The 111179-nt window shown below is 71.6% G+C and carries 109 protein-coding genes and 3 pseudogenes (2 of these 112 only partly in view); 54 read left to right on the top strand and 58 right to left on the bottom strand.

Annotated features, from left to right (window positions below; genetic code table 11):
* Positions 1 to 1072, bottom strand: the 5' portion of a protein-coding gene (locus tag D1369_RS03685) for a hypothetical protein (RefSeq protein WP_158680180.1). Its footprint begins 212 nt before the window's first position; the window shows 1072 of its 1284 coding nt (coding positions 1–1072); the start codon lies at positions 1070 to 1072; its stop codon lies beyond the left edge, outside the window.
* A 429-nt stretch (positions 1073 to 1501) separates the two neighbouring features.
* On the opposite strand from D1369_RS03685, the gene D1369_RS03690 reads away from it, so the two are divergent.
* Positions 1502 to 1675, top strand: a complete 174-nt coding sequence (locus D1369_RS03690) for an STAS domain-containing protein (RefSeq protein WP_007386490.1) — start codon at positions 1502 to 1504, stop codon at positions 1673 to 1675.
* A 50-nt stretch (positions 1676 to 1725) separates the two neighbouring features.
* On the opposite strand, the gene D1369_RS03695 is transcribed toward D1369_RS03690, so the two are convergent.
* The 3 genes from D1369_RS03695 to D1369_RS03715 form a co-directional block, all read right to left on the bottom strand.
* On the bottom strand, positions 1726 to 2094 hold the full coding sequence (locus D1369_RS03695) for an STAS domain-containing protein (protein WP_007386489.1): 369 nt from the start codon (positions 2092 to 2094) through the stop codon (positions 1726 to 1728).
* Positions 2091 to 3515, bottom strand: a complete 1425-nt coding sequence (locus D1369_RS03700; protein WP_240436049.1) for a SpoIIE family protein phosphatase — start codon at positions 3513 to 3515, stop codon at positions 2091 to 2093. The genes D1369_RS03695 and D1369_RS03700 overlap by 4 nt, the downstream gene beginning before the upstream one ends.
* 1567 nt (positions 3516 to 5082) lie before the next feature.
* Positions 5083 to 6048, bottom strand: a complete 966-nt coding sequence (locus D1369_RS03715) for a pirin family protein (protein ID WP_007386487.1) — start codon at positions 6046 to 6048, stop codon at positions 5083 to 5085.
* A 135-nt stretch (positions 6049 to 6183) separates the two neighbouring features.
* Here D1369_RS03715 and D1369_RS03720 point away from each other — a divergent pair, with 135 nt between their 5' ends.
* The gene (locus tag D1369_RS03720) at positions 6184 to 6666 is read left to right on the top strand and encodes a MarR family transcriptional regulator (RefSeq protein ID WP_007386486.1); all 483 of its coding nucleotides are present in this window, start codon (positions 6184 to 6186) and stop codon (positions 6664 to 6666) included.
* The gene (locus D1369_RS03725) at positions 6663 to 7121 is read left to right on the top strand and encodes a MarR family winged helix-turn-helix transcriptional regulator (protein WP_007386485.1); all 459 of its coding nucleotides are present in this window, start codon (positions 6663 to 6665) and stop codon (positions 7119 to 7121) included. Before D1369_RS03720 ends, D1369_RS03725 begins: the two co-directional genes overlap by 4 nt.
* Positions 7122 to 7139: 18 nt before the next feature.
* Here D1369_RS03725 and D1369_RS03730 read toward each other — a convergent pair whose 3' ends face one another.
* A complete protein-coding gene (locus D1369_RS03730) occupies positions 7140 to 8537 on the bottom strand; it encodes a PepSY-associated TM helix domain-containing protein (protein WP_118082254.1) in 1398 nt (465 codons plus the stop codon).
* Positions 8538 to 8655: 118 nt separating this feature from the next.
* Here D1369_RS03730 and D1369_RS03735 point away from each other — a divergent pair, with 118 nt between their 5' ends.
* Positions 8656 to 9312 (top strand): peptide deformylase, encoded by a 657-nt coding sequence (locus D1369_RS03735; protein ID WP_007386483.1) that lies wholly within the window; start codon positions 8656 to 8658, stop codon positions 9310 to 9312.
* On the opposite strand, the gene D1369_RS03740 is transcribed toward D1369_RS03735, so the two are convergent.
* On the bottom strand, positions 9309 to 10748 hold the full coding sequence (locus tag D1369_RS03740) for an NAD(P)/FAD-dependent oxidoreductase (RefSeq protein WP_007386482.1): 1440 nt from the start codon (positions 10746 to 10748) through the stop codon (positions 9309 to 9311). The two genes, D1369_RS03735 and D1369_RS03740, sit on opposite strands and share 4 nt — an antisense overlap.
* A 144-nt stretch (positions 10749 to 10892) precedes the next feature.
* On the opposite strand from D1369_RS03740, the gene trxA reads away from it, so the two are divergent.
* Positions 10893 to 11279 (top strand): thioredoxin, encoded by a 387-nt coding sequence (trxA, locus tag D1369_RS03745; protein WP_007386481.1) that lies wholly within the window; start codon positions 10893 to 10895, stop codon positions 11277 to 11279.
* 3 nt (positions 11280 to 11282) lie between these two features.
* On the opposite strand, the gene D1369_RS03750 is transcribed toward trxA, so the two are convergent.
* From D1369_RS03750 to D1369_RS03765, 4 genes are read right to left on the bottom strand one after another with little or no spacing between them, the layout of a single operon-like run.
* Positions 11283 to 12719 (bottom strand): benzaldehyde dehydrogenase, encoded by a 1437-nt coding sequence (locus D1369_RS03750; protein WP_118082255.1) that lies wholly within the window; start codon positions 12717 to 12719, stop codon positions 11283 to 11285.
* A gap of 30 nt (positions 12720 to 12749) precedes the next feature.
* Positions 12750 to 13928: a 4-hydroxybenzoate 3-monooxygenase gene (locus tag D1369_RS03755; protein ID WP_037902260.1), complete on the bottom strand. Its 1179-nt coding sequence runs from the start codon at positions 13926 to 13928 to the stop codon at positions 12750 to 12752.
* 16 nt (positions 13929 to 13944) lie between these two features.
* Positions 13945 to 14985, bottom strand: a complete 1041-nt coding sequence (locus D1369_RS03760) for a LacI family DNA-binding transcriptional regulator (RefSeq protein WP_118082256.1) — start codon at positions 14983 to 14985, stop codon at positions 13945 to 13947.
* A gap of 47 nt (positions 14986 to 15032) precedes the next feature.
* Positions 15033 to 15713 (bottom strand): TetR/AcrR family transcriptional regulator, encoded by a 681-nt coding sequence (locus D1369_RS03765; RefSeq protein ID WP_007386479.1) that lies wholly within the window; start codon positions 15711 to 15713, stop codon positions 15033 to 15035.
* A 101-nt stretch (positions 15714 to 15814) separates the two neighbouring features.
* On the opposite strand from D1369_RS03765, the gene D1369_RS03770 reads away from it, so the two are divergent.
* The gene (locus tag D1369_RS03770) at positions 15815 to 16378 is read left to right on the top strand and encodes an NAD(P)H-dependent oxidoreductase (RefSeq protein ID WP_007386478.1); all 564 of its coding nucleotides are present in this window, start codon (positions 15815 to 15817) and stop codon (positions 16376 to 16378) included.
* 138 nt (positions 16379 to 16516) lie between these two features.
* Here the strand turns inward: D1369_RS03770 and D1369_RS03775 are convergent, their stop codons facing one another.
* Complete coding sequence (locus D1369_RS03775) at positions 16517 to 17422, bottom strand: LysR family transcriptional regulator (RefSeq protein ID WP_118083115.1); 906 nt, start codon at positions 17420 to 17422, stop codon at positions 16517 to 16519.
* A gap of 117 nt (positions 17423 to 17539) precedes the next feature.
* Here D1369_RS03775 and D1369_RS03780 point away from each other — a divergent pair, with 117 nt between their 5' ends.
* The gene (locus tag D1369_RS03780; RefSeq protein ID WP_037902259.1) at positions 17540 to 17746 is read left to right on the top strand and encodes a hypothetical protein; all 207 of its coding nucleotides are present in this window, start codon (positions 17540 to 17542) and stop codon (positions 17744 to 17746) included.
* Here the strand turns inward: D1369_RS03780 and D1369_RS03785 are convergent.
* From D1369_RS03785 to D1369_RS03795, 3 genes are all read right to left on the bottom strand, one after another.
* Positions 17743 to 18624 carry an LLM class F420-dependent oxidoreductase gene (locus tag D1369_RS03785; RefSeq protein WP_007386477.1) on the bottom strand — a complete coding sequence of 294 codons (882 nt, stop codon included), beginning with the start codon at positions 18622 to 18624 and terminating at the stop codon, positions 17743 to 17745. The genes D1369_RS03780 and D1369_RS03785 overlap by 4 nt on opposite strands.
* 101 nt (positions 18625 to 18725) lie before the next feature.
* Entirely contained in the window at positions 18726 to 19694 is a 969-nt protein-coding gene (locus tag D1369_RS03790; RefSeq protein ID WP_007386476.1) for a TerC/Alx family metal homeostasis membrane protein, read from the bottom strand.
* A gap of 266 nt (positions 19695 to 19960) precedes the next feature.
* Positions 19961 to 20314, bottom strand: a complete 354-nt coding sequence (locus tag D1369_RS03795; protein WP_007386475.1) for a hypothetical protein — start codon at positions 20312 to 20314, stop codon at positions 19961 to 19963.
* 145 nt (positions 20315 to 20459) lie between these two features.
* Between D1369_RS03795 and D1369_RS03800 the strand changes: the two genes are divergently transcribed.
* Both D1369_RS03800 and D1369_RS03805 read left to right on the top strand, forming a co-directional pair.
* Positions 20460 to 20918 carry a MarR family transcriptional regulator gene (locus D1369_RS03800; RefSeq protein ID WP_007386474.1) on the top strand — a complete coding sequence of 153 codons (459 nt, stop codon included), beginning with the start codon at positions 20460 to 20462 and terminating at the stop codon, positions 20916 to 20918.
* Positions 20919 to 21131: 213 nt separating this feature from the next.
* The gene (locus tag D1369_RS03805) at positions 21132 to 22325 is read left to right on the top strand and encodes a CaiB/BaiF CoA-transferase family protein (RefSeq protein WP_007386473.1); all 1194 of its coding nucleotides are present in this window, start codon (positions 21132 to 21134) and stop codon (positions 22323 to 22325) included.
* A 54-nt stretch (positions 22326 to 22379) separates the two neighbouring features.
* On the opposite strand, the gene D1369_RS03810 is transcribed toward D1369_RS03805, so the two are convergent.
* Entirely contained in the window at positions 22380 to 23087 is a 708-nt protein-coding gene (locus D1369_RS03810; protein ID WP_007386472.1) for an SDR family oxidoreductase, read from the bottom strand.
* A gap of 103 nt (positions 23088 to 23190) precedes the next feature.
* Here D1369_RS03810 and D1369_RS03815 point away from each other — a divergent pair, with 103 nt between their 5' ends.
* Positions 23191 to 24036 (top strand): helix-turn-helix transcriptional regulator, encoded by an 846-nt coding sequence (locus tag D1369_RS03815; protein ID WP_007386471.1) that lies wholly within the window; start codon positions 23191 to 23193, stop codon positions 24034 to 24036.
* A gap of 300 nt (positions 24037 to 24336) precedes the next feature.
* On the top strand, positions 24337 to 25035 hold the full coding sequence (locus D1369_RS03820) for a response regulator transcription factor (protein ID WP_007386470.1): 699 nt from the start codon (positions 24337 to 24339) through the stop codon (positions 25033 to 25035).
* 28 nt (positions 25036 to 25063) lie between these two features.
* Here D1369_RS03820 and D1369_RS03825 read toward each other — a convergent pair whose 3' ends face one another.
* From D1369_RS03825 to D1369_RS03850, 6 genes are all read right to left on the bottom strand, one after another.
* Entirely contained in the window at positions 25064 to 26170 is a 1107-nt protein-coding gene (locus D1369_RS03825) for an FAD-dependent oxidoreductase (protein ID WP_007386469.1), read from the bottom strand.
* Between the two features lie 165 nt (positions 26171 to 26335).
* Positions 26336 to 26743: a DUF3224 domain-containing protein gene (locus D1369_RS03830; protein ID WP_037902257.1), complete on the bottom strand. Its 408-nt coding sequence runs from the start codon at positions 26741 to 26743 to the stop codon at positions 26336 to 26338.
* Positions 26744 to 26792: 49 nt separating this feature from the next.
* Positions 26793 to 27707 carry a YceI family protein gene (locus D1369_RS03835; protein ID WP_007386467.1) on the bottom strand — a complete coding sequence of 305 codons (915 nt, stop codon included), beginning with the start codon at positions 27705 to 27707 and terminating at the stop codon, positions 26793 to 26795.
* Positions 27708 to 27750: 43 nt separating this feature from the next.
* Positions 27751 to 28818: a maleylacetate reductase gene (locus D1369_RS03840; RefSeq protein ID WP_118082257.1), complete on the bottom strand. Its 1068-nt coding sequence runs from the start codon at positions 28816 to 28818 to the stop codon at positions 27751 to 27753.
* On the bottom strand, positions 28815 to 29684 hold the full coding sequence (locus tag D1369_RS03845) for an intradiol ring-cleavage dioxygenase (RefSeq protein WP_037902254.1): 870 nt from the start codon (positions 29682 to 29684) through the stop codon (positions 28815 to 28817). The genes D1369_RS03840 and D1369_RS03845 overlap by 4 nt, the downstream gene beginning before the upstream one ends.
* A 51-nt stretch (positions 29685 to 29735) precedes the next feature.
* Positions 29736 to 31475 (bottom strand): FAD-dependent monooxygenase, encoded by a 1740-nt coding sequence (locus D1369_RS03850; protein WP_118082258.1) that lies wholly within the window; start codon positions 31473 to 31475, stop codon positions 29736 to 29738.
* A gap of 259 nt (positions 31476 to 31734) precedes the next feature.
* On the opposite strand from D1369_RS03850, the gene D1369_RS03855 reads away from it, so the two are divergent.
* The 3 genes from D1369_RS03855 to D1369_RS03865 all read left to right on the top strand — a co-directional run bounded on the left by D1369_RS03855 (position 31735) and on the right by D1369_RS03865 (position 36059).
* Entirely contained in the window at positions 31735 to 33447 is a 1713-nt protein-coding gene (locus D1369_RS03855; RefSeq protein ID WP_118082259.1) for a helix-turn-helix domain-containing protein, read from the top strand.
* A 228-nt stretch (positions 33448 to 33675) separates the two neighbouring features.
* On the top strand, positions 33676 to 34797 hold the full coding sequence (locus D1369_RS03860) for a PP2C family protein-serine/threonine phosphatase (protein ID WP_118082260.1): 1122 nt from the start codon (positions 33676 to 33678) through the stop codon (positions 34795 to 34797).
* Between the two features lie 344 nt (positions 34798 to 35141).
* A complete protein-coding gene (locus tag D1369_RS03865) occupies positions 35142 to 36059 on the top strand; it encodes an RNA polymerase sigma-70 factor (protein WP_118083116.1) in 918 nt (305 codons plus the stop codon).
* A 133-nt stretch (positions 36060 to 36192) separates the two neighbouring features.
* On the opposite strand, the gene D1369_RS03870 is transcribed toward D1369_RS03865, so the two are convergent.
* Positions 36193 to 36933, bottom strand: a complete 741-nt coding sequence (locus D1369_RS03870) for an NAD(P)H-binding protein (RefSeq protein ID WP_007386460.1) — start codon at positions 36931 to 36933, stop codon at positions 36193 to 36195.
* A 234-nt stretch (positions 36934 to 37167) separates the two neighbouring features.
* On the opposite strand from D1369_RS03870, the gene D1369_RS03875 reads away from it, so the two are divergent.
* The 7 genes from D1369_RS03875 (at position 37168) to D1369_RS03905 (ending at position 43365) form a co-directional block, all read left to right on the top strand.
* Entirely contained in the window at positions 37168 to 39222 is a 2055-nt protein-coding gene (locus D1369_RS03875) for a nitrate- and nitrite sensing domain-containing protein (protein WP_037902246.1), read from the top strand.
* A 135-nt stretch (positions 39223 to 39357) separates the two neighbouring features.
* A complete protein-coding gene (locus tag D1369_RS03880; RefSeq protein ID WP_007386458.1) occupies positions 39358 to 40344 on the top strand; it encodes an aldo/keto reductase in 987 nt (328 codons plus the stop codon).
* Between the two features lie 59 nt (positions 40345 to 40403).
* Positions 40404 to 40898 carry a MarR family transcriptional regulator gene (locus D1369_RS03885; protein WP_037903953.1) on the top strand — a complete coding sequence of 165 codons (495 nt, stop codon included), beginning with the start codon at positions 40404 to 40406 and terminating at the stop codon, positions 40896 to 40898.
* Positions 40899 to 41023: 125 nt separating this feature from the next.
* Positions 41024 to 41635 (top strand): DsbA family protein, encoded by a 612-nt coding sequence (locus D1369_RS03890; RefSeq protein ID WP_007386456.1) that lies wholly within the window; start codon positions 41024 to 41026, stop codon positions 41633 to 41635.
* 36 nt (positions 41636 to 41671) lie between these two features.
* Positions 41672 to 42478 (top strand): MBL fold metallo-hydrolase, encoded by an 807-nt coding sequence (locus D1369_RS03895; protein ID WP_007386455.1) that lies wholly within the window; start codon positions 41672 to 41674, stop codon positions 42476 to 42478.
* A 2-nt stretch (positions 42479 to 42480) separates the two neighbouring features.
* Complete coding sequence (locus D1369_RS03900; RefSeq protein ID WP_007386454.1) at positions 42481 to 42891, top strand: nuclear transport factor 2 family protein; 411 nt, start codon at positions 42481 to 42483, stop codon at positions 42889 to 42891.
* 117 nt (positions 42892 to 43008) lie between these two features.
* The gene (locus tag D1369_RS03905; protein WP_037902239.1) at positions 43009 to 43365 is read left to right on the top strand and encodes a VOC family protein; all 357 of its coding nucleotides are present in this window, start codon (positions 43009 to 43011) and stop codon (positions 43363 to 43365) included.
* Positions 43366 to 43540: 175 nt separating this feature from the next.
* Here the strand turns inward: D1369_RS03905 and D1369_RS03910 are convergent, their stop codons facing one another.
* The 9 genes and pseudogenes from D1369_RS03910 to D1369_RS03955 all read right to left on the bottom strand — a co-directional run bounded on the left by D1369_RS03910 (position 43541) and on the right by D1369_RS03955 (position 54397).
* Positions 43541 to 43972, bottom strand: coding sequence for a tetratricopeptide repeat protein (locus tag D1369_RS03910; RefSeq protein WP_037902237.1), 432 nt, complete (start codon positions 43970 to 43972; stop codon positions 43541 to 43543).
* A gap of 64 nt (positions 43973 to 44036) precedes the next feature.
* Positions 44037 to 45143 carry an LLM class flavin-dependent oxidoreductase gene (locus tag D1369_RS03915; RefSeq protein WP_007386451.1) on the bottom strand — a complete coding sequence of 369 codons (1107 nt, stop codon included), beginning with the start codon at positions 45141 to 45143 and terminating at the stop codon, positions 44037 to 44039.
* Positions 45144 to 45343: 200 nt separating this feature from the next.
* A pseudogene (locus tag D1369_RS03920) lies at positions 45344 to 45504 on the bottom strand (two-component sensor histidine kinase); the annotation flags it as partial.
* Positions 45505 to 45633: 129 nt separating this feature from the next.
* Entirely contained in the window at positions 45634 to 46101 is a 468-nt protein-coding gene (locus tag D1369_RS03925) for a helix-turn-helix domain-containing protein (RefSeq protein WP_007386450.1), read from the bottom strand.
* 64 nt (positions 46102 to 46165) lie between these two features.
* Positions 46166 to 47599 (bottom strand): GH1 family beta-glucosidase, encoded by a 1434-nt coding sequence (locus D1369_RS03930; RefSeq protein WP_007386449.1) that lies wholly within the window; start codon positions 47597 to 47599, stop codon positions 46166 to 46168.
* A 518-nt stretch (positions 47600 to 48117) separates the two neighbouring features.
* Complete coding sequence (locus D1369_RS03935) at positions 48118 to 49134, bottom strand: LacI family DNA-binding transcriptional regulator (RefSeq protein WP_007386448.1); 1017 nt, start codon at positions 49132 to 49134, stop codon at positions 48118 to 48120.
* Between the two features lie 322 nt (positions 49135 to 49456).
* Positions 49457 to 51115, bottom strand: coding sequence for an NAD-dependent malic enzyme (locus tag D1369_RS03945; protein WP_007386446.1), 1659 nt, complete (start codon positions 51113 to 51115; stop codon positions 49457 to 49459).
* Between the two features lie 94 nt (positions 51116 to 51209).
* On the bottom strand, positions 51210 to 52862 hold the full coding sequence (locus D1369_RS03950) for an amidohydrolase (protein ID WP_037902234.1): 1653 nt from the start codon (positions 52860 to 52862) through the stop codon (positions 51210 to 51212).
* 20 nt (positions 52863 to 52882) lie between these two features.
* Positions 52883 to 54397: an APC family permease gene (locus tag D1369_RS03955; protein ID WP_007386444.1), complete on the bottom strand. Its 1515-nt coding sequence runs from the start codon at positions 54395 to 54397 to the stop codon at positions 52883 to 52885.
* Between the two features lie 142 nt (positions 54398 to 54539).
* Here D1369_RS03955 and D1369_RS03960 point away from each other — a divergent pair, with 142 nt between their 5' ends.
* Together D1369_RS03960 and D1369_RS03965 are read left to right on the top strand one after the other, a co-directional pair.
* Positions 54540 to 55262 (top strand): TetR/AcrR family transcriptional regulator, encoded by a 723-nt coding sequence (locus tag D1369_RS03960; RefSeq protein WP_118082261.1) that lies wholly within the window; start codon positions 54540 to 54542, stop codon positions 55260 to 55262.
* Positions 55263 to 55355: 93 nt separating this feature from the next.
* Positions 55356 to 56558 carry a hypothetical protein gene (locus D1369_RS03965; protein ID WP_037902232.1) on the top strand — a complete coding sequence of 401 codons (1203 nt, stop codon included), beginning with the start codon at positions 55356 to 55358 and terminating at the stop codon, positions 56556 to 56558.
* A gap of 407 nt (positions 56559 to 56965) precedes the next feature.
* Here D1369_RS03965 and D1369_RS03970 read toward each other — a convergent pair whose 3' ends face one another.
* The 5 genes and pseudogenes from D1369_RS03970 to pgm form a co-directional block, all read right to left on the bottom strand.
* Positions 56966 to 57739 (bottom strand): hypothetical protein, encoded by a 774-nt coding sequence (locus tag D1369_RS03970; protein ID WP_237557700.1) that lies wholly within the window; start codon positions 57737 to 57739, stop codon positions 56966 to 56968.
* 38 nt (positions 57740 to 57777) lie between these two features.
* Entirely contained in the window at positions 57778 to 58908 is a 1131-nt protein-coding gene (locus tag D1369_RS03975) for an SGNH/GDSL hydrolase family protein (RefSeq protein WP_007386440.1), read from the bottom strand.
* Between the two features lie 222 nt (positions 58909 to 59130).
* Positions 59131 to 59292, bottom strand: a pseudogene (locus D1369_RS03980) (VOC family protein); the annotation flags it as partial.
* A 51-nt stretch (positions 59293 to 59343) separates the two neighbouring features.
* The gene (locus D1369_RS03985) at positions 59344 to 60243 is read right to left on the bottom strand and encodes an amidohydrolase family protein (protein ID WP_007386438.1); all 900 of its coding nucleotides are present in this window, start codon (positions 60241 to 60243) and stop codon (positions 59344 to 59346) included.
* 6 nt (positions 60244 to 60249) lie between these two features.
* Complete coding sequence (gene pgm, locus D1369_RS03990) at positions 60250 to 61890, bottom strand: phosphoglucomutase (alpha-D-glucose-1,6-bisphosphate-dependent) (protein WP_007386437.1); 1641 nt, start codon at positions 61888 to 61890, stop codon at positions 60250 to 60252.
* 439 nt (positions 61891 to 62329) lie between these two features.
* On the opposite strand from pgm, the gene D1369_RS03995 reads away from it, so the two are divergent.
* Positions 62330 to 62608 carry a hypothetical protein gene (locus tag D1369_RS03995; RefSeq protein ID WP_007386436.1) on the top strand — a complete coding sequence of 93 codons (279 nt, stop codon included), beginning with the start codon at positions 62330 to 62332 and terminating at the stop codon, positions 62606 to 62608.
* A gap of 40 nt (positions 62609 to 62648) precedes the next feature.
* On the opposite strand, the gene D1369_RS04000 is transcribed toward D1369_RS03995, so the two are convergent.
* Both D1369_RS04000 and D1369_RS04010 read right to left on the bottom strand, forming a co-directional pair.
* Positions 62649 to 63962 carry an MFS transporter gene (locus tag D1369_RS04000; RefSeq protein ID WP_007386435.1) on the bottom strand — a complete coding sequence of 438 codons (1314 nt, stop codon included), beginning with the start codon at positions 63960 to 63962 and terminating at the stop codon, positions 62649 to 62651.
* A gap of 184 nt (positions 63963 to 64146) precedes the next feature.
* A complete protein-coding gene (locus D1369_RS04010) occupies positions 64147 to 64629 on the bottom strand; it encodes an ATP-binding protein (protein ID WP_007386433.1) in 483 nt (160 codons plus the stop codon).
* A gap of 161 nt (positions 64630 to 64790) precedes the next feature.
* Between D1369_RS04010 and D1369_RS04015 the strand changes: the two genes are divergently transcribed.
* A complete protein-coding gene (locus tag D1369_RS04015; RefSeq protein WP_007386432.1) occupies positions 64791 to 65165 on the top strand; it encodes an STAS domain-containing protein in 375 nt (124 codons plus the stop codon).
* A gap of 61 nt (positions 65166 to 65226) precedes the next feature.
* Here D1369_RS04015 and D1369_RS04020 read toward each other — a convergent pair whose 3' ends face one another.
* On the bottom strand, positions 65227 to 66405 hold the full coding sequence (locus D1369_RS04020) for a PP2C family protein-serine/threonine phosphatase (RefSeq protein ID WP_037902231.1): 1179 nt from the start codon (positions 66403 to 66405) through the stop codon (positions 65227 to 65229).
* Between the two features lie 158 nt (positions 66406 to 66563).
* Here D1369_RS04020 and D1369_RS04025 point away from each other — a divergent pair, with 158 nt between their 5' ends.
* The 7 genes from D1369_RS04025 (at position 66564) to D1369_RS04055 (ending at position 73304) form a co-directional block, all read left to right on the top strand.
* Positions 66564 to 67325: a hypothetical protein gene (locus D1369_RS04025; RefSeq protein WP_007386430.1), complete on the top strand. Its 762-nt coding sequence runs from the start codon at positions 66564 to 66566 to the stop codon at positions 67323 to 67325.
* 196 nt (positions 67326 to 67521) lie between these two features.
* Positions 67522 to 67722: a hypothetical protein gene (locus D1369_RS04030; RefSeq protein ID WP_007386429.1), complete on the top strand. Its 201-nt coding sequence runs from the start codon at positions 67522 to 67524 to the stop codon at positions 67720 to 67722.
* A 211-nt stretch (positions 67723 to 67933) separates the two neighbouring features.
* A complete protein-coding gene (locus D1369_RS04035; RefSeq protein WP_007386428.1) occupies positions 67934 to 68863 on the top strand; it encodes an ATP-binding cassette domain-containing protein in 930 nt (309 codons plus the stop codon).
* On the top strand, positions 68863 to 69744 hold the full coding sequence (locus tag D1369_RS04040) for an ABC transporter permease (RefSeq protein ID WP_007386427.1): 882 nt from the start codon (positions 68863 to 68865) through the stop codon (positions 69742 to 69744). The genes D1369_RS04035 and D1369_RS04040 overlap by 1 nt, the downstream gene beginning before the upstream one ends.
* 282 nt (positions 69745 to 70026) lie before the next feature.
* Positions 70027 to 71448, top strand: a complete 1422-nt coding sequence (locus D1369_RS04045; protein ID WP_118082262.1) for an amidase — start codon at positions 70027 to 70029, stop codon at positions 71446 to 71448.
* A gap of 25 nt (positions 71449 to 71473) precedes the next feature.
* Positions 71474 to 71692 carry a hypothetical protein gene (locus D1369_RS04050; RefSeq protein WP_237557699.1) on the top strand — a complete coding sequence of 73 codons (219 nt, stop codon included), beginning with the start codon at positions 71474 to 71476 and terminating at the stop codon, positions 71690 to 71692.
* A gap of 133 nt (positions 71693 to 71825) precedes the next feature.
* Positions 71826 to 73304, top strand: a complete 1479-nt coding sequence (locus D1369_RS04055; protein WP_118082263.1) for a flotillin family protein — start codon at positions 71826 to 71828, stop codon at positions 73302 to 73304.
* Positions 73305 to 73433: 129 nt separating this feature from the next.
* Here the strand turns inward: D1369_RS04055 and D1369_RS04060 are convergent, their stop codons facing one another.
* Positions 73434 to 73625, bottom strand: a complete 192-nt coding sequence (locus tag D1369_RS04060) for a hypothetical protein (protein ID WP_050789806.1) — start codon at positions 73623 to 73625, stop codon at positions 73434 to 73436.
* 71 nt (positions 73626 to 73696) lie between these two features.
* On the opposite strand from D1369_RS04060, the gene D1369_RS04065 reads away from it, so the two are divergent.
* On the top strand, positions 73697 to 74143 hold the full coding sequence (locus D1369_RS04065) for a type II toxin-antitoxin system PemK/MazF family toxin (protein ID WP_007386420.1): 447 nt from the start codon (positions 73697 to 73699) through the stop codon (positions 74141 to 74143).
* Between the two features lie 3 nt (positions 74144 to 74146).
* Here the strand turns inward: D1369_RS04065 and D1369_RS04070 are convergent, their stop codons facing one another.
* Entirely contained in the window at positions 74147 to 74977 is an 831-nt protein-coding gene (locus tag D1369_RS04070) for a TIGR02452 family protein (protein WP_037902228.1), read from the bottom strand.
* Between the two features lie 288 nt (positions 74978 to 75265).
* Between D1369_RS04070 and egtA the strand changes: the two genes are divergently transcribed.
* Genes egtA through egtD form a run of 4 tightly spaced genes read left to right on the top strand, consistent with a single transcriptional unit; the run spans position 75266 to position 79630 of the window.
* Positions 75266 to 76570, top strand: a complete 1305-nt coding sequence (gene egtA, locus D1369_RS04075; protein ID WP_007386418.1) for an ergothioneine biosynthesis glutamate--cysteine ligase EgtA — start codon at positions 75266 to 75268, stop codon at positions 76568 to 76570.
* Positions 76567 to 77898: an ergothioneine biosynthesis protein EgtB gene (egtB, locus tag D1369_RS04080; protein ID WP_007386417.1), complete on the top strand. Its 1332-nt coding sequence runs from the start codon at positions 76567 to 76569 to the stop codon at positions 77896 to 77898. Before egtA ends, egtB begins: the two co-directional genes overlap by 4 nt.
* Positions 77898 to 78671, top strand: coding sequence for an ergothioneine biosynthesis protein EgtC (gene egtC / locus D1369_RS04085; RefSeq protein ID WP_007386416.1), 774 nt, complete (start codon positions 77898 to 77900; stop codon positions 78669 to 78671). The genes egtB and egtC overlap by 1 nt, the downstream gene beginning before the upstream one ends.
* On the top strand, positions 78668 to 79630 hold the full coding sequence (egtD, locus tag D1369_RS04090) for an L-histidine N(alpha)-methyltransferase (protein ID WP_007386415.1): 963 nt from the start codon (positions 78668 to 78670) through the stop codon (positions 79628 to 79630). Before egtC ends, egtD begins: the two co-directional genes overlap by 4 nt.
* A 39-nt stretch (positions 79631 to 79669) precedes the next feature.
* Here egtD and D1369_RS04095 read toward each other — a convergent pair whose 3' ends face one another.
* Complete coding sequence (locus D1369_RS04095; RefSeq protein WP_007386414.1) at positions 79670 to 80866, bottom strand: MalY/PatB family protein; 1197 nt, start codon at positions 80864 to 80866, stop codon at positions 79670 to 79672.
* 68 nt (positions 80867 to 80934) lie between these two features.
* Here D1369_RS04095 and D1369_RS04100 point away from each other — a divergent pair, with 68 nt between their 5' ends.
* Positions 80935 to 81150 carry a dodecin gene (locus D1369_RS04100; RefSeq protein ID WP_037902226.1) on the top strand — a complete coding sequence of 72 codons (216 nt, stop codon included), beginning with the start codon at positions 80935 to 80937 and terminating at the stop codon, positions 81148 to 81150.
* A gap of 6 nt (positions 81151 to 81156) precedes the next feature.
* On the opposite strand, the gene D1369_RS04105 is transcribed toward D1369_RS04100, so the two are convergent.
* A complete protein-coding gene (locus D1369_RS04105; RefSeq protein WP_007386412.1) occupies positions 81157 to 81648 on the bottom strand; it encodes an HAD family acid phosphatase in 492 nt (163 codons plus the stop codon).
* A 110-nt stretch (positions 81649 to 81758) separates the two neighbouring features.
* Here D1369_RS04105 and D1369_RS04110 point away from each other — a divergent pair, with 110 nt between their 5' ends.
* The 3 genes and pseudogenes from D1369_RS04110 to D1369_RS43400 form a co-directional block, all read left to right on the top strand.
* Positions 81759 to 82169, top strand: a complete 411-nt coding sequence (locus tag D1369_RS04110; protein ID WP_007386411.1) for a (2Fe-2S) ferredoxin domain-containing protein — start codon at positions 81759 to 81761, stop codon at positions 82167 to 82169.
* A gap of 72 nt (positions 82170 to 82241) precedes the next feature.
* Positions 82242 to 82412 (top strand): 50S ribosomal protein L32, encoded by a 171-nt coding sequence (gene rpmF, locus D1369_RS04115; protein ID WP_007386410.1) that lies wholly within the window; start codon positions 82242 to 82244, stop codon positions 82410 to 82412.
* Between the two features lie 13 nt (positions 82413 to 82425).
* Positions 82426 to 82530 (top strand): annotated as a pseudogene (locus D1369_RS43400) (GTP-binding protein); the annotation flags it as partial.
* A gap of 162 nt (positions 82531 to 82692) precedes the next feature.
* Here the strand turns inward: D1369_RS43400 and D1369_RS04125 are convergent.
* Positions 82693 to 83553 (bottom strand): nucleotidyltransferase domain-containing protein, encoded by an 861-nt coding sequence (locus tag D1369_RS04125; protein WP_007386408.1) that lies wholly within the window; start codon positions 83551 to 83553, stop codon positions 82693 to 82695.
* Here D1369_RS04125 and D1369_RS04130 point away from each other — a divergent pair.
* Positions 83462 to 84460, top strand: a complete 999-nt coding sequence (locus D1369_RS04130; protein WP_007386407.1) for an LLM class flavin-dependent oxidoreductase — start codon at positions 83462 to 83464, stop codon at positions 84458 to 84460. The genes D1369_RS04125 and D1369_RS04130 overlap by 92 nt on opposite strands.
* A 10-nt stretch (positions 84461 to 84470) precedes the next feature.
* On the top strand, positions 84471 to 86819 hold the full coding sequence (locus D1369_RS04135) for an excinuclease ABC subunit UvrA (protein WP_118082264.1): 2349 nt from the start codon (positions 84471 to 84473) through the stop codon (positions 86817 to 86819).
* Positions 86820 to 86842: 23 nt separating this feature from the next.
* Here D1369_RS04135 and D1369_RS04140 read toward each other — a convergent pair whose 3' ends face one another.
* The 5 genes from D1369_RS04140 to D1369_RS04160 all read right to left on the bottom strand — a co-directional run bounded on the left by D1369_RS04140 (position 86843) and on the right by D1369_RS04160 (position 92076).
* Positions 86843 to 87646 (bottom strand): lysophospholipid acyltransferase family protein, encoded by an 804-nt coding sequence (locus D1369_RS04140; protein ID WP_118082265.1) that lies wholly within the window; start codon positions 87644 to 87646, stop codon positions 86843 to 86845.
* Entirely contained in the window at positions 87646 to 88416 is a 771-nt protein-coding gene (locus D1369_RS04145; protein WP_007386404.1) for a GNAT family N-acyltransferase, read from the bottom strand. The genes D1369_RS04140 and D1369_RS04145 overlap by 1 nt, the downstream gene beginning before the upstream one ends.
* Positions 88417 to 88673: 257 nt before the next feature.
* Positions 88674 to 89423 carry a succinate dehydrogenase/fumarate reductase iron-sulfur subunit gene (locus D1369_RS04150; protein WP_007386403.1) on the bottom strand — a complete coding sequence of 250 codons (750 nt, stop codon included), beginning with the start codon at positions 89421 to 89423 and terminating at the stop codon, positions 88674 to 88676.
* The gene (locus tag D1369_RS04155; protein ID WP_007386402.1) at positions 89420 to 91366 is read right to left on the bottom strand and encodes a fumarate reductase/succinate dehydrogenase flavoprotein subunit; all 1947 of its coding nucleotides are present in this window, start codon (positions 91364 to 91366) and stop codon (positions 89420 to 89422) included. Before D1369_RS04155 ends, D1369_RS04150 begins: the two co-directional genes overlap by 4 nt.
* A 2-nt stretch (positions 91367 to 91368) precedes the next feature.
* Positions 91369 to 92076, bottom strand: coding sequence for a succinate dehydrogenase (locus D1369_RS04160; RefSeq protein ID WP_007386401.1), 708 nt, complete (start codon positions 92074 to 92076; stop codon positions 91369 to 91371).
* Positions 92077 to 92160: 84 nt separating this feature from the next.
* Between D1369_RS04160 and D1369_RS04165 the strand changes: the two genes are divergently transcribed.
* Positions 92161 to 93048: a LysR substrate-binding domain-containing protein gene (locus D1369_RS04165; RefSeq protein WP_007386400.1), complete on the top strand. Its 888-nt coding sequence runs from the start codon at positions 92161 to 92163 to the stop codon at positions 93046 to 93048.
* A 42-nt stretch (positions 93049 to 93090) separates the two neighbouring features.
* Positions 93091 to 94323, top strand: a complete 1233-nt coding sequence (locus tag D1369_RS04170; RefSeq protein ID WP_007386399.1) for a PQQ-binding-like beta-propeller repeat protein — start codon at positions 93091 to 93093, stop codon at positions 94321 to 94323.
* 12 nt (positions 94324 to 94335) lie between these two features.
* On the opposite strand, the gene D1369_RS04175 is transcribed toward D1369_RS04170, so the two are convergent.
* The 3 genes from D1369_RS04175 to D1369_RS04185 all read right to left on the bottom strand — a co-directional run bounded on the left by D1369_RS04175 (position 94336) and on the right by D1369_RS04185 (position 98550).
* On the bottom strand, positions 94336 to 96480 hold the full coding sequence (locus tag D1369_RS04175; protein WP_007386398.1) for an EAL domain-containing protein: 2145 nt from the start codon (positions 96478 to 96480) through the stop codon (positions 94336 to 94338).
* On the bottom strand, positions 96477 to 97298 hold the full coding sequence (locus tag D1369_RS04180; RefSeq protein WP_007386397.1) for an SAM-dependent methyltransferase: 822 nt from the start codon (positions 97296 to 97298) through the stop codon (positions 96477 to 96479). The genes D1369_RS04175 and D1369_RS04180 overlap by 4 nt, the downstream gene beginning before the upstream one ends.
* A gap of 283 nt (positions 97299 to 97581) precedes the next feature.
* Positions 97582 to 98550, bottom strand: a complete 969-nt coding sequence (locus tag D1369_RS04185) for an SCO0930 family lipoprotein (protein WP_007386396.1) — start codon at positions 98548 to 98550, stop codon at positions 97582 to 97584.
* A gap of 798 nt (positions 98551 to 99348) precedes the next feature.
* Here D1369_RS04185 and D1369_RS44495 point away from each other — a divergent pair.
* The 3 genes from D1369_RS44495 (at position 99349) to D1369_RS04200 (ending at position 101010) form a co-directional block, all read left to right on the top strand.
* Positions 99349 to 99480 (top strand): hypothetical protein, encoded by a 132-nt coding sequence (locus tag D1369_RS44495; RefSeq protein ID WP_020116935.1) that lies wholly within the window; start codon positions 99349 to 99351, stop codon positions 99478 to 99480.
* A 21-nt stretch (positions 99481 to 99501) separates the two neighbouring features.
* Positions 99502 to 100266 (top strand): DUF4239 domain-containing protein, encoded by a 765-nt coding sequence (locus D1369_RS04195; RefSeq protein WP_118082267.1) that lies wholly within the window; start codon positions 99502 to 99504, stop codon positions 100264 to 100266.
* Positions 100267 to 100476: 210 nt separating this feature from the next.
* On the top strand, positions 100477 to 101010 hold the full coding sequence (locus tag D1369_RS04200; RefSeq protein ID WP_007386394.1) for a hypothetical protein: 534 nt from the start codon (positions 100477 to 100479) through the stop codon (positions 101008 to 101010).
* Between the two features lie 80 nt (positions 101011 to 101090).
* Here D1369_RS04200 and D1369_RS04205 read toward each other — a convergent pair whose 3' ends face one another.
* Positions 101091 to 101582, bottom strand: coding sequence for a membrane protein (locus D1369_RS04205; RefSeq protein ID WP_037902222.1), 492 nt, complete (start codon positions 101580 to 101582; stop codon positions 101091 to 101093).
* Between the two features lie 333 nt (positions 101583 to 101915).
* Here D1369_RS04205 and D1369_RS04210 point away from each other — a divergent pair, with 333 nt between their 5' ends.
* Positions 101916 to 102587, top strand: a complete 672-nt coding sequence (locus D1369_RS04210) for a class F sortase (protein WP_007386392.1) — start codon at positions 101916 to 101918, stop codon at positions 102585 to 102587.
* Positions 102588 to 102617: 30 nt separating this feature from the next.
* Here the strand turns inward: D1369_RS04210 and D1369_RS04215 are convergent, their stop codons facing one another.
* Positions 102618 to 103487 (bottom strand): polysaccharide deacetylase family protein, encoded by an 870-nt coding sequence (locus D1369_RS04215; protein WP_118082268.1) that lies wholly within the window; start codon positions 103485 to 103487, stop codon positions 102618 to 102620.
* Positions 103488 to 103805: 318 nt separating this feature from the next.
* Here D1369_RS04215 and D1369_RS04220 point away from each other — a divergent pair, with 318 nt between their 5' ends.
* Positions 103806 to 104267 (top strand): universal stress protein, encoded by a 462-nt coding sequence (locus D1369_RS04220; protein ID WP_007386389.1) that lies wholly within the window; start codon positions 103806 to 103808, stop codon positions 104265 to 104267.
* A gap of 72 nt (positions 104268 to 104339) precedes the next feature.
* Here D1369_RS04220 and D1369_RS04225 read toward each other — a convergent pair whose 3' ends face one another.
* Positions 104340 to 105167, bottom strand: coding sequence for an alpha/beta hydrolase (locus D1369_RS04225; protein WP_037902218.1), 828 nt, complete (start codon positions 105165 to 105167; stop codon positions 104340 to 104342).
* Between the two features lie 57 nt (positions 105168 to 105224).
* Here D1369_RS04225 and D1369_RS04230 point away from each other — a divergent pair, with 57 nt between their 5' ends.
* A complete protein-coding gene (locus D1369_RS04230; RefSeq protein WP_007386387.1) occupies positions 105225 to 105701 on the top strand; it encodes a MarR family transcriptional regulator in 477 nt (158 codons plus the stop codon).
* A 12-nt stretch (positions 105702 to 105713) separates the two neighbouring features.
* Here D1369_RS04230 and D1369_RS04235 read toward each other — a convergent pair whose 3' ends face one another.
* Positions 105714 to 106862, bottom strand: a complete 1149-nt coding sequence (locus D1369_RS04235; RefSeq protein ID WP_007386386.1) for a CapA family protein — start codon at positions 106860 to 106862, stop codon at positions 105714 to 105716.
* A gap of 199 nt (positions 106863 to 107061) precedes the next feature.
* Here D1369_RS04235 and D1369_RS04240 point away from each other — a divergent pair, with 199 nt between their 5' ends.
* The 3 genes from D1369_RS04240 to D1369_RS04250 all read left to right on the top strand — a co-directional run bounded on the left by D1369_RS04240 (position 107062) and on the right by D1369_RS04250 (position 109063).
* Positions 107062 to 107607, top strand: coding sequence for a sigma-70 family RNA polymerase sigma factor (locus D1369_RS04240; protein WP_037903937.1), 546 nt, complete (start codon positions 107062 to 107064; stop codon positions 107605 to 107607).
* Positions 107608 to 107743: 136 nt separating this feature from the next.
* Complete coding sequence (locus tag D1369_RS04245) at positions 107744 to 108259, top strand: hypothetical protein (RefSeq protein WP_007386384.1); 516 nt, start codon at positions 107744 to 107746, stop codon at positions 108257 to 108259.
* A gap of 150 nt (positions 108260 to 108409) precedes the next feature.
* Positions 108410 to 109063, top strand: a complete 654-nt coding sequence (locus D1369_RS04250; RefSeq protein ID WP_007386383.1) for a zf-HC2 domain-containing protein — start codon at positions 108410 to 108412, stop codon at positions 109061 to 109063.
* Positions 109064 to 109073: 10 nt separating this feature from the next.
* Here D1369_RS04250 and D1369_RS04255 read toward each other — a convergent pair whose 3' ends face one another.
* Together D1369_RS04255 and D1369_RS04260 are read right to left on the bottom strand one after the other, a co-directional pair.
* On the bottom strand, positions 109074 to 109937 hold the full coding sequence (locus tag D1369_RS04255) for a DNA-formamidopyrimidine glycosylase family protein (RefSeq protein WP_007386382.1): 864 nt from the start codon (positions 109935 to 109937) through the stop codon (positions 109074 to 109076).
* Positions 109938 to 109973: 36 nt separating this feature from the next.
* Positions 109974 to 111179: the 3' portion of a SpoIIE family protein phosphatase gene (locus tag D1369_RS04260; RefSeq protein WP_118082269.1), read on the bottom strand. The gene runs 900 nt beyond the window's last position; only the last 1206 of its 2106 coding nucleotides appear in the window; the start codon falls outside the window, past its right edge; its stop codon occupies positions 109974 to 109976.

Consider the following 111179-nt stretch of genomic DNA (forward strand, 5'->3'; position numbering starts at 1 on the left):
CGAACCACCACTGGCGGGAGTCGTTGTAGTTGCACGGGGTGAAGGCGACGTTGTAGCTGGTGTTGGTCAGGCACCTGCTGCCCTGGCCGATCAGGTAGCCGACGGCGCCGTCGCTGTTGATGTGCGGGGTCTCGGCGACGTCCCAGTTGTAGTACGGGCTGTTGTAGTTGCCCGAGTAAAGGTCGTCGTGCACGTCACGGCCGGAGGCGTGGGAGGGGATGCGGAACTGCACTCCGTCGGCGATCGGCTGGCCGCGCTTCTCGGCGATGACCGGCTCGATCGAACCGCCGCCGGAGTAGGCGATCGGGAAGGCGCCGAAGTTGTGGCCCATGACGTAGTTCAGCGCGCTCTGGACACTGCCGACCATGTTCGGGCCCGCGCTGCCGATGCGGGCGCCGACGGACTTCAGGGCCTGCCCGGCGCTCTTCAGGGTGGCGCGGACGCCCTTGCCGACGTAGGACTCGTCCAGCTTGTCGAGGCCGGAGAAGGTCAGCATGGAGACGGTCGCGTCGAAGAAGGCGCCGCCGACGCTCTTCCAGTTGAGGTAGCCGTCGGTCAGGTACTGGAAGGCCAGCGCGCCGACGAACCCGCCGACGAAGGACGCGAACCGCACGCCCCACTTGCAGCCGACCGGGCCGGTGAGCGAGCAGATCAGCGTGGAGCCGAGGATGGTGATGACCGCGTCCGCGGCGATCTCCACCGCCCGCGCCGACAGGTAGGACCACTTGGCCTGGGTCCCCTTGTGCAGCTTGCCCGTGCAGTCGGTGACGGCCTCCTGCTTCTTGGAGGCGAGGACCGCCACCTGGTGCGCGGTGAGCGCGTAAGAGGTGGCGGAGACCGTGGCGGAGCCGGAGTCGTGGGCCGCGCTCTGGACGACGGGCCCGTTCGCCACCGGCCGTGCCTGTGTGCGGTAGGCGGCCTCGACCGCGTCGACCGTCCCCTCGCAGAGTTGCGTGACCGAGGTGGACGTCTTCCTGGCCGCGTCGGACAGGCGGCTGCCGAAGGAGGCGTCGAGGAGGGTGGCGGCCAGGGCGGTGACGAGCACCGTGATGATGAGTGTGCGTATCGGCACCCGTTGAAGCGGACGCCCGGTGAACCAGGTCAGCACGAATAAGCTCCTTATGGATGCTTTGTCCGGATCGGGAACGCGGCGGTGTGTGCGGGTGCCGCCCGAGGAAACGTCCCTGCCGGGACCGGCGCACTGGGGGCGCCGGATCACCGGGTGGGGACGGAACACTCCCGATCCTGAGGTGCCCGACGTTGTTGCTCAATCCCCCTTCCGGGGCTGGCAACAACGCCGTGACCTGGGGAGACGCCGGACCCCGCGGGTCCGGTCCGCGACACCCTCGCGGCCCGGTCGGCGGGAGCGGGACGCGGTACGCGGTACGCGGTACGCGGCTGACCGCATGGTTGGCTCCTGGAGGTTGCACGGGAGCCGGCCCATGGGTGACGACGGCCCTCAGACCCCGCCAGAACTCCCGTCTAGGTCAACGCACCCTGCATGGACTCCACCGGCATCAACATCTTCGTCGCCGCCCACCGCACCCTCACCGAGGCCGGCGGCTGGATACGTCTGGCCGCACCCACCGAAGCCGTGATGCGCACCCTGCAGATCGTCGGCGTCGACGCAGTGATCGACTGCCGTGAAACCCTCCGCCAAGCACTCGGCGGCTGACCGATCTCCCGTGCCGGCCATGCGCTGACCACTCCTGCGAGCGAGGGGTTTCAGGCGGTGGTGCGGTTGCCTTGGCGTGCGGCGAGCGCGGCGTCGGCGCTGGAGTAGGCGGGCAGGAAGGTGTCCATCCCGGTGACGCTGAGCAGGCGGCCCAGCCGGTCGGGGATGGCCGCCAGGGTCAGGGAGCCGCCGGCGTCCTTGGCGCAGCGCCAGATGCCGACGAGGGCGCCCAGTCCTGAGGAGTCGCAGAAGGTGACGCCTGAGAGGTCGGCGAGCAGGTCAGGGTGGCCGTTCGCGATGAGTTCCAGGGCGCGGGCCCGTACGGCGGGTGCGGCGGCGATGTCGAACTCGCCGGACAGGGCGATCACAGCCAGGGCACCGTCGGTGTGCGGGACGTCGATGTGGAATGCGTCGGTCATGGGCGTGGGTTCTCCTGCCCGACGGAGACGTCGGCGGTCGGGGCGGCAGCGCTGTGGGCGGTGGTGGTGATGCCTGCGGGAGCAGCATCGGGGGTGGGGACGGACAGGGCCAGCAGGGCCACGTCGTCGCGTTCGGTGTCGGGGAGAGTGTCCAGGAGCGCGACGGTGTCGTCGATCAGGGCGCCGGCACTGACCGGCGCCGGCCGTCGGGCCAGGAAGTCGGTCAGGCCCGTGTCGGCGAGCATGTCACCGTCGGCGGTGCGGGCCTCGGTCAGCCCGTCGGTGTACAGCAGCAGTCCCTCGCCGGGTGCCAGGTGCAGGGTGCGTGAGGCGAAGGCGGCTTCGGCGAACGCGCCGACCAGCATGCCGCCCTTGGCGCGGGCCGCCTCCACCCGCACGCCGCCGCCCTCGACGGGGCTGAGGTGGTAGGCGGGCGGGTGACCGCCGGTGGCCAGGGTGACCGTGAAACCGCCGTCCCGGGCCGGATCGAGCAGGCCGAAGACGGCGGTGCAAAAGCGGGTACCGACCGCCGCGTCCAGCAACAGCGCGGTGTTCAGGGCCTTGAGCGCAGCCGTGGGGTCCGCGTCGACGAGAGCTGCGGCCCGCAGCGTGTAGCGGGTCAGTGAGGTGATCGAGGCGGCTTCGGCGCCCTTGCCGCACACATCGCCCAGGAAGAACGCCCACCGGCCCCCGCCCACGGGGAAGACGTCGTAGAAGTCACCGCCCACTTCCTGCGGGGAGGCGGTCTTGTAATGGCAGGCCAGCTCCAGGCCCGGTACCGCGGGCAGTGCCGGGGGCACCAGGGTGCGCTGCAGGGTGGAGGCGAACGCGGCGATGGCCGCCTTGTCCCGCTCGGCACGCTGGCGGGCCTCTTCCTCCGCCTGGCGCTTCTCCTGCTCGACCTTGCGGCGCTCCTGCTCGGCGCGTACCGCGTTCAGTGCCGACAGCCGCAGCTCAAGCTGGTCACGCACTACCGCGGCCAGGTCTGTGAGGGTGGAGGCATCGGCCTCGCTGATCTCGCGGGGGCGGGTGTCGAGGATGTTGACCGTGCCCAGGCGGTGCCCGTCGGCGGTGATGATCGGAGCGGCGGCGTAGAACCGTACCCCCATCGGGCCGGCGACCAGCGGGTTGGAGCAGGCGACCGGATCCAGCAGAGTGTCCGGGATGACGGTGGTGTCATCGGTGAGCACCGCCGAGGCACACAGGCCCGGATCGCGGCCGATCTCGCTGACGCCTTCCAGGCCGTGCGCGGCCTTGAACCAGATCCGGTCCTCGTCAACGATCGTCACCGTCGCCACCGGCACCTCGAACAACCGTGCCGCCAGCGCCGCGACTCTGTCGTAGGCGCCGTCCGGCGGAGTGTCGAGAATGTCGTAACGGCGCACCGCCGCCATCCGCGCCGCCTCGACCGGCGCGGCCACAGGCCGGCTCGGTGCTATCACAGGCGGACTCGCTTGCTCCGGCATGTTCCTCGTCTCGTCATCCCCCCCAGGAGGCACCGACCAGACAGCCAGCACCCCAGAACCCTACCGAACACAGCCGGCGCACCCTTTCCGACGACGAGCTTCGTAGTGCGCACCGGCATCGTGGACGGCCGTCAACCCACCGACCGCAACCGGGCGCAGTGATCGGCGAAAAGGCGAACCCGACTGCCTTCGTGGTCCGGACCACAAGCTCACCGACCTGAACACAAAACTCCGACGGGACGTTGCCCCAGGCCAGGTCGACCAGGTCTGCCGCCGCGAGGACCTGGCGGACCTGGTCGCCGCCGGCACCCCGCTAGGACCGGAGCAGGACGCCGCGCGCCTCGGTATGCGCAGAGTTGAGTTCGATTGGATGGCGCGGCTCGGTTGGATCCGCTCGCCGCAGTCGATCGAGGTCCGCTTCGGCGTCTCTCGGGTGCGGGGCCGTCGACGGAACTGCCCATGCACGGTGAGCACGGTGGTGCCGTCGTCGGTCTCCGGCAGCCCGTCCAGCGCCCCGCCTATGAGCGGCGTACATCTGGTGCGGAAGCCGACCGGGGCCGGGGATGCCTTGGTCGTGGTACATCCGGCGCAGGTCCGATAGGTGACGGCTTGCCACCGGTGCCGGTCGAGGGTCCGACATGAAGAGCACAATCAGACCGCGCCGTCAGGGTGCGGTGATCCGGCGCTGTCGCTCGCAGGGGCGTCTTCGTCCGGGGCTGCTGGACGAGGGAAGAAGAGATCCTCGAGCGCGTCTGCAGCGAAGAGAAAGGCCATCATCCCGACCGGTAGAAGCAGGGTAAGCAGAATCACAGAACCTCCCGGCAGGTCGGTCTGTGGGCTTCGTGGCCCGGCTCTCAGGATGAGCCCGAATGGTGGAACGCGCACAGTGGGGCCGGGGGCAGCCGATTCGGCGGGTCCGGGTGAGGGCGGCAGGCGCGCGGTGCTGCGCGCCTGTCCCGCAACCGACTCGGCAGGCTCGGTGCGCGAGCCGCAGCTTGATGCCTCGGCTGGCCGAGCAGGAACGCGGCCGACGCAGCCGCTCCGTCAGGCCGGAGTAGACCGGCCAGCTCGGCATCGGCGCCAAACGTCCCCCGCCCAGAGCCACGACGGCGACCGAACCGGACGCTACCAGCGCCTGTGACAGACAGCGGTGACACCGGAAACGTGTGGGATCTCCACAAGGCGGCAGCGTGAGCGGCGCTACCGTTCCGCAGCACAGACTCGACCGCCACCCAGGGCAGCATTGGTCCGGACACCACCGAACCTGCAAACCCCCACGCAAGCGCTGAAGCTGGGAAGAGGGCCTTTCATCCCACCCTGACGAGGCGTCAGCAAAGTCAGCATTAGGTCAGCAAGAGTCCTGCCACAGCCGCCCAAAGACAGCCACACTGCGGAATCGCCAACCGCACCGACCTGAGCCAGCCAGCTGTTCGGACGCCTTCCGGCAGGCAGGCAGAAGCCAGTAGGAATTGCCCGGCCGACTGCCCATCAGCAGCCACCGACGCTGACGCGTTTCCGCAGGTCAGCGCACCCTTCCTCGCGGTTTCAACGACACCGGCGGCAGTTCCGGTGCGGGCAGGGGGGCACCGTCGTACCCCTTCACCTCCCCGAACCGGGAGCCTTCCATCCAGTCCTGACGCGCCTGCTCGATCTCCTCCTGGGAGCGCCCGATCCAGTTCCAGAACATGATCAGCTCCTCCTCGAACGGCTCGCCGCCCAGGAGCATCAGGCCCGCGTCCGACTCGGCGCGCAGCGGGAGTTCGGTGCGGCCGCAGCCGAGGTAGAGCATCGAGCCGGGCAGCACCGGCACCCCGTCCACGTGGGCCTCGCCGGACATGGACAGGACCGCGTACTCGAAGTCCGGTTCCAGCGGCAGGCGTACGTCCGTGCCGCGGGCGAGGCTCAGGTCGGCGCCGACGATCGGGGTGTACGTCGTTCCGGGTGAGCGTGCGCCGTCGAGTTCGCCCAGGATGAGCGTGGCCGTCAGACCCGGGGCCGTGATCTGCGGCAGCCCGCTGTGGTGCTCGAAGTGCGGGTCGGTGTGGCGGTCCCCGTCCGGGAGCGCGACCCAGAGCTGGGCGCCGTGCAGGAACCGGGCGTGCGGCTTCGGGCTCTCCTCGGAGTGGCTGATCGCGCGGCCGGAGGTCATCAGGCCCAGTTCCCGGGGGCGGATGGTCTGGAGGCTGCCGGTGGAGTCGCGGTGCAGCACCTCGCCCTGGTGCAGCCAGCTCACCGTCTGCAGGCCCATGTGCGGATGCGGGGGCACCTGCATGCCCGGCTCGTCGGCGATGTCGTCGGGGCCGTAGTGATCGACGAAGCACCAGGCGCCGACCATACGGCGGCCCAGGTTGGGCAGCAGCCGGCGCACCTCGCTGGACTCGCCCAGCTTCACGCGGCGGGGGCTGAGGAGTTCGCGCACGGGTTCCGCCACCACGAAGCCGCGGCCGCCGCACAGGGCGGGAACCGCCTGGCGATCAAGATTGCTCATGACGCCCAACCTAGCCCCGTGGGGCGTTTCCCGTCAGTCCGTCCCACCTGGCTCCGCGCCAGGTGCCCCCGGTCGCTCCCCGGCTGCCGGCGAAAATAGTAGCCATGGACATAGTAGCCATGTACCGTATCGAGCATGAGTACGGCATCCGAGGGCGCGACGCCCGGTTTCCTGGTCTGGCGACTGTCGATGAAGTGGCGGGTCGCGGTCGATCGCGCGGTGGCGCCGCTCGGCCTGACGCACGCCCAGTACTCGCTGGTGGCCTCGCTGTACGGCATGCGGCACGGCGGCGAACGCCCCAGCCAGCGACGTCTCGCCGACCGGACCGGCCTCGAACCGCTCTACGTCTCCAAGCTGGCGCGCTCCCTGGAGAGCGCCGGGCTCCTGGAGCGCGCTCGCGACCCGCGCGACCCGCGCGCGGTGCAACTGGCGCTCACCGAGGAGGGCCGCGAGCGGACCCGGCAGGCCATCGAGGTCGTCCAGGGGCTCCTGGAGCAACTGCTGGCACCCCTCGGCGGCCTGGACAGCGCACGCACGCGGGAGTTCCAGCGTGAGCTGACGACCCTGCTCGACGCACCTCTCGACCCGACGAACGAGAACCTCAAGGAGCAGTCATGACCACCACCCCTCCCGTCCTCACCCCCCGCGTCCTGGCCCTGGCCCACTACGCCGCCCGCGCACTCCTCGAGAACGTCCTGGCCCGCCACGGCGTGACCTTCCAGCAGTCCGTCACGCTGCGCCTGGCCGCCGTGGCGGAGGGACCGGTCGCGCGTGACCACATCGTCGAGGACGTGGTCGGCGCGCTGAAGATCGACCTGGCGCAGGCGCACTCCGTGGTCGACGAACTGGTCGCCAAGGGACTGGTGGCTCCCCAGGGGCCGTTCCAGGGGTCGTCCCAGCTGCGGATCACGGACGCAGGCCGCGAGCTGTTCGAGACGACCTCCGCCGAGACCGCCCCCATCAGCGCCCGGGTCTACGCCGGCATCCCGGCCGAGGACCTCGCGGTGGCCGGACGCGTGCTGAGCCTCATCACCGAGCGGGCCGACGCGGAGCTCGCCGCCCTGGCCAAGTAGCGAGACAGCACGTAGGTCTCAGGTCGCCGCCACGCCCTTCTTGCCCCGCCGGTGCGCGATCTCGCCGAGGATCACGTCGGCGACGACGAAGCCGGCCAGCGGAATGCCGAGCAGCGGCACGAAGTAGCCGAGGACGGCGACGACCACCACACCGGGCACCAGGATCTGCGGCGGGACCTGCTGCCAGGCGCCGCGCGGGATCGGCCGGCCGAAGGCGGAGCCCCGGCCGCGCTGCCACCACATGCGGTAGCCCCACACGATCAGCAGGACCAGCGAGAGCGCGAGCAGCATCAGGGCGATCTGGTTGACCAGCCCGAAGAGGACACCGGTGTGCAGGTCGATGCCCCAGCGGGTCAGCTTGGCGAGCAGCGGGTAGTCCGCGAACCGCAGCGTGTCGGTGACCTCGCCGTTGGCCGGGTCGACGGCGACCGAGTCCTGCTTCTCGGGCCAGCTGCGCTGCACCTGCCGTACGACATAGGCCGACGACGCGTCGGCGGGCGGCACGATCTCGACGGGGTCGCCGAGGCCTTCGGCGCGGGCCGCGGCCAGCACCTTGTCGAGGCCGACGCCGTGCTCGGCGCCCCCGGCCGAGGCGGACGCGCCGTGGCCCGAGTGGTCGCCGCCCGCGGCCGCGGAGACCGAGGGCGTGGACTGGCCGAGCGAGGTGCGCAGTTCGTCGATGTTGGCGCCGGCGTACGTCGACCAGGTCAGCCCGGTGGCCGACAGGAAGAAGAACCCGGCGGCCGCCCAGACGCCGACGCTGCCGTGCAGGCCCAGGGTGCGACGGCGCCCGCTGGTGCCGCGGACCTTGCGCAGGGCGCGGCGGCGGGAGAACCACAGCACGATGCCGCCGCCCGCGATCACCCACAGCCAGCTGGCGGCGAACTCGCTGTAGAGGCGGCCGTTCTCGCCGAGGTGCAGGTCGCGGTGGAACTCGTCGATCCAGGTCCGCAGCGGCAGCGCGCCGGTCGAGCCGTACTGCTCCAGCGCGCCGCGGACCTTCCCGGTGTACGGGTCGACGAACACGGCGAGGGTGTGGTTCGGGTCGACTCCCTTCACGCCGGACAGCAGCACCCGGGTCGTCGCGTCGGCCGCGGGCGAGGGGCGTATCGCCGAGACCGTGCCCTCGGGGTGCGCCTTGCGGGCGGCGTCCACCTGGTCGGATATGGGCAGCTTGCTGTCGCCTACGGCGGCGACGGTCATCTCGTGCCGGTAGACGATCTTCTCGGCCTGGAAGGCGCCGGCGTACAGGAACCCGGTGACGGCGGCGACCAGGAGAAAGGGCGCCACGAACACACCGGCGTAGAAGTGCAGACGCAGCACGAGCGGGCGCAGCGGGGCCCATCTGCTGCGGGCCGGCGCCGGGGCGGCCGGTTGCGGGACCTCGTCCTTGGTGGTCGAGGGGGCGATGGACATCGGCGGCTTCTCCGAGGGCTGGGGACGGGGGCGGTCCAGTAGTCGGAGGGAGGGGGCGCCGAGTTCCCGGGCTCCCAAGTGACCTGTATCACAAGGCACTCCGTGGCATCCTGGCGCGATGGCAACTCCGAGTCACCGCAAGCCCCTTGCCGAACTGGTCGAGGAACTCCTCACCACGGACGGCCCGCTGCCGATCGTCGCGGCCGGCGATCCGGTACTGCGCCAAGGCATCGAGCATTACGACGGCCACCTGGACGGCGCCCTGCTTTCCCGCTTCGTCGAGGCCCTCCGCGTCACGATGCACGCGGCGCCCGGTGTGGGGCTCGCCGCCCCTCAGGTGGGGGTTCCCCTGCGGATCGCGGTGATCGAGGACCCCGCGCCGGTACCGGAGGAGATCCGGCTGGCGCGCGGACGCGTCCCGCAGCCGTTCCGCGTGCTGGTCAATCCGTCGTACGCGCCCGTCGGTACCCCACGGGCCGCGTTCTTCGAGGGATGTCTGAGCGTGCCGGGGTGGCAGGCCGTGGTGGCGCGGCCCGCCGAGGTCCGGCTGACGTGCGAGGACGAGAACGGCCGCGCGGTCGACGAGGTGTTCAGCGGCTGGCCCGCGCGGATCGTGCAGCACGAGACGGACCACCTCGACGGCGTGCTCTACCTCGACCGGGCCGAAGTTCGCTCACTGTCCTCCACCCAGGCGATGGCCGAGCGCTGGACGCAGCCGACGCCGGAGCTGGCGGCCGCGTCCCTCGGCTTCGAACTGCCTCAGGCGTCCCTCTAGTTGTCCCGGTAGGCCTCCAGCAGCCGCAGCCACACCTCGCTGATCGTCGGGTACGCCGGGACCGCGTGCCACAGCCTGCTGATCGGGACCTGGCCCGCGACCGCGACCGTCGCGGAGTGGATCAGTTCACCGACTCCGGGTCCGACGAAGGTGACACCGAGCAGGATCTCGCGTTCCAGGTCGACGACCATGCGGGCGCGGCCGCGGTAGCCGTCGCCGTAGAGGCCGGCGCCCGACACCGAAGCGAGGTCGTAGTCGACCGCGCGCACCCGGTGGCCCGCCTGTTCGGCCTCCGCCAGGGAGAGGCCCACGGCGGCGGCCTCCGGGTCGGTGAAGACGACCTGGGGCACGGCGTCGTGGTCGGCGGTCGCGGCGTGGGCGCCCCACGGGTCCGCCTGCACCGGGGCTCCCGAGGCGCGGGCGGAGATGGCGGCGCCGGCGATGCGGGCCTGGTACTTGCCCTGGTGGGTGAGGAGTGCGCGGTGGTTGACGTCGCCGACCGCGTAGAGCCAGTCGCTGCCGGTCACACGGAGGCTGTCGTCGACCTCCAGCCAGCTGCCGGGCTCCCGGCCGATGGTGTCCAGGCCGATGTCGTCGGTGTGCGGGGCGCGCCCGGTGGCGAAGAGGATCTCGTCGGCCTCGATGCGGTCACCGGTGCCGGTGACGACCACGACCGTGCCGTTCTCCCGGGTGACCGACTCGACCGAGGTGCCGGTGCGGACGCTGACGCCCGCCTCGGTGAGCGCCTCGGCGACGAGTTCGCCCGCGAACGGCTCCATGCGGTTGAGCAGGCTCTTCCCGCGGACCAGGAGCGTCACCTGTGAGCCGAGGGCCTGCCAGGCGGTGGCCATCTCGGTGGCGACCACTCCCCCGCCGACCACGACGAGGCGTCCGGGTGCCGCCTTGGCGCTGGTGGCCTCGCGGCTGGTCCAGGGCCTGACCTCGTCGAGGCCCGGCAGGTCGGGCAGCACGGCCCGGGTGCCGGTGCACACGGCCACGGCGTGCCGGGCGGTCAGTACCTTCTGTGTGCCGTCGGGGGCGGTCACCGTGACCGTGCGCTCCCCGCTGAGACGGCCGTGGCCGCGGTGAATCTCGGCGCCGATGCTCTCCAGCCAGCCGACCTGGCCGTCGTCCTTCCAGTCCGAGGCCCAGTAGTCCCGGCGTGCGAGGACCGCGGCCGCGTCGAGGGGGCCCTGCACCGCGGCGCTCAGTCCGGGCAGGCGGCGCGCGTCCGCCTGGGCGATCACCGGCCGCAGCAGGGCCTTGCTGGGCATACAGGCCCAGTAGGAACACTCTCCGCCGATCAGCTCGCTCTCCACGACCGCGGTGGACAGGCCGGCCGCGCGGGTGCGGTCGGCCACGTTCTCCCCCACGGGCCCGGCACCGAGCACCACTACGTCGTAGTTGCTGTGGGCGATGTTTTCCGTTTCCGTCATGGGCCCAGTCTGGTGGGTGGTGTGCGCTCGGGCCACCAGGGGTACGCGCGCCGCATACCGAGAGGTGACAGCTGTGGAATACCCGGCCGACAAGCCGTGTTGTGCCGACGGCTTCGCTCCGAGACCAGGAAGAGGGATCACGTCATGAGCAGCACTGTGGAGCTCACCAAGGAGAACTTCGACCAGACGGTCACGGACAACGAGTTCGTCCTGATCGACTTCTGGGCGTCCTGGTGCGGTCCTTGCCGCCAGTTCGCGCCGGTCTACGAGAAGGCCGCCGAGGACAACCCCGACCTGGTGTTCGGCAAGGTGGACACCGAGGCGCAGCCGGAGCTGGCCGCGGCCTTCGGTATCCAGTCGATCCCGACGCTGATGATCGTCCGCGACCAGGTCGCGGTGTTCGCCCAGCCCGGGGCGCTGCCCGAGTCCGCCCTGACGGACGTCATCGGGCAGGCCCGCAAGCTCGACATGGACGAGGTCCGCAAGTCCGTGGCCGCGCAGCAGGCCCAGGCCGAGCAGAACGGCGAGTGACCCCTAGAAGGGGTACGTCGCCACGTCCGCGCGTACCGTCGTCCAGCGCACGTCGGTGAAGGCCTCCACATTGGCCTCGCCGCCGAAGCGGGCGCCGGTGCCGGACGCGGCGATACCGCCGAAGGGCGCGACCGCCTCGTCGTTCACGGTCTGGTCGTTGATGTGCACGATGCCGGTCGGGATCCGCTCCGCGAGGTCGAGGCCGCGGGCCGCGTCCCCGGTGACGATGCCGAGCGAGAGGCCGTAGGGCCCCGCGGCGGCCAGGGCGGCCGCTTCGTCGACCGTGCTGAAGGACCGTACGGGAGCGACGGGGCCGAAGACCTCCTCCGCGTAGGCAGGCGTGTTGTCGTCGAGGCCCGCGAGGACCGTCGGCCGGTAGAAGAGCTTCTCGTGCGTACCGCCGGCGGCCAGCTTGGCGCCCTGGGCGGTGCTGGCCTCGACCAGGCCCCGCACCTTGGCGAGCTGGTTGTCGTCGATGATCGGGCCGAGGTGGACCTGCTCCAGGTTCGGGTCGCCGACGGCCAGCGAGTCGGCCTTCGCCGCCAGCCGCTCCACGTACTCCTCGTAGAGCGATGCGTGGACCAGGTGGCGGCCGGTCGTCATGCAGATCTGGCCCTGGTGGAAGAAGGATCCCCAGGCCGCCGTGGAGATCACGGCCTCGATGTCGGCGTCCTCCAGGACGATCAGCGCGGAGTTGCCGCCGAGTTCCAGGTGGGCGCGCTTGAGGTGGCGCCCGGCCGCCTCCCCGACCGCGCGGCCCGCCGCGGTCGAACCGGTGAAGGAGATGACGGGGACGCGCGGGTCGGCGACCAGGGCCTGGCCGACGTCCGGGCCGCCGGGCAGGACATGGAACAGCCCCTCGGGCAGCCCGGCCTCGGCGAAGACCGCGGCGAGCGAGAGACCGCCGCAGACCGCGGTGCGCGGGTCGGGCTTGAGGATCACGGCGTTGCCGAGGGCGAGGGCCGGGGCGACGGAGCGGATCGAGAGGATCAGCGGGGCGTTGAAGGGCGAGATCACGCCCACCACGCCGACCGGGATCCGGCGCGTGTAGGACAGCCGGGGCGCCTCGCTGGGCAGGACCTGGCCGGCGGGGCGGGAGGCGAGGGCGGCGGCCTCGTAGCACTCCTGGGCGGCCACGTGCAGCTCGAAGTCGGCCTTGCCGGGGATCGACCCGGACTCGCGGACGAGCCATCCGCGCAGTTCGTCGGCGTGCGCGGCGAACAGGTCGCCGGCCTTGCGCAGCACTCCCGCGCGGACGAAGTGCGGGAGCCGGGCCCACTCGCTCTGGGCGGCGCGGGCGGCCTCGGCGGAGCGCTCCACGTCCTCGCCGGTGGCGAGGGTGACGGTGGCGAGCGTGTCGCCGGTGGCGGGTTCGGTGACCGCGTACTCAGGTCCCGACAGGGGGTGGGGCTGCCAGCTCTTGGGGTCGAGCAACGACATGACGGCTCTCCGTTCGATCACCGGTGGGACTCACACGGGGAGCGGTAGTCCCGTGTAGTTCGCGGCCAGTTCGGCGGCCGCATGGCGGGATGCGGTGATACGGCGCAGCCGGGCGAGCTGCATCCGGCTCTCGAACGCATCCCCATTTGGTTGAGCATGCAACATCCTAGTCATCTCGTACGAGAACCGCGTGGCCTGCCACACACGAGAAAGACACAACTCCGAATACCTGTCGATCAGTTGTGTCGATCCTGTGCGGTGCACATCGGTCAGGGCCCGGGCGAGGAGGGATACGTCCGACACGGCGAGGTTGAGTCCCTTCGCCCCGGTCGGCGGCACTATGTGCGCGGCGTCGCCGGCGAGCAGGAGATGGCCGTGCCGCATCGGTTCGTGGACGTGACTGCGCATGGGCGTCACGGACTTGGCGGTGATCGGCCCCCTCACGAGGGTCCAGTCGGCGTCGATCGCGAAGCGTGCGGCGAGCTCGTCCCAGATCCGCTCGTCGGACCAGTCGTCCGGGTCGGTGCCGTTGGGGACCTGGAGGTAGAGCCGGGACACGGCGGGCGAGCGCATGCTGTGCAGGGCGAAGCCGCGCTCCCCGCGGGCGTAGATCAACTCCTCGCAGGACGGGGCGACATCGGCGAGGATCCCGAGCCAGGAGTACGGGTAGTCGTGCGCGTACGTCCGGCTCGCCCCCGCCGGAAAGGCGCCGCGCGAGATGCCGTGGAAGCCGTCGCAGCCCGCGATCCAGTCGCAGGTCAGCGTCTGTTCGCGGCCCTCGTGCAGGAACCGCACCACGGGGGCGTCGCTCTCCGGCTTCTCGACCGCCAGGGCCTTGGCCTCGAACAACAGCGGTGGCCCCTCGGCCAGTTGGAGCGCGACCAGGTCCTTCACGATCTCGGTCTGGGCGTAGATGGTGACGGTACGGCCGCCGGTGAGGACGGGGAAGTCGAGGTGGTGCCGCTCCCCGGCGAACCGCAGCTCGATGCCCTGGTGGACGAGCCCCTCGGCGTCCAGCCGCCCGGCGGCGCCCGCCGCGCGCAGGGCGTCGACCGTGCCCTGCTCCAGCATCCCGGCGCGCTGGCGGTGCTCGACGTACTCCCGCGTCCTGCTCTCCAGGACCACGCAGTCGATGCCGGCCAGGTGCAGCAAGCGGGCGAGGAGCAGTCCGGCGGGGCCGCCGCCGATGATCCCGACCGTGGTGCGCATGGCAGGCCTCCCTGCGTCAGCTGGAGTCGCGGTGCACGACCGTGGCACCCAGCACCGTGTGCGTCTCGGTCGCGGCGCCCGGTTCGCGCACCGCGCGGTCGACCAGTTCGGCGAGGTCACGGCCGGACGGGAGCTCGATGTGGACCGTGCTCAGCCTGGGCCGCAGCAGTCGGCCGAGGAGCAGGTCGTCGGCACCGATCACCGCCGTGTCCTCCGGGATGCGCACGCCCTCGTCCTGGAGGGCGCGCATTAACAGCATCGCGTATTCGTCGTTGTACGCGAACACGGCGTCGAGGCCGAGGTCCCGCCAGCGCGCGGCGAGCTTGGCCGCGGCCTGCTCCTCGTAGGCGAGGGGCAGCTCGGTCAGCGTGGCGTCCGTGCCCTGGAGAGCGCGGCGCACACCGGCGAGGCGGGGCAGCGAGAAGGCCTCCAGGCCGGACTCCTCGGGCACCACGACACCGATGCGGCGCCGGCCGCGGGCGTACAGGTGGGCGGCGGCGCTGTGGCCGACGCCCGCGTGGTCCATGAGCAGGGAGTGGGCCCCCTCGACCGCCTCGGGGGCGAGGGTGACCACGGCCCGGGCACCGGAGCGCCGCAGCAGGGCCACGCCCTGCGGGCCGAGTCCCACGCCGGGCACCAGGACGGCGACCGGGCGCAGCTCGGCCCAGGCGCGGGCCGCCTCGTCACCCTGGAGGCCGACACTGCCGTACTGGACGACCGTGTAGTCCAACCGGCCCAGGGCCCACTGGAGTTCGCTGATGAACTGGCTGTAGAGCGGGCCGACCGGGATGGACGGGGCGGGCATCAGGACCATCCGGCTGTGGCCGGCGCGCAGGCTGCGGGCGGCCGCGTGCGGCACGTACCCGAGTTCCTTGGCGGCCTCGTGGACGCGGCGGCGCGTGGGCTCGCTGATCCGGACGGCGCTGGTGTTGTTGAGGACGTAGGAGACGGTCGCACGCGAGACGCCGGCCACGCGGGCCACATCGGCGCTCGTGGGAACCGAGCGCGTGACGGAGGACGCGGACGTGTTCTGTATCTGCACCATGACGATCGTCATCTTTGCAGAAGCTGTGAAGGTGCTCACATGCGGGGCTACCGCTGTCGCTAGCGCAGCGGATCGGTGCCGGTCACCCGGGCGACGAGGTCGTTCCAGCCGGCCTCCAGGCGCTCCAACGGCATCTCGCACTGCCGGGTGAGGTGGTGGATGAGGGCGGGGTCGAGATACCCCATCAGCGTCTGGGCCAGAAGGTCGCAGTCGGCGTCCGGGAGGATCTGCCGCAGCAGCATGGTGGTGTGCATGTGCAGCGCGCGGGTCGACGGGTGGGAGTGGCGGCGGGTCGGTTCCGACTGTGCGGCCAGCAGCAGGTCCAGCTGTTCGGCGGAGCGGTACAGCACGGCCACGCCGAGCGCCCGCAGCCGGTCCACCGCGGGGGCACCGGGACCCAGCGGCGGCGGGCCGCCGAGGAAGTCCGCCTGGAGCGTGTGCGCGGAGTGGTCCAGCAGGGCCATGAGCAGTCCGGTGCGGTCGCCGAAGCGGCGGAAGACGGTTCCCTTGCCGACACCGGCCGCCGTGGCCACCGCCTCCATGGTGACTCCCGCCACCCCGTGCTCCGCGATCAGGCGGGACGCGGCCTCCAGCAGACGGGCACGGTTGCGGGCCGCGTCGGCGCGAAGGCAGGGCTCGTCGGGCGCGGAACCGACCTCCAGCAGTCGGGGCGTGTCGAAGGGCTCCTGAGGTTTCGGGAACGGCGGCAGGGTCGCGGACATGAAGCCAGCGTAAAGCATCGGGAAGAAAACTGGACCCCGGTCCGTTTAGGATGCTAGAAACGTAACCGGACCCCGGTCCGGAACATTACCGCCGTGTTTCAGTCCCTTTGGAGTTACGCATGTCTGTTCGCATCCTTGCGCTCGTCGGATCCCTTCGCGCCGGTTCGCACAACCGCCAGCTCGCCGAGGCGGCCGTCAAGCACGCCCCCGAGGGCGCGGAGGTCGTGCTCTACGAAGGCCTGGCCGAGATCCCCTTCTACAACGAGGACATCGACGTCGAGGGCAACGTCCCCGCGGCCGCCGCCAAGCTGCGTGAGGCCGCCCAGGCCTCCGACGCGTTCCTGTTCTTCTCCCCCGAGTACAACGGCACCATCCCGGCCGTCCTGAAGAACGCCATCGACTGGCTGTCGCGTCCGTACGGCGCCGGCGCCTTCGGCGGCAAGCCGGTCGCCGTGGTCGGTACCGCCTTCGGTCAGTTCGGCGGCGTGTGGGCGCAGGACGAGACCCGCAAGGCCGTGGGCATCGCCGGCGGCAAGGTGCTCGAGGACGTCAAGCTCTCCATCCCGGGTTCCGTGGTCCGCTTCGCCGAGACCCACCCGGCCGACGACGCCGAGGTCGCCGCGCAGCTGGCCGAGGTCGTCGCGCAGCTGCACAGCAACACGGGTGAGGCTGCCGCCGCCTGAACCTGCGGCGCGTGAACGGGTTTCCTGACAGGGGCCGGAGTGTGGGCACTCCGGCCCCTGTCGGGTTCTGTCTGCGGGCCGGTGGGGGCTGGTCGCGCAGTTCCCCGCGCCCCTGAGGGGCGCCCACCTCGACGTGTCTCAGGCCACCGCCGTGGGTGCCAGGTCTCGTAGTGCTGAAAGTGCGGCCGCGATCGCCGGGCGTTCGTGACCGCCGTTTCGGGTGCAGGTCAGGAGTTTTCGGTGCGGGTCGCCCGCGCACCGGACTCTCGTGATCGGCAGGTTCGGGGTGAGGTGGGCCAGGCGGGGGATCAGGGCCACGCCCAGGCGGTGGGCGACCAGGTGAGCGGTGACGTTCCAGTCCCGGGCGTGGTGGACCACGCCCGGGGTGAAGCCGGCCGCGCCGCAGGCCGACATGACGTGCGTGCGGCAGGGACTGTCCGCGAAGGGGGCGATCCAGTCCTCGTGGGCCGCGTCCGCGAGATCCACGCGGCCCCTGTCGGCCAGCGGATGATCCGCGGGGACGACCAGGTCGAAGGGGTCGTCCAGCAGGGGCTGCTGGTCGTAGCGGGTGTCGCTCAGGGGCGGGTTGTGCGGGGTCGCCTCCACGACCGCGAGGTCGATCTCCCCCTCGAAGAGCAGGTCGAAGCTCTCCGGTACGCCCGCCTCCTGGACGCTGACGGTCAGCCGGGGGTGCCGCTCGCGCAGCCGGGCCGCCATCGGGGCGAGCAGGGCCGACGCGGCCACGGACAGACCGCCCACCCGCAGCGGTCCCGCGGGCTCGCCGTGGTCGGCGCGCAGCTCGAGTTCGGCCTGTTCCCAGCGGGCCTGGATGGCGTCGGCATGCGCGAGCAGGCTCTCGGCGGCCGGGGTGAGACGGACCCCGCGCCCCTGGGGTTCGAGGAGGTCGACGTCCAGGTCGCGGGCCAGCTGGCGGATCTGCTGGGACGCGGCGGACGGGGTGAAGTGCAGGGCTCGGGCGGCCGCGGTGACCGTGCCGTAATGGGCCACCGCCCTCAGGACGTGGAGCCTACGCAGGTCAATCATGAAGCCCACGCTTCAAGGTCGGGTCCAGGAAGTCAACCTGGACGTGTACGAAGGCTCCGCCGCATGCTGGGCTGTGTCGCGACGGCCGTACACAGCCACGAGGTACGAGGAGTCACCATGACCAGCACGACCCGCGCCGTCTGCCCACACTGCGGCTGGCCGGACGGCGCCGAGCCCTTCCAGGTGGTGTCCCGGCACGGCACGGCGACGGGCGGCACGGTGTGGACCCGCTGCGCCTGCGGCTCGTTGCAGGTCCGCGTGAGCGACGGCGGCGGGACTCGCGTCGTCTCCCGCAGCCGGCCCTCCGCCGCGCGGGCGGGTTAGTCCAGTTCCGCGAGCCGCCGTACGGCGGGTGCCGTGAAGCGTTCGATCCACTCGGCGGGGGCGCCGGTGCGCGGGGCGAGGATGACCGTGTCGATGCCGAGCTTGGTGTAGCCGTTGATGTCCCGGGTGAAGGCGTCCAGGTCGCCGCCGTCGCCCTCGTCGACCGAGTAGGTCATGGTCTTGCGGATCTCGTCGTAGTCCCGCCCCTCGGTGTCACAGTGGCGGCGCAGCACGTCGAGCTTGTGCGTGACCTCCTCGGGCGAGGTGGCGAAGAGGTTGCAGGCGCCGGCGTACCGGGCGACCAGGCGGAGGGTCTTCTTCTCACCGCTGCCGCCGATCATGATCTCGGGGTGCGGGCTGCTGACCGGGGCCGGTACGCACAGGGTCTCGGCGAGCCGGTAGTGGGTGCCCTCGAAGGGGCCGTTGGCCGCCGGGTCCCACATCTGCAGGCAGATCCGCAGGGTCTCCTCCAGCCGCTCGAAGCGCTCGGCGAGGGGCGGGAACGGCACACCGAGTCCTTCGTGCTCCCGGTCGTACCAGGCGGCTCCGATACCGAGGGCGGCCCGGCCGCCGGAGAGCACGTCCAGCGTGGTCGCGATCTTGGCGAGCAGGCCGGGGTGGCGGTACGTCACTCCGGTCACCAGCGCGCCGAGCCGGACCGTCTCGGTGTGGGCCGCGAGGAAGCTCAGGGTCGAGTAGGCCTCCAGCATGGGGTCTTCGGCGCCGCCGTTGAACTCCATCTGGAAGTAGTGGTCCATCACCGACAGCCAGCTCACCCCCGCCGCCTCCGCCGCGGCACCGGCGGCGGCCAGCTCGGCACCGAGAGCCGGGGCGCCCGCGGGGTGGTTGAACCGGTTGATGTGCACGCCCACACGCATGTGCGTCTCCGTTCACGGGACCGTCACCGACCTTGGCGACGCTAGAACTTGGAGTGCTCTCGAAGTCAAGAGCGACGCGCCCCGCGGCACGCGCGTGACCGTCACGCCGTGCCGGTCACCTCCGCCTGCTCCTGCTTCTTCGCGACGCGCAGGCTCGTCAGGGTGGTGACCGTCAGGACGAGGACGATGAAGCCGAGGGAGAAGGGGATGCTGATCTCGGGGACGTGGACCCCGGACTCGTGGAGGGCGTGCAGGACGAGTTTGACGCCGATGAAGCCGAGGATGATCGACAGGCCGTAGGAGAGGTGGACCAGCTTCTTCAGCAGGCCGCCGATGAGGAAGTACAGCTGGCGCAGGCCCATCAGGGCGAAGGCGTTGGCGGTGAAGACGATGTACGGGTCCTGGGTGAGGCCGTAGATCGCGGGGATGGAGTCGAGCGCGAACAGCACGTCCGTGGAGCCGATGGCGAGCATCACGACGAGCATCGGGGTCATGACCCGCTTGCCGTTCTGCTCGATCCACAGCTTGGTGCCGTGGTAGCGGTCCGCCACACCAAAGCGCCTCTCCACCAGCTTCAGCAGCTTGTTCTCCTCGTACGCCTCGTCATGTCCGTCCTTGCGGGCGTCCTGGACGAGCTTCCACGCGGTCCAGATCAGGAAGGCACCGAAGAGGTAGAACACCCAGGAGAACGCGGAGATGATCGCCGCGCCGGCCGCGATGAACCCGGCGCGCAGCACCAGCGCCATCACCACGCCGACCATCAGCACCCGCTGCTGGTACTGCGAGGGCACCGCGAACTTCCCCATGATCAGGACGAACACGAAGAGGTTGTCGACGCTCAGGGACTTCTCGGTGATGTATCCGGCGAAGAACTCGCCCGTGGGTTTCCCGCCGCCGAAGAGGAGCAGTCCGAGTCCGAAGAGACAGGCCAGCACGACCCAGACGACGGTCCAGACGCCGGCCTCCTTCACGGACACGTCGTGGGGTTTGCGGCCGATGAAGAAGTCGGCGCCGACCAGGACGCACAATGCGACGACGGTCAGCAGCCAGACGGCGAGAGAGACGTTCACTGGTTCTCCTGTGCAGGGGGTATCGACAGCGTTGTCACCACCAGGGATCCCTTCCACCTACGGCAGGTGAACAACAGGTCACGCCATGGCAAGGAATCGCAGGTCACACAAGACCACGGCGGAATCTCGACGCGGGATCCTGGACCGAACGTCGTGTACGCCGACGGGCGGCTGCCGTCGAGATCAACGTCCACCACTCCACGCTCCAGGACCGCTGTCCCACGCGGAACATCTGCTGGGCGGGCAGCCGCGCACGCCTCACTGACTCATCGGAACTCGTGCACGACTTCGATCGGGCCGACGATGTGCGCGTTGAACTCGTCGAGTTCCTCGGCCGGGACCCACAGTTCGAGGATCGTGCGGCCGCCCGCCTGCTGAACGGGATAGCGGCTCAGGAAGTCCGACTCGACCTCGAAACGGGTCACGAAGCCGGCGCCGTCGTGCTTGACGTTCCAGTCCCTGGCGATCTTGATCGCGTAGTCCTCGTCGAGGACCGGGTAGAAGATCGGCTGCTCGGGCAGCCTCGGCGGCCAGGCGCGCCAGTCGAGCTCGCGGACCAGGTCCAGCTCCTTGGGGCCGGTCGGGCGCCAGAGGGTCGTGGTGGAGGACCGGGTCGTCATCGGAGTCGCTCTCTCTGGGGGTGGGCGGGTAAAAGTGCGGATGCGGATGCGGGTAGTTGCGCACGCACTATAGAAGCAGACGCTGAAAGTTTCAGTGATGCAATATCCTGGGCGTATCCGTATCGGGACGGAGGAAGCATGCCTTATGACCGCCACAGACCCCTCGCTCACCGCCCTCGCCCAGGGCTGGTGCGCGCTCTCCCTGCTGCACGGACGGATCGAGGCCCACATCGAGAAGGCCCTGCAGTCCGCCCACGACCTCAGCGTGCGCGAGTACTCCCTGCTCGACGTCCTGGGCCGCCAGCACGACGGCGAGGGCGGGCATCTGCAGATGAAACAGGTCGCCGACGCCGTCGTCCTCAGCCAGAGCGCCACCACCCGCCTGGTCACCCGCCTCGAGGACCGCGGCCTGCTCGCCCGCTACCTCTGCCCCACCGACCGCCGCGGCATCTACACCGACGTCACCGACACCGGCCGCACCCTCCTCGAACAAGCCCGCCCCACCAACGAGAAGGCCCTCCGAGAAGCCCTCGACCAAGCCGCCACCCACCCCGAACTCGCCCCCCTGGTAAGGGCTTTGGAAGCCCACGGCGTGGCGGCCTGAGCCAGTCCCCGTTCAGTCCGTACGCGGAGGCACCCGCGCGCTGGAGTTCACCGTCGAAGGGAATGCGGCGCGTTCCTTTGAGCGGCGCGCCGAAAGGGCCGTACAAAGGGGCGCGGACGGCCTCGCCGACCGTCCTGACGTGGTGAACAGCACAGGTCGTGCGGCCGTGGCTGTCGTTGACGCTCCCTCGGACGCGACCGTAGAAAGGGCCGCATGAGCCTGCCGCAGTTTCCCCTGTCCGGAGTCACGGTGGTCAGCCTGGAGCAGGCCGTGGCCGCGCCCTACGCGACCCGCCAGCTCGCCGACCTCGGCGCCCGGGTGATCAAGGTGGAGCGGCCGGGCGACGGTGACTTCGCCCGCCGCTACGACACGACCGTGCACGGCCACTCCAGCTACTTCGTGTGGCTCAACCGGTCCAAGGAGTCGCTCACCCTCGATCTGAAGGACCCGCGCGGCCTGGAGATCCTGAACCAACTCCTCGACGACGCCGACGTGTTCGTCCAGAACCTGGCTCCGGGCGCGGCCGACCGGCTGGGCCTGGGCGTGGACGTCCTCGCCGAGCGCCGGCCGCGGCTGATCCCGTGCACGATCTCCGGGTACGGCACGAACGGCCCCTGGGCCGACCGCAAGTCGTACGACCTGCTGGTGCAGTGTCAGACCGGCCTGGTGTCGCTGACCGGGACCGCCGAGGAGACCGCGCGGGTCGGGATCTCCGTCGCCGACATCGCGGCCGGGATGTACGCCTACAGCGGCATCCTGACCGCCCTGTACACCCGCGCCACCACCGGCAGGGCCCACCCGGTGGAGGTGTCCCTGTTCGAGGCACTGGCCGAGTGGATGAGCCAGCCGGCCAACTACACCCGCTACGGAGGCAGTCAGCCGCCGCGTCTGGGCACCCAGCACGCCACCATCGCCCCGTACGGCGCCTTCACGGCCGCCGACGGCAACGACGTCCTCTTCTCCATCCAGAACGAACGCGAGTGGATCGTCCTGTGCGCCGATTTCCTACGGCGGCCCGAGCTGGCCGAGGATCCGCGCTTCGCCACCGGCTCGGCCCGGGTCGCCCACCGCGAGGAACTCAACGCGGTGGTCGCCGAGCGGATCGCGCGCTCCGACGCCCCGCAGGTCCTGAAGGACCTGGAGGGCATCGGCATCGCCTGCGCCGGGGTCAATGACGTCGCCGCGTTCCTCGACCACCCGGTCCTGGCCGCCCGCGGCCGCTGGCACGAGGTCGCCGTCCCCGGCGGGGCCACGGTTCAGGCGTTGCTGCCCCCTGCCGACCTGGCGGGACTGCCCGCCCGCATGGACCCGGTGCCGGGGGTGGGCGAGCACACCGAGGCGATCCTCAGGGAGCTCGGCCGGTCCGGCGAGGACATCGCGGCGCTGCGGGCCGACGGGGTCGTGTGAGCCCGACCCGGTCCCAGGGGGGACGCCTTTCGGGAACCTCACCCCTCCCGGGAGTCACCAGGGCAGCGGGCCCTTGACGTCGAAGTAGCCGCCGGTCGGGCCGTCCGGGGCCACCTGTGCCATGCGGACGATGATCTCGGCGCCCTCCGCCACGGTCTGCGTGCCCGTGTTGCCGTTCAGGTCGGTCTTGGTGAAGCCGGGTTCCACGGAGTTGATCCGCATGGCCGGGAAGGCCTTCGCGTACTGCACGGTGAGCATGTTGACCGCGGTCTTGGACGTCGGGTAGGCGATGCCCGGGTAGAAGTGTGCGGGGTGGTCCGGGTCGGAGAGGTGGGTCAGCGAGCCCAGCCCGCTGCTGACGTTGACCACGACGGGGGCGGCCGAGCGCTGGAGCAGCGGCAGGAAGGCGTGCAGGACGCGGACGACACCGAAGACGTTCGTCTCGAAGGTGGTGCGCATCTGGTCGGCGGTCACGGTCGCCGCGACCGGCACGCTGTTGTCCTCGGTCCGGGTCTCGATGCCGGCGTTGTTGATGAGGACGTCCAGGCCGCCCGCGGCCTCCAAGGTCTTGGCCGCGGCCTCGACGGAGGCGTCGTCGGTGACGTCGAGCTGCACGAACCGCGCGCCGAGCTCGTCGGCGGCGCGGCGCCCGCGGTCGGCGTCACGGGCGCCGACGTAGACGGTATGGCCCGCTTCGACGAGCCGGCGGGCGGTCTCGAAGCCGAGGCCCTTGTTCGCTCCGGTGATGAGTGTTGTCGTCATGCCACCCAGGTTGCTGTGCCGTGGCGGGGGCAGCCAGAAGACCCTTCTTCCTGGGACTGGCGGTACCAGGCACATCCGCGGCCCACGGTGTTGACTGAGGAGCATGGCGGCAACAGAACTGGGACAGGCGCTGCGACGCTGGCGCGACCGGGTCCCCCCGGACGCGGCCGGGCTCCCGTCCGGGGGCCATCGGCGCGCGGCCGGGTTGCGGCGCGAGGAACTGGCCCTGCTGGCCGGCATCTCGGCCGACTACATCACGCGGCTCGAACAGGGGCGCGCGGCCAACCCGTCCGTGCAGGTGGTCGAGGCGCTGGCCCGGGCGTTGCGGCTCTCGGGGGACGAGCGGACGTACCTCTTCGGTCTCGCGGGACTGGTGCCGCCGGGCCCCGACGTCGTGCCCGGCTTCATCACGCCCAGTGTGCAGCGGCTGCTGGACCGGCTGGTCGACACCCCCGTGGCGGTCTCCGACGCGGCCATGACGCTGCTGCTGGCCAACCCGATGTACGCGGCCCTGATGGGTGATCCGTCCGTCCTGCGCGGCTTCGAACGCAACGGCGTGTGGCGCAACTTCACGGGCATGCCGACCCGGGTACGGCACACCCCGGAGGAACGGCTCGCCTTCGAGGCGGGGATGGTCGCCGAACTGCGCGCCACCGCTGCCCGCTACCCCGCCGACCGTCAACTCGCGCTGCTGGTGGCGGAGTTGCGCACCAGAAGCGAGAGGTTCGCCGAACTGTGGGACGCCGGGGTGGTGGGCCGTCTCGCCGCCTCGCACAAGACGATCGAGCATCCGCAGGCCGGCACGCTCACGCTCGACTGCGACCTGCTCCGGGTGGAGGAGAACGACCTCCACATCCTCGTGTACTCGGCCGAGCCCGGCACCGAGGCCGCCGAGAAGCTGCGGCTGATCTCGGTGCTGGGCACGCAGAGCCTGGTGGAGAGCGGCTAGCGCGGCTTTTGGGGGCCGCCGGGATGCCGCACCGCGACGGCGGGCGAGCCCGGCGACGTCCGGCTCTGCCCGGGAGGCCGGGCCGCGCTCACCGCCGCCCCCGGCACGGCGCCGCGACACGCTGTCCCCGCTCCTCACCAGCCACGACGACACCCCCGAGCCCCGAAACGCGAACGGAATGTGACCCACCCCACGATAGATACGCTCCCGTTTCGATAGCGCCGGGTCTAGTCTGAGCTCAACGAGAACGAAACCGTTTCGTTCAGCATGCTTCTCCGCTGGACGAGGATGGAGCACGCCATGACCAGCGTCCTCATCGCCACCGGCCAGTCACTTCAGCGTGTCGGCCTTCGAATGCTCCTCGAGTCCCAGCCCGACCTGACCGTCGTCGGCGAGGCGGCTCACGGGCCGGAAGCGGTCCGGCTGAGCGCCCTGCTCCGACCGGACATCGTCCTGCTGGACGGCCGCGACACCGGCACCGGCACCGGCACCGGCACGGACACAGTGGAGACCGTCCGCCGCCTCGTCCAGGCGCCGGACGGGCACGCCCCGCACGTCCTGTTGCTCACCACGAGCGACGACGCCCACCCGTACGGCGCCCTGCGCGCCGGAGCCGCCGGACATCTTCGCGAGGACGCCACCGCCGACGAACTGGTCGCGGCCGTCCGGGTCGTGGCCGCCGGTGACGTCGTCGTCTCCCCCGGACTCGCCCGCGCCCTCATCGACGCCGTCCGCAACCGGCGCGCCGTCGAGAACTCCGTGCCGGGCAACCGGCTGGGCACCCTCACCGGACGCGAGCGCGACGTGCTCACCGCGGTTGCCTCCGGCGAGTCCAACGCCGAGATCGCCGACCGGCTCTGCATCGCCCCGACCACCGTGAAGTCCCACGTCAGCAACATCCTCACCAAGATCGGCGCCCGCGGGCGGGTCCAGGCGGTGGTGTTCGCCTACGAGTCAGGACTGGTCCGGCCCACACAGCAGCACGTCCTGCACGCCTGAAAACCCTCTTCCAGGTTCCCGTCCCCGATCAAGCCGCCGTATAGCCGAGTTGGCGCCTCATGTACGGCGTCATGAGGGTCTTCGCCTTGGCCAGGGTGCTGGTGCGGCTGCCCAGCACCGCCGTCTCGCCGCCCGGCACCGGCAGCATCGTCACGCCGTCGGCGGCGCCGAAGGGCACGATCAGCGGGGTGCGGTGGAAGGGCCGGTACAGGCGGGGCTCCTTGCGGTGCCGGCCCGAACTGTTCAGGTGCGTGCGGATGTTCCAGGCGGCGAGGTCTGCCTGGGCGAGCGCCGCCGGGGTGATCTTGAGCTCGGTGGCGTCGTTGACGTCGCCGACCGCGAAGACGTCCAGCTGCCCCTCGGCCCGCAGCGAGCGGTCGACCTTGACATGCCCTGAGGGCGTGAGCCAGTCGCCGTGTCCGCCCAGGCGCAGCCAGAGCGTGTTGGGGGTGGTGCCGGTGGCCCAGAAGGAGAGGTCCGCGGTGATGACGTCGCCGCGGGCGTCGCGGTAGGTGCCGAAGTCGTTGCCCGGGGACATGAAGGAGTCGAGCCGTACCTCCACGTTGTGGGACTCCAGCCAGGCGCGCGCCTTGCGGCCGGCCCGTTCGCTGCCCGTGCTGCTCAGCAGCGCGGGGCCGGAGTGCGCGAGCGTGACCCGGGCGTCCGGCCGGGCCAGCCGGATCTCGGCGGCGAGTTCGACACCGGAGGGCCCGCCGCCGACGACCAGGACATGTTCGGCGAAGGCGATCTTCTGCTGGTGCTCGGCGAAGGACTTCATCGCCTCCTCGGTGGTGGTGCCGGCGAAGCGGGCCGGTTCCGGGTAGTCGGCGCCGGTCGCGATCACCACCACGTCGTAGGGCAGCCGCGTGCCGTCGGCCAGCACGACCCGTCGCTCGGCGGTGTCGATGCGCAGCACCTTGCCCACGACGACCTGGCCACGGTTCAGCAGCCGGTCGTACGGGATGAAGGGGGTCGCGCTCCACTCCTTGCGAACTCCCGCCCGCAGGGAGGAGATACGGTGGAAGAAGACCTCCTTGCGGTCCACCAGCGTGACCCGGGCCCTCGTGTCCAGTCGTTTCGCCAGCCGGACGCCCGCATAGCCGCCGCCGATCACCACTACGTCGCCGTCACTCACACCGAGTCTCCTGAACCGTGGGGGGAGGGAGTGCCATGGCGGACGAGCCGCTCCCCCGAGCACTCGGATGACGGCGAGCGTAACGCTTGAAACATAAAGTTTTGGTTCGGTCGTGTGAGTTTTCCGTGGAGAACGTCCTCCTCGGTTCGGCCCTCGGCCCGCGTATCAGTCGAGCTCGTAGTCGAGCCAGATCCGGTGGGTGCCGTCCGCGTCGACCGTGAGACCCCCGGTGCCGGAGATCCCCGCCAGGTCCCCGGTGCCGCTGGAGGGGACGATCGTGAAGAACTCCGCGGTGCGGTCGCTGCCGGAAGTCGTCGCCGAGTGCGCGAAGTTGAAGGCGCCGGACCGGTCGTGCACCGAGCCCTCGAAGGACTCCATGGCCACATAGGTGCCGACGCCGGACTCCTGGTCGTACGCGGCGGTGAACAGGGTCGCCGAGCGGCCGGCGACCTCGCCCTCGAAGTGCTTCTCCATCGTCGCGACGCCGACCGGGAGCCCGGTGGCCACGGCGGGCTCGGGCGTCAGCTCGGTCGGGACGAACGCCTTCACGCTGAATGTTCCGTCGGCTCTCATGGGCCGACCGTACCGACCGGGTCTGACAATGCCCGGCTGTCCGTCCCGTCTACTCCGGCGGGGTCGGCGTGTCGTGGGTGCGGTACATCGCCTGGACGTCCAGTTCCAGCTGGACCGTGGGACCGACGACCGCGATGCCCCGGGCGAGCATGGACCTCCAGTTGAGGGTGTAGTCCTCGCGGTGCAGTTCGGCCGTCGCGAGAGCCGCACAGCGCAGTTCCTCGCCGTAGCCGCCGTTGACCGTGCCCAGGTAGGTCGTGTCGAGGGCGACCGAGCGGCTCACGCCGTGCATGGTCAGGCTGCCCTGCAGGGTCCACTTGCTGCCGCCCCGGTAGGCGAAGCGGCTGCTGACGAAGTCGATGTGGGGGAAGCGTTCCACGTCGAGGAAGTCGGCGGAGCGCAGGTGGTTGTCGCGGGTGGTGTTGCCCGTCGTGATGCTGGCGGCGTCGATACGGACCTGGACCCGGGACTGGGACATGTCCTGCGCGACCTGGATGCCGCCCTCGAAACGCTCGAAGCGGCCGTGGACGTGCGCCATGCCGACGTGCTTGGCGATGAAGCGGATCGCGGTGTGCGGCGGATCGAACAACCAGACACCGGGCGAGGGCAGTTGGAGCGCCTGGGCCGGCTGGAGCCAGACCCGCTCGGCGGGGCCCGCGCCGCTCGGCCCGACCTCGACCGTCTCACGGTGCGGCTGGAGCCCCTCGGCCGCGGCCATCAGGCTGTAGCGGCCGGGCGGCAGTACGGCCACGAAGTAGCCGTAGGGGTCGGTCGTGCCGCGGGCCGCGACCCGGTGGGTGTCGAGGGCGGTGACGGTGACGTCCGCGCCCGGCATGGGCGAGCCCATCGGGTCGACGATCTCGCGGGCCACGGCGCCCGCGCCTTCGGGGAGGGGGACGGAGAGGCCCGCCGCCTCGGCAAGGGCAGCCTTGGACCGCCGGCGCCTGAGGAGTGCGAGGGCCATGATGTTCACCTTTCTTAGGGGACGTGCTGTTGTGCTGCGGGACTCACGGTCGACGGCCCTCGTAGGCCGCCTGGAGTACCTCCCGCACGCCTTCCGCGGTCACGGGACGCGGGTTGGCGTACGGCTGCCCCGCCACCTGTACGGCCGCCTCCGCCAGATCGGTCTCCCGGAGACCGAGTTCGGCGAGGGAGCGCGGGGCGCCCAGGCGTCCGGCCAGGTCCCACAGGGCGCTTGGCGGGTCGTCGGCACCGAGTGCCCGGCCCAGCGCGGTCAACGCGTCGGGAGCGGCGGAGGCGTTGTACGCGAGCGCGTACGGCAGGACGACCGTGTGCGTCTCGGCGTGCGGCAGGCCGAAGGTGCCGCCCAGGACGTGGCACAGCTTGTGGTGCAGGCCCATCGTGGTCGCCCCGAGGCACGCCCCGCACAGCCACGCCCCGTACAGCGCCCGGCTGCGCGCCTCCAGGTCCTCGGGGTCGACGGCCAGCAGCGGCAGCGCCTCGGCCGTCGCCCGTACGCCGTCCTCGGCCATCAGCGCGATCAGCGGCGAGGTGTCCGGGGCGTAGAGCGCCTCGACCGCGTGCGCGAGGGCGTTGACGCCGCTGGTCACGGTGAGCGGCACCGGCAGGGAGAGGGTGAGTTCGGGGTCGTAGACGACACTGCGGGGCTGGACCCTCGGGTCGCGGCCGGTGCGCTTCGCGCCGCCCTCGGTCAGGCCCCAGACGGGGGTCATCTCGGAGCCCGAGTAGGTCGACGGCACGGCGATCAGGGGCAGTCCGGTGCGCAGGGCGATCGCCTTGCCGAGGCCGATGGAGGAGCCGCCGCCGACCGCGACGACACCGTCGGCCCCGGCCTCCTGGGCCACCGCCACGGCCCGGTCGGCGTCCTCGACGGGTACGTGCATACGCGCTTCGGCGTGCAGTGCCGCGCAGGAGTCGCCGAGCGCGTCCGCCACCGCCCGCGCGACGGCCTCGCCCCGGCTGCCGCACACCACCAGGACCCGCCGCAGGCCGAGGTGTTCGACCTCTGCGGGGGTCGCGGTCACGGCGGCGCCCGGCCGGAACACGACCCGCACGGGACGGCTCTCGTAGGTGAAGTCGCCCATGAACGTCATGCGTTCGGCTCCAGTACGAGGTCGAAGCGGGCGTGCCGGAAGGGGCTGGGCATGCCGAACTCCGCGGCCAGGGACGGGTCGTCGGTCGTCGCGAAGTCCTGGACCAGACTCTTCTTCACGGCGAAGACGGCGTCGGAGTCGAGGTAGTCGCTGCCCGCGACGAAGATGTGGGTGGTGACGGGGGTGTGGCCCTCGGCGCCGACGATGAAGTGGATGTGCGCGGGCCGGTAGGGGTGCCGGCCCGTCGCGCGCAGCAGGTCACCGACCGGGCCGTCGGTGGGGATCGGGTAGGGCGCCGGGACGCAGGTGCGGAACCAGAAGCGGCCCCCGGCGTCGGCGGTGAACAGTCCGCGTCCGTTGCCCGCGGGCTGTACGTCGGGCTGCTGGACGTCGTAGAAGCCCCGGTCGTCGGCCTGCCAGACGTCGAGGACGGCGCCGGGCAGCGGGGTGCCGTCCGCCGACAGGACCCGGCCGCTGACCACACAGGGCTCGGCGCCGCCGACCAGGTCGATGTCGTCGCCGAGTTCCCGGACGGGCGACTCGGTCATGTGGAAGGGGCCGAGCACGGTGGACTCGGTGGCGCCCGGTACGCGGTCGCCGTTGACGGTCTCGACGAGCATGGAGAGGCCGAGGACGTCCGACAGGAGGATGAACTCCTGCCGGGTGTCGGTGCACTTCTGCCCGGTCGCCGTCAGGAAGGCGATCGCCTGTTCCCACTCCTCCTGGGTGAGCCGGGTCTCGCGCACGAAGTCGTGCAGATGACCGATCAGACCGGCGAGCAGTTCGCGCAGTCGTGGATCGGCGCTCGCGTGGAGGCTCGCGACGGCCTCCTCGGTGACGCTGGTTCCGATCGCGTCGCTGGTCATCCCGGCTCCTCGTGCTCGACGGCGTTCCGCTTCTGCCATGGTCGCGCGTTCTCAGGCGTGACCGAGGATCCGCCGCAGCGCGTCCGAGAGCAGCGCCTCGGCGTCCGGGGCGGCACTCGCGTGGCGGAAGGCGACGAACCCGTCGGGCCGTACCAGCAGGACGCCGGCGTCGGAGATCTCGCTCAGCCGCGCCCAGTCGCCGTACGGGTCCTCGTACTGCTGCCCGGGACCGACGACCACGGTGGCGATCTCGACGTCCTGCGCCTCGGCGGCCCGGATCCAGCCCTCGCCGCCGATGCCGGTCAGCAGGGTGAAACGGCCCTTCCCGACGGTGTCGAGGGTGGAGAGGGTGCGGGTGCCGGAGGTGAGCCAGGCGTGCGGGATGCGGGCGCCGGGGCGGGAGGTGGGCTGGTGGTGCAGCTCGGGGTCGCGGGCGAAGGTCTCGTCGGGGGTGCCGTCGGGGACGATCGCCTCGGAGGCGTAGCGCTGGTTGAGGTCGACGCCGTGCGCGTTGAACTCGTACACCTTGAAGGCGATGGCCTCGCGCAGCCTGGCTCGCTGCTTCTCGGCGGCCTCGGTGGCGTCCTTGCGGGCGGCGATGTTGGCCCACAGCTGTTCGGGGGTCTGCGGGGAGAGTCCGTCGAGGGCCTCGAAGATCGGGGCGGTCTCGCCGATGGACCGGTTGGCCCGGGTGACGACCTGCTTGCCGACGGGGGCGCGTTCGGCCGTGTAGGTGTCGAGGAGCTTCGGTGCGGCCGTGCCGTCGAGGACGAGCTTCAGCTTCCAGGCGAGGTTGTAGGAGTCCTGGATGGACGTGTTGGAGCCGAGGCCGTTGGACGGCGGATGGCGGTGGGTGGCGTCTCCGGCGCAGAAGACACGGCCGGCGGAGTAGGTCTCCGCGTACATCTCGTTGACGGTCCACGCCGAGGACGACTTGATCGTCACGGGGATCTCGTCGTCGCCGACCAGCTGGCGTACGACGGACTCGGCGTACTCGGTGGTCAGGTCGGGGGCGCCCGCCGTGACGTCGTACCCCCACACGATCAGCCACTCGTTCCAGGGCCGCACACAGCGCACCAGGCCCGCGCCGATGCCGCCGACGGTCGCGCCCGGGGCGAGGACCCAGTAGAGGGTGGAAGGCCGGTGGGCGGTGTACTTGGCGAGATCCGCCTCGAAGACGATGTTGATGCTGCCGGCCACACCCATCTGGCCGCTCATCGGAAGCCCGGCGTCCGCGGCGACCCTCGAACGGCCGCCGTCCGCACCGATCAGGTACTTCGCGCGGATCTCGTACGTGTCCCCGCGCAGCCGGTCCCGCACGGTGGCGGTCACGCCGTCGGCGTCCTGGGCGTGGGAGAGGTACTCGGTCTGGAAGCGCAGGCTGGTGCCGCGGGCGACGGCCGCGTCGACGAGGACCGGCTCCATGAGGTGCTGCGGCATGTCGCACATGCGGGTGGGACTGGCGAGTTCGTGGGCGGCCTGGACGAGCGGGTCGTTGCCCCAGGAGCGCACCCGGCCCAGCTCCTCGCCGGCCAGGCCGGTACAGAAGGTGGTGTTGCCCATCAGGTGCTGCGGGGTCGCCTGCGCGATGACGTCCTGCTCCACACCGAGGTCGCGCAGCACCTCCATCGTCCGCTGGTTGGTGATGTGCGCGCGGGGGGTGTCGGCGAGGCTCGCGTAGCGGGTCACGACGATGTTGGACACGCCGTAGGTGCTCAGCGCGAGCGCGGCCGAGGCTCCGGCCGGCCCACTGCCTACGATCAGGACGTCGGTCTCGACGACGGTGGACACGAGGCGCTCCTGGCGGGGGCTCACGGATGGCGGACGGTATTGATCATGGTGGGGTTCGGCCCGGTGCGGGTGTCTCAAAACGAGTCAATTGGTTGCGCGGCGGGGTGGGCGGCTCGGCGAGCGTGGGGGTGACGGCGTGCCCCCCCGTCCGGGCAGTCGCCGTAACCGGCACCGGGGTGCCGCCCCGGGGTGCCGCCCCGGGGTGCCGTCCCGGGGTGGTCGTTGTCCGTTCAACTGAAACCGCTACGGTGGGTGGGTCGTGACCACCACAGAGCCCTCCCCCGCAGTCCACGCCCGCCCACCGCTGCGAGTGGCGCGCGAGCGCTTCCTGGCTGGGCGCCCGCTGCCCGACGGTGTGCCGGAGGAGGTCCTCGCGGCGTGGCGGCGGGCCCGGTTCTTCGGGGTGCCGCACGACCTGAAGGAGCCCGCCGCCGATCCGCCCCGGCCGACCGAGTCGGCGCTGCTCGGCGCCGCCCGTCCGGTGCTCGAACGGATCGCCCCCGCGCTGGGCGCCGGCCACTGCGTCCTCCTCCTCACCGACGCGCGGCTGCGCGTGCTGTGGACGTCCGGGAGCACGCCCGGACTCGCCCCGTGCCCGGGGCTGTCGGAGCAGGAGGTCGGTCACAACAGCGCGGCCCTCGCCCTGCGCAGCCGGCGCCGGGCCGAGGTGCACGGGCCCGAGCACTTCCTCGACGTGTGGCAGGACGTGTCGGCGGTCAGCGTCCCGGTTCTCGCGCCGAAGAGCGGTCAGGCACTCGGCACGCTCACCGTCGCCTCCCGCCTGTGCGGCGGACACCCGCCCCACCCGCAGGCTGCGCTCGTCGAGGCCGCCGCCGCCGCGGTCGAGGCGGCACTGCTGGCCCGCGCGGGACGCCCCGAACAGGTCCTCCTGGACGCCTACTCGCGCGCCGCGCGAGGAGAGAGCCGCGCGGTGGCCGCGCTGGACGGCCGCAACCGCCTGATCAGCGCGGCGGCGGAGCGGCTGGCGACCCCGCAGGTGCTTCGGGTTCTCGAGCGTACGGCGATGGCGGCACGGCACACGGATGCGCCGGCGATCGCCGAGTTGCCCGAAGGAGCGGGGTGCAGCGCCCGGATCGACCTGGTGCGTCAGGAGGGCGCGGTCGTGGGGATCGTGGCCGTCCTGGAGCCGCGGGACGAGACCACCCCGAGGCCCCGGCCACGCCCGCTGCCCTGTCTGACCGGCTCCTCCCTTCCGTGGCGGTACGCCGTGGAGCGCGCGGCCGAACTGGCCCGCTCCCCCGAACCCGTGCTGCTGACCGGTGAACGGGGGACGGGGAAGACCGCGCTGGCCCGGGAGTTGCTGGGACCAGGCGACCTTCAGCTGATCGACGCGGCCGAACACGGCGATCTCGAAAGGGACTTGGCGCACTGGGCGGCCGGGAGCCCCCTGCTCCTCCGGCACGCCGAGCGGCTGACGCAGCCCGCCGTGGCCACGCTGAACTCCCTGCTCGACACGCACCCGGACGCCCGGCTGCTGATCACCCACACCCCGGGAACTCCGCCCGGCCCCTGTCTCCAGCGGCTCCTCGACAAGCTGGCCGCCCGCACGGTCGTACTGCCGTCGCTGCGGGAACGCACCGAGGACATCAGGGAGTTGCTGTCGGCCCTCGCGCCGCGACCCGCGCCGGGAAGTCCTCCACTGACCTGGACCCTGGACGCCCTGCGCGCGCTCGAACAACATCCGTGGCCCGGGAACGTCACCGAACTGGCCCATGTGGTGCAGGCGTTGGCGGAACACCGGCGGGCCTCAGGACCGGTCCGCAGGGCCGAACTGCCGGACACCGTACGGGAGGGCCCCGCCGCCCGGCCGCTCAGCCCGATGGAACACGCCGAGCGCGCCGCGATCCTGGAGACCCTGCACCGCCACGGCGGCAACAAGTCCCGCGCGGCGGCGGCACTCGGCATCGGGCGGGCGACGCTGTATCGCAAACTGCGGGAGTACGAGGGCTGACGCCGGGGTCGACCGTGATGGGCGGCGAGCCGGAGGTGGCCGCCGTGATCGACGGGGAGGGCCGCCGTGGTGGACCGCGCCGCGCCCACCCGGTACCGGTACCCCACCCCGCCCCCGCCGCACACAAGAAAGGCGCTGAGCGGACGGCCCCGACCGGCGGGGCGCCGCTCCGGGCCGGTCCGGGCCTGCATACCGTAGAGACAGATCACCACCTGCCCGGGAGCGCGCATGACCGGTAGCCGCCGTAAGAGACCCGGCGACACCTTCGACGCCATCGAGCCGCCGGGCGACGCCGAACTGGTCGCCGGGGTGGCGGGCGTGACAGCCCTGGTCGAGGTCCTCGGCGTGGTGTCCGGGTCCGAGGTGTGGCTCCTGGGGCTCCTGGTGTTCCTGCCGGGCGCTGCCTCAGCCCTGGGAACGGTCCGGCAGACCACGTTCGTCGCCGTGTGGACGACCGTCGTCGTCACCGCCAGCGTGCTGGTGCGGGACCGCGACGGGGGCCACTGGTTCGACCGGCTCCTGCTGATCCTGTTCACCGTCGTCCTCGCCGCGACCTCCGTCTACGGATGCCATCGCCGGATCAGACGCGAGGACGCGATGCTGCGGCTGCGCTCCACCGCCGCGGCCATGCAGCGGCACATCCTGCATCCCCTCCCCCTGTTGACCGACGACGTCCTGGTCAACGGCGTCTACGAGCCGCTCCAGGAGGAGCGGCTGGTCGGCGGGGACATCTACGACGTCGTCGACTCGCCCTTCGGGACCCGGGTGCTGATCGGGGACGTGCAGGGCAAGGGGCTCGCCGCGGTGGGCTCCGCGTTCGCCGTCATCGGCGCCTTCCGGGAGGCGGCCCATCGCGAACCCACCCTCACGGCGCTCGTGGACGTCCTGGACGCGGCCGTGGTGCGGCACAACTCGTATGCCGCACACACCGGCGACGACGAACGCTTCGTCACCGCCCTCATCATCTGCGTCGACGCGGAGACCGAGGTGCAGGCCGTCAACTGCGGACACGTCCTGCCGCATGTGCTGCACCACGGGACGGTCAGCACGCCCGAGCTCGATCCCGGCGTCCCGCTGGGCCTGGCCGAGCTCGCCCACGAGCCCACCACCGTGGGCTGGTTCGACTTCCCCGAGGGCGCGACGCTGCTGCTGAGCACCGACGGCCTGACCGAGACCCGCTCCGACGACGGCACCTTCTACCCCGTGGACGAGCGCCTGTCGACGTACGTCGGCCTCTCCCCCACCGAGCTGCCGCAGGCCCTGCACGAGGACGCCCGCGCGTTCGCCGGCCGCGGCGGCCCGCACGACGACGTCGCCGTCCTGACGGTCCGCCGCTCCCCGCGTCAGTGAGGCCGCTCAGCCGTCCGCCAGTGCACCGAGCGGCTCAGGAGGGGAACTGCTCGTAGAACCCGAGCGTCTCGGTCACGGCGGTGATGCCCGGCACGATGCGCTCGACGAGGGCGGCGCGCGGCCGGCCGGCAACGGCCGGATGCCGGCGGTGAGTTCGCCGGAGACACGCAGGGCCTGCGGCGCCAGGGCGGCGACCGGGTTCGGCACCGGCGGAGTCCGGGCACCGCGCGGCCGACGAGCGCGGCCGCGAGGGACCGGAAGTCGCCGGGCCGGGCGCCCGAGCCGCCGCCTCGCCGTGGGCCGGTGACCCCGGCGGGGTGCGCGGCCGCCGTAGCATCGGCTCCATGGACAAGCTTCCGCCGCAGGCCGACGGCTCTCTCGACGCGGAGGCGGACGCGTTCCAGCGACTGCGTCCCCGGCTTTTCGGGATCGCGTACCGGATCCTGGGCAGTGTGTCCGAGGCCGAGGACGTGGTGCAGGACGTGTGGCTGCGGTGGCAGGACACCGACCGGAACACGGTGTTCAATCCCGGGGCGTTCCTGGCGAAGATCACCACCCGGCTGGCGATCAACGTGGCCCAGTCGGCGCGGGTGCGCCGGGAGGCGTACGTCGGGCCGTGGCTGCCGGAGCCCGTGGACACCAGTGTGGATCCGCAGGTCGGCGCGGAGCGCGGCGAGGCGCTGGAGCTGGCCGTGCTGCTGGTCCTGGAGAAGCTGAATCCCGTGGAGCGGGCGGCCTATGTGCTGCGGGAGGCGTTCGACTACCCGTACGACGAGATCGCGGGCATCGTGCAGCTGACCCAGGCCAACGTGCGGCAGATCGTCAGCCGGGCACGCAAGCGGCTGTCCGCCGAGCGCCGGGGTCCCGTCGACACGGCGGAGCACCGCCGGCTGCTCGACGCCTTTGTCGCGGCGGCGCGGCACGGTGACGTGGCGGCTCTGGAGAGCGTGCTGTCGGCCGACGTGGTCGCCTACGCGGACGGCAACGGGCTGCGCGGCGTGGCACGCCTGGAGGTGGTGGGCGCGGGCCGGGTGGCCAGGATCAGCGCCTTCGTCGACAAGCTCATCCCGGGGGCCGAGTTCGCCTTCGCCGAGGCCAACGGCCTGCCCAGCCTGCTCATCCGCAAGGACGGGGTGACCGTCGGCCTGGTGAGCGCCACGGTCGGGGCGGACGGCATCGACGGCCTGTACTGGGTGCTGGCGCCGGAGAAGCTCCGGGCGTACGAGCGGTCGTCGGACCGGCTCGTACGCCAGGAGCCCTAGACCCGGTGCGGCCGCCGCGGGGCCGTGTCGTCCGTGCCCTCGGCGGCCGGACCCCGTCATCCCCCTGCTCACCCGGCCCGGCCCCTCCTGGTGCGGAGCGGTGACCCGGAGCCGGTCCGGTCCGCGGCCGGGGTCAGTTCCGCTTGAGCCAGTCCTCGTAGCGGGTGGCCGCCGTGTCCACGGTGTCGTCGCCGGTCAGGACGCCGTCCGGGATGCCCGCGAACATGCCGGCGTTCTCGTCGGTGACGACGGAGCGGCCGTCCGGCTTCGCCGCCAGGGTGATCTCCGCGAGCCGGTCCAGGCGGTGGATCTCGGGGCCCGCCTTCAGGCGCAGGCCGTTCACGGGCTCGCCCTGGGCCGTCTCGGCGACGACGGCGGCGACGTCCGCGGCGGCGATCGGGCGCAGCTGCGTGGAGGGCAGGTGCACTTCCTGGCCCTGGGTGGTCAGGTCCATCACCGGCGCGACGAACTCGAAGAACTGCCCGACCCGCACGATGCTGAAGGGCACGCCGCTCGCGCGCACGGCCTCCTCCTGGGCGACCTTGGCCAGGTAGTAGCCGAGCTCGGGCACCTCGTCGACGCCGATGATGGAGAGCGCCACATGGTGGCGGACACCGGCTTCCCGCTCCGCCGCGGTGAGATGGCGCATGGCCCGTGTGAAGAAGTCGAGGGCGGCCTCCTTCTCGAAGGACGGGGAGTTCGCCACGTCCACGACCACGTCCGCGCCCTTGAGCACCTCCGCCAGGCCCTCCCCGGTGAGGGTGTCGACGCCCGTGCTGGGCGCGGCCGCCACGGCCTCGTGACCGCGGTCCTGGAGCAGGCTCACCACCTGCGACCCGATGCGGCCCGTACCTCCGACGACGACGATCTTCATCTCTGTCTCCTTCTTGTGTTCGGGATTCCCCAAGCAGGACAGGACGGCGGCGGAATCTGTGACAGTGGGGCGGCATCCGACGTGGACGAAACGGCCGACAGCGGGCCGATCTGAACAACCACCCCGGTGCGCCGCGTTCTTAGGGGTGGACGCGAGGCGAACCAGAAGCGTGAGGCCAACTTGTCGAACACACCGACTGACACCCGCCGGGGCTGGGGAACCCGCAACTGGCGCGTGGCCAGAAAACTCCAGGCCATCCTCCTCATCCCGGTGATCGTGGCTCTTGTCCTCGGCGGCATACGGGTCAAGCGCTCCGTGGACACCTGGCAGGACGCCGACGACGCGGTCCGCGTGGCCGAACTGGTCCAGGCGGCGAACAAGTACGCCAGCGACGCCATCGACGAGCGCGATGTGTCGGTCATCCCCCTGGTCAAGGGCGACCGGACATCGAGCGTCGTCGCAAAGGCCCGCACGGTCACCGACACGGACGCGAGGACGTTCGACGAGGCGGTGCGGCGGATGCCGCAGACCGCGGGACTGTTGCGCCGGGTCGAGCTCGTCCGCATCGGCGAGAAGCAGCTCGCGTCCGTGCGCGCGAACGCCTTCACCTCCCGGCTGACCGGCGTGCAGACCGAGGAGAGCTACCACGCCGTCCAGCACCCGCTGATGGAGCTCTCCAACGAGCTCGGCTTCGGCAGCAGCAACCAGGCGAGCTTCGGCCGCACCCTGTACGCCGTCTCCCTCACCCAGGCCGCCGAGTCCCTGATCCGGGCGATCGGCACCCACCTCCTGGTCGAGGACCGCGGCAAGCTCGCCCCGGGCGAACTGCAGTCCCAGCTCGGCTCGTTCACTTCTTACGTCTATCTCGAACAGGTCGCGCTCCAGGAGTACGCCGGCGCCGGCACCGCCGGGGACATGACCCGGCTGCGCAAGGCGCTGTCCGACGCGGAGAAGCGGGGCAGGGAACAGGCCGCCGAGGCCCGGACGCAGGCCGAGGCGGCGGGGAGGACCTTCGTGGCCCCGCCGAGCCTGGAGAAGATGGCCGGCGAGATCGCCTCGGGCAAGTCGGCGGCGCAGCTCGCCGCGCAGGGCATCACACCCGAGACGTTCTTCGCCGCCTCCACCCTCAGCTTCGACGCGTACCGCGGTGTCGAGGTGTACCTCACCGACAGCGCGCTGGCGGACGCCCACAGCATCGCCGACGACGCCCGCAACGACGCCGTCCTCAACGCGGCCCTGGTACTGGCCTCGGTCCTCGCCGCGTTCCTGCTCGCCGCCTGGGTGGCCCGGACGATGAGCAGCAGCATGCGCCGGCTGAGCGCCTCGGCCCACGAGATCGCCCAGCAGCGTCTTCCCGCGCTGCTCACCCAGCTCACCCGGGCCATCCCCGGCCGGGTCGACGCCCAGGTGGCGACGATCCCGATCACCACCACGGACGAGATCGGCGAGGTCGCCCGCGCCTTCGACCACGTGCACCGCGAGGCCGTCCGGCTCGCCGCCGAACAGGCCCTGCTGCGCGCCAACATCAACACGATCTTCAGCAACCTGGCCCGCCGCAACCAGTCCCTGATCGAGCGTCAACTCGCCCTGATCACCAGCCTGGAGGGCAAGGAGGCCGACCCGGACCAGCTGGAGAACCTCTTCAAGCTGGACCACCTCGCCACCCGTGTGCGCCGCAACGGCGAGAACCTCCTCGTGCTCGGCGGCGAGACCCCCGCCCAGCAGTGGGACCAGCCGCTGCCCCTGGTCGACGTGATCCGCGCCGCGGCCTCGGAGGTCGAGCAGTACGAACGGGTCGAGCTGTCGGGTGTCCCGGAGGCCGAGATCCACGGCCGCGCGGTGACCGACCTGGTGCACCTGCTGGCCGAGCTCCTGGAGAACGCGACGACGTTCTCGCCGCCGCAGTCCTGGGTCCGGGTCACCGCGGCGCGGCTGCCCGACGGCCGGATCATGGTCGAGATCCACGACCGGGGCATCGGGCTGCCGCCGGAGGAGCTGGCCGACATCAACCACCACCTGGCCGAGCCGCCCACCGTGGACGCGGCGATCTCCCAGCGCATGGGCCTGTACGTGGTCGGCCGGCTCGCCGACCGGCACGGCATCCGCGTCCAACTGCGCCCGTCCGAGGAGGGACAGGGCACGACGGCTCTGGCGATGCTCCCGGACACGATCACCTATCGAGGACCGGGAACGGAGTCCGACGTCGACACCATGGCCCTGGCGGCCTACGCCGACACCGGCTTCCCCGAGGGCACCGCCCGCGGGTACGAGGCCTGGAACGACAGGTAGGCGGCCGCCGACACCGGCGGCCTGCCCGTACGGCTGTGGTGGCCGGAGTGAGCCCCGCGCGCTGAATCGCCTTGGCCGCGGGGCTCCCGCCACGGCAGGATGATCGCTGGGCGTCGACCGCACGAAGGGAACGGGATGAGGCGGAACCGTCTCGGGCAGACCGATGTGCACGTCACGGAGCTGGGCTTCGGTGGCGGTCCGCTCGGTGGCCTCTTCGCACCGCTGGACGACGAGACGGCCACGGGCGCCCTGGAGGCGGCCTGGGACAGCGGGATCCGCTACTTCGACACCTCCCCGCACTACGGCATCGGCCACTCCGAGCGCCGCACCGGCGCCCTGCTCCGGGACCGGCCGCGCGAGGAGTTCACCCTGTCGACGAAGGTCGGCCGGCTGCTGGTGCCGCAGGACCCGGCGGGCCGTACGGACGAGAGCTTCGCGGTGCCCGCCACCCATCGCCGGGTGTGGGACTTCACGCGGGACGGTGTGCTGCGCAGCGTGGCGGACTCGCTGGAGCGGATGGGCGTGGACCGCATCGACGTGCTGTTCCTGCACGACGCGGAGGAACACTTCGAGGACGCGTTGCGCGACGGCTACCCGGCCCTCGCCGAACTCCGCGCCCAGGGCGTGGTGGGCGCGATCGGCGCGGGGATGTACCACCCCGGCAAACTGACCCGTCTGGTCAGGGAATCGGACGTCGACGTCGTGATGCTGTCCGGCCGCTACACACTCCTGGACCACAGCGCCCTGGACGAGTTCCTGCCCGCCTGCACAGACCGCGGGGTCTCGGTCCTCGCGGCGTCGGTCTTCAACTCCGGGCTGCTCGCCACCGCCCGCCCGACCGAGGGCAGCACCTTCGACTACGCCCCCGCCGCCCCGCGGTTGCTGCGCCGTGCGCACCGCATCGCCGACGTCTGCGAGGCCCACGGCGTGACCCTCCCGGAGCTGGCGATGGCGTTCCCGCTGCGCCATCCCGCGGTCGCGGGGATCGTCGTCGGCATGCGCACGGCGGAGGAAGTACGCGCCAACACGGCGGCGTTCGGCGCGCAGATCCCCACGCAACTGTGGGACGACCTGCGGGGCGAAGGACTCCTGGACGAACGGGCGCCGGTGCACGTCCGGTGAGACACGATCAACCGCGATAGGTTCCGCCTCTAGGGACATACGGAGGTGCCGTGAGCGAGCTGGACGCACAGAGGGAGATCACGACCGCCAAGGAGGCGGCCGACGACGAGCTGGTCCTGGCGTTCGGCCGGCTGCAGGGCGCCGCGAACCGGCTGGAGTACATCCTGGGCCGGCGGATCGAGGAGGAGTGCGGGATCAGCCACCTGATGTACGAAGTGCTGCTGATCCTGGGCCGGGCGGGCGAGCCGGGACTGTCGATGCGGGCGATCGGTCAGGAGCAGGTGCTCAGCACGGGCGGAGCGACGCGGCTGGTGGACCGGATGGAGGCGGCGGGCCTGGTACGGCGCGTGACGGACCCGGACGACCGGCGCGGACGCCTGGTGCACCTGACGCCCCTGGGCGAGGAGACCGTCGTACGCGCTTCCCGGCTGCACGTGGAGAACATCAGGCGGTACTTCCTGGAGCCCCTGCCCGCCGCCCACCGGGGACGCTTCGCGGAGGACCTGCGCATCCTCAGTCACGCGGCCCGGGACTCCCTGCCGCTGCTGCCCTGAGCGCGACGCCCTGAGACGCGCGTCACTCACCTGGGCTTCTCCCGGTTGAAATATCTGACGCGTCAGATAATGTTGCCAGGGTGAGCGTCCGCACCAGGCGGGCACCACGTCCCCCGAGGTCCTCGATGAAGCTCGTCTACGTCTTCGATGCCTACTGCGGCTGGTCCCACGGCTTCTCGGCCACGCTGCGCGAGGTGATCTCCCGGCATCCCGAACTGCCGGTCGAGGTCGTCACCGGCGGACTGTTCAGTGGCAGCCGCCGGGTCCCGATCCGTGAGTTCGGCTATGTCCAGGGGGCCAACGCCCAGATCGCGGAGCTGACCGGCGCACGGTTCGGCGAGGCCTACGAGCGGCTGATCGCCGACGGCTCGTTCGTCATGGACTCCGAGGCCGCCGCCCGAGGCGTGGCCGCGCTGCGCGGGGCCGCTCCCGAGCGCGCGCCGGAACTGGCCGCGGAGCTCCAGACGGCCTTCTACCTCGACGGCCTGAGCCTGTCCGACCCGGCCACCTACCGGACGCTGGCCGCGGCCGCCGGGCTGGACGCCGAGACGGTGGTCGCCGCGTTCCAGGCACCCCAGGCGCGGGCGGAGGCCGAGGCGGACTTCCGTCGTGCCGCCGACCTGGGTGTCACCGGTTTCCCCACCCTGCTCGCCGTCGACGGCGAGCAGGCCGTCCCGCTGGCCCGCGGCCGCGCCACCGCCGACGAGATCGACCGGCGGCTCAGCGGCCTCTCCTGACCCGTCACCCCCTCTCCGAGAGCTAGGACCCCTTCCATGAGCACCCTCGACTTCAAGATCCTCGACCTCGACTTCCCCGTCGGCAGCAAGAACAAGACGGCCACCCTCGTCACCGGCGAGCAGGAGGCCCTGCTGGTGGACGCAGCCTTCACCCGCGCCGACGGCCACCGCCTGGTCGCGGAGATTCTCGACTCCGGCAAGACGCTGACCACCGTCTTCGTCAGCCACGCCGATCCCGACTTCTACTTCGGCGCCGAGGTCCTGGCCGACGCCTTCCCGGAGGCGAGGTTCGTCGCGACCCCGCTCGTCATCGACCACATCCAGCACTCCTACGAGGGCAAGCTCAAGGCCTGGGCCGCGCTGGGCGCGAACCTGCCCACCCGCCTGGTCGACCTTCAGCCCCTGACCGGCGACCTCACCCTGGAGGGCCACCGCTTCGAGCTCAAGGGCGGCCCGGCCGGCCTCCCCGACCGCCACTACCTGTGGCAGGCTGAGTCCCGCGCCCTGCTCGGCGGCGTCCTGCTCTTCCAGCAGGAGCACGTCTGGGTCGCCGACACACCCACCCCCGGTGACCGCGAGGCGTGGATCGGCCTGCTCGACGAGATGGCGGCCCTCGACCCCCGGCTCGTGGTGCCCGGCCACCGCCTGCCCGGGGCCCCCGCCGACGCCTCCGCCATCACCGCCACCCGCGACTACCTCCTCGCCTTCGAAGAAGAGCTCGCCAAGGCCGCCGACGGTGCCGCGCTCACCGAGGCACTCGTCAAGCGGTACCCGGACAACGGCATGCTGATCGCCGCCCAGATCGGCGCGAAGGTCGCCAAGGGCGAGATGAAGTGGGGCTGACCATGAGCGAGTTCGCCACCTCCACCGCCCCCGCCGACGTCGTACGCCGCCAGTACCTGGCCTCCGCCGCCGGGGATCTCAAGGCCCTGCGCGCCACCCTCGCACCCGACGTGGAGTGGACCGAGATGGCAGGTTTCCCCCTGGCCGGCACCTATCGCACCCCCGACGGGGTCACATCGCAGGTGATGGAGCGGCTCGGCAAGGACTGGGACGGGTGGACCGCCCACGACGACACCTACGTCGTCGACGGCGAGAACGTCGTCGTCCTCGCTCGCTACACGGCGGCCCACAGGGCCACGGGCAAGCCGATCGACGTCCGCGTCGCGCACCATTTCGTCGTGCGGGGTGGGCTCATCGTCCGTTTCGAGCAGTTCGTCGACACGGCACTCGTCCGTGATGCCATGACGGCCTGAGACCGCGGCGGCGGCAGCGTGGCGTGAGGAGGCCGCGCGTCGCCGCCGGAGGGCGGGTCCCACCACGGTTCCGGAGATGCCGGGCCGCCGGTCCGCCCTGCTGGCAGGATGGGAGGCATGGAACGTGTACTGGGAATCGGCGGGTACTTCCTCAGGGCCGCGGACCCCGTGGCCCTGAGCGCGTGGTACCGCGACCAGCTGGGTCTGGAGGCCGACGAGAACGGCCTGTGGGGGCAGGAAGCCGGGCCCACGGTGTTCGCGACGTTCGAGTCCGCGACCGACTACTTCGGGTCCCGGGCCCAGCAGACCATGCTCAACTTCCGGGTCCGCGATCTGGAGGCGATGCTCGCGCAGTTGCGGGCCGGCGGAGCGGACGTGGCCGAGGAGACACAGGACATGGAGGGTGTCGGTCGATTCGGCTGGGTCACCGATCCGGAGGGCAATCGCATCGAGTTGTGGCAGCCCGCCGACTGACCGGCCGACGCCCCGCCACTCCGGGGGCGGGCCGGACGAGGCGCCGGCTCTGCTCTGAGCCGGTGTGCCGGATCCGGAAGCGGCCGGGCTCCGCCCGGTCCCACTGCCAGACGCTCGAGAACCGCCGACGAGCCTCGATGAATCCCGGTGTCGCGTACGTACGGCCCCGCGCCGCTCACTCGTCGTCCGGGAAATCCCCCGCGAACGCCCCGGCCATCCGCAGCCAGGGCTCCGCCTCCTCGGGACGGCCCAGTCGTTGCAGGGTGCGGCCCAGCATCAGGTGGGCGTAGTGCTCCACCGGATCGCGCTCGACGATCACCCGCAACTGGTCCTCCGCACGGCGCAGTTGTGCGGAGTGGTAGTAGGCGCGGGCCAACAGCAGCCGGGGTCCGGTCTGTTCCGGGGCCTCCTCGACGACGTCGGCGAGGAGCTTCGCGGCACCGCTGTAGTCCCGCGCCTCGAACAGCAACCCGGCCCGTTCCCAGCGCTCGACGGTGGTCTCCTCGTGCGGCACGCCGACGCCGTTGTCGAAGAGGTGCAGCGCGCTCGCCCAGCGGTCGGGCGCCACCCCGCCGGTCGCCGGGTACGCGTTGAACTGGTCGGTCATGATTCCTCCGTCTCCCGGACGCGTCCTCACGCGGGCCGGAGTGCGGTCAGTGGCTGTCGAATGGTCAGACCGCCGGTTCGGCGGTCGCGGCCCGCTCCGCCTCGCGGGCGGCGAGCAGGGAGGCGTGGGTGGGGGCGTCGGGCACGTCGGCCGGCCGGTTCCTGGCGAACTCCTCGCGCAGCACCGGAACCACCTCCTCGCCCAGCAGGTCGATCTGCTCCAGCGCGGTCTTCAGCGGGATGCCACCGCCGTCCACCACGAACAGCTGACGCTGGTAGTCACCGGCGTACGCACGGAAGGACAGGGTCTTCTCGATGACCTGGTCCGGTGTGCCGACGGTGAGCGGGGTCTGTCGCATGTACTCCTCCATCGAGAGCCCGCCTCCCATCACCGGTGAGTGGTCGAAGACCGGGCGGAACTCCCTGACGGCGTCCTGGGAGTTGTGGCGCATGTAGACCTGGCCGCCGAGGCCGACGACGGCCTGCTCGGGCGTGCCGTGGCCGTAGTGCGCGTACCGCTCCCGGTACAGGTCGATCAGCTTCCCGGTGTGCTCCTTGGGCCAGAAGATGTTGTTGTGGAAGAACCCGTCACCGTAGTAGGCGGCCTGCTCGGCGATCTCCGGGGAGCGGATGGAGCCGTGCCAGACGAAGGGCGGTACGCCGTCCAGCGGCCGGGGCGTCGAGGTGAAGCCCTGGAGCGGCGTACGGAACTTGCCCTCCCAGTTCACGACGTCCTCGCGCCACAGCCGGCGCAGCAGGGCGTAGTTCTCGACGGCCAGACTGATGCCGTCCCGGATGTCCTTGCCGAACCACGGATACACCGGGCCGGTGTTGCCGCGGCCCATCATCAGGTCGACGCGCCCGTCGGCCAGGTGCTGGAGCATCGCGTAGTCCTCGGCGATCTTCACCGGGTCGTTCGTGGTGATCAGCGTGGTGGACGTCGAGAGGATGATGCGCTCGGTGCGTGCGGCGATGTACCCGAGCAGGGTGGTCGGCGACGAGGGCACGAACGGCCGGTTGTGGTGTTCACCGGTCGCGAAGACGTCGAGTCCGACCTCCTCGGCCTTCTGCGCGATCGCGGTCATCGCCTTGATCCGCTCGCGCTCGGTCGGGGTGCGACCCGTGTTCGGGTCCGTGGTCACATCCCCGACGGTGAAGATGCCGAACTGCATCGCCCTCAGCCCCTCTGTCGGTTGATACATCAACTATGCCCCTCCAACACGCCCCCTCCCCTGGCTATTCCGCTCCTGAGATCCGCGCGGTGGGCTCCCACGTCGAGGACGGTGGCGTGGCTGCGGTGGCGTCGAGGAGCTCGGCGGAATTCGGCAGAGATCCAGGCGGGCGGGGAAGTCGGCGGGCTCCAGGGCCTTCACTCGGGGACGCCGTACCGCTTGCGCCGGGGCCGCGGGCCACGGGAGCCGAAACGTTCCGCGGCCTCGGCGAGACCGGCTTGTTGGCCTGGCGGATCACCGGCAGCACCGAGGCGACGACCGCGAGCAGCGCCACCAGGCCGACGATCAGGACCGTACGGCCGCCCGCGCACCCCGGGAAGCCCGGCCGAAGACCCCACCGCGCTGGGCGGAGCCGCTGGACCGGCGCCCTCATCGCCTGGGCGGTGGCCGGCACCGGCACGCTCATCCCGGACTTCGTCCCCCGGTGGAGTCAGCCCGTGTCCTCGTCCAGCTTGGCGATGATCCGCTCGGAGACCTCGGCCAGGACCCGCAGCTCGGCCGGTGTGACGTGGTCCACGAACAGTTCGCGCACCGCCTCGACATGACGTGGGGCCGCCGCCTCGATCGCCGCCCGGCCGGCGTCCGTGATGACGACGAAGGCACCGCGCGCGTCCTCGGCGCACTCCTCCCGGGCCACCAGGCCCCGACCCGCCATCCGCGCGATGTGGTGGGACATCCGGCTCTTCTCCCACTCCAGCGCCCGGGCCAGATCCTGGTACCGCTGCCGCCCCTCCGGGGTGTCCGTCAGATGGACCAGCACCGCGAAGTCCGCAGGCGACACCTTGGACTCGGACTGCAGCCTGCGTCCGAGACGGCCGCCGAGCCGCTCATGCAACCGGACGAAGCCCCGCCAGGCGCGCTGCTCCTCCGGCGTCAGCCATCGCACCGTCTCTCCCATGAAAAAAGTGTAGACGTAGTTGACAGGTCACCGAACAGTGCGGTGCGGGCCGCGGCCCCGTCGGCTACTCCCCGGCTCCCGGCGTCGGGATGCTGCCCGTCGTCGCCAGTTCCCGGTACCACAGGGCGCTGTCCTTCAGGGTGCGGCGCTGGGTCTCGTAGTCGACGTGGACGATGCCGAAGCGCTTCGAATAGCCGTAGCCCCACTCGAAGTTGTCCATCAGCGACCACACGAAGTACCCACGCAGATCGACGCCCGCGGTGAGCGACCGGTGGGCGGCGACGAAGTGCCGGTGGAGGTAGTCGACGCGCTCCGGGTCGTGCACGGCGTGACTGCCGTCGGAGCGGGTGACGACGTGGTCCTCGAAGGCCGCTCCGTTCTCGGTGATGACCAACGGCTGGTCCGGGAACCGGGCGTGCAGGTCCAGGAGGAGCTCTTCGAGTCCGTCGGGGTCGATGTTCCAGCCCATGGCGGTGTGCGGGCCCTCCTGCGCGACGAACTCGACCTGGGGTGAGCCGGGCCAGGGCGAGCCGCCCATGTCCTTGTGCCCGTCGTTGTTCTGACGCGCCGTCGTGCCGTCCCACAGCCGGACCGTGGTGGTGGCGTAGTAGTTGACGCCGAGCAGGTCCAGGGGCTGGTGGATCAGCGCGAGGTCGCCGTCCTCGACGAACGACCAGTCCGTGACGGACGCGGTGTCCGCCAGGAGGTCCTGCGGGTACTGGCCGCGCAACAGAGGTTCGGTGAAGGCGCGGTTGGCCAGCGCGTCGATCCGGCGTACGGCCTCCTCGGCACCGTCCCCCTCACCGCGCAGCACGTGGAAGTTGAGGGTGACCGAGTACTGCGGATCGTTGGTGGTGACCTCCCGCAGCTGCTGGACCGCCAGCCCGTGGGCGAGGTTGAGGTGGTGGACCGCGGCCAGGGCCGCGGCACCGTCGCTGCGGCCGGGGGCGTGGGCTCCGGCGCCGTAGCCGAGGTAGGCGGAGCACCACGGCTCGTTCAGCGTGGTCCAGATCGCGACACGGTCACCGAGGGCTTCGCCGACGACACGGGCGTAGTCGGCGAAGGCGAAGGCGGTCGCGCGGTTCGTCCAGCCGCCCTCGTCCTCGAGGGCCTGCGGAAGGTCCCAGTGGTACAGGGTCGCGACGGGGACGATGTCCCTCTGCAGCAGGCCGTCGACCAGGCGGCTGTAGAAGTCCAGGCCCTTGGGGTTGGCCGGGCCCCGGCCGGTGGGCTGGATGCGCGGCCAGGCTATGGAGAACCGGTAGGCCTTCAGGCCCAGGGACGCCATGAGGTCGAGGTCCTCGTCGAGGCGGTGGTAGTGGTCGGCGGCCACGTCACCGGTGTCGCCGTTCCACGTCTTGCCCGGCGTGTGGGAGTAGGTGTCCCAGATGGAGGGGCCGCGTCCGTCCTCGTCGGCGGCGCCCTCGATCTGGTAGGCGGCGGTCGCGGAGCCGAGGAGGAAGTGCGCGGGGAAGGACAGGGGCTGGGCTGTCGACATGCGGGTCGCTTTCCGGTGATGGCCAAAGGGTGGGGACGGAGTCCTGGAACCACGGTGATGTTAACGTTAACAAGCTGTCAAGGCCCTCGCCCCGACCAAACCCGCTCCCGCCCCCGTCCGCCCCCGTCCGCCTCGGGGTGCCGGCGTCGGCGATGTCGAGGCCGGGGCGGGCGAGGCCAAGAGGGACAGCTCCCGCGGGGTGAGCGGCGGGGCGTCCGTGATCGCCGCGTTGCGTTCGACGTTCGTCAGGGACCTCATGCCCACGATGGCCGTGGAGACCGTCTGCCCCGCGAGGGCGAACCGCAGGGCGGCGGACGGGAGTTCGTCGGCACCGATGCCCAGGTCGGCGAGGATCGCGTCGACCCGCTGCTCGACCCGCTGCTCAGGCGCCGTAGCCGATCTCCGACACGGTCAGTCCGGGGGTGCCGAGCTCGCGATCACGCATGTGCTGTTCGTTCTCCCTGGGGGAGGCCCCTTGCTGTGTGCTGGGCGGCGGAACTTCGGAGCGTTGCCGCGGTTCAGGAGCCCGCGCGGGGTACGGCGGTGCTGTGCCGTACGACGAGCTGCGGTGTGATCTTCTGCTGCTGTGCCGGGGCCCCGCCCACCATGCGCACCAACAGCTCGATGGCGCTCCTGCCGAGGTGGGCGAAGTCCTGGCGGACGGTGGTCAGGGCGGGGACCAGGTATCCGGCGCCCTTCATGTCGTCGAAGCCGACGACCGCCACGTCGTGCGGCACCTTCACCCCCCGTTCGGCGAAGGCGGCCAGCACGCCCATGGCCATCTGGTCGTTCCCCGCGAAGACCGCGGTGGGCAGGCCGCTGTCGGCGTCGCAGAGTTCGTGGGCCAGGCGGAACCCGCTCTCCGCCGTGAAGTCGCCCTCCAGCTGGGCTCCTTCGGCTGCCGCGGCGGTGAGTTCGGCCCGCCAGCCTTCGACGCGGGCCCGGGCGTCGAAGGTGCGCAGCGCACCCGTCAGATGGGCGATGTTCCGGTGCCCGAGGTCGAGGAGGTGCCGGACCGCGAGCCGGGCGCCGAGTTCCTGGTCGACCTCGACGAAGCTCAGCTCGGGGCTGGGCACGTTGCCGGACATCACCACCGCCACCGGAACCCCCAGGGAGAGGTCGGACAGCACCTCCACCGTGCCGGGCCGGTCGGCGACGACCGCGATCGCCTCCACCGACTGGTCGGTGAGCCGTTGCAGCGTCTCCAGGAGGTCGCCGGTGGTGCCCTCGCCCTGCCGGCTGGCCAGGCTCACCCAGTAACCGGCCTGCTTGGCCGCGGTCTCCACGCCGAGGAGGATGCGCGGCAGCTCGAACAGTTCCGACCCGACGATCACCACGCCGATCGTCGAGGAACGCCGGCTCTTGAGGGCCCTGGCGACGCTGTTGCGGCGGTATCCCAGCTTCTGGATCGCCGCCTCGACCCGGGCCCTGGTCTCCGGCCGGACCGACGGGTGGCCGTTGACGACACGGGAGACGGTGATGTGGGAGACGCCGGCCTCCCGGGCCACGTCCATCATGCCCGGCGGCCGGTCCATGTCACTCGTCCTCTGCCCTCGACCCCAGCAGGCGGGCTCACGCCCACCGCCGATACTGTCACAGGCGCGGGGCCGCCTCTTCGCCTCCGGCGTGTGCGACGCCGTCAGGCCTTCCGGCTCCGGCGGCTGGACGAACCGTCCACGAACGACTCGCACCTGCGGCGCGGAGACTTCGCCCGGTGCGCCTCCGCGCCCTCGGCCGTGAGCGCCACCTGGGTGACAACCTGGCCACGGTCGCGCGGGCCCCTGGCGGACGGCGTCCGGCTCGGACCGGGTACCGAGCGCTGCGAGAACTGCCCGCGACCGCACACCGGTCCGGGGTTCAGGCCGTGTACCGCGGTGTCCACTGGGCCTCAGCGATCGCGTCACGCAGTTCGGACTCCGTCGCCTCGGGGGCGACTCCGTCCTCCACGGCGGCCTGCGCCACCGCGAGCGCGATCTCGCGGGCCGCGTCCCGCATGCTGGCCAGCGGGGGCAGCAGCTGAGTGGCTCCGTCGGTGCCCGCCCGTACCGCGCAGTCCCCGACGGCACGGGCCGCCGCGACCATCATGCGGTCGGTCACCCGGCGGGCCCGGCAGGCGGTGACCGCCAGTCCGACAGCGGGGAAGACGTAGACGTTGTTGGCCTGCGCGACCGGCACTTCGCGGCCGTCCACCTCCAGCGGCGGGAAAGGCGACCCGGCGGCGATCAGGGCCCTGCCGTCGGTCCAGCGGGCGAGATCGGCGGGGTCGGCCTCGGCGTTCGAGGTCGGGTTGGACAGCGGGAGGATCACCGGCCGGTCGCAGGAGTCGGCCATGGTCCGCACGATCTCCTCGGTGAAGGCGCCGTGGGCCGTGGACAGCCCGATCAGCACCGTCGGCTTCACCTCGCCGACGACCCGGGCCAGGTCGGGCGCATCCCCGCCCCACTGCCGTAGGTCCGCCTCGTCGCGGGCGTAGACGCGCTGTTCGGGGGTGAGGTCGGTGCGGGAGTCCACCAGCAGGCCGTCGATGTCGACGAACCAGAACCGGTCGGCCGCCTCCTCCTCGGAGAGGCCCTCCTCCACGAGTGCGGTACGGATCATGTCGGCGACGCCGATCGCCGCCGATCCCGCGCCCAGGACCACGATCCGGTGGTCGGTCAGGGAGGCTCCGGCGACCTTCGTGGCGGTGGTCAGAGCGCCCAGCGCGACGGCCGCCGTGCCCTGGATGTCGTCGTTGAAGGTGAGCAGCCGGTCCTGGTAGCGGCTGAGGATCGGGCGGGCGTGGGCGGTCGCGAAGTCCTCCCACTGGAGCAGGGTGCCGGGGAGTTCGGCCTCCACGGCGGAGACGAACGCCTCGATCATCTCGTCGTAGGCGTCGCCGGTGACGCGGTGCTGCCTGCGGCCGAGATAGTGCTCGTTCTTCAGGAGCTGCTCGTTGTCGGTGCCGACGTCGAGGAGGATCGGCAGGGTGCGGGCCGGGTGGATGCCGCCGATGGCGGTGTAGAGGCTGAGCTTGCCGATCGGGATGCCCATGCCGCCGACTCCCTGGTCGCCGAGGCCCAGGATGCGCTGGCCGTCGGTGACGACGATGACGTCGACCTCGCCGCCCGGCCGGTTGCGCAGGATCTCCCGGTAGCGGTGGCGGTCCTCGTAGGTCAGGAACAGTCCGCGCGGCCTGCGGTAGATCTCGCTGAAGCGGCGGCAGGCCTCGCCGACCGTCGGTGTGTAGACGACCGGCAGCATCTCCTCCAGGTGGCGGGTGAGCAGGCCGTAGAAGAGCACCTCGTTGGTGTCCTGGAGCTGGCGCAGGTAGATGTGCCGGTTGAGGGGCTTGTCGTAGCCGAGGAACGCCTCGTACGCCCGGTCGGTCTGTTCCGCGAGGGTCTCGGTCGCCGGTGGCAGCAACCCGTCCAGGCCGAGCTCGGCGCGCTCATCGGAACTGAAGGCGGTGCCCTTGTTGAGGAGGGGATCGGCGAGCAGGGCCGCTCCGCGAACCTGGGCGGGGTTGTGTGGTGCCATGACGTTCCTCGGGTCGACGGGTTTCAGACCAGCTACTCCTGTGCCCCGTCGACCGCCATCCGAATCAGCCGCCCCGCACGGCCGTCCGGCGGGCTCAGGCGTCCCGCGCCGCGTGGACCCGCTGCCCTTCGACGAAGGTCTCGAGGACGCGCGTGGCGGCGATCTCCTCGGGCGGGCCCGCGAACGGGTCGCGGTCGAGGACGACGAGGTCGGCCGACTTGCCCACGGCGATGCTGCCGGTGATGTCGTCGAGGTGGTTCACGTGGGCGCTGCCCGCCGTGTACGCGGCGAGGGCGGTGCCCAGGTCGAGGCGCTGCCCGGGGAGGAACTCCGGGGTGCCCTCGGGGGCGCCCGGGGCGATCCGGTTGACGGCGACATGGATGGCCTGGAACGGGTCGGGGCTGCTGACCGGCCAGTCGCTGCCGGCGGCCAGGGTGGCTCCGGCGCGCAGCAGGTCACCGAAGGGGTACTGGCGTGCGCCGCGTTCGTCGCCGAGGAAGGGCAGGGTCAGTTCGTCCATCTGCGGTTCGTGGGCGGCCCACAGCATCTGGAGGTTGGCGCTCGCGCCCAGGGCGCGGAACCGGGGGACGTCGTGCGGGTGCACGACCTGGAGGTGTGCCAGGTGGTGCCGGGTGTCACGCCATCCGTTGGCCGTACGGGCGGACTCCACGGCGTCCAGCGCCTCGCGCACCGCGCGGTCGCCGAGCGCGTGGAAGTGGACCTGGAAACCGGACGCGTCCAGCTCGGTGACGTACTTCCTCAGGTCGCCCGGCTCGACGAAGCTGATGCCGCTGTTGTCCGAGGAGCAGCCGCAGCCGGTCAGGTAGGGATCGAGCATCGCGGCGGTGTGGTTCTCCGCGATGCCGTCCTGCATGACCTTCACGGTGGTCGCGCGGAACCGGCCCCGGTTCAACTCCTCGCGGCGGGCGAGGAGTTCGGGGATCTGTTCGGCGCCCCGCTCACGGTCCCACCACAGGGCGCCGACGACCCGGGCGGTGAGCAGGCCCCGGTCGAGGGCCGCGAGGTAGGAGGGCGCCGGGTCGGTCATGTTGGCGTACGCGCCGACGATGGCGTCCTGCCAGGCGGTGACGCCGTACGAGTGCAGTACGGCCTGCGCCCGCAGGAGGGCCGTGAGTTGTTCCTCCAAGGTGGGGTCCGGGACCAGCCTGCCGACCAGGTGGACGGCGCCTTCCTGGAGCATGCCGGTGGGGGTGCCGTCGGCGTCGCGTTCGATCCGGCCGTCGGCGGGGTCCGGGGTACGGGCGTCGATGCCCGCGCGTTCCAGGGCGCGGCTGTTGACCCAGGCGCCGTGGTGGTCGCGGTTGGGCAGGAAGACGGGCCGGTCGGGGACGACCGCGTCGAGGGCCGCGGCGGTGGGCGCCCCGCCGGGGAACGCCTCAAGGGACCAGCCGCCGCCGGTGATCCACTCGGCGTCGGGGTTCTGGTCGGCGTACGCCTTGATCCTGCGCAGGTACTCGGCCGGGTCGACGGTGTCGGCGAGGTGGCACAGGCCGAGTTCGAGGCCCGCGCCCTGCGGGTGGACATGGGCGTCCTGGAAACCGGGGAGCAGCAACTTCCCTGCCAGGTCGACGACTTCGGTGTGCGGGCCGATCAGTTCGTGCACCTCGTCGTGGCCCACGGCGGCGATCCGCCCGTCGCGCACGGCCACGGCGGTGGCGCGGCTGCGGGCGGGATCGACGGTGTGCACGGGACCGCCGGTGAGGACGAGGTCCGCGGTGTGTGACATGGGGGTGAACTCCAGAGGGGTCAGACCGCCGTACGGTCCATCGGCAGGGTCAGGGACTCGGCGTCGGTGCCGCGGCCCGTGGTGAAGTACGGCGAGTGCCGCACGTACTTGGCGACGGCGGCCATGCCGAGGCCGGCGAGGACGATCGCGGCGGGCAGCGAGAACATGAACCAGCCGTTGTCCGGGCTGAGTTCGAAGTGGTCGCTCATGGTCAGGTAGGAGTATCCGAGGTAGCCGCCGAGGCCGAGCAGGATCAGGCCGGACACAGCGGGCACGCCGATCGCGAGCAGCGCCTCCCGTGCTCCCTCGTGACGCGCGGAGCGGAAGCGCACGGCGCAGGCGAGCGCGGTGAGGCCGTAGTAGAGGGCGACGATCAGGCCGATGGCGTTGACGGCGGCCAGCAGCATGTCGCTCAGCTTGGGGATCGCGACGGCGAGCACGGCGATCACACCGGCGACGGACATCACGACGACCGTGCCGGCGGCGGGAGTGCCGTAGCGCGGGTGGACGCGGGTCCACCCCGGTCCCATCGTGCGGTCGCGGCTCATGGCGAACAGGCCGCGTGCGGTGGGGATCAGGGTGGCCTGCACGGAGGCGACCGCGGAGAACATCAGCGCGACCAGGGGGAGGGTGGCCCAGGGTTCGGCGGCCAGTTTCTCGCCGAGGTACGGCAGGGCCTGGGGGCCGTTCCTGACGAGTTCGGCCAGGCTCATCTCCCGCTGGAAGGCGACCGAGGCGAAGAGGAACAGACCGAGCATGGCGAACAGGGCGATGAGGCCGCCGCGGGCGGCGTCGCCCGGGCTCCTCGTCTCCTCGTTGACGCTGAAGGCCGCGTCCCAGCCCCAGAAGAAGAACACCGCGAGGACCATGCCCTGCGCGAAGGTGGTGCCGCTGGAGATCTCGAAGGGGTTGAACCAGGACAGCGAGAGGGGGTGGTCGCCGGTGACCATGGCCCAGCCGCAGAAGGCCAGCAGGACCGTGTACTCGAAGACCAGGAGGGCGAACTGGAAGCGGGTGGCGGCCCGCACGCCGGTGACGGCCAGGGCGGTGAGGGCGAGGAGGATCACCAGGCCGACCGCCGTCGTGACACCGGTGGACGTCGGATCGAGGGCGATTCCGGCGACGCTGTGCAGACCGGCCTTGTTGGCGAAGGCCAGGACGACCGAGCCCATGATCGCGCTGGTGTAGGCGCAGAAGATGACCGAGCCGACCAGGGTGACCCAGCCGGTCAGGAAGCCGGGCCAGGGGCCGAGTGACCTGCCGACCCAGACGTAGCCGTTGCCGCAGTTCGGCTCCGAGCGGTTCAGGCGGGCGTAGGCGGTGGCGATGCCGAGGACCGGCAGGAACGCCAGGAGCAGCAGTGCCGGGGCCTGGAGGCCCACGATGGTCGCGATCGTGCCCATGCCGATGGCGATGCTGGTGGTGGCCGCGGTGCTGGAGGCGGCGATGGCCACGCCGTCGACCACGCCGAGGGAACGGCGCAGATCGGGGCTCGGTGCGCTCGGTGCGGAGGAGAGGGGCGGTCTGGACGACATGGAGGGCTCCTCGGGGGACGGGAGACGGGGAAGAGCCGCGCGGTGAGGTGATGGAACAGCCGACGTCCACATTGGGTCAACCCTGTTGACGTAAGGCGGCCGCGGGTCGTTCACTGAGGGCCCCGGCGAGAGGAAACCGGTCATGTCCAGCCGTGTCCCCGAGGAACGCCGACGCCGGCGGCCCACCCGCTCCGGTGTCCTGCTGTCCGAGGACCTGATCGTCGGGACCGCCCTGCGGCTGATCGGCGAGCACGGTTCCGAGGCGCTGAGCGTGCGACGGCTCGGCGCGGCGCTGGGCTGCGACCCGACCGCCCTCTACCGCTACTTCCACGACACCGACGACCTGGTGCTCGCCATCGCGGACCGGATCATCGGCGACGCGATGGCGGGGTTCGTCCCCGGGGACGACTGGGTGGCCTCGCTGCGCGAGATGGCCCAGCGGGTCCGTGCCGGATACCTCGCCCATCCGCGGGCGGCCGCCCTGGCCGCGCACCGGGTGACCCGGCGCACGAGCGAGATCCAGGCGGTGGACACGGGGATCGGACTGCTGCTGTCCGCGGGCTTCGAGCCGGCCGCCGCCGCACGCCTCTACCTGGCCTTCATCGACACCGTGCTGAGCCACGCGGCGACGGAGGCGGCGTTCCTGGCACTCCCCGGGCCGCAGCGCGAGGCCGACCACCGGGCGTGGCGGGAGGTCTACCAGGACCTGGACCCGGTGGCGTACCCGGCGCTCACCGCGGTACGCCGCGAGCTGCCGGGGATGGCGGACAGCTCGTTCGAGGAGGCCGTGGACCTGTTGCTGGAGGCGCTGGCGGCGCGCGCACCGGCACACCGGACGTCCACAGGGGGCACGTCACCCGGCTGAGTTTTTCCGTACGTTCCGTGGGGCGGCGGTTGACCGGTGGGGCCGGACGGTAGCAACGACCAGATCGCACACCCGGTCCACAGGGGGGACTCCATGAGACACAGACGATTAGGTGCCCGCGCCACGGTCGCGGCGCTCGCGCTCGCACTGCTCGGACTCGGCTCGGGCCCGGCACTCGCCCACGCCCCGAAGCCGTCCTCACCGCGGTACACCGCTCTCGACCTGGGCACCCTCGGCGGCGCCTACAGCTCGGGGGTCGCACTCGACCGTGACACGGTGGTCGGCAGCTCCGCGCTCGCCGACGACTTCGAGTGGCACGCCTTCGCGTACGACCGGTCCACCCGTGTCATGACCGACCTCGGCACCCTCGGGGGGACGTCCAGCTCCGCGCTCGACGTCGAGGGCCGCTACGTGATCGGCGACTCCACACTGGCCGACGGCAACAGCCGCGGGTTCGTCCACGACCTGCGCACCCACCGGACGCACACCATCGCAACCTTCGGCGGCAGTGGCAGCCATGTCAGCGGCATCGACGGCGGCGTAGTGGTGGGCAGCGCGAGGACACCCGGCGACCAGAACACCCACGCCTACGCGTACGACGCGCGCACCCACGTCCAGACCGAACTCGGCTCTCCGGTCGGCCCGGACGGCACCAGCACCGCGGCCGGGATCTCCGAGGGCCGGTACGTCGCGGGGACCTGGGACCACCCCGGCACACCGTTCGAGGGCGGCCACGCCTTTGTCCACGACCTGCGCACCCGGGCCTGGACCGACCTGAGCAGGTACGACAACGGGGTCTCCAGCAAGGTCACCTCGGTCACCGGGCACACGGTCGTCGGCACCTTCCAGCCGAAGCCGGACGGCTCCTCCGACAGGCCCCCGGAGCGCGGCTTCGCGTACGACATCCGCAGCGGGGTCTGGTCCGACCTCGGCCCCGAGATGGCCTACCGCCCGATCGTGACCGGGCACACCGTGCTCGCCACCACGCGTCCAGGCGCGTACGCCTACGACCTCCGCACCAGGACCCTGTCGGCCTTCGGACCCGGACCCGGCCGGACCTACATCAACGGCGTGGCCGGAAAGTACGCCGCCGGCGACACCAACCCCGGGCCCTTCGCCTACGTGTACCGGGTCGACACCGGCGCGTTCACACTCCTGCCCGCCATCGGCGGCGTCCACTCCACGGCGTCCGACGTGGACCGGCGCGGAGCCGCGGTCGGCAACAGCGCGCTGCCATCGGCCGATCCGTCCAGTCCCGACGGCGTCTACCACGCCACCCTCTGGACGGCCCGGTAAGGCTGACCTTCGAGGGGTTCCTGAGGCGGGCTGACGTGCCTCGCAGCACCGGCCCGGCGGCGCGGGCCCCGGTCACGGCCAACTCGCCGTGCCGGGGACCGTGGGGCGGTCAAGTGGCGGACAAGTGGCGTGAATGCGACGTACGCCCCTTGCACCCACCGCACCCCTCGGACATCTGCGCAGGAGCATCACACAGGCTGCACACCGCCTTTCGATAGCCTCGCTACTTTTGCCTCGGCTCGATCCTCCGTGCGAACGAGACCGGCCACGGCCAAAGGGCCGATGGTGCAGTCGACTCAGGAAGACCAGATGGACTACTGCTCCTCGTGCCGTCGGCATCTCAACGGCGCCCTGGCGTGCCCCGGATGCGGCGCCTACGCCCCGGACATCGCTCCCCCCGCCCACGTCTACGCGACGACCGGCACGGCGGCAGCGGCGTGGGACGAAGCACCCAAGTGGCACGACGCGGGCCTCCCCGAGGAGCCGGCGGCCGACCCCGCTGTCCCGTCGGAGGACGTGGCGGACGCACCGGTGGTGGCGGAGGGGCGGGCGGCACGGCGGCGCCAGCGGGCCCGCTGGAAGAAGAACCAGCGCAAGGCCGTGGTCGCGACCGCGGTGGCCCTCGTCGGTGGCGGCCTGACCGTCTCCGCGATGAACCAGCAGTCCCACACCCGGACCCAGGCGTCCACCTCACCGGACAACCGGTCCATGGGGGTGGCGGAGCTGCCCACCTCGGACGACGGCCTTCCTGCGTCGTCGCCCGCCACGGCACGCCAGGCGTCCACGACGACCCCCTCCACGAAGGTCGGCTCGCACCGGCGGACAGTCGGCTCCGAGTCCACGACGACCCGGTCGTCGGTCCACACGGACTCCGCCGCCTCCCCCACGCCCACGGCGACGACCGCCTCGCGGGCGCAGTCCCAGGGGACGCTCTCGACGTCGGTCGCGGCCGGCGCCGACACCGGCGGCACGACCGGCACGACCACCACGACGTCGGGCACGACCGGCACGACGACAACGGGGCAGACCTCTTCCTCGTCCACCGGCACGGACAGCACGACGAGCACGAGCACGAACACGAACACCGGCTCGAACACCGGCTCGAACAGCGGCAGCTCGCAGACTTCGCAGACGACCACGTCGTCATCCGCGAGCGATCCGTCGGGGCTGTGCGTGCTCAACCTGCTCTGCATCAGCTGAAACGGGACCCGCGGGCCCCTTAACAGCACAGCGGCAGGGTGGCGAGGTGGTCGTCGAGCAGGCCGGAGATGAGGCGGTGGTCCCGCGCGGAGGGGTGCCAGTCGCAGCCCAGGTGGTCCAGGGCGGGGTCGTCGTAGTACCAGTGGCCGACCCGCTCGTCGCCCCGCGCGTTGCGGGTGCGGGCGATCCCCTCGACGGTCTCGGCGAAGGGGCTGGAGCCCAGGTCGGTGGCGCTGACGACGAGGAACGTCCGGGGGCCGTAGCGGGCGCGCAGCTTGTCGAGGAAGCCGTGGTAGGCGGACTCGTAGGCGGCGACCAGTTCGGTCTCGGTGCCCCAACGCTCCCCCGGGCTCAGGGGTGTTGAGAAGTCGTTGAGGCCCAGCCCGATGACGACGACCTGCGGCCGCCAGTCGGCCGGCTTCTGCCAGACGTCCCCCTCCACGCCGAGCAGGGCTCGGTCGTAGTAGGTGCGGAAGTCGGTGCCGGGGCTGCTGCCGTTGTAGTTGCGGACCATGCCCCGGCCGGAGAAGGCGTTGATCTGGTAGTCGGCGCCGAGGCGTCGGGCGGTGAGGGCACCGAACGAGAGGTCGGAGTCGGTGTTCCGGTCGACTCCCCCGTTGCCCGAACAGTCACGTGTGCCGGAGAGGTTGCCGTAGCCCGCGGTGTAGGAGTCTCCGATGAACTCGATCTGCCTGCGGCGGGCCGGGGGCCGGGCCAGGATCGCGCCGCCCGCCGCGGCGACGAAGCCGCCGAACCTGCCCTCGCTCCCAGGGCTTTCGGTGCGTTTGACGAGCCGCACGCGGTGCTCGGTGTCGGCGAGCCCCGTGACCCAGGCGGTGGTCCGGCCGGGAGTGACGAGGGTGGTCGTGGTCCTGCCGTCCACCTGGACGTCGTAGTCGTTGACGGAGTCGTCGAGGAGGATGCCGACACCGGTGCCGCGGAACCGGGCCTCGAAGTAGATGCCGGGCCAGCTGTAGCGCACGAACCCGTCGGCGGCGGCTTTGACCCGGCCCGCCGTGTGGAACCGGCGAGAGGCGGCGACGGCCGCGCGCGAGGGGGCGGCAACGGCGGCGACCAGACCGGCGGCGGTGGCGGCGACCAGGGTTCTGCGGGATAAGCGGGATAAGCCACGGATCGGGGAGGGCTGCATCGGGGCATCCTTCGATGGGAGGCGGTCGGGGCGGAACGCGGGTTCGCCCCCTCCCGAAAGGATCTTCACGCGGTCGGCGAGGGCGAGGCGTGGCAGGTCGGGCATGAGTCCGGATCTTCGGGGTAGCAGGTCGATGCTTACCCGGAGGAAGGGCCGTCACACCTGGGGAGGTCGCGGCGGCCCTTCCTCCACCCCTTGGCCCGTGCCGGGCCTCCGGCGGGGTCAGCCGAGCTGCTCGGCCAGTCCGACGACGATGCCCTCGGGGCCGCGGACGTAGCAGAGCCGGTAGATGTTCTCGTACTGCGCGATCTCACCGACGAGTTCGGCACCGTGGGCGCGCAGGCGGGCGACGACGCCGTCGATGTCGTCGACGGCGATGAGGACGTTGTCCATCCGCTGGATCGTCATACGGGATCTCCCTGGTCCGGGACGGTGTCAGAGGCCGAACAGACTGTGCGCGTTGTCGTGGCACACGGCCCGCAGCCAGTCCGGTCCGAGGTCCAGGCGTTCCAGGGCGTGGAGCTGGTGAAGGTAGGGGTAGGGGATGCTGGGGAAGTCCGAGCCGAGCAGAATGCGGTCGCCGAGCGCGGCGAGCCGGGGCAGGGCCCGGCTCGGGAACGGCATGAAGTCCTCGGTGAAGTCGGTGAACGCCATCGTCGTGTCCAGCCGCACCTGGTCGTACCGCTCGGCGAGGTCGAGGAACTCCTCGTACTCGGGCATGCCCATGTGCGCGATGACGAGCCGCAGCTTCGGGTTCCGGGCCAGCACCCGCGCGATGGGCTCGGGGCCGGTGTGCTTGCCGGGCGCGGGCCCGGAGCCGCAGTGGATCACCACGGGGACGCCCGCCTCGGCCAGCAGCCCCCAGGTCCGCCGGAGGAGGTCGTCGGCAGGGTCGTACCCGCCCACCTGGACGTGCGCCTTGAACACCCGCGCCCCCGCTTCGACGGCCTCGCGGACGTACGTCTCGACGTCGGGCTCGGGATGGAGGGTGGCGGTGTGCAGACAGTCGGGGGTGCGGCGGGCGAAGTCGGCCGCCCACTCGTTCAGCCACCTGGCCATCCCGGGCTTGTGGGGGTAGAGCATCGCGGTGAAGGCCCGCACCCCGAACCCCCGCAGCAGGGCCGTTCTCTCCTCCTCCCCCTTCCGGTAGGTGATCGGCCATCCCAGGCCGCCGATCAGCGGCCCGTTGGTGTCGAAGTACTCCCAGACCTTGTGCAGGACCCGCTCGGGCATGAAGTGGGTGTGCACGTCGATCAGCCCCGGCAGACCAAGGCCGCCCCAGAAACGGCGGACCTCACCGGCCTCCTCGTTCGTCGCCACGTCGTGATCGTCCATGTCGGGTCAGGCGTTCAGCGCCGCCAGCACCACGGACCTGGCCTCCTCCTGGACCCGGCCCAGATGGTCCGGGCCGAGGAAGGACTCCCCGTAGATCTTGTAGACGTCCTCGGTGCCCGAGGGCCGGGCCGCGAACCAGGCGTTGGCGGTGGCCACCTTGATACCGCCGAGGGCGGCGCCGTTGCCGGGCGCCTCGGTGAGGACCTGGGTGACCGGCTCTCCGGCGAGGGTGTCGGCGGTGACCTGGCGCGGGGACAGCTTGGCGAGCAGGGCCTTCTCCTCACGGGAGGCCGGGGCGTCCACGCGCGCGTAGGCGGGGGCGCCGAAGCGGTCGGTGAGCGCGGCGTAGTGCTGCGAGGGGGTCTTGCCGGTGACCGCCGTGATCTCGGAGGCGAGCAGGGCCAGGATGATGCCGTCCTTGTCGGTGGTCCACACCGAGCCGTCGCGGCGCAGGAAGGACGCGCCGGCCGACTCCTCGCCGCCGAAGCCGATCGTGCCGTCGGACAGGCCGTCCACGAACCACTTGAAGCCGACGGGGACCTCGACCAGCGTCCGGCCGAGGTCCGCGGCGACCCGGTCGATCATGCTGGACGACACCAGGGTCTTGCCGATCCCGGCCCCCGCGGGCCACTGCTCGCGGTGCGAGAACAGGTACGAGATCGCCACGGCCAGGTAGTGGTTGGGGTTCATCAGGCCCGCGTCCGGCGTGACGATGCCGTGCCGGTCGGCGTCGGCGTCGTTGCCGGTGGCGATGTCGAAGCGGTCGCGCTGCTCGATGAGCGAGGCCATGGCGTACGGCGACGAGCAGTCCATGCGGATCTTGCCGTCCCAGTCGAGCGTCATGAAACGCCAGGTGGGATCGGTGAGCGGATTGACCACCGTCAGGTCGAGCCGGTGCTGTTCGGCGATACGGCCCCAGTAGGCGACCGAGGCGCCGCCCAGCGGGTCGGCGCCGATGCGCACGCCGGCGGACCGGATCGCCTCCAGGTCCAGCACGTTCGGCAGATCGGCCACGTAGGCGCCGAGGAAGTCGTGGCGGCCGGTGCCGGGGGCGGCCAGAGCACGGGCGTACGGGATGCGCCGGACGTCCTTCAGGCCGCCGGTGATGATCTCGTTGGCGCGATCCTGGATCCAGGAGGTCGCCTCGGAACCGGCGGGGCCGCCGTTCGGCGGGTTGTACTTGAAGCCGCCGTCGGCGGGCGGATTGTGCGACGGGGTGACGACGACCCCGTCGGCGAGCGCCGAGGTCCGGTGCCGGTTGTGGGTCAGGATGGCGTGCGAGACGGCGGGGGTGGGCGTGTAGCCGTCCGCCTGGTCGATGAGGACGGTCACGTCGTTGGCCGCGAACACCTCCAGAGCCGTGATCCGGGCGGGCTCGGACAGGGCGTGGGTGTCGGCGCCGAGGAAGAGGGGGCCGTCGGTGCCCTGTGCGGCGCGGTACTCGCAGATGGCCTGGCTGGTGGCGGCGATGTGGTCCTCGTTGAAAGCCGCCTTGAGGGACGAACCGCGGTGCCCCGAGGTGCCGAAGGCCACCCGCTGTCCCGGTTCGGCCGGGTCGGGGTGCAGCGTGTAGTACGCCGTGACCAGACGGGCCACGTCGATGAGGTCTTCGGGCCCGGCGACCTGCCCCGCTCGCGCGTTCTGCATTTCCCGCTCCTCCGCAAGGGTCGACCGTTGGGTACGGACATCATTCTCCCCTGACGGGGCGGCGGGGACGCGCCTGGGGGCGCGGGTTCCGTCCGCACCCGTGCCTCACGCGTGCCTCACCCATGCCTCACCCGTGCCCGGAAAGGGGGACCCTGCCGGCGAACCCGCCGACGAGGCGAGAGACGGGGGTTCAATGGCCGTCATGATGCGTAGAAGCACGTCATCCACCGCCGCCGTCGCCACGGTTGCCGCTTGCCTGGTCGCCGTTCTCACGGGGTGTTCCTCCGATTCCTCGGACGGATCCCCCGCCGAGGGAAAGGGTCGGCCGAACGGGTCCGGGCCCGCGTCCGATCCCGCACAGACGCCCACGCGGTCGTCCACGCCCTCGCCCGCGCCGACCGGGCCGTGTGCCGACGGGACCTGCGAGATCAAGGTTGCCGTGGGGGACGTGGTGAGCGTGCCGGCCGCGTACGGCCTCGGGCCGATCAAGGTGACGGCGATCGCCGGCGGCAAGGTCGACATGGTTGCCGGGCTGACCGGGTCGGGATACAGCGTCTCCGGCTGTTCCGGTGGCGGCAGTGTGTCGTCGGCGGGTGGCGGCGGTGTCAGGTTCACCTGCGAGGAGGGCCCTGCCGCGACCATCAACGACGCCATGAGTCTGAAGGTGGTCGACGTCCTCGACGCGGCCGCCGTCCTCCGCATCGAACCCGCCCGATGACGTACGGCCCGGCTCGCGCGCCGGGCCATGACCACGTTCTTCATCGACGCCGAGGCTCTCGTGCACGGGTGTCCCGGGCGGAAGGCACAGGCTGGGGGGAGTTCTCGGCCGGACCTGCCCCGCGGCCGGCAGGACCGGTCTGCCGACCGGTCAGCAGGACGAGGGCCAGAGCGCCGGCGGCCACCTGGCACACGGCGGTCCCCAGCATCAGAGGTACGGCTCCCAGCCCACTGAGAGCTCCCGCCGCGCCCGCCCCGGCGGCCGCGAAGGTGCTCTTGAGCCCGGCACCGAGCGTGAAGATCTGGGTGCGGGCGCCCGGCGGGGCGTACCGCTCGCGGCCGGCCAGCAGCGCGCTGAACAGCGGGCCGGTACAGAATCCGGCCATGGCGAACAAGGCGGCCGCGACAACGGCATCACCGGCCCAGGGCACCAGCGCCAGTGGCACCCCGGTGGCCGGCAGAGCCCAGAGCACCACACGCTCCGGGTGGTGCCGGCCGACGGGGTGGTAGGCGTAGCTCAGGGAGCCCGCCAGAGCACCGGCGGCGAACGCGGTCATCAGCCCGCCCGTCGCCCAGGGGGCGTGGTACTCGGCGGCCAGCAGTACGCTCACCACGGGCAACGCCCCCACACCCAGTTGTGCCATGCTGCTTCCCCAAGTGACCGACCGCAACGGGGAGTTGCGGACCAGCTCGACCGCTCCCCGCGCCAGGTCGGCAGCCCGGAGCCGTCCCGGTCCGGCATGTCCGGGTGGTCCTGCATGTCCCGGGGCCCGTGGACGCAGCCGCAGCGAGAAGAGCAGGAGCCCACCCGACATCGCTCCGGCCCCGAGAACCGCGAGGGCCGCCCCCGCGCCCACCGCCGTGCCCAGGGCCGCCGCGACAGCGGGCCCGCAGATGCCCGCCAGGTTGTACGACACCGCGTCGGCACTGAAAGCCCTGGTCAGCCGTTCCTTGCTGAGCAGATCCGCCAGGAGACCGGTGAGACCGCCGGTCAGCAAGGGGGCGACACACCCGGCGGCAACGGCCAGAGTCAGCGCCACGCCGTCGTCGACCGTGCCCACCAGGAAGGCCAGGGCGACGAGCGCGGCACCGTAGAGCGCCACAGCGCCGCCATGGAAGAGACGGCGTCGCCGTACCGCGTCGGCCAGAACGCCGACCACCGGTGCGGCTGCCACGTGCGGGATCATCAGCGCGGCCACCAGGGCACCGCCGAGCGTCGTGCTGTGGGCACGCTGGGCGGCCAGCATGACGAGAGCGACGCGGGCTCCCTCGTCGGCGGTCCGGGCGAGGACTGCCGAGGTCAGGTAGACCGGTAAAGGCGAGGGACCGCCGGTGCGGGGCACCGATCCGCTCATGAGCGTCGGGGCCCTTGGAGGGGCTGCTGGTGACGGTGGGGCACCGGGTCCTCGGCGTCGGTTTCCGCGGCGCCGTCGGTTTCCGCGGCGTCGACAGTTTCCGCGGCGCCGTCGGTTTCCATGGCGTCATCGGCGTACTGGCTGCGGAGCCGGCTCACGGTGCCGGTCGCGAGGGACGAGCTGGTCAGCACGGGCGTGCCAGGGGCGCGGGACCGGGAGTGCCGGTCAGGGCGATCAGGGCGGTGATGCGCTTGCCGACTGCCAGCCGCTGGATGTCGAGGCCCTGGGTGACGGCCCTGACGATCTCCAGGCCGTGCCGGCCGACGCGGTCCGGGTCGGTGGGCAGCGCCGACGGCAGTGCGGGGTTGCTGTCCCCGACGACGACCTCCACCCGGGCACCGGTGCTGCGCAACTCCATGACGACAGGCCCGGGGGCGTATTTGAGGGCGTTGGTGACCAGCTCACTGACGACGAGCTGGATCGTCCCCACGGTGTACGACGAGATGTCCCGGCCGTACTCGTCCCGGAGCCGGGCGAGGAAGTCGGCCGCGTGGCGCCTGGCCCGGGCGATGCATCCGTCGTCCCCGGCCAGGGCGAAGCCGACGCGTGTCCACTGGCCGTCGCGCTCGGTACAGTCCCCGTCCTCGGCTCGCGAACCCATCGGCATCAGCCTCTTCCTTCCCGTCTCCGACCGCGAGTGCCCACCGGGGCGCATCGGATGCGCACCCGAGGCGATGTTCGGCACAGCGGCCCGGTGCAGCCGACCGGGACGGTGGGGCACAATCGTCCGCGAACGCTGCCCCGGCAGCCTGGCCGAGGTGAGGAACGGTGACCGACATATCGCCAACAGAGCGACCAGAGCGGCTGTGCGTCGCGCGCACGACTGCCGACGGCATCCGCGTGGTGACCCTGCGCGGGGACATCGACCACGATGTCAAGGACGCCCTGACCACGGCACTGCTCCCCCCGGACGGTGCTGACGACGGTCAGGCACCCCGTGTCGTGGCGGATCTCAGCGGCGTGACCTTCCTGGACTCCACCGGCATCAATGTCTTCGTCCAGGTCCACCAACAGGTCAGCACGGCCCAGGGGTGGCTGCGCCTGGCCGCGGCCCGGGAGTCGGTGACACGGGTGTTCGAACTCGTCGGCCTGGACACCGTCATCGCCTGCCATCCCACGGTCGAGCAGGCCCTGAACCCCTGACACACGACGCCGGTGAGGCTGTCTGCTCAACCGCTCCTCGGCCGAGCCCTGGTCTCCCCGCTCATGCTTGTTCGGCCGGTCGGCGTTGTCCGCCGTGCCAGTCCAGGATCAGGACCGTGGCATCGTCCCGAAGGCTGCCATGGCAGGCATCGAGCACCGCGGCGGTCAGGGCTCTGACGGCTTCTCTCGGATGCAGCTCACGGGTGTCGTGCATCACCGAGGTCAGGTCCGCCGCCGCGGCACCGCGTTCCAGCATGCCGTCGGTGAGCAGGATCAGACGGTCTCCGGGACGCAGTTGCAGCTGTTGGAGGCGGTAGGACGAGGGTGCCGCCACGCCGAACGGCAGATTGACGGCGAGCTTCACCTCCTCGACGGTGCCCTCACGCAGCCGCAGCGGCCAGGGGTGGCCGGCGTTGACCAGTTCGCACAGGCCCGTCTCCAGGTCGACGCACAGCAACTGCCCGGTGGCCAGCCCGCGGCTGTGGCTCAGCAGGGCCTGATGGGCGTGGTCGGCCTGCTTGAGGGCGTCGCAGCCGCTGCGGCGCGCCTGCCGCAGCGCACCGACCAGCAGGGTGGCCAGCAGAGCGGAGTTCGTGTCGTGACCCATGGCGTCGGTGATGGACAGATGCAGGGTGTCGCCGTCGAGGGTGTAGTCGTAGGTGTCGCCGCCGATGTCGTCCGCCGGCACCAGCCCGGCGGCCAGGGTGAACTGGACCGCCTCGCAGCAGGGCGCCGAGGGGAGCAGCTGGTGCTGGATCTCCGCGGCCAGGCTGGTCTTCGTGGTGCGCCGGCCCAGGTGGTAGAGGTCGGTGAAGCGCCCGTCCGTGACGATGATGTAGGCCAGCGCGTGTGCCGCGTCGCGGACCTGCCGCAGCACGGTGTCGTCGGCGCACTGCAGGGTCACCTCCAGGACGCCGAGGCAGTCGCCGCGGTTGGTGACCGGCGTGATGACGCGCCGTCCGCCCTGGCCGTCCGGTTCCACGTGCTGGCGCTGGCTCCGCAGCACGCTGTCGTAGAGACTGCCCTGCAGCTCGATGGGCTCGGCACCGTCCGTGCCGTCGGCTCCCGCCGCGGCCAGCCGTACCAAGCGCTGACCGATGAGGTCGACGAAGAGGAACGACACCCGCTCCGCACCGAACCGCTTCTGCAGGTCGCGCGCCACGACGTCGACGGACTCACCGGGCGGGGCCGCTTCCGCAGCGGCCAACAATTCGCCCAGTTCCAGATCTGCACCCTCCACAGCAACCTCCCATCGGCTGCCGCAACTTCTTCCCCACATCTCCGCGTCATCACCTGATACGGCTGTATTGCCTGGTCAAAGGCTCGCCAAACCCGCCCAGGACCCTGAATCGAAGCGGCGTCCGTTGATCTACATCCGTCCCGGGTAGACGCAACGGCATGGCTGAGGTGGTACAAGCTGGACTGTGGGGGCTGGTGGCGGGCTCGGCGCTGCTGCTCGGGGCCGCGCTGGGGTACGGGCTGCGGGTGCCGCAGAAGATCATCGCGACCGTGATGGCCTTCGGTGCCGGGGTGCTGTTGTCCGCGGTCTCCTTCGAGCTGGTCGGGGAGGCGTACGACCAGGCAGGGCTGACTCCCGCGGTCGTCGGCACCCTCATCGGTGCCCTGGCCTACACGGCGGGCAACGTGTGGCTGGCCCGCCGGGGTGCCCGGCACCGCAAGCGCTCCGGTCACGAGCAGTCGGCGGCGCAGCCCTCGGAGGCCCAGCAGGGCGGCTCCGGGACGGCGCTCGCGCTCGGCGCGCTGCTGGACGGCGTGCCGGAGTCCGCGGTGATCGGCGTCAGCCTGCTCGACGGCGGGGCGGTCAGCCTGGTGACCGTCGCGGCGGTGTTCATCAGCAACGTGCCGGAGGGGCTGTCCAGTTCGGCGGGGATGAAGAAGGCCGGCCGCACCAAGGGATACGTCTTCGGCGTCTGGGCCGCGATCGCTGCCGCGAGCACCGTGTCGGCCGTTCTCGGTTACACCGTGGTCGGCTCCTTCTCCCCCGCCTTGATCGCCGTGGTGACCGCCGTGGCGGCCGGGGCGATCCTCGCCATGATCGCCGACACGATGATCCCCGAGGCGTTCGAGAACGCCCACCTGGCCATCGGGCTGATCACCGTGATCGGCTTCCTGGTCTCCTTCGCCCTGTCTCACGCCTGACCAGCCGCTCAGCCCGTCAGCGGCGGTCGGCGCCCTGCTGCGCACACCGAAGACGCCGCCCACGGCGTACTGACCTGGAGCGGCTCCCCGCTGAGAGCCTGGCCCGATGCGCCGAGGTGGTCGCCGAAGTGGGGGCAGCCCTGCCTGGTGGGCGAGGCGGACGCCCGCTGCCCCGTACCGCCTCGGACGTCCCCCGATGGACACCGGCAAGGGGTCCCCCACCGACCTGGCCGCCCGCACCATCACCGGACCGGGGCACTACGTGATGGGTCTGCCCGAGGATCAGACACACCTGCGGGACTCCTGCCGATCCCTGGACCCGGCCGCCTGCCCGGCGTTCCGGTTCGGCCCGGTCCACGAGGCGCACAGCCCACTCGCGCTTCGCGGGCTCGCGTGACCCGGAGGGCCGTACACCGCGCGACAACACCGGAGACAGGGTTTCTCATGAAGAGTCGTCGGCGCTCCCGGTCCCCGTGGTGCCGCGGTACCACTCGAGCCCCGAAGACTCCACCGTGGTCCCGGGGTTCGTGACCGCCGCGACCGTGGCTTCGGACGCAGGCGCCGCGGCTCATGCGTGGCCGCATTCGAGGCAGGAAAGGCCCATCACCATGATCGAAGCGCGCGAGTTGACGAAGCGGTACGGCGACAAGACGGTCGTCGACACCCTGAGCTTCACCGTCGAACCCGGCGAGGTGACCGGCTTTCTCGGCCCCAACGGCGCGGGCAAGTCCACGACCATGCGCATGATCGTCGGACTGGACTCCCCCACCAAGGGCTCGGTCACCGTAGCCGGCCGTTCCTACGCCGACCAGGCCGCACCGCTCCACGAGATCGGCACCCTGCTGGAGGCCAAGTCCGTCCACCCCGGGCGCAGCGCGTTCAACCACCTGATGGCACTCGCCCACACCCACGGCATCCCGCGCCGCCGCGTGGACGAGGTCATCGAGCTGGCGGGACTTTCCAGCGTGGCCGGAAAGCGCGCGGGCGCCTTCTCCCTCGGCATGGGCCAGCGGCTCGGCATCGCGGCGGCCCTGCTCGGCGACCCGGCGATCGTCATGCTCGACGAGCCGGTCAACGGCCTTGATCCGGAAGGCGTGCTGTGGGTGCGCAACCTCCTGCGCTCGCTGGCCGACGAGGGCCGGGCCGTGATGCTCTCCTCGCACCTGATGAGCGAGACCGCGCTGATCGCAGATCACCTGGTGATCATCGGACGCGGCCGGCTGCTCGCCGACACCACGGTCGACGACTTCACCCGGGAGGCCGGTGGCGGCGGCGTGAAGGTCGCCACCGCCGAGACCACGAGGCTGCGGGCGCTGCTGGCCGGACCCGAGGTCACGATCACCTCCTCCGCCGCCGAGGAGCTGCTGGTCAGCGGGCGCGACGCCCGCGAGATCGGGGCGATCGCCGCCCGGCACGGGATCGCACTGTACGAGCTCACCCCGCAGGCCGTCTCCCTGGAGGCCGCGTTCATGGACCTCACCCGAGACGTCGTGGAGTACCAGAGCGCTCCGGCCGACACCGAACGAAAGGCCGCCTGATGCCGACCTCCGCACTGCGCCGCACCCAGCGCCCCGGCGATCTCGCCGACCTCTCCGCGGCACCCGATCCCCGGACATCCACCACGCGATACAAGGTGACCGGCATCCGGGTGCTGCGTTCGGAGTGGGCCAAGTTCTGGTCGCTGCGCTCCAGTTGGATCACCCTGGGCGTGGCCGTGTTCCTGCTGGTCCTGTTCGGGGCGATCGCCTCCTACACCTACGGTCCCGGCGCCACGACCGGCAGGGGGCCGCGTCCGAGGGGCGGCAGCGGCGGCAGCGACGCGGTGAGCCTGGCCCTGACCGGTGTGACCTTCGCGTCGCTGGCCGTGGGTGTGCTCGGGGTACTGCTGGCCGCGGGCGAGTACAGCACCGGCATGATCCGCTCCACCCTCACCGCGGTACCGCGCCGGCTGCCGGTTCTGTGGTCCAAGGCCGCCGTGATCGGGCCGATCGTCCTGGTCCTCACCATGATCGGCGCCCTGGCCGCCTTCCAGCTGGGGGCCCCGGGCCTGGACGGCGAGAAGATCGCTCTGTCCCTGGGCGACGACGGCGTCCTGCGCGGTCTGACCGGCGCGGGCGTCTACCTGGCCCTGGTGGCCGTGTTCGGCGTGGCCCTGGGCGTACTCGTCCGCTCCTCCGCCGGGGCGATCGCGATCCTCGTCGGCACCCTGCTCATCCTCCCCGGCTTGGCCACGCTGCTGCCCGACTCGCTCTACGACAGCCTCCATCCCTACTTCCCCAGCAACGCGGGCTCGGCGGTCTACGCCCTGCACCAGTCCTCGGACTCCCTGTCCCCCGGCGCGGGACTCGCGGTCTTCGCCGGCTGGGTGGCACTGACCCTGGGCGGCGCTGCCTACCGGCTCCGCACGTCCGACTCCTGACCTGGGCCCGAGGACGATGACGGCCATGAGTCCGCACCACGCGTCAGCCGCCGGCGACACCTCCCGGGGGAGGCATCGGTCCCGCCGTCCCCCGGTTCGACGCCGAGTGGGCGCACCCGTGGCCAGGACGCGTCAATGCTTTGCGCATCACCCGGTGCGGGCTGTGCGGCCGCTGTGGGTCCGCGGAACCGCCGCTCCCGCGCCGGAGCCGTTCCGGCGAAGCGCTTTCCGACGTTACCGTTCGGTAGGCAACGTCGTCCCGGAGTCCCGGAGGTGCCCCGCATGACGTACGACCGCTCCGCAGGCCTGGTGGAGACCGCCGGTGCGCTGGCCGACGGCACGATCACCTCCCGGGCGCTCGTCGAGCAGACCCTGGCGCGGATCCAGAGCAGCCAGGGCACGCTCAATGCCTTCCGGATCGTACGGACGCACTCCGCCCTCGCCGAGGCGGACGCCGCGGACGCCCAACTGGCCGCAGGAGTGCGCAAACCGCTGCTCGGGGTGCCCGTCGCGGTGAAGGACGACATGGATGTGGCCGGTGAACCCACCGCGTTCGGCTGCCAGGGGGAGTTCCCGGCGGTCGCCAGGGACGGGGAGGCGGTACGGCGGCTGCGCGCGGCCGGGGCCGTGATCGTCGGCAAGACGAACACCTGCGAGTTCGGGCAGTGGCCGTTCACCGAGGGGCCGGCCTTCGGCGCGACCCGCAATCCCTGGAGCCCCGAGCACACTCCGGGCGGCTCGTCCGGCGGGTCCGCCGCGGCCGTCGCCGCGGGTCTCGTGCCCGCCGCGCTCGGCTCGGACGGGGCCGGTTCGGTACGGATCCCCGCCTCCTGGACCCACCTCGTCGGCATCAAGCCGCAGCGCGGCCGTATCTCCACCTGGCCGCGCGGCGAGTCCTTCCAGGGCATCACCGTCAACGGCACGCTGGCCCGCACGGTCGCCGACGCGGCCCTCCTCCTCGACGCGGCCGCCGGCAACCACCCCCTGGACCCGCATCGCCCGCCCGCCGTCGACGCCTCCGCGGCGGTCGGCCGCGACCCCGGCCGGCTGCGCATCGCGCTCGCCCTGAAGCCGCCGTTCACCGCGCTGCCCGCCCGGCTCCAGCCGGAAGTACGGGCACGCGTAGTGGAACTCGCCGGGAAACTGGGCGACTTGGGGCACACCGTCGAGGAGGCCGATCCGCCGTACGGGCAGATCGGGCTCACCTTCATCCCCCGCGCCACGGCCGGCATCGCCGAGCGGGTCCGCGAGGCGCCCTTCCCCGCGCTCCTGGACCGCCGCACCCGGGACGCGGCCCGGCTCGGCGGACTGCTCGGCGGGGTCCCGCTGCGGGCGGCGCGGCGAGCGGAGGCGCTCCTGCACCGCCGTATCGGCGCGTTCTTCACGTCGTACGACGTCGTCCTCGCCCCGACGACGGCCGCTCCCCCGCCGGCCATCGGGGCGATGCTCCGCCTCGGCGGACTGGCCACGGACCGCGCGATGATCGCCGCCTGTCCGTACGCCTGGCCCTGGAACGTGCTGGGGTGGCCCGGGGTCAACGTGCCCGCCGGATTCGTCGGCGGGCTGCCCGTCGGCGCCCAGTTGCTCGGTCCCGCGAACAGCGAGCCGCTGCTGCTGTCGCTCGCCGCGCAGTTGGAGGCCGAGCTGCGCTGGCACGAGCTCTGGCCGCAGCCCCGCGCCACCGTGGATTCCCCGGCCGCCTGAGCACCCCGGCCCGTACCCTGTGACCATGGACGATGCGGCGATGGTCGGGCTCATGGGACGGGTCACGGGGACGATCGGGCCGGGGCTCGTCGGCGAGGTGATCGTCCGGGTGCGGGGCGGCGCCGAGCACTTCCTCGCCTACCCGGCCTCCGGCACGGACCGGATCGAGCGGGGCACGGTGGTGATGGTGGTGGAGTACCTGCCGCCGAGGACGGTCTACGTGCAGGCGGCGTACGACAGTTGAGCCTGCCAACGCGCAGGTGAGAGGCGTGTGTATCAAGGTTTCGACAAGGATTCGCCGACGTCTTCACCCGCGCCTCGAACAGGCGCACACTCCCTTCGTTCGGTGCCGAAAGGGCACCATCCAAAGGGGGCGTATGCCGATGGTTGTCGGCGTCGTTGCGGGGGTGGCCGTAGCTGCCATCGCCGTTCTGATCGGTCTGTTCAAACTGATGTGGCGTGTCGCGGAACCCAACGAGGCACTGATCATCTCAGGCTCGAACCACAGGACCGAGGGGCTCGAAGCGGGCATGGGATTCCGCATCGTCACCGGGCGGGGCACGCTGGTGCTGCCCGGTGTTCAGGCGGTGCGCAAGCTCTCGCTCGACCTGAACGAGACCGAACTGCATGTGGACTGCGTGACCCACCAGGGCATCCCGCTCAAGGTGCGGGGCGTGGTCATCTTCAAGGTCGGTGACGACTTCGTGTCGATCGCCAACGCGGGGCGCCGCTTCCTCGACCAGCAGAAGCTGATGTCGGAGCGGGTGCACAACGTGTTCGCCGGTCATCTCAGGTCCATCGTCGGCGGGTTGACCGTCGAGGACATGATCCGCGACCGGGAGAAGCTCACCGGGCAGACCCGGGCCGCCTGCGGCACGGAGATGGAGAAGCTGGGGCTCATCGTCGACTCCCTGCAGATCCACGAGATCGAGGATCCGACCGGGTACATCCAGAACCTGGCGATGCCGCACGCGGCCGCCGTCCAGCGGGACGCGCGCATCGCGCAGGCGGAGGCGAACCGGCTGGCCACCGAGGCCGAGCAGCAGTCGTTCGCACGGATGGCGCAGGCCACCCGGGACAGCGAGATCCTCCAGGCCGGCTACCAGGCCGAGCGGGACAAGGCGGGCGCCAAGGCGCGCCAGGCCGGTCCGCTCGCCGACGCCGCCGCCCGGCAGGAGGTCGTCGTCCAGGAGACCAGGGTCGCCGAACTCGAGGCGCACCGGCGCGAACAGCAACTCCAGGCGGACGTCCGCAAGCCGGCGGACGCCAAGGCCTACGAGAAGCGCACGCTGGCCGAGGCCGAGCGCGACGCGCGGATCTCCGGGGCCGAGGCCAAGGCGAGGGAAACGGAGCTCGCGGCGGCGGCCGAGGCGACCCGGGTCAAGACGGCCGCGAGTGCCGAGGCCGAGGCGACCAAGGCCCGTGGTACCGCCGTGGCGGCGTCGACCCGGGCCACCGGTGAGGCCGAGGCCGCGGCGGCCCAGGCCAGGGGTCTCGCCGAGGCCGCGGCGGCCAAGGCGAAGGGTCTCGCGGAGGCGGAGGCCATCAAGGCCCGCGCCGCCGCCCTCGCCGAGAACCAGGAGGCGGTCGTCGCCCAGCAACTCGCCGAGAACTGGCCGGAGATCGTCAAGGCGGGCGCGTCCGCGTTCGGCAACGTCGACAACATGGTGGTCCTCAACGGCGCCGACGGCATGGCGGACATGCTCGCCAAGGCGCTCACCATGGGCGGCACCGGGCTGGGTCTGGCCCGTCAGCTGCTCGCGTCGATGAACCAGAACGGGCAGTCGCCGAACGGGACTTCGCTCAACGGGGTCACCGTACCGCCGCCCGCCCAGAAGGTGCCGGTCCAGGAGTAGGGAGCAGGCGGTCCGGGGCCTTTGGAGAAAGGGGCCTTTGGAGAAAAGGGTCCCGGACCGCCCGCGTTCCCCGTGCGAGCAGCATGACACCCAGGCCGACGAGGGCGAGGACGCGGTCGGAGCGGCAGTTCAACGGGGGGGGCGGACCGCGGCGAGTTGACCGACGAGCAGCACCACCGGAGTCACGGTCCACGCGATGACCCGAGCCGGTGCGTCACCGAACGCGCCCAGCACGACCGCCGCGGCGGCCAGGACGCTTTCCACCCGGTTCAGGGCCCGGAGGACCAGGCGGCCGATGCCCAGGCCGACTTGAATCGTCACTCGCCCGCCGCTTCGTGCATCGGAGCGACCGTACTGCTCCCCCGGTTCGGCGGACGCCATAAGGTGCCCCCGTGACTGCGTTTACCCATGAGAACGTTCCCGGCCGCTTCGGCGCCACCGCCACCACCGAGGCCGACCCGCGCGAGGTCGGCCGGGTGCGCACCGAGTACTCCCCCGCACACGACGGCGACCCCGATCCCGGGGAGATCGTGTGGACCTGGGTGCCCTTCGAGGAGAACGACGGACGCGGCAAGGACCGTCCCGTGCTCGTGGTCGCCCGGGAGGCGGCCGGCACTTTCCTCGCCGTGCAGCTGTCGAGCAAGCGGCACGACGGGGACCGGGAGTGGGTCCCGATCGGCGGCGGGCCCTGGGACCGGACCGGCCGGGACTCCTGGGTGGACGTCGACCGCGTCCTGCGTCTCCACGAGGAGGGCATGCGCCGGGAGGCGTGCGCGCTGGACCGGGGACGGTTCAACCTGGTCAGGCAGCGGCTGCACGAGCGGTACGGCTGGACCTGACGGCTAACCCGTTCGGAGCAAGCGGTCGGTGGGAAACGCCCGGACGAACGCCTCGCGCACCACAGCACCCCGTGTCCGGTCCAGCACCCCGAACACCACGTGCTCGAAGGCACCGCTGAAGCGTCCGCCGGGCCCGAGAAGCGTCCGGAACGCCCCCGCCACCTGGGCGGGGTCGTTCTGGAAGACCCCGCACCCCCAGGCGCCCAGCACCAGCCGCCGGTAGCCCTCCGTCACGGCCACCGAGAGGACCTGCTCGGCGCGCGCCGCGAGGGCTCTGGGCAGCTCGGCGGCGCGCTCGGGTGCCGTGCGCCGCACCACCCCGGCGTTCGGGGCGGCCGCCGTCAGGAAACCCACGGGGTGCGCCGAGTCCAGCAGGGCGCCGCGATCGTCCCGGAACACGGGTACGGCCGGTGAGTGGATGACCCGGTCGGTGTAGAACGGGTCGCGGTGGGCCCGGTGGTGGTCGTAGAACTCGCGGGCCCGGAGCTGGCAGGTGTACAGCGCGGAGGCACGGCACAGGGCCTCTTCCTGGGCCTGGGCGCCGTTGAGGTAGCCGCCGCCCGGATTGCGGGCCGAGGCGAAGTTGAGCACGGCCGGCCGGCCGCCGAGCCGAAGGGCCGCTTCCAGGCTGCTCTCCCCCGTGACCTCGACGAACGTGTCCACGGCGGCGAAGTCGGGCACCTCCACGGGTCCCGGTCCGTACATCCGCGTCCCCGCCCGCGCCGCCTCGATCTCGGCGGCCAGGGAGACCCGGCGCCCGTCCGGCGAGTGATAGTGCCCCGCCGCGACGATCCGTTCCGTCTCCTGTGCGATCCCGCGCAGACGTGCGCTCATGGCGCCACCCCCGTGGACGCCATGACCGCCCGCCGCGCGGTTTCCCCCGTCGTACCCATGCTGGAATCGTGGGCGATACCGGTGCGGCGGTGCAACAGAGTTTCCGACGCCCGGCACCACCGAAAACACCTCGAAAATCCAGGGAAAACGGAGATCCACAGCCCCTAATGCAAGGAGTTGCCCCCTTGTGCGGAACGGCACGAGGGTCTTGGGTGGGACGAGCGTTGCCGGTCCGACCCACCTGACCCCCGGACCGGTGGCATGGTGGAATCTCAGGAGGATCCCGACATGTCCGACACACCCAGCGACTGTACGTCGGCCGACTGTACGAAGCCGCGTACCTCGCTCCCCGAAGCAGAGCTCGAGGCCCTGGTCCGCGGCATCTGCTTCAAGACCGGTCCACCCCGCCGTATCGGGGTGGAGGTGGAATGGCTCGTCCACGAGCTGCGCAACCCGCGGCTCCCCGTGACATCCGAACAACTCGCGGCGGCCTACGCCGCACTGCGGGCCGTGCCCCTGAAGTCGGCGCTCACCGTCGAACCGGGCGGCCAGCTGGAGCTGAGCTCGCAGCCCGCCGACTCCCTGATGGAGTGCATCGGTACCGTCTCCGCCGATCTGGCCGCCGTCCGGGCGGCCCTCGCCGAGCACGGTCTCGGCCTCGTCGGCCTCGGCCACGACCCCTGGCACCCGCCCCGCAGATACCTGCGGGAGCCGCGCTACGACGCCATGGAGGCCTGCCTGGACCGCACCGGCCCGGCGGGGCGCGCCATGATGTGCACCTCGGCCTCCGTGCAGGTGTGCGTGGACGCCGGCCACGAGGAGCCCGGCCCCCTGGGCCTGGGGCGCCGCTGGTCGCTGGCGCACCAGTTGGGCCCGGTCCTGGTGGCCGCCTTCGCCAACTCCCCGCTGGCCGGTTCCGAGCCCACCGGCTGGCTCTCCACCCGTCAGCTGCGGTGGACGGAGATCGGCAAGGGCCGGGCGGGCGGCCCGTCCCTGGACACCGACCCGCGCAGCGCCTGGACCCGGCACGTCCTGGACGCGCCGGTGATGTGCATACGGCGGGACAGCGGCCCCTGGGACATCCCGGAGGGGCTCTCCTTCCGGGAGTGGGCCAGGTCGGGCGTGCCCCGGCCGCCGACGCGGGAGGATCTCGACTACCACGTCTCGACCCTGTTCCCGCCGGTCAGGCCGCGCGGACATCTGGAACTGCGCATGATCGACGCCCAGCCCGGCGAGGACGGCTGGATCGTCCCGCTCGCGGTGACGGCGGCGCTCTTCGACGACCCGCAGGCCGCCGAGACCGCCTACCGGGTGGTGAAGCCGCTGGCCGAGCGCACCCTGTCGATGCCCGCCCCGCACAATCCGCTGTGGATCGACGCGGCCCGCCACGGCCTGGCCGACCCCGAGCTGTGCGAGGCCGCGATCGCGTGCTTCGCGGCGGCCCTGGAGGCCCTGCCCCGGCTCGGCGCCACCACCGAGGTCACCGATGCCGTCGGGGCCTATCTGCACCGCTATGTGATCCGGGGCCGCTGCCCCGCCGACGATCTGCTGGACCGGACGCACGGTTCGCTCGGGAAGGAAATCCGCACATGACCAACCCGTCCGTCGACCCCTCCGTCGACCCCGAGGCCTTCCGCGAGCGGGCCGTCACCACCCTGGTCACGGCGCGGGACCGTACGACCCTCCTCACCAGCTGTGTGGAGGACCCCGACCTGACCGCCCAGGTCTCACCGCTGATGTCGCCGCTCGTGTGGGACCTCGCCCACATCGGCAACCAGGAGGAGCAGTGGCTGCTGCGGACCGTCGCCGGGCAGGAGGCGATACGGCCCGAGATAGACGGCATCTACGACGCCTTCGAGCACCCGCGCTCCGAGCGCCCCACGCTGCCCCTGCTGACGCCCGCCGAGTCCCGGCGCTACGCGGCGGAGGTACGCGGACGGGTCCTGGACGTCCTGGAGGGCACCGCGCTGCACGGCACCCGGCTCACCGAGGCCGGATTCGCCTTCGGGATGATCGCTCAGCACGAACAGCAGCACGACGAGACGATGCTGATCACCCATCAGCTCCGCAAGGGCCCCCAGGCCCTGACCGCCCCCGACCCGGACCCGGCCCCGCTGTTCACCGGTCCGGCCGAAGTCCTCGTCCCCGGCGGCCCGTTCACCATGGGCACCTCCGACGAGCCGTGGGCGCTGGACAACGAACGCCCCGCGCACCGGCGGGAGGTGGACTCTTTCTACATCGACACCACCCCCGTGACGAACGCCGAGTACCAGGCCTTCATAGCGGACGGCGGCTACGACGACGAGCGCTGGTGGGCCCCGGCCGGGTGGGCGCACATCCGCGGGCACTCCATCAAGGCCCCGCTGTTCTGGAGCCGTGACGGCAAGCAGTGGCTGAGGCGCCGCTTCGGCGTCACCGAGGTCGTGCCGCCCGACGAGCCGGTGGTCCATGTGTGCTGGTACGAGGCCGACGCCTACGCCCGCTGGGCCGGCCGCCGGCTGCCCACGGAGGCGGAGTGGGAGAAGGCGGCCCGCCACGACCCGGCGGGCGACCGCTCCATGCGCTACCCGTGGGGCGACGCCGACCCGGCACCCGAGCACGCCAACCTCGGGCAGCGGCACCTGCGCCCCGCCCCCGCCGGCAGTTACCCGGAGGGTGAGTCCCCTCTCGGCGTGCGGCAGTTGATCGGCGACGTGTGGGAGTGGACGGCGAGCGACTTCGAGCCCTACCCGGGGTTCCAGGCGTTCCCGTACAAGGAGTACTCGGAGGTGTTCTTCGGCCCCGACCACAAGGTGTTGCGTGGCGGTTCGTTCGCCGTGGACGCGGTGGCCTGCCGGGGCACGTTCCGCAACTGGGACTATCCGATCCGGCGGCAGATCTTCTCCGGCTTCCGCACGGCCCGTTCCGCGGGAGCCGCCTGATGTGCCGTCATCTCGCCTATCTGGGACCCGAGGAACCGATCGGCCGGCTCCTCACGGAGCCCGCGCACAGCCTGTACCGCCAGTCCTGGGCACCGCGCCGGCAGCGGCACGGCACCGTCAACGCCGATGGTTTCGGGGTCGGTTGGTACGCCGAGGGCGACCCCGTGCCGGCGCGGTACCGGCGGGCCGGACCCATCTGGGCCGACCTGTCCTTCGCGGACCTGGCCCGGGTCGTGAGGAGCACCGCGATTCTGGCCGCCGTACGGGACGCCACCCTGGCGGGAGCCGACGCCGAGGCCGCCGCGGCGCCGTACGCCTCCGGGCCCTGGCTGTTCAGCCACAACGGCGCGGTCAAGGGCTGGCCCGGCGCACTGGCCCCCCTGACCGCCTCGCTTCCCGCGGCGGAGCTGCTGTCCTTGGAGGCCCGCAACGACTCGGCGTTCGTGTGGGCCCTGGTCCTGAACCGGCTGCGCGGCGGCGACGAGCAGGGCCAGGCGCTGGCCGACACGGTCCTGGAGGTCGCCGAGGCGGCCCCCGACTCCCGGCTCAACCTCCTGCTGACCGACGGGGAGTCCATCGCCGCGACCGCCTGGGGCGACACCCTCTGGTATCTCCAGCGCCCTGACACCGGCACCGTCGTGGCCTCCGAGCCCTACGACGACGATCCGCACTGGCGGGAGGTCCCCGACCGCACGCTGCTCACGGCGAGCCGCACCGATGTCCTGCTGACGCCACTGAAGTCTTTGGAACCACTCAAGGAGTCCCGCACGTGAGTCCGTTCCTGCTGACCCGCACCCTGCCCGAGGACGCCACCGAGGCCGCCCTGCGCGCCGACGTCCTCAAGGGCCTGACGCACACGCCCAAGACCCTGCCGCCGAAGTGGTTCTACGACGCCCACGGCAGCGAACTGTTCGAGCAGATCACCGAGTTGCCCGAGTACTACCCGACCCGCGCCGAACGGGAGATCCTCGTCGCGCGCTCCGGCGAGATCGCCGCGGCGACCGGCGCCCGCACGCTGGTCGAGCTGGGTTCCGGTTCGTCGGAGAAGACCCGGTACCTGCTCGACGCGCTGACCGGACTGCACACGTACGTCCCGGTCGACGTCAGCGAGAGCGCTCTGACCCAGGCCGGGCACGCGCTCATCGCCCAGCGGCCGGAGCTGAGCGTGCACGCGCTGATCGCCGACTTCACCGGCGGCCTGTCCCTGCCGGGGACGCCGGGCCCGCGCCTGGTGGCCTTCCTCGGCGGCACGATCGGCAACCTGCTGCCCGTCGAGCGCGCCGCGTTCCTCTCCTCCGTCCGCTCCCTGCTGTCCCCCGGTGACGCGCTGCTCCTCGGCACGGACCTGGTCAAGGACGAGAACGTGCTGGTCAGGGCGTACGACGACGCGGCCGGGGTGACGGCCGCGTTCAACAAGAACGTCCTGACCGTCGTCAACCGCGAGCTCGGTGCCGACTTCGATCCGGGCGCCTTCGACCACGTGGCCCTCTGGGACGCCGAGAACGAGTGGATCGAGATGCGCCTGCGTTCCCGCACGGAACAGACCGTGAAGGTTCCGGCGCTGGACCTGGCCGTCGACTTCGCGGCGGACGAGGAACTGCACACCGAGATCTCGGCGAAGTTCCGCAAGGAGGGTGTCCGCGACGAACTGGCCGCCGTCGGGCTTGAGTTGGCGCACTGGTGGACGGACGGCGAGGGCCGGTTCGCGCTGTCGCTGAGCGTGGTGCGGTAGCACGCATCGCGGGGGGGGCCGGTTCGTCCCGGCCCCCCGTCAGCGCCGGTCGAGGGCGGTGGGGCCGAGGGCTGCGGCCATCCGCCGTACCGCCTCGGTGATCAGCTCGGGAGAGGTCGCGAGGTTCAGCCGCACGAAGCCGGCGCCGCCCGTGCCGAACGGGATGCCCGAGTTCAGGGCGACCCGGCCGCGCTCCAGGAACACGGCCGCCGGATCGTCGCCCAGCTCCAGCGCTCGGCAGTCCAGCCAGGCGAGAAAGGTGGCCTCGGCGGGTTCGTAGCGCACGGCGGGCAGTGACTCGGCGAGGAGATCGGCCAGCAGCCGGCGGTTGTCGTCGAGGCCGGCGCACAGGGCGTCGAGCCAGGCGCCGCCGTCCCGCAGCGCGGCGGTGTGGGCGAGGACGCCGACATGGCTGGGACCGTGGCCGACCTCCTCGGGAAGACGCGCGAGGTCGTCAGCCGCGTCGGGCCCGGCGACGGCCACGGCGGCCTTGAGCCCGGCCAGGTTCCACGCCTTGGTCGCCGACAGCAACGCCAGCCCGTTTCCCCCGCCCGGCACGCTCAGGTAGGGAACGAAGCTCGCGCCCGCCGCCACGAGCGGGGCGTGGATCTCGTCGGCCACGACCCGCACCCCGTACCGCTCCGCCAGCGCGGCCACGTGCGCCAGCTCCTCGGCGGAGTGCACGGTGCCGGTCGGGTTGTGCGGGCTGCACAGCAGATACGCGGGCCGGGCCGCGCCCGTGCCGACCCTCCCGAAGACGTCCTCCAGGACCCCGAGGTCGATCCGGCCGTCCGCACCGAGCGGGGCCTCGACGACCTGCCGGTCCATGTTCCCGACGAACTGATAGAAGGGCGGATACACGGGCGAGTTGACCACCACCGGATCACCCGGCCCGGAGACCAGCTTGAGCATCTCGACGATGCCCAGCATCACGTCCGGGACGATCGCCGTCCGCTCCACCGCGAGCCCGTCCCAACCCCACCGCTTGCCCGCGAAGTCGGCCAGCGCCTCGGCGTACGCCGTCCCGTACGGGTACCCGGTGTCTCCCAGCGCCACCGCGTCCCGGACGGCCTGGGCGACCGGTTCGGCCAGGGGCACGTCCATCTCGGCGACCCACAGCGGCAGCACGTCCTCGGGATAGGTCCGCCACTTCATGCTCGTACGCCGTCGGAGCTGTTCCAGGGAGAGTTGGCGCAGGGGGTTCACGATCGTGGGCGCGGGGATGTCACGAGGCATACCGTCCATGCACCCAAGATAGGGGCGGACGGCTCGCGCTCCGCTGCCGCCTGGGGCACGGTGGAACCATGACGAACCACACCTACCGGGTGACCGAGATCGTCGGCACCTCGCCGGACGGCGTCGACCAGGCGATCCGCAACGGCATCTCCCGCGCCTCGCAGACCCTCCGCAATCTCGACTGGTTCGAGGTGACCCAAGTACGGGGCCAGATCGAGGACGGACAGATCCTGCACTGGCAGGTGGGGCTGAAGGTCGGCTTCCGCCTCGACGAGTCCGACTGACGGCTGTCAGGTCCGCCCCTCCTGCTCCTGCGCCACCTCCAGGGGCGCGGACGGGGCGGTCCAGCGTGCCCGTACGACGGTGAATCCGGCCCGTCGGGCGTCCTCGCAGACCAACTCGTCGTCGTCCACCAGGACCCGGATCTCCCGGGTGCGGGCGAGGCGCTTCAGGATCTCCAGCTTGGTGCGCCGGGCGGGCCGCCGGTCGTCGTTGCGGCGCATGTACACGCGCCCCTCCGGGAGGCCCTGGGCGGCGAGCCAGGCCAGCGTGTCGCGTCGGCAGCGCTCGGGGCGGCCGGTGAGATAGACGATCTCGCACTCCTCGGCGCTCTCCAGCACCAGCGCGACGCCTTCCGGGATCGGCGGATCCTCGGGCGCGGCCGCGAAGAACCCGTCCCAGTCGCGCGGGCTGCGCTCCAGGAACCGCTGTCGGTGGGCCGTGTCGGCGAGGGTGTTGTCCAGGTCGAACACGGCGAGCGGGAGCTTGTCACTGTCGGTCACCCCACCCACCCTAGACCGGCGACCTTCCCGCCCCGGGCGACCACTCTTCGCCCGACTCCAGGGGCACCCCGCCCACACTCAGCGATCAGTGCAGGTTGCATGCTTCTCCCATGCCTCCGACGCCCCGTACGTTCCTGACCGGCTCCGGCTCCTGCACCCTCGTCGTCTGCCGGGGGTGCTGCTGCGGAGACGCCCGCAAGCACCCCGGCACCGACCACACCTGGCAGCTTGAGCTGCTGCGGGCCGGTGCGGCCGAGCACGGCTTCCAGGTCCGTACGACCGACTGCCTGGGCCCGTGCGACCAGGCGAACGTCATCGTCGTGCGCCCCTCCACGGCCGGGCGGCGGGCGGGCGGCAAGGCCGTGTGGATCGGGTTCGTCATGGACGACGCGGGCACCGAGGAGGTCGTGCAGTGGGCGGCGGCGGGCGGTCCGGGAATCGCCGAGCCGCCGCTCACGCTGCAGCTGCAGTTCATCGATCCGCCCCGGGAGGCCCGGGTACGGTCCCGGCGCCGCCGTTGATTGTTAATGGGATCCATTTTCATGTAGCGTCCTCGATGCCCACCCATCGAGGCCCCTGAAGAGGTTCCCGCCATGGCTGTCCCCAAGCGGAAGATGTCCCGCAGCAACACCCGCCACCGCCGCGCGCAGTGGAAGGCCACCACCCCCCAGCTGGTGCCGGTCACGATCGACGGCGTCGCACATCTCGTCCCGCAGCACCTGGTCAAGGCATACGAGCGCGGCCTGCTGCGCCCCGAGGGCTGAGGAGCTCGCCAACCGCGAAGTCGAGATGGCCAACGGCTGCATCTGCTGCACCCTGCGCGACGACCTCCTCGAGGAGGTGGACCGGCTGGCCCGCGAGGACCGCTTCGACCATCTGGTCTCCTCCACCGTCTTCCGCTCCGGACTCCCCTTCCAGGCGCCGTACGCGCAGGAACTCGTCTTCATCGGGACGGGGTTGGAGCGTGACGCGCTGCGCCACGCCCTCGCGTCCTGCCTCCTGACCCCGGGCGAGGACCGCCCGCTCGTCGGACGGAACCCACACTCACGCCGCCGTGTCGTAGAACTCCGCGCGCACACGGCGCAGCCACGCCTCGGCCGGCCCCTCGTCGGGCCGGTCCGGCAGCGCGCTGCGGGTCTCGGCGAACGCGGTCTCGTAGTGGGCGAGCAGGCTCCGGGCCGCCCCGGGATCGGCGGCGACGGCGTCCCCGAAGCGGTGGTACTCGTCCGGGTCCTCGACCCGCACCGCGAGCCGACCGGTGGTGTAAAGCTGCAGACCCTGATGGCAGAGCCGCTTGAGGTGCCGGGCGTGCTTGGCGGTGCGGTGATCGCCGCCACGGCTCTCCAGCTTCCTGAACTGCTGGGTGGCGTACCCGAGATAGGCGTCCCGGACGCGCTGCGAGCTCAGGAACGACCCCCGGATGCCGATGAGTTCGTCGCCCAGCGCCGTGCGCACCTCGTACAGCTCGTCCGGCAGCCACACCAGCTCCATGACGGTCGGGTTGCCGCCGAGGGCGAGTCGGCACCACTTCGCCGCCTCGTGCAGGGTGCGGTCCGGCGCCGTGGTGACGTGGGACTCCTTCGGGCTGCGCAGGCCGAGCAGGGTCTCGGTGGGCGCGGCGAACAGGCCGAGCCGGTCCACGTCGGAGCCCTCGCGGGCGAGTCCGTACGCGGTCGAGCCGACGACGCCGGAGAGCAGGATGTTCTGGACGGTCACGAGACCATTGTGCTGACCTGCGGCGATCGCGGTCATCCGGTTTTCGCGGCGGTCCCGGTGGCGGGAATACCGCGTCCGGTCACGTGTTGAACCCGGTGTGAGTTCCCTGACCGCCGCCACCCGCTTCTCCGTCCTCGACCGCTCCCGCACCCGCGAGGGCGGCACGAACGCGCAGGCGCTCCAGGACACCGTACGGCTGGCACAGGAGCTCGAGGGGCTCGGCTACCACCGGTTCTGGGTCTCGGAGCACCACGGCGTGCCGGGAGTCGCGGGCTCCGCGCCGACCGTGCTGGCGGCCGCCGTGGCCGCGGCCACGCACACCATCCGGGTCGGCACCGGTGGCGTGATGCTGCCGAACCACCAACCCCTGGTCGTCGCCGAGCAGTTCGGGGTGCTGGAGTCCCTCTTTCCCGGCCGGATCGACATGGGCCTGGGCCGCTCGGTCGGCTTCACCGACGGCGTCCGCAGGGCGCTGGGCCGCGGCAAGGACGACGCCGACGACTTCGCCGTACAGCTGGAAGAACTCCTGGGCTGGTTCCGCGGCACGTCCGAGACGGGGGTGCGGGCCCGCCCGGCCGAGGGCCTGGCCGTGCCGCCCTTCGTGCTGGCCATGGGCGAGGGCGCCGCGATCGCGGCCCGCGCGGGCCTGCCGATGGTCATCGGCGACCTCAGGAACCGCGAGAGGATGCAGCGCGGCATCGACCACTACCGCGGGCGTTTCCGGCCCTCTCCCTGGGCGCCGGAACCGTATGTCGTCATCTCCGGGACGGTCGCGGTGGCCGCCACCCCCGAGGAGGCGCGGCGCCTGTTGATCCCGGAGGCCTGGTCGATGGCGTACTCGCGGACCCACGGCACCTTCCCGCCCCTGCCGCCCGCCGAACGCGTCGAGGCGCTCGCGATGACGGCCAGGGAGCAGGGCCTGTACGAGTCCGGGCTCGCCGGTCACATCGCGGGCACCGAGGAGCAGGTCGCCCACGAGCTGGAGACGGTCCTGAAGGAGACGGGGGCCGACGAGGTCCTGGTCACGACCAGCACGTACGACCGCGAGGCCCTGCTGGAGTCCTATCGGCGGCTGGCGACGATCACCTCCGGTTAGAGTCGTTCTCATGCACGGCACCCACGGCTCCCACGACCCGTACGTCCGCGTCCGCGGTGCCCGTGAGCACAATCTTCAGGGGGTGGATGTCGACATCCCGCGGGATGTGCTCGCCGTGTTCACGGGGGTGTCGGGGTCCGGGAAGTCGTCGCTGGCGTTCGGGACGATCTACGCGGAGGCCCAGCGGCGGTACTTCGAGTCGGTGGCGCCGTATGCGCGTCGGCTGATTCACCAGGTGGGGGCGCCGAAGGTCGGGGAGATCACCGGGTTGCCGCCGGCGGTCTCTCTTCAGCAGCGGCGTTCGGCGCCTACGTCCCGGTCGTCCGTCGGCACGGTCACCAACCTCTCGAACTCGCTGCGCATGCTGTTCTCGCGGGCCGGGGCATACCCGCCGGGTGCCGAGCGGCTCGACTCGGACTCGTTCTCCCCCAACACGGCCGTCGGCGCCTGTCCGGAGTGTCACGGGCTCGGACGGGTCCACCGTACGACCGAGCGGTCGCTGGTGCCCGACCCGTCGCTGTCGATCCGGGAGGGTGCCATCGCCGCGTGGCCCGGTGCCTGGCAGGGCAAGAACCTGCGGGACATCCTCGACACACTCGGGTACGACGTGGACCGGCCCTGGCGGGAGCTGTCCGCCGAGGAGCGGGAGTGGATCCTGTTCACCGACGAGCAGCCGGTGGTCACCGTGCACCCGGTGCGGGACGCGGACCGGATCCAACGCCCCTACCAGGGCACGTACATGAGCGCCCGCCGCTATGTGCTGAAGACCTTCGCGGACTCCAAGAGCCAGACGCTCAGGGCGAAGGCGGAGCGGTTCCTGGTCTCCGCGCCCTGCCCGGTGTGCGGCGGCAGCAGGCTGCGTCCGGAGGCGATGGCGGTGACGTTCAACGGCCGTACGATCGCCGAGCTGGCGGCTGTGCCGCTGGTGGAACTGGCCTCGATGCTCGACGCACGGTCCGAGACCGCGCGCTTCCTCACCGAGGACCTCACCTCCCGGATCGCCCCGGTGATCGAACTCGGCCTCGGCTACCTCAGCCTGGACCGCGCCACCCCCACCCTGTCCGCCGGTGAACTCCAACGGCTGCGGCTGGCAACCCAGTTGCGGTCCGGGCTGTTCGGGGTCGTGTACGTCCTCGACGAACCCTCCGCCGGACTGCACCCCGCGGACACCGAGGCGCTGCTGACCGTGCTGGACCGGCTGAAGGCGGCCGGCAACTCGGTGTTCGTGGTGGAGCACCACCTGGACGTCATGCGGGGCGCGGACTGGCTGGTGGACGTCGGGCCGCTGGCGGGCGAGCACGGCGGCCGGGTGCTGCACAGCGGGCCGCCGGCCGGGCTGGCGGCGGTCGAGGAGTCGGCCACGGCACGGTTCCTGTTCGACCGCTCCCCCGCCCCGGCCCGCCAAGTGCGATCCCCCCGAGGGCTCTTGAAGGTGGGTCCGGTCTCCAGGCACAACCTGCGCCAGGTCACGGCCGAGTTCCCGCTGGGAGTGCTCACGGCGGTCACCGGGGTGTCGGGCTCGGGCAAGTCCACGCTGGTCGGCGAGATCACGGAGGAGCTGGAGGGGGTGGGCCGGCTGGTCTCGGTCGACCAGAAGCCGATCGGCCGGACCCCGCGCTCCAACCTGGCGACCTACACGGGCCTGTTCGACACCGTGCGCAAGGTGTTCGCCGCCACCGACGAGGCACGGCAACGCGGTTACGGCGTGGGGCGGTTCTCGTTCAACGTGGCGGGAGGGCGCTGCGAGACCTGCCAGGGCGAGGGGTTCGTGAGCGTGGAGCTGCTCTTCCTGCCGAGCACCTACGCGCCCTGCCCGGACTGCGGCGGCGCACGCTACAACCCCGAGACGCTCGAAGTGACGTACCGGGGACGCAACATCGCCCAGGTGCTCGACCTCACGGTGGAGGCGGCGGCGGACTTCTTCGCCGACTCCCCGTCCGTGGCCCGCAGCCTGACCACCCTCCTCGACGTCGGTCTCGGCTATCTGCACCTCGGGCAGCCCGCCACCGAGCTCTCCGGCGGCGAGGCCCAGCGCATCAAGCTCGCGAGCGAACTCCAGCGCGTGCACCGCGCCCACACCCTCTACCTCCTCGACGAACCCACCACCGGTCTCCACCCGGCCGACGTCGAGGTCCTGATGCGCCAACTGCACGGCCTCGTCGACGCCGGCCACACGGTGATCGTCGTCGAGCACGACATGTCGGTCGTGGCGGGCGCGGACTGGGTGATCGACCTGGGCCCGGGCGGCGGCGACGCGGGCGGCCGGATCGTGGCGACGGGCGTACCGGGAGCCGTGGCCGAGGCGGCGGGCAGCACCACGGCGCCCTACCTGGCACGGACGCTGGGCAAGGATTGCTGATGCCGACCGCGGTCCTTCGGCCGTCAGCCGCCCGTGTGCTCCCCCGTTCGCCCGTGGCACGCCCGCGACTGCGCCGCCCGGGCCAGGGAGCGGCGGTCCGGGTGGCTGCCCGGCGGGATCGGGTCAGGAACCTCCACCTCGGCCATCAGTCCCCGTGCCGACACCACCCGCCACACCGAGGTCAGCAGTGAGTCGTCGCCGATGAAGGCGGGGGCCGTGCTGGACCCGCCGTCGACGAGCCGGTAGCGCAGACTCACCGGCTGGACGGGCACCCCGGCGTCCAGAGCCGCCTGGAACACCGCCCGGCGGAAGTGCCCCTGGGCGCGGCCGCACCAGGTGCTCCCCTCGGGGAAGACGGCGACCGCCGCGCCTGCGCGCAGTGCGTCGGCGATGCGGGCGACCGTGTCCGGGAGGGCCCGCAGCCGGTCCCGCTCGATGAACAGCGCGCCGCTGCGGGCGGTCAGCCGGCCCGCCACGGGCCACCGCCGGATCTCGGACTTGGCGAGCATCCGCGCGGGCCGGACGGCGGCCAGCAGCGGGATGTCCAGCCAGGAGATGTGGTTGGCGACCAGCAGCACCCCGCCCGTGGGCGTGGCGGCGCCGGACAGGCGGACCCGGACCCCCGAGACCCGCACCACCGCCCGGCACCACCACCTGACCGCGCCGGCCGGGATCAACCGGCCCACCGGCAGCAGCACGATCCCGGCGAGCAGGACCGCCGTGACCACGAGGAACCGAAGCACGGCACGGGGTACGGCCGTGACGGATCCCGCCCGCTCCAGGCACGCCCCAGGGGTGCAGGGCGCGCTGGGCAGCCAGACGCTCATCAGGCCGGGACGAGCGAGAGGAAGTGCCGCAGATACCGGGCGTTGACCCGGCGCATCGACAGCAGCACGTACATGTCGGCGACCCCGAAGTCCGGGTCGTGGGCGGGCTGCCCGCACACCCAGGCCCCGAGGCGGAGGTAACCGCGCAGCAGCGGGGGGAGTTCGGTGTGCGCGGCGGGCGCCACGTCCGCGGGCTCCCAGGGCAGCAGGGGCCGTACCCGGAACTCCTCGGGAGCCAGGTACTTGGTGCGCACCCGGTCCCAGGTGCCGGCCGCGAGCGCGCCGCCGTCGGCGAGCGGGACGGAGCAGCAGCCGGCCAGCCAGTCATGGCCGCGGTCCACCATGTAGCGGGCGATCCCGGCCCAGATGAGGCCGATGACGGCCCCGTCGCGGTGGTCGGGGTGCACACAGGAACGGCCGACCTCGACGAGTCCCGGGCGGATCGCGTCGAGCGGCGCGAGGTCGAACTCGCTCTCGGAGTAAAGGCGTCCGGCCACCGCCGCGCGCTCCGGGGGCAGCAGCCGGTAGGTGCCGACGACCTGGCCGGTCAGGGTGTCGCGGACGAGCAGGTGGTCGCAGTGGGCGTCGAAGCCGTCCACGTCGAGGCCGGGTTCCGGGGTGGACAGGAGGGCGCCCATCTCCCCGGCGAACACGTCGTGCCGCAGCCGCTGCGCGGCCCGTACGTCGTCCTCGTCGCGGGCCAGGGTGACGGTGTACCGGGTGGGGGCGACGCTCTGCGGGGGACGGTCGAGGGTGGAAACGCCGGTCATGGCACTCTCCAGGTCACAGGCGGAGGCGGCGAGCGGTGCCGCTGTCCCTGTTCTCCCGACGCCGGTTGGCGTGTACGTGGCCGGTTCCAAGCGTGCGGATGTGCGGTGGCTGAACGCCTCGGGCAAGGTGTCCGGGGCCTCCGACTCCGCCGACCGGGCGGTGTCGGGCCGGTGGCCGGAGAGCACTCAGGCGTGGTGGGGCCGGGAATGAGCACCACGTCCGGCCCCACCCGTCCGCACTGATCGGCGAACGTCTCTCAGCGCTTGGCGGCCTTCCGGGTCGCCCGCAGCCACTCCTTGTTCATGCTGGTGATGGAGACCAGCGGGATCCCCTTGGGGCAGGCCGTCGCGCACTCGCCCGCCAGTGTGCAGCCGCCGAAACCCTCCTCGTCCATCTGCTCCACCATGTCGAGGACCCTGGTCTCGCGCTCCGGCGCCCCCTGCGGCAGCACGTTCAGATGGTTCACCTTGGCCGAGGTGAACAGCATCGCGGCGCCGTTGGGACAGGCGGCCACACACGCCCCGCACCCGATGCACTCGGCGTGCTCGAAGGCGAAGTCGGCGTCGGGCTTGGGTACCGGCGTCGCGTGGGCCTCGGGAGCCGCACCCGTGGGCGCCGTGATGTAACCGCCGGCCTGGATGATCCGGTCGAAGGCCGACCGGTCCACGACCAGATCCTTGATCACCGGGAAGGCGGACGCCCGCCACGGCTCGACGTCGATCGTGTCGCCGTCCGAGAAGGACCGCATGTGCAGCTGACAGGTGGTCGTCCGCTCGGGTCCGTGCGCGTCGCCGTTGATGACCAGCGAGCACGCGCCGCAGATGCCCTCACGGCAGTCGTGGTCGAAGGCCACCGGGTCCTCACCGCGCAGGATGAGTTCCTCGTTGAGGGTGTCCAGCATCTCCAGGAAGGACATGTCGGACGAGATGCCGTCCACCTCGTACGTGGACATGGCGCCATCGGCGTGGGCGTTCTTCTGCCGCCAGACGCGCAGGGTGAGCTTCATGCGTAGCTCCGCTGGGTGGGGTGGACGTACTCGAAGACCAGGTCTTCCTTGTGCAGGACGGGCGCCTCGCCGGTTCCGGTGAACTCCCAGGCCGCCGCGTAGGCGAACTCCTCGTCCCGGCGGGCGGCTTCGCCGTCCGGGGTCTGGGACTCCTCGCGGAAGTGGCCGCCGCAGGACTCGGCGCGATGCAGCGCGTCGAGGCACATCAGCTCGGCGAGCTCCAGGTAGTCGACGACGCGGTTCGCCTTCTCCAGCGACTGGTTGAACTCCTCGCCGGTGCCCGGCACCTTGACGCGCCGCCAGAACTCCTCGCGTATCTGCGGAATGCGCTCCAGCGCCTTGCGCAGTCCCGAGTCGGTGCGGGCCATCCCGCAGAACTCCCACATGAGTTCACCGACCTCGCGGTGGAAGGAGTCGGGCGTACGGTCGCCGTCGACGGCGAGGAGCAGGTTGAGCCGGTCCTCGGTCTCCGCCAGCACCTCCTGCACGGCGGGGTGTTCGTCGGTCACCGCGTCCTGGTGCGGGTTGCGGGCGAGGTAGTCGTTGATGGTCGCCGGCAGCACGAAATAGCCGTCGGCCAGGCCCTGCATCAGCGCGGAGGCGCCGAGGCGGTTGGCCCCGTGGTCGGAGAAGTTGGCCTCGCCGATCGCGAACAGGCCGGGGATCGTGGTCTGCAGGTCGTAGTCGACCCACAGTCCGCCCATCGTGTAGTGCACGGCGGGATAGATCCGCATCGGCACCTGGTACGGATCCTCGTCGGTGATCCGCTGGTACATGTCGAAGAGGTTGCCGTACTTCGCCTCGACGGCCCCCCGTCCCATCCGCTCGATGGCGTCGGCGAAGTCGAGGTAGACGCCCTGTCCGCCGGGACCGACGCCCCTGCCCTCGTCGCAGACGTTCTTCGCGGCGCGGGAGGCGATGTCACGCGGGACCAGGTTGCCGAAGGACGGGTAGATGCGCTCCAGGTAGTAGTCGCGCTCGTCCTCGGGGATCCTGTTCGGCGGCCGGGTGTCGCCCTTGGCCTTCGGCACCCAGATCCGGCCGTCGTTGCGCAGCGACTCGCTCATCAGCGTGAGCTTGGACTGGTGGTCGCCGGTGCGCGGGATGCAGGTCGGATGGATCTGGGTGAAGCAGGGGTTGGCGAAGTGGGCGCCGCGGCGGTGGGCCCGCCAGATGGCGGTGGCGTTGGAGTTCATGGCGTTCGTCGACAGGTAGAAGACGTTGCCGTAGCCGCCGGAGGCCAGGACGACCGCGTCCGCGAAGTACGTGTCGATGCGCCCGGTGATCAGATCCCGGGCCACGATCCCGCGCGCCTTCCCGTCCACGACGATCAGGTCGAGCATCTCGGTGCGCGGGTGCATCTCGATGTTCCCGGCGCCGATCTGCCTGCTGAGTGCCTGGTAGGCACCCAGCAGGAGCTGCTGGCCCGTCTGACCGCGGGCGTAGAAGGTCCGGGAGACCTGCACCCCGCCGAAGGAGCGGGTGTCGAGCAGACCGCCGTACTCCCGCGCGAAGGGCACGCCCTGCGCCACGCACTGGTCGATGATCTCGACCGAGATCTGCGCCAGGCGGTGGACGTTGGACTCGCGCGCCCTGAAGTCGCCGCCCTTGACGGTGTCGTAGAAGAGCCGGTGGACCGAGTCGCCGTCGTTACGGTAGTTCTTGGCGGCGTTGATGCCGCCCTGTGCGGCGATGGAGTGGGCCCGGCGCGGGGAGTCCTGGTAGCAGAACTGGACGACGTGGTAGCCCTGTTCGGCGAGCGTGGCGCCCGCGGAGCCGCCCGCGAGACCGGTGCCCACCACGATCACGGTGTGCTTGCGCCGGTTGGCGGGGTTGACGAGCTTGGCCTCGAAACGGCGCTTGTCCCACCGCTCGTGGACGGGCCCGGCAGGAGCCTTGTCGTCGGTCAGCGGCGCACCGGTCGTGTAGTCGACGTAGGTCATGTTCAGCTCACCACTCCGGTCATGACACCCACGGGTACGGCGATGAAGCCGGCCGTGAGCAGCAGTGCGAGGACATTGGCGACGGCCTTGAGGGCGCGGTCGCGGCTGCGGCTGCCGACGCCGAGGGTCTGCGCGGCACTCCAGAAGCCGTGCCGGACGTGCAGGCCGAGGGCGAGCATCGCGACGATGTAGATGACGTTGCCGTACCAGGTGGAGAAGGTGTCCACGACGTTCTGGTACGGGTGGCCCTCCTGGAAGCCGCCGGAGTGCACGGTCCCGGTCGTCAGGTCGAGGAGGTGCCACACGATGAACAGGCCGAGGATGATGCCGCCCCAGCGCATGGTGCGGGTCGCGTAGCTCGCCCGTGGCTTCCTGTGGACGTACTTGCTGGGCCGCGCCCTGATGTCGCGGCGGCTGAGCTGGTACGCCGAGACGGCGTGCGCGACGACGGCGACGACCAGCACGATCCGGATGAGCCAGAGGGTCCACTCGTAGTGCATGAACGGTTCGCCGACCGTGCGCAGCCAGTGCGCGTAGTGGTTGAACTCGCCCGCCCCGAAGAAGATCTTCAGGTTGCCGATCATGTGGACGACCAGGTACAGCAGCATGATCAGACCGCTGACGGCCATCACGGTCTTCTTGCCGACGGAGCTGTCCCACATCGTGCGTGCGAGGGACGGCCGTCGGTCCGTCCGCGTTGCCAGAGCCATGAGTCAAGACGCTAGGGCCCGGGCCCCCGATCGGTCCAAGACATGGTCCGGCTTGATTCCATAGGAAACAGCTATCGTACGAGGATGCAGTTCCAGCAGCTCCAGTACTTCGTGGCGGTCGCCGAGACCCGGCACTTCACCCGCGCCGCCGAGGCGGTCCATGTCGCCCAGCCCTCCCTGTCGCAGCAGATCAGGGCCCTGGAACGGGAGCTCGGGGCGGACCTCTTCCTGCGGGCGCGCGGCAACATCACCCTCACCGACGCGGGCGAGGCCCTGCTGCCGCTGGCCCGCCGCATCCTCGCCGACGCGGACACGGCCCGGCACGAGGTGCAGGAGCTGGTGCAGCTGCGCAGCGGCCGGGTCCGGCTGGGCGCGACCCCGAGCCTGTGCACCGGTCTGCTGCCGGACGTCCTGCGCGCCTTCCACGACCGCTATCCCGGCATCCGGCTGATGATCGAGGAGGGCGGCTCCCACGATCTCGTACGGCTGCTCGCGCGCGGCGCCCTCGACCTGGCCCTGGTGGTCCTCCCGCTGCCGTCGCCGTCCCCGGCGCTGACGACGGTGGAACTGCTGCGCGAGGACCTGGTCGTCGTCTCCTCGCCGGAGGTGCCCGCGCCCGGCGGTCCGGGCCGCCGTACGGTCCGCGTCGCCGATCTGGAGAGCGAGCCGCTGGTGATGTTCCGGCACGGCTACGACCTGCGCGAACTGACCGTGGCCGCGTGCCGTGCCGAGGGGTTCGAGCCGGACTTCGCGGTGGAGGGAGGGGAGATGGACGCGGTCCTCGGCTTCGTGCGGGCGGGCCTCGGCGTGGCCGTCGTACCGCGGATGGTCGCCACGCGCTCGGGACGGGGGCTGCGGGTCACCCCGCTCGCCCGGCCGGGCCTGCACCGGACGATCGCGCTGGCGCACCGCAGCGATGTGGCTCCGCCGCGGGCCGCACGGGAGTTGCAGCGGATGCTGCTGGAGCACTGAGCAGCCGTAGCATGAGGTTTTCTCGAACGGGGGTGGGCGGGGATGAAGCGGCGGATCGTTGCGGTGGGCGCGGCACTGCTGGTGCTGGTGGGGTGCGCGGGGAACACCGCGTCCGGCGGACCGAAGACCCCGGCGGTCTCGTCGTCGTCCGGCGCCTCGGGGCCGACGGTGGAGATGACCTCGACGTCCGTCTCGGGCCCGTGGCGGGCGTGGACGGCGTCCCTCTCCAGCCGGGAGGCCCACGGCAGTTGCGGCGCGACCGCGCACCAGGTGGTGTGCGCGACCGACTCCGGCGGATTCGTGGGGCGTTCGCGGGCTGACGGCCGTATCACCTGGACCGTGCCCGCCGGCGACCGCGGCAAGAGCGCCGGACTGCTCGTCGACGCGGCCGACGAACGGGCCGTGACCGGGGTCGCGGGCAGGATCCGCGCGGCGAACCTGCGGACGGGTGCGCAGGCGTGGACCCGTCGACTGCCCACCGGCCGCGCCTACTTGGCCTTCGGCGCTGCGGACGGGAACGTCTACGCTCTGCACGCACCGGATCCCTTCACCGGCACCGCCGCCGTCCTCGACGCCGTTCGCGCATCCGACGGCAGGCCCCTGTGGCACCGGACCGTCGTCTGGAGCACGGGCGAACCCCTGGCCGCCTTCCGGGGCCGCGTCTACACGTCCGACGGCACCCGGGTCACCGCCCGCGACGCCCGCACCGGCAACACCGTGGCGACCAGCCCCACGAGCGCCGAGTGCCCGCACCTCGTCACCGGTGGCCACTACCTGGTCTGCACCGGCAGCCCGTTCTCCGCCGGGGACACCTTCCCGCCCATGCGGCGCCTGGATCCGGCGACACTGAGACCGCTGCCCACCCCGAGGAACACGATCGACAAGCCGGTACGCGGGGTGATCTCCGAGGACGGGGTCCTGGTGCTGTACGAGGCCGGCGCCGAGGACACGAGCGCGGGCAACTGGAACGCGTACGACCTCGAGAACGACCGCAGACTGTGGAGCACGTACGCCACCGAGGCGGACGCCACCGTGGCCGGCGGCCGGTTCGTGACCTTCACCCCAGGCAACGACGCCACGCGGGGCCGCGTGCTCACGATCGACCTGCACGCAGGTCCGCAGGGGACCGGAGACGCCGCGCCCCGCATGTCCGCGGCGTACGCGCAGACCAGAGACGGCGAGCACCCCGTGCTCGTCACGCCGGGCGGGAACACGGGCCACGTCGTCGTCATGGCCCGCACCCACGGCTCCCTGCGCTCACTCCCGCTGCCCTAGCCGGGGCGGGACTCAGCCCGCCGCGTCCACCAGTGCCAGCTGGTGCAGCCGCTCCGGCGGGCCCGGGCGGGCGTAGTACCAGCCCTGGGCCGTGTCGCAGCCCAGTATCCGCAACTGCTCGGCCTGGGCCCCGGTTTCGACGCCCTCGACCGTCACCGCCAGGTTCAGGCCGTGGGCGAGCGAGACGATCCCCTCGACGATCTTGAGGTCGACCGGGTCGGCGGGGAACTGCTGCATGCTCCGGGTGAAGGAGCGGTCCAGCTTGAGGACGCTGACCGGGAGACGGCGGAGGTTCGCCAGGTTCGAGTAGCCGGTGCCGAAGTCGTCCAGGGCGATGTCGACGCCCATCTCGGCGAGTTGACGCAGCGGCTTGAGCAGGTCGTCGTCGGCGCCGATGAGGGCCGACTCGGTGACTTCGAGGCAGAGCGCGTCCGGGTCGACACCGGCGCGCTCCAGGATGTCCACGGTGTCCTGGACCAGACCGGGGTGGGTGAGCTGGCAGGGCGAGAGGTTGACGTTGATGCGGAGCGGGCCGCCCGCCGTGTTCTCGCCGTACCGTTCTCGCCACTCGCGGGCCTGCCGCACCGACTGCTCCAGGACCCAGCGGCCGAGCGGCACGATCAGTCCGGTGTGCTCGGCGAGCGGAATGAACCGGTCGGGGCCGAGCACGCCGTGCTGCGGGTGCAGCCAGCGCACGAGCGCCTCGGCGCCCCGGACGCTGCCGTCGCCGAGGTGCACCAGCGGCTGGTACTCGATGAAGAACTCGCCCCGGTCCAGGGCCGCGGGCAGCTGGGTGGTCAGCCCGTGCCGGGTGATGGCGCGGGCGTCGGCCTCCGGATCGGCCAGCTCGAAGCGGTTGCCGCCCGCCGACTTGGCCCGGTACATCGTGATGTCGGCGCTGCGCAGCACCTCCGCGGGTCCCCGCTCGCCCGCCGGGCCCTCGACGATGCCGATGCTGCCGCGCACGGTCAGCTCCCGGCCGTCGATACGGACCGGGGCGAGCAGCACGTTCATGATGCGCGCCGCGAGGTCGTCGACCTCGCTCTCGGTGTCGGGGCCGGTGGTCAGGGCCACGAACTCGTCACCGCCGAGGCGGGCGACCATCTCGCCCGGCGCGGTCGCGCAGGACTGGAGCCGGTCGGCGACCTCGACGAGCAGCCGGTCGCCGGCCGCGTGGCCGAGGCTGTCGTTGATGGTCTTGAAGCCGTCGAGGTCGAGGTAGCACAGGCCGAACCGCTGGCCATCGCCGGCGCTGAGGGCCTTCTCCAGGCGCTCGAAGAAGAGGGTGCGGTTGGGCAGCCCGGTGAGGGCGTCGTGCGTGGCCTCGTAGCGCAGCCGGAGGTTGAGCAGCCGGCGCTCGGTGGTGTCCTCCATGAGGGCGAGCTGGTACTGCGGGGCGCCGTCGGCGTCGCGCAGCAGGGAGACCGTCAGGTTGGTCCACAGGACCGTTCCGTCCGGGCGGTAGAAGGCCTTTTCGAGGTGGTAGTGCTCGCGCTCGCCGCGGACGAGTTCGTCGTAGAGCTTCCAGGTCTGCGGCGCGTCCTCGGGGTGGGTCCACTCCTGGACCTTGCGACCGCGCATCGTCGGGTCGGTGAGGCCGAACATGCGCAGCAGCGCGCCGTTGACCTGGAGGACGTTGCCGTCCAGGTCGGCGATGCCGATTCCTATGGCCGCGCCCTCGAACACCGCCCGGAATCGCGCCTCGGTCGCGTGCAGCGCCTGTGCCACCGCGCCCTGTGCCTGCAGGGCGGCCTGCGCGATGGCCTCCTGCTCGGCCAGCGTCCGCTCGCGCAACGCCTGCGCGAACCCGGCGGCCATGGCGTGCTGCAGACGGGCTGACCGGGACCGCAGGTCCTCGCGGTCGCCGTCGCCGCCGCAGTAGAGCACCAGATAGGCGTCGACGCAGTCCAGGGAGCGGCTCAGCGCCTCCGGGTCCGTGCAGTGCGCGTCGACGAGGGCGGCGCCCACCGCCCGGCCCTCGTCCGTGTCGACGGTCCTGGCCGCGAGTGCCTCACTCAACCGGCGGGCCAGCGGCAGCAGTTGCTCCTCGAACTCCGGCCGGGTCGCGGACGTCGACGTCACCGGGAACACGGCCCGGCTCCAGATCGTCGCGAACCGGCGCAGTCTGTCCTCCGGCCCGTCCGGCTCGGCGATCACGCGGAACGCCCCACGCCGGCGAACCCCGCGAAGGCCCACGGATCCTCGTCGTCGGGGTTCCAGGTCGCCGAATCGGGCCGCCACCGCGGCGGCGACACCAGTCCCGGTTCCACCATGTCGTACCCCTCGAAGAACCGCGCGATCTCCTCGCGCGAGCGCATGATCAGCGGGTTGCGAATGTCCTTGTACACGTCCACCGCGCCCTCGGCCCGCTCCGGCGGAAGCGGCATTCCCTCGTACGAGGCGTGCGTGAGCACCAGCAGGCTGCCGGGCGCGAGCGCGTCGCGCAGTTCGGCCACCGCTCCGTACGGGTCGTCCGCGTCTTCCACGAAGTGCAGTATGGCAACGAGAAGCAGCGCCACCGGCCGGTTCAGGTCGATCAGGCCCTGGACCTCGGCGTTCGAAAGGATCTCCTGGGGCTTACGGAGGTCCGCCGCGACGACGCCCGCGTCCGGGTTGCCCTCCAGGACCGCCTGGCTGTGCGCGACGGCCACCGGGTCGTGGTCCACGTAGACGACACGGGCGCCGGGGCGGGCGCTCTGGGCCACCTCGTGGACGTTGCCGAAGGTCGGGATGCCCGAACCGATGTCCAGGAACTGGGTGATGCCCTCGTCGGCGGCGAACCGCACCGCCCGCCGCAGGAACGCCCGGTTGGCCTGCATGGTCTTCGGCAGCCCCGGCGCGAACTCCATGGCCTTGCGGGCCGCCTCCCGGTCGGCCTCGAAGTTGTGCGAACCGCCCAGGTAGAAGTCGTAGATACGCGCGACGCTCGGCACCGAGATGTCGATGTTCCGGGGTGCCCAGGCGGGACGCTCCATGTATCTCTCCAAGGCGTAGGCGATCCGGTGTTCGAGCTGAGGCTACTGATCGCCCGCCAATGGAGCGAGCGGAAACGGAAATTGACCGTCCGTTCCCGGTCACTGCCTGCGGCACGTGCCGCTTGGAAGGTGCCGTGGATCGCCTACGAAACGTAGCCGCCGCACTCCGGAGAGTTCCGGAACGGGCGCCGAATCGCGGGGAGTTGGGGGGAATGACGGCAAACCGGTCCGACCCCTCCGTGCGGCGCGGAGGGGTCGGACCGGTGGATCGGTGAGGCCGGTGTCACTTGTCGGAGACGCCGACCATCTTTCCGTCGGGACGGACGGCGTACCAGGTGCCGCCGACGCCCTGGCCGTTGGTGTCGCCGGGCTTCTTGTCGGCCGCGAAGGTGTAGATCGGCGAGCAGTTGACCGTCTGCTGCTTGACGCCGTCGGAGCGCGTGAAGCTCATCAGGCCCTTCTTCTGGACGCCCTTGGTGTCGTTCGACGACACGGGCGCCACGACCGGCCACTTCTCCAGGCAGGCCCCGTTGCAGTTGGAGACCGGCTCGGGCCAGGCCTTGTCCTTGGCGAAGCGGTAGACCGTCATGCCGTTCTTGTCGACGACGATCTCGCCGAGGCTCGGGTCATTGCGCGTGGACAGTCCGGGAAGGCTGGCGACCGACGCCTTCTTGCCGGTGGGCGCCAGCGCGTACCACTTGCCGCCCACGCCCTGGCCGGTCAGATCGCCGGCCTTGGTGTCCTTGGCGTAGCGGTAGGCCGGCCAGCCGGCGATGGTCAGCTGCTTGGTGCCGTCCGCCCGGGTCACCTCGCCGAGCAGTGCCTTGTCGATGCCGGCCCCGGCCGAGGCGTCGTCCGCGGGCACCGGCGGCCAGGCCGTGGCACAGTCGCCGTTGCAGTTCGACTTCGGCGGCTCGGCGGTGTCCTCGTCGAAGCGGTAGAGGGTGAGACCGGTGGCGTCGGTCAGCACGTCCCCGATCTCGGGGTTCGCGGACACCTGCAGCTTGCCGGCCGAGGCGGACTGGGCTCCCAGGTTTCCCTGGCCGATCGCGGTCGAGCTCGCGGTGGGGCTGGGGCTGGTGTCGGTCCCGAGACCGGAGCCGACACCGCCGTAACCGCCCGCCGCCGCCGTGGCGCCGACGTTCTGGCTGCCCACCGACGAGGTGCCGCCTTCCTGACCGCACGCCGTCGTCAGTGCCAGCACCGCCGCGGCGCTTGCCACGAGTGAGGCGCTCCGCCAGGAGGTCTTCATCGTCAACTCCCCATAATTCATAAGGGTGTTGCAGCGCCCTGCTGCGCCGCCGCACGACCATGAGTACGCACCGGACCAGGGGTTGTGTTCAACCGTCCCGCACATTTCTTTTCGGACGCTGTGACCACACCCGCCTCAAACCGAACAGAGGCACGCCTCTTCGGACGGACGATCGCTCAGGATTCAAACATCGGGCGGCCTTTTATCCCTCCTTCGGAGCAATCTCTTCGCGCCCGCGCGTGAGACGGCGTGACAGGCCTCATGATCTCCGTCGTGCATCGACCCGAATCACCCCAATCCGCCACCGCCATACGCGCGTTGGCCCTGCTGGCCTTGACGTGGGCGCTCATCGGCCCCACGGCGGGGGTGGCCGAGGCGGATGCCTGCGCCTACGCCTCGGTCGGTCCCGGCGGCGCCGAGGTGGTGGCGGTCGCCGGAAACCTCACCTGGCCCACTCTCCCGCCCTGCCCGAAGCCGACACCCACGCCCACCCCGACACCCACGCCCACCCCGACCCCCACTCCCCCAGAGCCCCCTTGCACTCCGACACCCTCCCCCGACCCCACTCCGAAGCCGCCTCCGACGCACAAGCCGCCGAAGCCCAGGCCGACCCCGACCCCGACGCCGAAGCCGCCGCCTCCCCCGCCCCCGCCGCCGGCACCGGCACCGGCGCCCCAGCCGGCTCCACCGCGAGCACGGCCGGCACCACCTCCCGCCCCCGTCCCGCCCCCTGCTCCCACCCCCACCCCGACACGGACGCCGCCGCCCAAGCCGGCCCCGGCGCCCTCCGCACCTCCGGTGATCTACCCGGCCTACCACCACGCGAAGGCGCCCGACCGGCGCACCCACAGCACGACCTCGCCCGTGATCTACGTCCTGCTCATCACCGCGCCCGCGGTGGTCGCCGTGGCCGCCCTGCGGCCCCGCTAGTGCCGATCCTGGAGGCATCCCTTGCCGGAATGGCTTGTTCTCATCCTCGCGATGCTGGCCGCGTGCGCGGTGGTGGTCGCCATCACGCTCATCCGCCACAAGGCGGCGCCCGTGGACGAGGATCCCAACGAGACCCCGGACGTCATCGAGTACATGACGATGTGGATCGGGGTCGTGTACGCCATCGTCCTGGGTCTGGCCATCGCGGGCGTGTGGGAGGCCCGCAGCGCGGCCCAGGACCACGTCCAGGCGGAGGCCCAGGCGCTGCACGAGATCTCGGAGCGGGTCCAGGTCTACCCGGCCGACGCCCGTGACCGCATTCGGGCCGATGTCAACGCCTATGTCGGACACGTCGTCACAACCGAGTGGAAGGAGATGGCCGACCACCGCCGCATGACCGAGAAGGGCACCGAACTCCTCGACCGGATCCGCACGGACGTCACCTCCTACGAACCGAAGAACGACTTCGAGGCCCAGGCCTACCAGCCGCTCGTCGACCAGGTGGCCGCCGTGGACCAGGCCCGCAACGCCCGCGCGGACTCGGTCGAGCCCACCATGCCCGGGGTGGTCTGGTTCGGCCTGCTGGGCGGCGGCGTCGTCACCATCGGGATGGTCTTCGCACTGCAGATCCGGCGTACGACCCGCGAGCTGATCCTGGCCGGCCTGTTCTCCGCGCTGATCGCCTTCCTGCTCTTCCTGATCTGGGACTTCGACGCCCCCTACAGCCGTGGCATCACGGCGTCGGCGGAGCCGTTCCTCGCCCTCTTCCCGGGCATCAAGGGCTGACGGCCGCTCACCGCGGGTACCGCCCGAGGGGGACGTCCGGTGTCCGACACGCCGTCGGCGTCCCCCGAGCGGCCCACACGCGTGCCCCATTCGGAGCGACAGCGATCGCGCAGACGTACACCTGTTCCTAGCGTTTCGGTCATCGAGGTGCATTTCTGGCGTAGGCGGAACAAGGTCCGCAGCTGCTCCTCGGGGACCGGAGGAACCACCATGCGCGCGATACGCGTCGCTTCGGCCGCACTGCTGGGCGTGACCGCCCTGGCCTTGTCCGCACCGGCCGCCGTGGCGACGGGCGACACCGACATCACGCCCTTCGGCTTCAGCGTCGTGCCCTCTACCATCGCCCCCGGCGGACAGGTGGCGCTGCTGCTGGAACGGGACCACGACGGCTGCAAGGGCTCCGCGACCGTCACCTCGGAGGTGTTCGACACCGTCACCATCCCCCCGTTCAAGAGCTACGCCACCGCCGGGGTCGACTGGGACGCCAAACCCGGTGCGGTCTACCGCGTGACGTTCACCTGCGACGGCGTGAGCGGCTCCACCGGCCTGACCATCGCGGGCGGCCGACGGGGCGGGCCCACACCGGTGCCGCTCAACCCCGACCGCGGTGCGCACGCCGGTGCGGGCGGCAGCATCGCCGACTTCGACGCCAAGGAGCTGGGCATCGGGGCCCTGCTGATCGCGGGCTCGATCGGGGCGGCGTACCACTTCTCCCGCCGCCGCACCGCCGACGACGGAGCCTGAGGCTCCCGCGGGCGCGCAGACCTCCGCCCCGGTTCCTCTCGGAGTCCGGGGCGGAGGACTTCTGGGCAGGGGGACGCAGATCAGATGTGCCGCTCGGTCCGCCTGCGCATCCAGAACACCCCGCCGCCGATGACGGCCAGGGCCACCAGACCGCCGCCGATGGCCATGTCCGCCGGGGTGGCCCCGCTGGAGCTGCTGCCGCCGAGACCACCCTGGACACCGCCGATGACGGTGAAGGCCGTGGGGTTGATCACGGTGCCGTTGCCGCAGACGACGCTGATGCTGTGCGATCCCGGACGGGCGTTCCGGTTGACCGTGGCGCGCCCCGTCGCCAGGTTGTTGTTCCCCGTGGTCAGCCTGATCGTCCGGAACGCGTCCGAGCTCGCGGTGGCGGGGGCGGTGCAGTTGTTGACGGTGATGGTCAGTTGGCCGCCCCGGGCGATGACGTTGGGAAGGGCGACGACATTGCTCGGGCTCAGGTTCATGCCGTCCCGCGCGACGGCCGCCGGGGCGGTGAGTCCGAGCACGGCGACCGCGGCGCCTGCGGCCGCCAGGGCACGAGTAGTACGCATGTGAATCCTCCGCGGGAGACGCCCCGGGAACGGTCCCCGGTGGATCGGCGAGAAAACGCCTCCCAGAAATACCCTCAGACGCCTTGCACGGGCCCGCATTTCGAGAATGGTCCGTCCTGGTGAGAGGACACGCCGAACGAAAAGCGCACAATCGGATATCTTCGCAGGTCACGGACCGTCAGAAAAAACCTGTTCACGGCAACTCGGATGGCGCACCATGCGCGTTCGGGGGCCACCCGTTCGCCGCTGACCCGTCGCCGGTTGCGTGCTCGGGACTTAGCGTTCTCGTATGCGCGAATGACGCGGCGACGGCCGCGTCGAGAGGGGAAGTCAATGTCTGCGTCCGAGCTGGCCGAGTTGGCCGAACAGGAGGAGCAGCGGAAGAAGCGCGCTCCCTGGGGCGTGATAGCGCTTGTTCTGCTGACCGGTCTCGCGCTCATTCGGAACGGCTCGGGGGAGTTCGACGTCGGGCCGCCGCAGCCCGCGTCGGCGGCCGCCGCGGACAGCCGGGTGCACGGCACCGCCTTCGGTCACGCCCCCGCTCCGCTGCCGTTCGCCGTGCCCGACCGGGTCTCCATCCCGGCGATCCGGGTCGACGCGCCGATGGTGCCGGTCGGCCTCGACTCGGACGGCTGGGTCGGTGCGCCACCGCCGGAGGACCCGAACCTGGCCGGCTGGTTCACCGGCGCGGTGTCCCCGGGCGAGAAGGGCACCGCGGTCGTCGTCGGCCATGTCGACAACAAACAGGGCCCCGCCGTGTTCTACGGACTCGGGGCCCTGAAGAAGGGAAATCGCGTCGAGGTCAGGCGCAAGGACGGAAAGACCGCGGTCTTCGAGATCTACGGCATCGAGGTCTTCGAGAAGAGCAATTTCCCCGGCGACCGTGTCTACGGCTCCAAGGGAACCCCCGAATTGCGGGTCATCACCTGCGGGGGCGGTTTCTCCAAGCAGAGCGGCTACGCGGGAAACGTCGTCGCCTTCGCCCGCCTGGTCGAGGTCCGCTGAGCGTTCCCCGACCCGGCGGGCGCATTTCGGCTACACGTACTGCCGTCGCGGGACGGTGATGTGATAGCCGGAATCGATGAGGTACGGCAGATAGTCGCGCAGGGCCCGGACACTCTGGGAGCGGTCGCCCCCGGCGTCGTGCGAGAGCACCACGACGCCGGGGGCGGCGCCGTGCTCCACGGCGCCGACGATGCGTCGGGTGCCCGGGGTGGTCCAGTCGAGGGTGTCGACGCTCCAGGCGAGGGGGTCCATGCCGAGTTCGGCGCCGAGCTGGAACGCGGCCCGGTTCCAGGCGCCGTAGGGAGCGCGGAACCATGCCGGACGCTCGCCGTAGGCGTCCTCGATGACATCGCAGGTGCGTTCCATCTCGGAGCGGATGCGGGAGCGGCTGAGCCGGGGGAGCAGCGGGTGGGACCAGGTGTGGTTGCCGACGACGTGTCCCTCGTCGGCCATCCGGGCCAGCAGGTCCTGGTTGTCGACCGCCATTTCCCCGCACACGAAGAACATCGCGCGGACGTCGTACTCGGCCAGGGTGTCCAGGATGTGCGGCGTGTAGCGGGGATCGGGTCCGTCGTCGAAGGTCAGCACCATGGTCCGGCCGCGTCCGGACACCTTCAGGAACGGCTCGTGGCGTACGAGGGTCTTCCTGGGGGCGGTGGGCGGCGGGCCGTATCCGGTCAGGGGCTGGAGACGGTAGGCCGAGGGCCTGACCGCGCGGCCGGCCGGGGGGCCGGCGGCGGGGAGCGCCGGCCGGACCGGCTCCTCGCCCGTGAGGGCCGCGAGCACTCCGGCCGTGCCGGCGGCCCCGACCGCGGCGGCGCCGGCCAGCAGGGCCCTGCGTCGCGTGAGCATCACCGCCGCCTTGGACGACAGCCGTGTGAGCAACTGATCCTTCGTCATGACTCATCAGTCGCCCGGCAGAGCGCCGACGCACCTCAGCAACACCGGTGCGGCGGCACGAATACACCCGCCCGGCCCAGCGCAGAGGGCCCTGGCGGCATGGCGGAGCGTCAGGAGGACGCAGTGCAGGGTCGGTCGGCTTGCGCCCCGGCCTCGTCCCCTCCGTCGAGGCCGGGGTGCCGAGGGCCGCGGCGGGCTTCGGTGGCTGCCCGGTCGCGGCCCGCCCCACGGGTGCCCCATTTCCGCGAAGTGTGCGCATCCCTGTCGACGGGTCCCCGAATGCCGTCCGGAACTGCGGCTTCCGATAGCCTCACAGCCGTGACGGAACAGCATGCGCACCAGTTCGAGCGGGGCACGGACGGGCCCAAGGTCATCGTCGTCGGCGTGGACGGCTCCGACTCCTCGCTCCGCGCCGCGGCCTACGCCGGAGGCCTGGCCCGACGGCAGCACGCCCTGCTCGCCGTGGTGTACGTCCAGCCGGTGATCGCGTCGGGTGCCGCGCTCGGCGCTCCGGTCGCCGAGACCACGGACGAGATCGCCGAGGACCTGGTCGCCCAGATCCGGCTCGCCACCGAGCAGAACAAGGGGATATTCGATGTGCGCTGGGAGTTCCACACCTTCCGCGGCGACCCCTACAGCGGGCTGACGAAGGCGGCGGACGAGCTCAAGGCCGACGCGGTGGTCGTCGGCGCCTCGGAGCAGGCCGGCCACCGGATCGTCGGTTCCGTCGCGGTGCGGCTGGTCAAGGCGGGGCGGTGGCCGGTGACCGTGGTGCCGTAGAGGAGTCGGCGTGGGCACCGGGGGTCTGGGGGTGCCCACGAACTCGTACAAGCGGTCGGCGTCGGCGGAGCGTCAGAGAGAGCGCAGGAAGTCCAGCACGATCGCGTTGAACTCCTCGGGCTTCTCCATGTTGGGAAAGTGCCCGGCGTCAGCGATCGTCACCGAACGCCCGTCCTGGACCGTCCGCACGAGCCGCTCGGGCATGTCGATGCCGTCGGCCGCGTCGAGGGCACCGTGGACGGCGAGAACCGGTACGTCGATCTTCGGTACCCGGCTCCAGGGATCGTCGAGCGGGACGTGCCAGTTCGTCTCGCCGAGGGTGTGCTTGGAGATGGTGTGCGTCGCCATCTCCCGCACGTGCCGCACGACCTCGGGGTCGACGTCGTCCACGGTGCGGTGCGGTCCGGCCACGTTCTTGGCGAAGGCCTCGATCCAGTCGGTGACATCACCGGCGGCCAGCATGCGGGCCGACTCGGCGGCGCGTTCCACCGTCCACGGGTCGGTGTACTCGAACGCGCTGGTCCCGCCTCCGCAGACGGCCAGCGCACGGACCAGCCCGGGATGTTCCAGGGCCGTGTCGGTGGCGACGGCGGCGCCCATGCACAGACCGACGAGGACCGCGGGCCCCGCGTCGAGGTGGCGCAGCAGGTCGCCGAGGTCGTCGGCCCAGCGGAACGGCCTGCTCGCGTTGGCGGAGAACCCGTGGCCCCGCACATCGGGCGCGATCACGCGGTAACCGGCGGAGACCAGGGCCGGTACCTGGTGGTCGAAGACCCGGTGGTCGACGTAGCCGGGGTGGACGAGGACCACGAGGTCCCCCGTGCCGGTGTCGCGATAGGCGAGGTCCCCGTCCGTGGAGGTGAAGAAACGCAGATCCGAAGCTGTGGCTGCTGTCGTCATGACACCTAAGGTGTCATCTTTTCGCTTGTTTGACAACCAAGGTGTCATGATGGCCGGGTGAGCGACATGGACAAGCCACTTCCCGCCGAGGAACTCGGCCACCGCGTCTCCGAGGTGTTCGACCTGGTCGGCGCGCTCTACCGGCGCGGCCTGCGCAAACTGGAGCAGGAAGAGGCGGACCGGGGGATGTCCGTCGGCGTGCGGTCCGTCCTCGTCCTGCTGCACCGGTACGGACCCATGACGGTTCCTCAGATGGCCCGGATCATGGCGCTGACCCGGCAGTTCGTGCAGCGCATGAACAACGAGGCGATGGACCGGGGCTGGACCGAGGCCACGCCCAACCCCGCGCACCAGCGGTCCATGCTCATCCGGATCACGGACGAGGGCGTGGCCGTCATCACCGCGATCCTGGCGCGCGAGCACGCCCTGAACCGACAGGTCGGCGGCGGCGAGCTGACGGAGGCCGAACTGCGGGCATGCGTACGCGTGTTGAAGGAAATGCTGCGGACCTTCGACCACGTGGACGTGGACTGACCTACCGCCCCCCTACTGCCCCATCGTGAGCCCGTCCTCGGCCGCGCCCCGGCTCAGCACCACCTCCCGGATCCGGTCGCGGACACCCTCGACGTCGGCGCCCTGCGCGATCGCCTGGTTGAGGTTGACCACCCGGCCGGCGTCCACGTCGAACATCTGCGGGACGAACTCCGCCTTCGCGACCCGCCAGCGCTCCCCCGGCCGGGCGGGCGGCGCGAACGTGAAGCGGCCGAGGGTGGACTGGTTGCCGCGCGGGTCCTGGGCGCCCTCGTGGTTGAACATCTCGCCGGCGATCTGGTCGCCCATGCCGTAGACGACCCAGGTGCCGTTGACCTTCTCGTACGCCTGCGGGACATGGGCGTGGGTGCCGAGGATCAGGTCGACGTCGGGACGGCCGCCGGTGCGGGCGGCGGTCAGGTCGCGGGCCAGGGCCACTTGCTGCTCGTCGGGGGCGTCCTGCCATTCCGTGCCCCAGTGCAGCGACACGACGACCACGTCGGCGCCCGCCTTCCGAGCGGCCCGCGCGTCCGCGAGGATCCGGTTCTCGTCCATCAGGTTCACCGCCCAGGGCTGTCCCTGGGGCAGCGGGAAGCCGTTGGTGTCATAGGTGTAGGCGAGGTGGGCGACCTTCGCCGGGCCCGCGCGCAGGACGGTGACCGTGCGCGCCTCACCCTCGGTACGGGCCGATCCGGCGTGTCGTACGCCCGCACGGTCCAGGGCGTCGAGTGTGCGGCGGATTCCTTCGCTGCCGTCGTCGAGGCTGTGGTTGGAGGCGGTGGAGCAGCCGTCGTAGCCGGTGACGGCGAGGGCCTGTGCCACCTCGGGCGGCGACTTGAAGGTCGGATAGCCGGTGTAGTCGCCGTTCGCGCCGTAGACGGTCTCCATGTGACACAGCGCCAGATCGGCGTGGGAGACGACGGAACGGATTCCGGCCAGCATCGGGCCGAAGTCGTAGCCGCTCCCGCCCGCGTCGAAGCGGGCCCGGTCGATGATCGAACTGTGCGGCAGGACGTCACCGGAGGCGACGAGCGTGAAACCGCGCGGTGCGGCGGCGGACGGGGCAGGATGCCCGGGTGTCGCGTGCTCGTGCGCCTGGCAGGCCGCCCCTCCGGCGAGAAGGGCCGTGAGGGCCAGGGCAACCTGCTGTCTGCGTGCAATCATCAGCTCACCCCACTGAGGTCATATTTACTGACGAATAGGTATGAGCTTGTCCGTGTCCGCAAACGGTCTGGCCGCCTTGTTGACCCGTCCGGGGCGGAAGGGACCGTTCACCGAACCGTTCGTCGACGCGATCGACCGTCCGCCGCACATCCTTGTGCGTGCCCTGTCCCCCGGCCCCGCGCTGAGGTGCCATACGGCCATGACGGCCGGAACCACCCTCACGAACGGGACGACCGCCGAGCACGAGCTCGCCGCACTGCAGCGGGAGCACGGCCGGCCCCTCTTCGCGCTCCTCCTCCGGCTCAGCGACGGCGACCGGCAGCGCGCCGAGGATCTCGTGCAGGAGACCCTCGTACGCGCCTGGCAGCATCCCGAGGCGCTGCGGGCCGACGACTTCGAGTCCGTACGGCCATGGCTGCTGACCGTGGGGCGGCGGCTCGCGATCGACGCGCGGCGGGCCCGGCAGGCGCGTCCCGCCGAGGTCGGCGACGCGGTGCTGGAGAACGCCCGGGTGTGCGCCGACCACGCCGAGCGGGCGGCCGCGGCCCTCGACGTACGCGAGGCTGTGAAGACACTCACTCCGGAGCACCGTGAAGTCCTGGTGCTGGTGTATTTCCAGGGGGCGAGTGTGGCGGAGGCCGCCGAAATCCTGCGGATTCCGCCCGGTACCGTGAAGTCCCGCGCGTACTACGCGCTGCGCGCCCTGCGCCGGGTGCTTCCGGGATACGCGGCCGACCTGCGATGAAACCAATGGGAAAGTCAAACCTCCGTAAAGCGCCTTGCTGAGGACCCCGGTTGAGTAATCGGCTGTCCCTATCCGTGTTCCGGACTGGGAGCCCGGGGTCGGGCGACGCGCACGCACCGGAGGAAGGCAGGAAGGGATGCTGCACAGAGGTCAAGAGAGCACGGAGGGCACCGGCGGCGGCGAACTCGTCGTCCCCATGGCCTGGTTGTACGCCGAGTACATCGCCGACGAGCTGCTGCGTTCCGGCGATCTGATGCCGCCGACGTCCTTCGAGTTCCGTGCCGGACGGGACGCGCTGGCGCTCACCGTCTTCCTCGCCGACACCGAGGGAGAGCTCTCCGGCATCCAGGTCGTCTCGCAGCTGGAGAACTGGCTGTCCCTGACGGCCTACGACCAGCCGTGGCAGGAATGGGTGTGCGAGCGGATGGCCGCGCTGACCGCCGAGGCGGTCGCCACCGGCGAGCCCGCCGCGGACCTCGAACTCGCGGCCGCGGCCTGGCGCTGGCTGGAGGAGACGGAGCTGCTCGCACCCGACCTGAACGCCGTGCCGGGCGGCGGGGCCGGGGTCGGTGAGGACGAGGGACCGAAGGTGTGGACACCGGCCTGGCAGCTCGGTCTGCCGCTCGGCCACCTCGCCATCCACCTCTTCTAGATTCCTTTGATTCGGACCAATCCGCGGGGCCGACCGCTCCGAATCCCTTGGTCACGATTCTGTCTACGCCTTGAGTGATTCGGCGGGCTGGTGCGTACCGGTGGGAGCAAGGAGTAACCCCACCCACACCCAACGGCACGAGGTTTCGGCATGAGGTCCTTGGAGAGGCATCGCGACGTCGGCGCGTACGCGCTCGGCGTGCTGGACGAGGCGGAGGCCTTCCGCTTCGAGGACCACCTCATGGAGTGCCCCCAGTGCGCGGCACACGTGACCGAGTTCGGTCCTGTGACCCGTCAGATGATGCTGTACCGCCGGGCGACACCGCGGGTGGTGCACCCGATGGCGCAGCCGGGCCCCCAGCTCCTGGGCCGCCTCCTCGACGAGGTCGCGACCCGCCACCGGGCGCGCCGCAGGCGGCTGTTGTACGCGGTGGCCGCCTCGGTGGTCCTGACCGTGGGCGGTTCCAGCCTCGCCATGACGGCGGGCGGCGACGCGGCACGGACCAGCAGCATCGAGGCCACCGACGCCCGCTCCGGCGTGTGGGCCCAGGTCACCACCGAGGACGAGGACTGGGGCACCCAGGTGGAGCTCAAGGTCAAGGACGAGTCCGGCCCCCGCGCCTGTCACCTCGTCGCGATCAGCCAGGACGGCAAGGAGGAGACCGTCACCGGCTGGAACGCCACCGGGCACGCCACCGGCGACAACACCATGATGGGCAGCTCCACCTTCCACGCCGACCAGATCGACCGCTACGAGGTCAGGACGTCGGGCGGGGAGCATCTGGTGACGCTGGAGCCGGGCTGACGACGTCCGGTCACTTGAGCAGTCGCGACAACCGCCGGTCCGCCAGAAGCTTGCCGCCCGTCTGACAGGTGGGGCAGTACTGGAGGGAGGAGTCGCTGAAGGAGACCTCCCTGATGGTGTCGCCGCAGACGGGGCAGGGATCGCCGGTGCGGCCGTGGACCCGCAGGCCGGACTTCTTCTCCGACTTCAGGCGGCCCGCCGCCACCCCCCTCGAGCGCTCCACCGCTTCGGTGAGGGTCGTGCGCAGGGCCCGGTAGAGGGTCTCGGTCTCCTCGGGGGTCAGGGACGCGGCCAGTTTGAAGGGGGACATGCGTGCCGCGTGCAGGATCTCGTCGCTGTAGGCGTTGCCCACACCGGCGATGAGGGTCTGGTCGCGCAGGGCGCCCTTCAGCTGTCGGCGTTCGGCCTTCAGCAGGGCCGCGAAGCGCTCCCCGTCGAAGTCCTCGGCCAGCGGGTCGGGGCCCAGGCGGGCGATGCCGGGAACCTCCTGAGGGTCTGCCACCACGTACACCGCGAGGCGCTTCTGCGTGCCCGCCTCGGTGAGGTCGAAGCCCGCGCCGGTCTCCAGCGCCACCCGGAGGGCGAGGGGGCCCTTGCCGGGGCGGGGCGGGCCGTCGGGGAGGCGGTCCTTCCAGTGCAGCCAGCCCGCGCGGGCCAGATGGGTGACCAGGTGCGGGCCGCCGTCCGTCTCCAGGTCGAGGAACTTGCCGTGGCGGTGCACGGCGACCACCTCGCGGCCCTCGACGGCGGTGAGCGGAGGGTCGTACGTCTTCAGGACGCTGATGGCCACCGGCAGCACGCGCACCATCTCGTGTCCGACCAGGTTCTCGGTCAGGAAGTCCTTGAGCGCTTCCACCTCGGGCAGTTCCGGCATACGTCCAGAGTGCCACCGGGGGCCGCTGTGGTCAGCTCAGGTCCGCTCCCCCACGACGAACTCGCACCACACGCACTTCCCGCCGCCCCGCGCCTCCACGCCCCACACATCGCTCAGCAGGTCGACCAGGAGCAGGCCCCGGCCCGAGACCCCCGACTCGCCCGCCTCCCGGCGGCGGGGCAGGGCGCTGGAGGAGTCCTCGACCTCGACGCGCATCCGCCGGTCGGAGGCGGTCAGGACCCGCAGGGTGACGATCGCGGCGCCCTCGGTGTGCATCAGGGCGTTGGTGATCAGCTCGTCGGCGACCAGTTCGATCTCGTCGGAGCGCTCCCGCGCGCCCCAGGCGCCGACCGCGGTCCGGATCATGTGCCGGGCCCCGGTGAGGGCCTCGGGGTCCCCGGGCGCCACGTGCTGCTGGAGGCGGCCGCCGGACTGCGGGGTGTCCAGAGCCCGGCGGCGCAGCAGGAGCAGTGCCACGTCGTCGTCGCCTGCGCGTTCCTCGGCCACGTCGATGAGCCGGTCGGCGAGCTCCCACACGTCGGCGGGACCCACGGCGATGAGGCTCGCGAGGATCTGCATGCCCTCGTCGAGGTCGACGCCGGGCTGTTCGACCAGCCCGTCGGTGCACAGCAGCAGGGTGCCCCCGGGGTCGAGTTCGAGGGTGGCGACGGGATAGTCGAGCTGCCCGAACTCGGCGGACAGCCCGAGCGGCAGTCCCCCCTGGACGGTCACCCGGCGGCAGCTGCCGTCGGCGTGCCGGACCAGCGGGTCGATGTGGCCCGCGCGGACGACCTGGACGACTCCGGTGGCGAGGTCGGCCTCGGCGTACAGACAGGTCGCGAAGCGGTCGGTGTCGAGCTCGTGGAGGAAGACGGAGGCCCGGGCCATCACGGTGGCCGGGGGGTGGCCCTCGGCGGCGTAGGCCCGCAGCACGATCCGCAGCTGACCCATGACGGCGGCGGCATGGGTGTCATGGCCCTGGACGTCGCCGATGACGGCACCGACGCGGCCTCCCCCGGAGGGGGTACCCCCAGGCAGCGGGATCAGGTCGTACCAGTCGCCGCCGATGTCCCGGGGCAGCGAACCCTCGGCGCCGGCGGCCCGGTAGCGGACGGCGACGTCGGCGCCGCGGACGCTCGGGATGGTGCGCGGCAGCATGGCCTGCTGGAGACCGGTGGCGAGATCCTTCTGCTGCTCGTAGAGCATGGCCCGCTGGAGGCTCTGGGCGATGCTGCTGCCGAG

The organism is Streptomyces sp. CC0208, assembly GCF_003443735.1.
In the GTDB taxonomy this organism is placed as follows: Bacteria; Actinomycetota; Actinomycetes; order Streptomycetales; family Streptomycetaceae; genus Streptomyces; species Streptomyces sviceus.

Coding starts and splice junctions, on each gene's coding strand:
- D1369_RS03690 (WP_007386490.1), top strand. CDS start 1,502: ATGGACTCCACCGGCATCAACATCTTCGTCGCCGCCCACCGCACCCTC.
- D1369_RS03695 (WP_007386489.1), bottom strand. CDS start 2,094: ATGACCGACGCATTCCACATCGACGTCCCGCACACCGACGGTGCCCTG.
- D1369_RS03715 (WP_007386487.1), bottom strand. CDS start 6,048: ATGAGCAATCTTGATCGCCAGGCGGTTCCCGCCCTGTGCGGCGGCCGC.
- D1369_RS03720 (WP_007386486.1), top strand. CDS start 6,184: ATGAGTACGGCATCCGAGGGCGCGACGCCCGGTTTCCTGGTCTGGCGA.
- D1369_RS03725 (WP_007386485.1), top strand. CDS start 6,663: ATGACCACCACCCCTCCCGTCCTCACCCCCCGCGTCCTGGCCCTGGCC.
- D1369_RS03730 (WP_118082254.1), bottom strand. CDS start 8,537: ATGTCCATCGCCCCCTCGACCACCAAGGACGAGGTCCCGCAACCGGCC.
- D1369_RS03735 (WP_007386483.1), top strand. CDS start 8,656: ATGGCAACTCCGAGTCACCGCAAGCCCCTTGCCGAACTGGTCGAGGAA.
- D1369_RS03740 (WP_007386482.1), bottom strand. CDS start 10,748: ATGACGGAAACGGAAAACATCGCCCACAGCAACTACGACGTAGTGGTG.
- trxA (WP_007386481.1), top strand. CDS start 10,893: ATGAGCAGCACTGTGGAGCTCACCAAGGAGAACTTCGACCAGACGGTC.
- D1369_RS03750 (WP_118082255.1), bottom strand. CDS start 12,719: ATGTCGTTGCTCGACCCCAAGAGCTGGCAGCCCCACCCCCTGTCGGGA.
- D1369_RS03755 (WP_037902260.1), bottom strand. CDS start 13,928: ATGCGCACCACGGTCGGGATCATCGGCGGCGGCCCCGCCGGACTGCTC.
- D1369_RS03760 (WP_118082256.1), bottom strand. CDS start 14,985: ATGACGATCGTCATGGTGCAGATACAGAACACGTCCGCGTCCTCCGTC.
- D1369_RS03765 (WP_007386479.1), bottom strand. CDS start 15,713: ATGCTTTACGCTGGCTTCATGTCCGCGACCCTGCCGCCGTTCCCGAAA.
- D1369_RS03770 (WP_007386478.1), top strand. CDS start 15,815: ATGTCTGTTCGCATCCTTGCGCTCGTCGGATCCCTTCGCGCCGGTTCG.
- D1369_RS03775 (WP_118083115.1), bottom strand. CDS start 17,422: ATGATTGACCTGCGTAGGCTCCACGTCCTGAGGGCGGTGGCCCATTAC.
- D1369_RS03780 (WP_037902259.1), top strand. CDS start 17,540: ATGACCAGCACGACCCGCGCCGTCTGCCCACACTGCGGCTGGCCGGAC.
- D1369_RS03785 (WP_007386477.1), bottom strand. CDS start 18,624: ATGCGTGTGGGCGTGCACATCAACCGGTTCAACCACCCCGCGGGCGCC.
- D1369_RS03795 (WP_007386475.1), bottom strand. CDS start 20,314: ATGACGACCCGGTCCTCCACCACGACCCTCTGGCGCCCGACCGGCCCC.
- D1369_RS03800 (WP_007386474.1), top strand. CDS start 20,460: ATGACCGCCACAGACCCCTCGCTCACCGCCCTCGCCCAGGGCTGGTGC.
- D1369_RS03805 (WP_007386473.1), top strand. CDS start 21,132: ATGAGCCTGCCGCAGTTTCCCCTGTCCGGAGTCACGGTGGTCAGCCTG.
- D1369_RS03810 (WP_007386472.1), bottom strand. CDS start 23,087: ATGACGACAACACTCATCACCGGAGCGAACAAGGGCCTCGGCTTCGAG.
- D1369_RS03815 (WP_007386471.1), top strand. CDS start 23,191: ATGGCGGCAACAGAACTGGGACAGGCGCTGCGACGCTGGCGCGACCGG.
- D1369_RS03820 (WP_007386470.1), top strand. CDS start 24,337: ATGACCAGCGTCCTCATCGCCACCGGCCAGTCACTTCAGCGTGTCGGC.
- D1369_RS03830 (WP_037902257.1), bottom strand. CDS start 26,743: ATGAGAGCCGACGGAACATTCAGCGTGAAGGCGTTCGTCCCGACCGAG.
- D1369_RS03835 (WP_007386467.1), bottom strand. CDS start 27,707: ATGGCCCTCGCACTCCTCAGGCGCCGGCGGTCCAAGGCTGCCCTTGCC.
- D1369_RS03840 (WP_118082257.1), bottom strand. CDS start 28,818: ATGACGTTCATGGGCGACTTCACCTACGAGAGCCGTCCCGTGCGGGTC.
- D1369_RS03845 (WP_037902254.1), bottom strand. CDS start 29,684: ATGACCAGCGACGCGATCGGAACCAGCGTCACCGAGGAGGCCGTCGCG.
- D1369_RS03860 (WP_118082260.1), top strand. CDS start 33,676: ATGACCGGTAGCCGCCGTAAGAGACCCGGCGACACCTTCGACGCCATC.
- D1369_RS03865 (WP_118083116.1), top strand. CDS start 35,142: ATGGACAAGCTTCCGCCGCAGGCCGACGGCTCTCTCGACGCGGAGGCG.
- D1369_RS03870 (WP_007386460.1), bottom strand. CDS start 36,933: ATGAAGATCGTCGTCGTCGGAGGTACGGGCCGCATCGGGTCGCAGGTG.
- D1369_RS03880 (WP_007386458.1), top strand. CDS start 39,358: ATGAGGCGGAACCGTCTCGGGCAGACCGATGTGCACGTCACGGAGCTG.
- D1369_RS03890 (WP_007386456.1), top strand. CDS start 41,024: ATGAAGCTCGTCTACGTCTTCGATGCCTACTGCGGCTGGTCCCACGGC.
- D1369_RS03895 (WP_007386455.1), top strand. CDS start 41,672: ATGAGCACCCTCGACTTCAAGATCCTCGACCTCGACTTCCCCGTCGGC.
- D1369_RS03900 (WP_007386454.1), top strand. CDS start 42,481: ATGAGCGAGTTCGCCACCTCCACCGCCCCCGCCGACGTCGTACGCCGC.
- D1369_RS03905 (WP_037902239.1), top strand. CDS start 43,009: ATGGAACGTGTACTGGGAATCGGCGGGTACTTCCTCAGGGCCGCGGAC.
- D1369_RS03910 (WP_037902237.1), bottom strand. CDS start 43,972: ATGACCGACCAGTTCAACGCGTACCCGGCGACCGGCGGGGTGGCGCCC.
- D1369_RS03915 (WP_007386451.1), bottom strand. CDS start 45,143: ATGCAGTTCGGCATCTTCACCGTCGGGGATGTGACCACGGACCCGAAC.
- D1369_RS03925 (WP_007386450.1), bottom strand. CDS start 46,101: ATGGGAGAGACGGTGCGATGGCTGACGCCGGAGGAGCAGCGCGCCTGG.
- D1369_RS03930 (WP_007386449.1), bottom strand. CDS start 47,599: ATGTCGACAGCCCAGCCCCTGTCCTTCCCCGCGCACTTCCTCCTCGGC.
- D1369_RS03935 (WP_007386448.1), bottom strand. CDS start 49,134: ATGGACCGGCCGCCGGGCATGATGGACGTGGCCCGGGAGGCCGGCGTC.
- D1369_RS03945 (WP_007386446.1), bottom strand. CDS start 51,115: ATGGCACCACACAACCCCGCCCAGGTTCGCGGAGCGGCCCTGCTCGCC.
- D1369_RS03950 (WP_037902234.1), bottom strand. CDS start 52,862: ATGTCACACACCGCGGACCTCGTCCTCACCGGCGGTCCCGTGCACACC.
- D1369_RS03955 (WP_007386444.1), bottom strand. CDS start 54,397: ATGTCGTCCAGACCGCCCCTCTCCTCCGCACCGAGCGCACCGAGCCCC.
- D1369_RS03960 (WP_118082261.1), top strand. CDS start 54,540: ATGTCCAGCCGTGTCCCCGAGGAACGCCGACGCCGGCGGCCCACCCGC.
- D1369_RS03965 (WP_037902232.1), top strand. CDS start 55,356: ATGAGACACAGACGATTAGGTGCCCGCGCCACGGTCGCGGCGCTCGCG.
- D1369_RS03975 (WP_007386440.1), bottom strand. CDS start 58,908: ATGCAGCCCTCCCCGATCCGTGGCTTATCCCGCTTATCCCGCAGAACC.
- D1369_RS03985 (WP_007386438.1), bottom strand. CDS start 60,243: ATGGACGATCACGACGTGGCGACGAACGAGGAGGCCGGTGAGGTCCGC.
- pgm (WP_007386437.1), bottom strand. CDS start 61,890: ATGCAGAACGCGCGAGCGGGGCAGGTCGCCGGGCCCGAAGACCTCATC.
- D1369_RS04000 (WP_007386435.1), bottom strand. CDS start 63,962: ATGAGCGGATCGGTGCCCCGCACCGGCGGTCCCTCGCCTTTACCGGTC.
- D1369_RS04010 (WP_007386433.1), bottom strand. CDS start 64,629: ATGCCGATGGGTTCGCGAGCCGAGGACGGGGACTGTACCGAGCGCGAC.
- D1369_RS04025 (WP_007386430.1), top strand. CDS start 66,564: ATGGCTGAGGTGGTACAAGCTGGACTGTGGGGGCTGGTGGCGGGCTCG.
- D1369_RS04030 (WP_007386429.1), top strand. CDS start 67,522: ATGGACACCGGCAAGGGGTCCCCCACCGACCTGGCCGCCCGCACCATC.
- D1369_RS04035 (WP_007386428.1), top strand. CDS start 67,934: ATGATCGAAGCGCGCGAGTTGACGAAGCGGTACGGCGACAAGACGGTC.
- D1369_RS04040 (WP_007386427.1), top strand. CDS start 68,863: ATGCCGACCTCCGCACTGCGCCGCACCCAGCGCCCCGGCGATCTCGCC.
- D1369_RS04045 (WP_118082262.1), top strand. CDS start 70,027: ATGACGTACGACCGCTCCGCAGGCCTGGTGGAGACCGCCGGTGCGCTG.
- D1369_RS04050 (WP_237557699.1), top strand. CDS start 71,474: ATGGACGATGCGGCGATGGTCGGGCTCATGGGACGGGTCACGGGGACG.
- D1369_RS04055 (WP_118082263.1), top strand. CDS start 71,826: ATGCCGATGGTTGTCGGCGTCGTTGCGGGGGTGGCCGTAGCTGCCATC.
- D1369_RS04070 (WP_037902228.1), bottom strand. CDS start 74,977: ATGAGCGCACGTCTGCGCGGGATCGCACAGGAGACGGAACGGATCGTC.
- egtA (WP_007386418.1), top strand. CDS start 75,266: ATGTCCGACACACCCAGCGACTGTACGTCGGCCGACTGTACGAAGCCG.
- egtB (WP_007386417.1), top strand. CDS start 76,567: ATGACCAACCCGTCCGTCGACCCCTCCGTCGACCCCGAGGCCTTCCGC.
- egtC (WP_007386416.1), top strand. CDS start 77,898: ATGTGCCGTCATCTCGCCTATCTGGGACCCGAGGAACCGATCGGCCGG.
- D1369_RS04095 (WP_007386414.1), bottom strand. CDS start 80,866: ATGCCTCGTGACATCCCCGCGCCCACGATCGTGAACCCCCTGCGCCAA.
- D1369_RS04100 (WP_037902226.1), top strand. CDS start 80,935: ATGACGAACCACACCTACCGGGTGACCGAGATCGTCGGCACCTCGCCG.
- D1369_RS04110 (WP_007386411.1), top strand. CDS start 81,759: ATGCCTCCGACGCCCCGTACGTTCCTGACCGGCTCCGGCTCCTGCACC.
- rpmF (WP_007386410.1), top strand. CDS start 82,242: ATGGCTGTCCCCAAGCGGAAGATGTCCCGCAGCAACACCCGCCACCGC.
- D1369_RS04135 (WP_118082264.1), top strand. CDS start 84,471: ATGCACGGCACCCACGGCTCCCACGACCCGTACGTCCGCGTCCGCGGT.
- D1369_RS04140 (WP_118082265.1), bottom strand. CDS start 87,646: ATGAGCGTCTGGCTGCCCAGCGCGCCCTGCACCCCTGGGGCGTGCCTG.
- D1369_RS04145 (WP_007386404.1), bottom strand. CDS start 88,416: ATGACCGGCGTTTCCACCCTCGACCGTCCCCCGCAGAGCGTCGCCCCC.
- D1369_RS04150 (WP_007386403.1), bottom strand. CDS start 89,423: ATGAAGCTCACCCTGCGCGTCTGGCGGCAGAAGAACGCCCACGCCGAT.
- D1369_RS04155 (WP_007386402.1), bottom strand. CDS start 91,366: ATGACCTACGTCGACTACACGACCGGTGCGCCGCTGACCGACGACAAG.
- D1369_RS04160 (WP_007386401.1), bottom strand. CDS start 92,076: ATGGCTCTGGCAACGCGGACGGACCGACGGCCGTCCCTCGCACGCACG.
- D1369_RS04165 (WP_007386400.1), top strand. CDS start 92,161: ATGCAGTTCCAGCAGCTCCAGTACTTCGTGGCGGTCGCCGAGACCCGG.
- D1369_RS04170 (WP_007386399.1), top strand. CDS start 93,091: ATGAAGCGGCGGATCGTTGCGGTGGGCGCGGCACTGCTGGTGCTGGTG.
- D1369_RS04180 (WP_007386397.1), bottom strand. CDS start 97,298: ATGGAGCGTCCCGCCTGGGCACCCCGGAACATCGACATCTCGGTGCCG.
- D1369_RS04185 (WP_007386396.1), bottom strand. CDS start 98,550: ATGAAGACCTCCTGGCGGAGCGCCTCACTCGTGGCAAGCGCCGCGGCG.
- D1369_RS04200 (WP_007386394.1), top strand. CDS start 100,477: ATGCGCGCGATACGCGTCGCTTCGGCCGCACTGCTGGGCGTGACCGCC.
- D1369_RS04205 (WP_037902222.1), bottom strand. CDS start 101,582: ATGCGTACTACTCGTGCCCTGGCGGCCGCAGGCGCCGCGGTCGCCGTG.
- D1369_RS04210 (WP_007386392.1), top strand. CDS start 101,916: ATGTCTGCGTCCGAGCTGGCCGAGTTGGCCGAACAGGAGGAGCAGCGG.
- D1369_RS04215 (WP_118082268.1), bottom strand. CDS start 103,487: ATGACGAAGGATCAGTTGCTCACACGGCTGTCGTCCAAGGCGGCGGTG.
- D1369_RS04225 (WP_037902218.1), bottom strand. CDS start 105,167: ATGACGACAGCAGCCACAGCTTCGGATCTGCGTTTCTTCACCTCCACG.
- D1369_RS04235 (WP_007386386.1), bottom strand. CDS start 106,862: ATGATTGCACGCAGACAGCAGGTTGCCCTGGCCCTCACGGCCCTTCTC.
- D1369_RS04240 (WP_037903937.1), top strand. CDS start 107,062: ATGACGGCCGGAACCACCCTCACGAACGGGACGACCGCCGAGCACGAG.
- D1369_RS04245 (WP_007386384.1), top strand. CDS start 107,744: ATGCTGCACAGAGGTCAAGAGAGCACGGAGGGCACCGGCGGCGGCGAA.
- D1369_RS04250 (WP_007386383.1), top strand. CDS start 108,410: ATGAGGTCCTTGGAGAGGCATCGCGACGTCGGCGCGTACGCGCTCGGC.
- D1369_RS04255 (WP_007386382.1), bottom strand. CDS start 109,937: ATGCCGGAACTGCCCGAGGTGGAAGCGCTCAAGGACTTCCTGACCGAG.